Raw genomic sequence first — 115343 nt, 5'->3', positions numbered from 1 at the left:
TTTTCGCCCGCTGCGCGCCGAATCGCGCGATATTTCATATGCGGCGTATGAATTCCCGCGCGGCGGCCCGATGATCGTGGTCCGCGCACGGGGTGGTGATCGGGCCGCGGCATTCGGCGGTGGCGGTCGCCGGTGGGACAACTTCGAGTAGTGAGCGAGGGTCCGATGCGGAGCGAGATACGTACGGCGGGAGATGCTGCGCTGCTGGTGATTCCGGCGGCGCGAGCGCTGGTGGCCGATCTGGTCGTGGCATTGCGGCCCCGGCCCGAGGGGGTGGTGGATGTGCTGCCCGCAGCCGAAACAGTACTGGTCACCCTGTCGGAATCTCTTGCCGCCGAACCGGTCCGCGCGCGCCTGAACGCACTGCTCGCTCGACTGGAAGCGGATGCGCGGGTGGGCGCGGGTGCTCCGGTAACACCCGGCGGGCGATCCCTGCCCGATGCGCCCCCGGAGGGTTCGGCGGCCGACCCGGAGCCGATCCGCATCCCGGTGCGGTATGACGGCGCGGACCTACCCGAGGTGGCCCGCCTGCTCGGACTGACCCGGGACGAGGTGATCGCGCAGCACACGTCCACCGTATGGCGTTGCGCCTTTGTCGGTTTCGCGCCCGGTTTCGGATATCTGGAATCCGCGGACGGCCGTCTCACGGTGCCGCGCCGCCCGGAGTCGCGTACCGCGATCCCGCCGGGCGCGGTGGCGCTGGCGGGCGGCTATTCCGCCGTCTATCCGCGCCGCAGTCCGGGTGGCTGGCAGTTGATCGGCAGTACCGACGCACCGCTGTGGGATGTGGATCGTGATCCGCCCGCCCTGATTCGCGCCGCGGCCGCCGTTCAATTCGTCGATGTGGAAGCGGGTCTGGCGTGATCCGGGTCGAGCGGGTGGGCCCGCTGGCCACGATTCAGGATCTGGGCCGTCCCGGCTGGTTCGATTCCGGTGTGGGTATCGCGGGGGCGGCGGATCGCGCCTCGTTGCGGCTGGCCAATCGCCTGGTGGGAAATCCGGAGGGCGCGGCCGGTATCGAGGTGCTGCTGGGCGGGCTGGAGTTGCTGGCCGATCGGCATCTGACGGTTGCCGTGACCGGAGCGGCCGCGCCCGCGTCGGTGGACGGCCGCCCGATGGGTGCGGCCAGTGTGCTGGAAATCGAAGCGGGCCAACGACTTCGCCTGGGTTTCGCAATGACCGGTTTGCGCAGTTACGTAGCGGTGCGGGGTGGCATCGATGTGCCCGCGGTACTCGGATCACGCAGTCGCGACACACTGTCGGGTCTCGGCCCGGACCCGTTGCGGGCGGGCGATGTCCTGCCGGTCGGCCCACCGCCGCGGCTGTATCCGATCGTGGATGTGGCTCCGGTCTTGCCGCCGGCGTCGGGCCTGCTCACCGTTCATGTGATTCCGGGTCCGCGCGATGACTGGTTCTCGTCCGTCACAGCGCTTTTCGCGGGCGACTGGACGGTCTCGTCGGCGACCGATCGCATCGGTGCGCGCCTGGATCGGCGCAGCGGTCCCGCTCTGGAACGCCGTGTCTCCAGCGAATTGCCCACGGAGGGAATGGCACTGGGCTCGATTCAGGTCCCGCCGAGCGGTCAGCCGGTGGTGTTCCTCGCCGATCATCCGATCACCGGCGGTTATCCGGTGATCGGTGTGGTGGCCGATGCCGAGGTGGATCTGGTCGCGCAGGCGCGGCCGGGTCAGCGCATTCGATTCCGGCCCTGCCTGACGTGATTCCGGCTGTGCCGCACGCATTTCCGATGGTCGCGGGCGGATCCGTGCTCAGTCTTCGCGATTCAGCGTGGCGTGCATGAGATACACGTTGTAGCTGTTCCACGCGGACATGGTGAAGTACAGGTCCTTCGCCGTCGACCACGGATGGATGAACCCGCCGTACGCGGTCGGATAGTCGTCGGTGTCCAGCAGTGCGACGGGTTCGGTCCAGGTGCCCTGCGGTTCGGCGGCGGTGCGCAGCACGATCTGATGCCGTTGCAGATCGAGGTACACCATCTGCCACTGTCCGCTGTCCTGGTCGTAGCGCACGGACAGTTCGCTGGCGGTGCCGGAAACCAGTGGGGTGGCGAGCAATTCGTTGGCCCCGTCGGCGGCGGTCCAGCCGCCGTTGATCCAGTACTGGTAGGCGGATTTGTTCAGCACCTGTGCGCGCGGTACCCGGGCCAGCCCGATGACGCCCATGCGCCCGTTGGGTGTGCCGAACATGTAGACGTACTCGCCCTGCGGTGCCATGGTGGCGACCTGGAAGCGACCGAGTCCGAACAGGTTGTCCCAGCGTGCCCATTGGGATTTGGTCCAGGTGCGACCATTGTCGTCGGACCAGGCGAGTCCGCCCTGGTTGGTCCACCACATGCCCGGGATCCGGCTCCAGCGGTTGACCGACATATAGCTCAGATACTGCCGGTCGCCGATGGCGAATCCGGAGGTCGGGATGGTGGTGATCTCGAAGTTCCGGATCTTGCGGCTGTCCAGGATTTCGGCGGCGTGGCAGCGGGTGTCCTGGACGAAGTCGTCCAGCACCAGCCCTTCGGAGAGGTCTCGATTGCTGCTGTAGGCGATGGTGTTGCTGCGCCAGTCCTGGTCGCCGGTGCCCGCGCCAATGGGTTCCCAGCCTTTGCCGAAGGTGTCGCCGAAGACGACGGCGACCTGTCCGGGCTTGTTCTCCCACATCAGGCCGAGGTCGGTGCCGTCGACGCCCCAGCGGATATCGGTGCGGTTGACCGACCCGTGCCCGGTGATCTGGTTGACCAGGTCCACCGAGTCGACCCGGGGCAGTGCGACCGGTGCCGCGGCGGGTGCGGCGGCGGGCGGTTGGACGGCCGGTTCGGGCATGGGTTGCGGTTCGGGTGGTTCACCGCCGGGGACCGGGATGGGGATGGGTTCGGTCTCGGGCGTGATCTCGATGCGCGGCAGTTTCGGCAGCGAGCCGGAGCCGGAGCCGCCGGGCGCGGTGGTGGTGGGGGCGGGCGCGTCGGTGGTCGGATCGCTTTCCGCCGGAGTGCCTTCCGGCGGTGTGGTGACCGGCGGCGGCTTGGGATTGTCGCGAATGTCCGGGCAGGGCGCGGCGCACGGATCCTCGGGCAGCGCCTGGGGTTCGATGCGGGTGTTGTCCGGCGGCGGTCCCGGAATCGGCACCTGGGTGATCTCGGGAACCGGTATCTGGATGCGAATAGTCGGATCCGGCTGCGGCGGAGCGGGTTCGGGTGCGGTCTGGCGTCTGAGCGGATCGAATCCCGTTTCCCCGCAACTGTTCACCGGCGGCGGCTGCCATTGCGGCAGCGCCCCGGCGGGTGCGGCGGGCAACAGGATCGCGCCGACCGTCAGTACGCCTGACAGGATCAGGGCATCGGTCGTGCGGAATCCCATGCGGCGCGGGTCTCCTCGTCCGGGTTGCGCGAGATCGAACGGCCCCCACCGTAACCGGCGGGGCCGTCGTGCGCGTTCACGGGTGGCGGTTTTCGCCCGGTTGTGATCGAGCCGATACCAGCGCGATGGCGGCAATTCCACAGCAGTACACCCCGGCCGCCGCCAGCACCACGATCGGTGAGCGCCCGTCGGCCGGAATCCACAGTGCGGTGCCCGCCAGCGCGCCCACGTAGGTGATGTTGAAGATGGTGTCCTGCAGCGCGAATACCTGTCCGCGATGCAGATCGTCGATATCGATCTGCATCGCGGCGTCACCGGTGAGTTTGATGGTCTGCCCGGCCAGCCCGAGCAGGAACGCGGCCGCGAGCAGGCACAGTTCGGCCCGCCGCTCCCCGGTCCCGTCGGCGATGGTGATGGGCGTGACCAGTGCGATCTGCACCACGATGGCGGTGAGCAGTCCGGTGACGATGGTGTGTGAACGCCCCAGCCGCGGAATGAGAATGGGCGCGATGACGGCGGCCAGCAGCATTCCGGCCCCGGTCGCGGAGATGGCGGCGCTGAATTTCGCGATGTGATGCCCGCCCCCGCCGCCGCTGCCGGACCCGCGCCGCAGCACCAGCACCATGAGCAGCGTGTCCGCACCGAATACCGCCCGGTGCGCCGCGATTCCGATCATCGCCGTGGTGACTTCCCGCGACCGCCATGCCGCCCCCGCCCCGGACCGCAACCCGGAGGCAATGGCCCGCAGCGAGCTCTCGGCGGGTGGTGCGCCCGCGCCGGAGTGCCCGGACTCCCGCGCTGCGTCGGACCCGGCGAGTGGTTCGTCCGGGTCCGGCCCCAGTGCGTGTCTGCGGAATCCGGCTGCGGCCCAAGCCCCCACGATCGATCCGATGGCGCTGACCGCGACCGCGGTGGCCGAGGCGCGATCACCCGCGCCGATGGCCGCGATGAGCCCGAAGGCGACGCCCGCGCCCAGGATCGCGCAGCCGGAGGCCACGGTCGCCAGGATCGAGTTGGTCGCCACCAGCCGGTGCTGTGCGAGTACGCGCGGCAGCGAAGCCGACACGCCAGCACCGACAAACCGCGACACGCCGACCACCGAGAGCGCGAGCAAGAGCAGCGGCGTCTCGCGCACCCCGCCGAGCAGGCTCACCGCGGTCACGCCGATGAGCAACCCGCGCAGGATGTTCGCGATGAGCAGTACCGTGCGCCGATCCCACCGATCCAGCAGCGCGCCCGCGTACGGCCCGATGATCGAGTACGGCAGCAGCAGCGCCGCGAACCCGCCCGCGATGGCCAGCGGATCGGTCTCGCGTTCCGGATTGAACAGGATCGCCCCGGACAGCGCGGCCTGGAACATGCCGTCGCCGAACTGCCCGGACAACCGCACGGCGGCGAGCCGCAGCGCTCCCGGACTCTCGCGCAGCGCGGTGCGCAACGCGCCCGCGCCACGCCGGATCCGCTCCAGCCGGTGCGGTTCCGGTGGCGGTGCGGGTGTAGTCGGTACCTCTGCGGGTTCGATCTCGGCCCCGTTCACCTGGAAGGGTGGGTGGTGACGAGTGCGAATACGGCGGCGCGCATATCGTCCGCCATGGGTAGGTTGTCCAGGCTGTCGGCGTCGATCCATTGGAATTGATCGTGTTCGCCGGGCGCGAGCAACACTTCCCCTGATTCCGCTTCGACTACGAAGCTGTATTTGCGTACGCGGGATTTGGTGCGGGTGGCGTAGTCGAATCCGCCGAGCACATCGGTGATGCGCACTACGCGCAGTCCGGTCTCTTCGAAGAGTTCGCGCTCCACGCATTGCGCGAAGCTCTCCCCCGATTCCACTCCGCCGCCCGGGAGTTCATACATCCCCCCGTGATAATCATCGGCAACACGCCGTACGACCAGGAGTTTTCCCCCACGGAAAACGGCCACGCCCACGACGAAGTGGGTGATCCCCTCGCTGTTGGCCTGCTGCCGGAGTTCGCGTTCGATGCCCGCGAGTACGTCGGGTCGCATCCCCTTGCTCTCCCTCCGGTTTCACTTGCGGCACATCATGATACGGTCGCCGACCGAATGCCGCTGGCAGGGCATGAACAATGACGGCCCGGGTGTCCTGCCTGGTAGGCGGCGTGCGGGCGGCGCTGCTCGCACGCTAAAATTTACCCGGAGTTCAGCCCGGGTCACCGAATGTGGCCCTACCCTGGATTCCGATCGGTGCACGCCGGTGAAGGGAGTAGGGCGGTGTCCACGCTCACGAGACCACACATCGATGTCCATCGGGGCGGCGACCGCATGAAAACTCGTGTGGCGTGGCTGGATTCGAAGCATTCGTTCTCGTTCGGGGAACATTACGACCCCGACAACACACACCACGGTCTTTTGCTGGTGAACAACGAGGACATCGTGTTGCCGGGTGAGGGCTTCGAAACTCATCCGCATCGCGATATGGAGATCGTCACCTGGGTGTTGAGTGGCAGCCTGGTGCATCAGGATTCGCTCGGCCACAACGGTGTCATCTATCCGGGTCTGGCGCAGCGGATGAGCGCGGGTTCGGGGATTCTGCATTCGGAGAAGAATGATTCGTGGCGCATCAGTACCGCGCCCGAACACGAGGAACCGGTGCATTTCGTCCAGATGTGGGTGGTTCCGGATGAGCCGGGCAGTGCGCCCGGTTATCAGCAGCTCGAGGTGGATGACGAGCTGGCGTCCGGCGGTCTGGTGACGGTGGCCTCGGGCCTGCCCAGGTATCGGGATCGCACGGCCATCGCGATCGGCAGCAGTCATTCGGCCATGCATGTGGCGCGGATGCCGGTGGCGGCCGACGCGCCGGAGGTGCGACTACCGGAATCGCCGTATCTGCATCTGTTCATCGCGCGCGGTGAGGTGGAGTTGGAGGGTGTCGGCACCCTGTACGAGGGTGACGCGGTGCGCATGGCGCGCAGCGGCGGTCAGCGGGTGACCGCGAACCTGCCGTCGGAAATCCTGGTGTGGGAAATGCATGCTCGTCTGGGTGGCCAATAGCATTTCGGGATAACTTGATTCCGGACGAACCGGACCCGTTAACGGCTGGTCGCAGCGTTGGCGATACCGGGAGCAGCACCGACGGAAGGACGACGCCCATGTCGCAGTACCCGCCCCCGCCCCCCGGTAACTACGGCGAATACCCCGCGCCGCCGCCCGGTGGCTACCCGCCGCCCGGCGGTCAGCAGCCGCAGTACTGGCAGGAATCGCCGAAGGGCAAGGGCCTGGCGATCACCGCCCTGGTGCTCGGCATCATCGCGGTGCTGACGTTCTGGACCATCATCCTGACCGTGGTCGGCGTCTTCTTCGGTTTGCTCGCCGCCATTTTCGGCCTGATCGCCATGATGAAGGCGCGCAAGGGCGCCTCCGGCGGTTTCGGTATGGCCGTTGCCGGTCTGATCCTGGGCGTGCTGAGCCTGATCGGCGGCATCGTGGTCGGCATTCTGGTCTGGGTGGTGTTCAAGGACAACGGCGGCACGGATCTGGTCGACTGCCTGAACAAGGCGGGCAGTGACACGACCGCGCAGCAGCGGTGCCAGGACGAGTTCCAGCAGCGCATCGAGGACAAGTTCAGCGTCACGCTGACACCCGCCCCCACCCGCTGAATCCTTCTCGACCCGGCGCGCCCCTCTGGACCAGGTGCGCGCCGCGGGCTACTGCTGCACGGTGCCGCATTCGCGGGTGGCGCCGACGACCTCGGCGAGTTCGGGCCGAAAGTCGCTGTCCGGCGGGCAGATCCAGATCCGGTAGCCGCTGTGCTCATCGGTGGGTGAGGGCAGCACGATGTGGCTACCGGGCAGCGCCACCGCCGCGCAGTCCCGGAACAGGTCGGAGAACAGCGCCATATCGAGGTAGGAATCGTCGGTCGGCCCGGTGAGGAAGGTCCAGCGCCCGGAGCGCGGATGACTGATCACCGGGCCGCAGCGGCGGCGCGCGATGAGGTGGTCGCGGACGCGTGCGCCCAGTTCGGCGGGCATGGTGACGGCTCCGACGGAACCGATCTCCAACATGATCCGGCCCAGCGCGGAGTCGACTATCCCGTAGAGGCCATGCTCCTTGCGGTAGCGCCGGCAGCGGGCAAGCGCCTCCTGCGTGGCGGTGTACGAGGACGGGTCCAGCGCGCTCATGGCGAACCTCCTGCTACCGACCCTATTCTCCCGCAATCGGTATGACAATAGTCACACGCCGGTGAGTTGAGAGCGTAGAGTCAGCAGTCATGGCGCCCGTGTCACCCACCGTCGCCCGGTGGGAACTGGTACTGCGATTACGGGAGCTGCGCGAGCAGCGCGGCTTCGATTCGGCGACCTTCGCCAAGCGGGTCGGGTTCACCCCCGCCAATTGGTCCCATGTGGAGAAGGGCCGCCGGGTTCTGACCGCCACCACCATCGGCCCGGTGCTGGAGCTGCTGGAGGTGGAGGGTGAGGAGCGGGACGAGCTCCTCGAATTGCTCACCGCCAGTAAGGAACGCGGCTGGTGGGCCAAATCCCCCGCGCTGATCGGCCCGGAACTACAGCGCTACTACGGAATGGAATTCGGCGCCGACGCCATTCGCAGTTACGACTCGCTCGTGGTGCCCGGTCTGCTGCAGACCGAGGATTACACCCGGGCGCTGATCAGCGCCGATGTCATGATTCGCCCGGTGCAGGTGGAGCAGTTGGTGGCGGTGCGAATGCGAAGACAGGAACGATTACGCGACGGCGATCATCCGGAGTTGACCGCCGTCATCGGCGAGGCCACGCTCGTGCAGCAGATCGGCGGCCCGAAAGTCCTTCGGGGACAACTGGAACACCTGGCAACACTCTTGGATGACCTGGATTCGGTGACGGTGCGGGTGATTCCGTTCGCCGCCACCCGCGGTGCGATTCTCGGCGGCTCCAGTTTCCATCTGCTGGATTTCCCCTCCACCGCGCTGCATACCTTCGGCTGGGTGGAGAGCGCGGTTTTCGGTGGGGCCGTGGAGGATCCGGAGCTGATTCGCGATCTGGATTTCGCATTTGTGCGTGCACTCGACCAATCTCTCAGTCGTGCAAAGTCTTTGGAAATGATCAAGAGTTATTCGCAAGGGTAGGAGACGCATGCGAGACCGTAGAATGCTGCCTATGCTGAAAACCGCGAAGTATCAACCGGAATCCACCGGCTGGTTCACGTCGACGCGCACCAATAACGGGAATCAGTGCGTCGAGGTCCGATTCGACGGTGCGGCGGTGTTCATCCGTGACAGCAAGTACCGGCGAAATCCGGCCAACAGCTCGCACGATGAACCCATCATCACCGTCAGCGCCGTCGAATGGATGTCCTTCCTGGCCGTTCTGCGGGACCGCCCCGCGGGTGGTGCGAAGCTCACCGCGCACACCGCCGCCGATGGATTCACCACACTCGGGTACGGGGAGATCGGTCTCGTCTACACCCCTGGCGAATGGGACGCCTTCCTGGCGGGCGTGCGGGATGGCGAATTCGATCGGATCGCGCTCGCCGCCTGATCTTGTTTCGCTCTCCGCGTGATCCCGCCCCGACCGTGCCGGGATCGGCATACTGGAGGGCGTGACTTCGCAGCTGACGCCTCCCTCCGGTATCGATCTGTCCTTCCGTAACGAGGGCGTGCGGGTGCAGGACGACCTGTTCGCCCACGTCAACGGCGAGTGGCTGGATAACTACGACATACCGTCGGACCGGGCGGTGGACGGCGCCTTCCGCACGCTCTACGACCAGGCCGAGCGGGATGTGCAGACCATCATCCAGGAGGCGGCCGCCTCCGATGCCGCGCCCGGCAGCGAAGAGCGCAAGATCGGCGATCTGTACAACAGCTTCATGGACACCGCGGCCATCGCGGCCGCCGGGCTGACCCCGATCGCGGCGGAGTTGTCCGCGATCGCCGAGGTGTCCGACCGGAGTGAGTTCGCCGCGCTCATCGGGCGTCATCAGCGCACGGGTGTGGGTGGCGCGCTGGGGTTCTACGTCGACACCGATGACAAGAATTCCGAGCGCTATCTGGTGCACGCCTCGCAGTCCGGTATCGGCCTGCCCGACGAGTCGTACTACCACAAGCCGGAGAATGCCGAGATTCGCGAGAAGTACGTCGCGCATATCGGCCGCATGTTCGCGCTCGCGGGCCTGGACTATGACGCGCAGCGGGTTTTCGAACTGGAAAAGAAGCTGGCGCGGGGCCATTGGGATGTGGTGCGGCGTCGCGATGCCGAAAAGAGCTACAACCTCACCACTTTCGACGCGCTGGCCGCCGAGAATCCGGAATTCGACTGGAATGCCTGGACTTCCGCCCTCGCCGCGGGCGTGGATCGCTCCGGTCCGGAACTGTTCGCCGAACTCGTGGTCCGCCAGCCGGATTATGTGCGCACATTCGCACAGTTGTGGGCCTCGGAATCGCTGGACGATTGGAAGGCGTGGGCGGCCTGGCGCGTGGTCAAGGCCCGCGCCGCGTACCTCACCGATGACCTGGTCGAGGAGAGCTTCGATTTCTACGGCCGCACCCTGACCGGCGCGCCGGAGAACCGCGAGCGCTGGAAGCGCGGCGTCTCGGTGGTGCAGGATCTGCTCGGCGAGGCCGTCGGCAAACTGTATGTGGCCCGGCACTTCCCGCCCGCCGCCAAGGCCCGCATGGTCGAGTTGGTGGAGAACCTGCAGGAGGCGTACCGCCGCAGCATTTCCGGTCTGGAGTGGATGAGCCCGGACACCCGGCAGGCCGCCATCGCCAAGCTGGAGAAGTTCACCCCCAAGATCGGCTACCCGGACCAGTGGCGCGATTACGCCGCCATCACCATCGATCCGGCGGATGTGGTCGGCAACTACCGCAGCGGTTACGCCGCCGAACACGATCGCGATCTGGACAAGCTGGGCGGTCCGGTGGACCGCGGCGAATGGTTCATGACCCCGCAGACGGTCAATGCCTACTACAACCCGGGCATGAACGAAATCGTCTTCCCCGCGGCGATTCTGCAGCCGCCGTTCTTCGATATGAACGCCGACGACGCCGCCAACTACGGCGGTATCGGTGCGGTCATCGGCCATGAGATCGGCCACGGCTTCGACGATCAGGGTTCGAAATACGACGGCGACGGCAACATGATCGACTGGTGGACCGAATCCGATCGCACCGAATTCGGCAAGCGCACAAAGGCTCTCATCGACCAGTACAACGCCTTCTCCCCCAAGGAACTCTCCGACGACCACACGGTCAACGGCGAGTTCACCATCGGCGAGAACATCGGCGACCTCGGCGGTCTCACCATCGCCCTGGCCGCCTACGAAATCGCCATGGAGGGCAAGGAGATTCCGGTCCTCGACGGCCTGACCGGTCTGCAGCGCGTCTTCTTCGGCTGGGCCCAGGTCTGGCGCACCAAGGCCCGCCAGGAGGAAGCCATCCGCCGCCTCGCCGTGGACCCGCACTCCCCGCCCGAGTTCCGCTGCAACGGCGTGGTCCGCAACCTGGACAGCTTCCACGAGGCGTTCGACGTGAAACAGGGCGATGAGCTGTACCTGGATCCCGCGGAGCGCGTGAAGATCTGGTGACCGGAGCCGTCTATCTGATCACCGGCATCCAGGCTGCCGGTAAATCGACCGTGGCACAGGCGCTGGCGGAGCGATTGCCCCGCTCGGCGCATGTGCGCGGTGACGCCTTCCGGCGTTTCGTGGTGTCCGGGCGCGCCGATATGCGCCCGGATCCGCCGGAAGAGGCGTTGTCCCAGTTGCGGTTACGGCATCGCCTGGCCGCTCAGGCCGCGGATGCCTATGCGGCCGAGGGTTTCACCGCCGTCGTCCAAGACGTCGTCCTGGGTGACTTCCTGCCCTACTTCGCCGACCAGATCCGCACCCGCCCACGGTATGTGGTGGTGCTGGCCCCGCGCCCGGAGGCCGTGGCCGCCCGGGAAGCGGGCCGCGCCAAGCAGGCGTACGGCCCGTACACGGTCGAAGACCTGGACACCGGCCTGCACGCCACCACCCCGCGCCTCGGATTATGGCTCGACACTTCGGATCTCACCGTCGACGAGACGGTGGACGCGATTCTCGAACGGGCCGAACCGCTCCCCTAGCGCAGGCGATCTTCGGTTTCGGCGTCGAAGAAGAAGAGTTCGTCCTGTTTGGGGGTCAGGTGCAGGCGGTCGCCGAGGGCCACCCGGAAGCGGCGGTCGACGCGGGCGACGACGCGGCCGGAGCGACTGGACCATTCGTCGGTGATGCCGTGCGAGTAGAGGAAGGATTCGGAGCCGAGTTCTTCGAGGAGCTCGACCTCCACGGCCAGGGAGTTCTCCGGATCGGTGGTGACTTCCCAGGACTCGGGGCGGATGCCGATGATGATCTTGTCGCCGGAAGCGTTGTTCGGCACCGGGATTCGCAGATCGTTCAGTACGGCCGCACCGTCTCGGACCGAGGCGGTGAGCAGGTTCATGCCGGGTGAGCCGATGAAACCGGCGACGAAGGTGTTGACCGGGTTGTCGTAGAGCTCGCGGGGTGCGGCGATCTGTTGCAGGTGGCCGTCTTTCATGACCGCCACCCGGTGGCCCATGGTCATGGCCTCGACCTGGTCGTGGGTGACGTACACGGTGGTCGTGCCCAGGCGCTTCTGCAGGGCCGCGATCTGCGAGCGGGTCGAAACCCGCAGCTTGGCATCGAGATTCGAGAGCGGCTCGTCCATGCAGAAGACCTGGGGACGGCGCACGATGGCGCGGCCCATGGCCACGCGCTGGCGCTGACCGCCGGAGAGTTTGGCCGGTTTGCGGTCCAGCAGTTCTTCCAATTCCAGCATGGCGGCGGCTTCCTTGACCTGAATCAAGGTGTCCGCCTTGCTGACTCCCGCGTTGCGCAGGGCGAAGCCCATATTCTCCGCGACCGTCATATTGGGGTAGAGCGCGTAGCTCTGGAACACCATGGCCACATCGCGGGAGCGGGGCGGCAGGCCGGTGACATCGACGCCGCCGATGCGAATTCGCCCGGCGGACACCGCTTCCAGGCCCGCCAGCATGCGCAGACTGGTGGATTTGCCGCAGCCCGACGGTCCGACCAGCACCAGGAATTCGCCGTCGGCGATCTCCAGGTTCAGGTCTTCGACCGCGGGGCGGGGCGCACCCGGGTAACTGAGGGAAACACCCTCGAACTGCACAGTCGCCATGCGGGCGGGTCTCCTAGCTAGCTAGTTCTTACTTGGGCAGCTTGGGGGTGATCTGCCGGTCGATGATGGCCTGCAGCTGGCTGCTGATATCGGCGAAAGCCGAAGTCACATCGCGGTTCTGCAAGCCGATCTGCTCCATGCCGGTGCCGATGATCTGATCGCCGCCGGGCACGAAGACACGCGCGAAGTCCTGCGACTTGGTCACCGCGAGCTGATCGATGGCCGTCTTGGAGTTCGGGTTCTTGGCCAGGAAGTCCTGCTCGCTCGGATCGCTCAGCGCCGACTTGCGGACCGGCATGTATCCGGTGCCCTGCGAGAAGTACGCGGTATTCGCGGCATTGGTGATGAACTCGATGAACTTGAGCGCGTTCTCCTTGCGCGCGTCCGAGATGCGCGACGGAATCGCCAGTCCCGCACCACCGGTGGTGGCGCCCGCGCCGTTCGGGTGCGGCAGGAACGCGGTGCCGACGGTCAGCTTGCCCTCGGCGTTCTTCATGATGCCCTTGAGGTCACCGGTGGAGGCGATGGTGGAGCCGAGCAGCCCGGTGCCGAATTCATTGGCGATCTGCGGGCGGATGCTGGCGTACTTCTTGACATTGATCATGTCGCTGAAGAACTTGCCCGCCTCGATCGACTTGGGGTCGCTGAACTTCAGCTTCCAGTCGTCGGAGTAGCCGCCGCCGAATGTCCACATCGGTCCCTGGAAGGTCCAGCCCAGGTAGTTCTTGGCATCGCCCCAGCCGTGCGCGAACTTGTCGCCGCCCATGACGCCCTGGATCTTCGGGCCCCACTCGTCGAATTCCTGCCAGGAGTTCGGGCCGCGGTCCGGCAGTCCGGCCTTGGCCCAGACGTCCTTGTTGTAGTAGAAGATCTGCGTCGACCGCGCGTACGGCAGCGCGTAATGCTTGTTGTTGAACTTGTAGTCGTTGGCCAGCGAGTCGACGTAATCGTCGAGTTTCACACCGGCGGAACCGAAGTGCGAGTCCAGCGGTTCGATGGTGCTGTTCAGCGCGTAGTTGAACCACCAGACATCGGACAGCACAACCACATCGGGCAGTTCGCCGCCGGACAGCGCCGCGTTGAACTTCTGCGACACCTCCTCGTAGTTCTTACCGGCGTCGACGAGGTTGACCTTCAGATCCGGGTACTTGGCCTGGAACCGGTTGATGAGCTCGAGCTCCAGGTCCTTGGAGGTGCCCGGGTGGTTGGACCAGAAGGTGATGGTCTTCGAGTCGCCGCCCTGCTGGCCGCCGCCGCCGGATCCGGCGCACGCGGTCAGCGCGAGTCCGGCCGCCGTGGCGCCGGCCAACCCTAGGAACCCGCGCCGGGATAGAGCGGGAAAACGTGCTTCGGACACGGGAATCTCCTTCTGGGACTTACCCCTTGACCGCACCGGAGGTGAGGCCCTTGATCATGTGACGCTGTAATGCCAGGAAGACGATGAGAATGGGCAGCATGGTGAGCAGGGTTCCGGCCATCACCGGACCCCAGTTGGTGACGCTCGGGTTCTCGGTGTTCTGCAGCAGGGTGAGGCCGACCGGCAGCGTGGCGACGCGCGAATCATCGGCCATCAGGAACGGCCACAGGTATTCGTTCCATTCGTTCACGAGCGTGACCACCGCGAACGCCACCATGGTCGGCCCGGACATGGGCAGCACCACCCGGGTGAGCAGTCGCCACCAGCCCGCGCCGTCCATGCGGGCCGCCTCGATGACCTCGGCGGGCAGCGACAGGAAGTGATTGCGCATCAGGAAGGTGCCGAACGCGACGCCGCAGAGCGGAACGATGATGCCCTGGAAGGTGTTTCGCCAGCCCATTTGCGCGACCAGCGCGTAATTGGAGATGACGGTGATCTGATTCGGCACCATGAGCGCGGCGATGATCACCAGGAACAGCACCGTCTTGCCCGGAAACCGCAGGAAGACAAGGCCGTACGCGCTGAGCACGCCGAGCACGAACTTCACCGCCGAGATGACCCCGGTGATGATCAGCGAATTGCGCAGGAACGTCCAGAACGGCAGCGCGGTGGTGGCCTCGCTGTAGTTCTCCGGATGCCAGCTGTGCGGCCAGTACACGGCGGGCTGCACGTAGATGTCACCGCGCGCCTTGAACGAGGTGATGATGATCCAGAACAGCGGTACGCCGACGATGATCAGCACGCACGCCATGGCGAGATAACCGAAAATCGTTGCCCAGCGGTCATTGTCGAGCTTGTTCAGGGCACTGCTCACTGTTCGTTCCGATCCATGATGCGCACCTGCACGAGGGTCACGGTCAGCAGCACCAGGAACATGATGGTGGCGACGGTCGCGCCGTATCCGGCCCGGAAGTTCCGGAAGGACTCCTCGTAGACCTGGAAGACCATGGTGGTGGTGCCGGTGCCGAGCGGCCCGCCGCGGGTCATCACATTGATGATGTCGAAGACCTGCAATGAATTGAGCAGCACGGTGATGGACAGGAAGAACGTGGTGGGCCGCAATTGCGGCAGCAGCACCCGGGTGAAGGTGGTCCACCGGCTCGCGCCGTCGATCTCGGCGGCCTCCATCAGATCGGCCCGAGTCCCCTGCAGGGCGGCCAGATAGATGACGAAGGTGTAGCCGAGGTTCTTCCAGATGTAGGTCACCGTGATCATGAACAGTGCCCAGTGCGGGTCCTGATAGAAGTCCGGGGCCTTGTCGACGCCGAGCCGGTGCAGCACATCCTGCACCAGGCCGAAGCCGGGATCGAAGATGAACTGGAAGGCCACGCCGATGGCCGCGCCGGAGATGACGAATGGCGCGAAGATCGCGGAGCGGACCACATTGCGCCCGAAGAGCTTCCGATCCAGCAGCAGGGCCAGACCCAAACCCAGCACCATACTGCCGATAACGGCGGCCAGCGTGAAGATGACCGTGTTGCTTACGATTTGCCACGAATCATGCCGACCCCACCACTCGGTGTAGTTGTCGACGCCGATGAAAGTGGCTGAGGTATCGGAGATATTGAAGTCGAAGAACGACAGGCGAATATTGTCGATCAGCGGCCGATACACAAATACCGAGAGCAGCACCAGGTTTGGTGCGACGAGCACTATGAACAGCGCGTAGTCCCGCCAGGGTCTACCTCGCCATCCGCGCCCGGCGGGCTGCGGCAGTACTCGTTCCGGGCTCGATCTCACCCGCGCAGCGTGACGGTTGCTTGCGACTAGCCGGTAACGACTGGATGCCGCCCGGTTGAATAGTCGGCGCACGGGCGCAACCGACTGTTCACCGGACGCACCCGCTGGAGGCGCGGACATGCGCCGAATCGTACGTCCGCCCAGTCTCTTTCAAGGCCGGAATCGATCACCACCGTTGGTGAGCACTCGGTGAGTGATCGGTGAGGACTCCCCGCAACGCTGTGTCCAGCACCGAAACCCGAACGGCACAGGAGTTCACCATGTCTCTCAACGGTAAGAACGCACTCGTCACCGGCGCCTCCCGCGGCATCGGCCGCGCCATCGCACTGCGGCTGGCCGCCGACGGCGCGACGGTGGCCGTGCACTACGGCAGTAATAAGGAAGCAGCCGACCGGACCGTCGAGGAGTTCCGGGCCAAGGGCGGCCGGGCCTTCGCCGTGCGGGCCGAACTGGGTGCGCCCTCCGGCATCGACGCCCTCTTCGACGGATTGGCGGCGGGCCTGGCCGGTGCTCGGCTGGACATCCTGGTCAACAACGCGGGCGGTGGCGGTGGCGGCGGTTCCATCGAACAGCTCACCCCCGCCGAGACCGATCGGCTGTTCGCGGTGAACGTCTCCGCACCGCTGTTCATCACCCAGCGGGCGCTGCCGCTGCTGGCCGACGGCGGGCGCATCGTCAATATCTCCTCGTGCGCCCCGCGCATCGCCGCTCCGTCGCAGGTCGCCTACGCCATGACCAAGGGCGCGCTGGATGTGCTCACCAAAACCCTTGCCGTACAGCTGGGTCCGCGCGGTATCACGGTCAACTCGGTGGCCCCGGGCGCGACCGAGACCGAGGGCATGGCCGCCTTCCTGGACGCCAACCCCGGTGCCCGCGCGCAGATGAGCGCCATGACCGCGCTCGGCCGGATGGGGCAGACGGCGGACGTCGCCGATGTGGTCGCGTTCCTCGCCTCGCACGATGCCCGCTGGGTCACCGCGGCGGTGATCGACGTCAGCGGCGGATCGGCCATCAGCCCGGCCATCGGCGGCTGATCATCCCCCGCGAGACGGTCGCTCACCCCGGCCGCATGCGTCCGGACGCGCGGCTATCGGGGTCGATCGTCCGATACGACCGCGACGAGCCCGCGGGCATACTGACGGGCGTGCAGTTCGGAATACTCGGTTCGATCGAGGTACGGCGGACCGACGGTGATCCGATAGCGGTCGGCGGACCGCAGGTGCGGGCACTGCTGGCGCTCTTGGCGCTGGACGCGGGCAAACTCGTCAGCCGCGAGCGTTTGATCGACGGACTGTACGGCGAGGACCCGCCCGGCGATGCCGCCCACGCCCTGCAATCCCAGGTCTCCCGCCTGCGCCGCGCCCTGCGCGCCACGGCCGGACCCGCCACGGCCGGGTCCGCCAAGGCCGGGTCCGCCGCGACCGGCGCGGCCGCCGGTGGGCCGGTCGGTACGAGTCTGGGGTCCGCCACGGGCGAGTTCGTCGAATCCTCGCCCGCGGGTTATCGATTGGCAGTGGAATCGCAGGCGGTGGACGCGCACCGTTTCGCGCGGCTCGCCGAACAGGGGCGAAACGCGTTGCGCGACAGGGATCCGGCCGCCGCGGCGACGCTGCTGGATCAGGCGCTGGCCTGCTGGCGCGGACCCGCGCTCGCCGATGTCCTCGACGCGCCCTTCGCCGAAGTGCAGGTGGCGCGCCTGGATGAGGCCCGCCTCACCGTGCTGGCCGATCGCGCCGAAGCCGCACTGGCACTGGGGGATCACCATTCGGTGGTAGCCACGCTGCCGGAACTGGTGGCCGCGCATCCACTGCGCGAACGCCTGCGTGCCCTGCTCATGCGCGGGCTCTACGCGGCGGGCCGTCAGGCCGACGCACTGGAATCGTTCGAACAGGGACGACGCCTGCTCTCCGACGAGCTCGGCGCTGATCCGGGCACGGAATTGACCGAGGCGCACCTGGCGATCCTGCGCGCCGACGCCGCCCCCGCTCCCGCACTGCGGCGGCTCCCCGCCCAGTTCACCAGCTTCATCGGCCGCGAACCCGAACTGGCGCGGCTGATTTCACTGCTCGCCCACTCACGCCTGGTGACGATCGCCGGACCGGGCGGCACCGGAAAGACCCGGCTGTCGCTGGAGGTCGGCGCGCGCGTCCAGGGTGAGGTGTGCGTCGTGGAACTGGCCGCCCTCGCCGATGGAGCCCAGGTCGCTCCCGCCGTCGTGGCCGCCCTCGGCGGGCGTGACTCGAGCGGTGGCCGCGATCCCGAAACCCAGCTGCTGTCCATACTCGCCGACCGCCCGCTGCTGCTCATCCTCGACAACACCGAGCATTTGGTCCTGGACACCGCACGCCTCACCCACCGCCTGCTGCGCGCGTGCCCCGGCCTGCGCGTGCTGGTCACCAGCCGCGAACCCCTCGCCATCACCGGCGAATCCGTCTTCCCCCTGGGCCAATTGCCCATCGCCGCACCGGAAGCCGTGCTCGCCGAGCAGGTGAACAGCCCCGCCATCCGCCTCTTCGCCGACCGCGCCGCCGCCGCGAAACCCGGATTCACCGTGGACGCCGGCACCATCGGCGCGGTACGCCGCATCTGCGCCCGCCTGGACGGTCTCCCCCTCGCCATCGAACTGGCCGCCGCCCGCCTGCGCACCCTCGATATCGACGATATCGACGCCCGCCTCACCGACCGCTTCCGCCTCCTGTCCCGCGGCGCCCGCACCGCCGAACCCCGCCACGCCACCCTGCACGCCGTTGTCGCCTGGAGCTGGGACCTGCTCACCCCCGCCGAACGCCAACTCGCCCAACGCTTCACCGTCTTCGCCAACGGAGCCACCCTCGCCGCGGCCCAGCACATCTGCGACCCGAGCATCGGCAGCGAAACCCATAGCGGCAGCGCCGAAAACGACACCAGCGCCGAACGCCAGAACGCCGGTGCCGAAGGCCGGAACGCCGGTGCCGAAGGCCGGAACGCCGGTGCCGAAGGCCGGAACGCCGGTGCCGAAGGCCGGAACGCCGGTGCCGAAGGCCGGAACGCCGCTGCTGAAGACCAGGGCGCTGGTGTCGAAACATGGCTCGACGACCGCGAATTCCCGGGCGACGTTGACGAACTACTGTCCGGCCTGGTCGACAAATCCCTGGTGGTGGCGATGTCCGGCCGCTACCGCATGCTCGAGACGATCCGCGAATTCGGCCTGCGCGAACTGCGCGATTCCGGCGACCACGACCGCCTCCTTCGCGCGCACGCGGAGTTCTATCTCCGCCTGGCCGAACATTCGGAACCGGCCCTGCGCGGCCCCGACCAGCTCACCCACCTGGCCCGCCTCACCGCAGACCACGACAACCTCCAAGCCGCCCTGCACTGGTCAGCCCGCGCCGATCCCGCACTGGCACAACGCCTTATAGCGGCCCAAGCCTGGTACTGGTGGCTGACCGGACGCCCCGGCGACGCCCCCGAACTGGTCCGACGCCTCCTCACGGGCCTGTGTTCCGACATCGCGGCAGGACCCGTCCGCACAGCCGCAGACACCCCGGGTGCCGAGGTTCTTTCCGATCCAGTGATCCCGGGTTCCCGACCCGCCGATCTGTATCTCGCTCGGGGCCTGGGAGATTCCGCCGATCCGCACCCGGGATTCGGCCGTACCGAGACGACTTCGGTGTGCGCCCCCAGCGATTTCGAAGGTGCGCGAACAGGGTCCGGGCGACGATCCGAGCTCGATTCCGGCAAAGCCGGCGGGGAATTCGCACGCGCGAAGCAGGATTCGAGTGGGGACGCGGAGGAGTTCGCTCTGTGTGTCACCGTGGCCGCCCGGGGTGCCAAGGCCTTCGATGCGGCCGGTCATGCGGTAGCGGCCGAATACACGACCGTCATCGCGCGGGCGGCCGCCGCGGTCGCGAGACTCGAAACTCCGCTGCGGAGGCCGTATCTCGTGCTGCTGCTGGCGTTCGCCGGTGGGCGGATACCGGGCGATCCGGACCGGATGCGCCAACTGTTCGGGTCGGATCCCTGGTCACAGGCGTTTGTGCGGCTGGGTGACGGCCTCGGGCTGTTCATGTCCGGGCGGGTCGCCGAGTCCGAGCCCGAATTCCTCGCGGCCCTGGCCGGTTTCCGCAGCATCGGCGACCGCTGGGCGATTGCCGCCACCCTGGACAAACTGACCGCCGTCGCCGAACTGCGCGGTGACCACGGGACCGCGCTGACATTGATCGACGAGGCCATCGCGATGGGCACGGAGCTGGGCATGGCCGCGGATATCGCCGATCTGCTCACCCGTCGCGGCGATATTCGCGCGGGTGGCGATGCGGACGAACGCGATCGGGCCCGCGCCGATTACGAACGTGCGGTCGAGTTGGCCCGCACGATGGGCGCATCCGATATGCGCGCCAATGCTTTACGCGGCCTCGGTGACCTCGCCCTCGACACCGATCGAGCGGCCGCGCGTGCCCACTATGAAGCGGCGCTGTTCCTTCCAGCCGACGGCTCCATCGGTGCCGCCGAATCTCGCGCCCGCACCCTGATCGGCCTGGGCCGGCTGAGTATCGCCGAGCAGGCAGCGGCACAGGCGTTTTCGCACTACCGCGCGGCCTTCGATCTGGCACTCGGCAACGGCCTGTCACCCGTGGCGGCGAGCGCGGTTGAAGAGATGGCCACCGCCTGTTTCGCGACCGGCGGCTTGGCGGAGGCGGCGACGCTACTCGGGGCGGCCGAGGGTATGCGGGGCCTGACACGAACCGGCGATTCCGACGTGACGCACCTCGCCGCACAATGCCGGAAGGCATTGGGCGACCAGAGGTTCGAAGCAGCCTTCCGGCGTGGGGTCACACTCCCTGCGGACCGGGCGATTGCGCTGGTGCAGGTCGATCCGACCGCTTAGCGGTAGGCCCCGTGCTCGAGGTGGCCCCTGTCGCGAGAGCCGTGGAGTCGCGGTGCGGCGGAGGTGGTGCCCAATTGGCGGGACAAGGCGATTTCGCTGATAAAGGGCCTGCGGGGATGGTGTATCCCGTTCTGCGGCAGGGTGATCGGCGTGGGCGGTGCGGTGCGGTGAGCCGACGGTGAGTTCGCGGTGAGGGGTGCGGATGATGCTTCGGGCATGACGAAGCGGCAGTTCAGCAGCAAGACCGTTCTTATCTGTGGTGCGAGCGTGGCGGGTCCGGCGCTGGCCTACTGGCTGCATCGGCACGGGTTCACCGTGACGGTGGTGGAGGAAGCGCCCGCGCTGCGGGAGGGTGGATACAAGGTCGATATTCGCGGGGCCGCCATGCGGGTGGTGGAGCGAATGGGACTGCTGCCCGAGTTGAAGCGCGCCTCGACCGCCATGCGCGGGGGCGAGTGGGTGGATGGTTCAGGGAAGCCGCTGGCCACGCTCGGGCCGGATCTCATCGGACTGCGCGCGCCGGGTGACGATGAGGTGCTGCGGGGCGATCTGGCCCGAATCCTGTTCGATGCCACCAAGAATGACGTCCGGTACCTTTTCGGCGATTCCATCGCGGATATGTCCCAGGGCTCGAACGGCGTCTCGGTGCGCTTCCGGAACGCGCCCCCGGAGGTCTTCGATCTGGTGATCGGCGCGGACGGCGCGCATTCCACGGTGCGCCGCAGCACATTCGGCCCCGAGGAGCAGTTCGCCCGGCACACCGGTATGGCCGCATGCGTCATCTCGGTGCCCAACTATCTGGGCCTGGATCACTGGGAGATCATGCATCCGATGCCGGGCCGCGTCGTGCAGGTGTACAGCACGCAGCGGCATTCGGCCAAGGCGCAGTTCATCTTCGGCGCTCCGGACGGCCTGCCCGATCGCCGCGATATCGCCGCGCAGCAGCGACTGGTGGCGGAATCGTTCGCGGACGCGGGCTGGGAAACCCCGAACCTGTTGCGCCACCTGGCCGATTCACCGGACTTCTATTTCGATTCGGTCAGCCAGATCCACCTGGAGCGCTGGTCGAGCGGCCGCGTCGCTGTGGTCGGTGACGCCGCGTACTGCCCTTCCCCGCTGTCCGGGCAGGGTACCAGCATGGCGCTGGTCGGCGCGTATGTCCTTGCGGGCGAACTGAAAGCGGCGCGCGGCGAGCACCGCATCGCCTTCGCGCGCTACCAGGACCGCATGCGCGAATACATCGACCTGAACCTGACGATCGGCTGGGACAACGCCACCCGCATGGTCGCCGCCGACAAATTCGCCGTGTGGATTCAAACCACCGCCATGCGGGCCCTGCGCCACCTCCCGTGGAAGGGCATGGCCCTGCGCTCGATCACGAAGCCACTCGAGCACGCCGCCAACGCGATCCGCCTCGAACAGTATTGAGAGCCCTCGGGCCACTGCGTCAGCGCGTTCTGTCTCACAGTCCGCAGACCTGCGTCGCCCCTTTCCCTGGCGGCGCTCCCGAATCCCCCTCCAAATACGCCGGCCCCGCCTCAGCAGAGGCGGGGCCGGCGAAAAGTGTTGTGCGATAGGCGGAACGTCAGTTCCAGTCGCCCCAGCCGTCGCTGGTGCTCAGGGTGCCGCCCTTGGTGTTCTTGACGACCACCGGGTCACCCTTCTTCACATTGTCCATGAACCACTTGGCATCCTCGGTGGACACGTTCAGGCAGCCGTGCGAGGTGTTCGAATAGCCCTGCTGCGCAACGCTCCACGGCGCGGCGTGCACGAAGATGCCGCTGTTGGACATGCGGGTGGCGTACTCGACCTCGAGCTTGTAGCCCTCGGGCGCGGTGGTGGGCACACCGTAGGTGGACGAGTCCATGATCATCTTGCGATTGCGCTCGCTGACGATGTAGGTGCCGTTCGGGGTCTCGTGCCCGGTCTTGCCCATGGAGGTGGGCATGGTGCGCACCACTTCACCGTTGCGGGTGACCACGATCTCGTGGGTGGTGTCATCGGCGGTGGCGATGAATTCGTCGCCGATCTCGAAGGCGGTCTTGGTGCCGCCGCCTTCGACGGTCACCTTGGAGCCGGACGGCCAGAACTCCTCGGGCCGCCAGCGCACCTGGCTGTCGCCGCGCCAGTAGAAGTGCCCGTCCACCTTGTTGGTGGAGGTGATGCGAATGGACTTCTCGGCGGCGGCGTGATCGCTCACCGGCTCCTTGAAGTTGATGATGATGGGCTGCGCCACGCCGACGTTGTCGCCGTCACCGGGGGTGATGTTCGGTGCGGTGAAGTTCGCGGGCGGCAGCGGCGAGCTCGCGCCGGGCGCGGTGGGCAGATCGCCGGGTACGGGCTGCGGCATGACGGCGGAGGGCACACCCGGGACTTCCGGGCCGCCCGGCCATAGTGGGGCGGCTGAGGCGGGCGCGGCCACCAGGGCTCCGGTCGCCGCGATGGCGGCGAGGGAAATCAGTCCATACCGGGTGTTGCGCACAGCTAGGTGTCCTTCCGATCCTTGTTCATACGCAGATCGCGGGCACAGCTCTACCCGCGTAGGTCCCAACCCCGGGTTCATTCCTACCTTGCGATTCTGCGTGTGCCAATCGACTTGCGCCGGTTATGCGTACAGACCTTTTGGTGTGTTCCGGGGCACACAACCGGTAAGGGCCGAATCGCCGGTGTGTTATCGCCGTTCGCGTCGGCGATTCCCTAATCGGACCGGTTGTCCGGTCACGACGGCCGAGTCGATATGCCCAAACCTGGTTGTGATCGAAATCACTGACGTCGCATCAGGGTTCGAGCACATCGAAGGTAATGGCCGCACGCGGACCGGTCGCGATATTGTGCGGCACCGTCCACGGCGCGCGCCCGCGCGCGAACCGCGGCGACAGCCGTAATCGCACCGACCCGAGCAGCGTCGCCAGCACTATCCGCAGTTCGTAATCGGCGAGCGCGGCCCCCACGCAGCGCCGGTGCCCACCGCCGAACGGTGCGAATTCGAATGGGCTGTACCGGCGTTCGAGGAAGCGTTCGGGCCGGAACCGCTGTGGTTCACTCCACACCTGTGGATCACTGTGCAGTAATTGTACGGAGAGCCCCATGGTGTCCCCCGCCACCAGCGGTGCGCCGCGCAGTTCGAAATCACCGGTGAGCCTGCGCAATACGATCGGCACCGGCGGGTGCAGGCGCAGCGTCTCCTGGCAGACCGCGTCCAGATAGGGCAGTTCGGCCAGTTCGACCGGATCGATATCGGTTCCGGCGGAGGCGAGTTCGGCGCGCAACCGCTCCAGCGCAGCCGGTTCGCGGTGTAATCGGTACAGCGCCCACACCAGTACCGTCGCGGTGGTCTCGTGTCCGGCCACGATGAGCGTGCGCAATTGTTCGCGCAGTTCGATATCACCGAGCCCGCTGCCGTCCGTATATCTGGTCTCCAGCAGCATTCCGAGCATATCCGCGCCGCTGTTCGCGCCCGGATCCATACGCCGCCGGTCGATTTCGGTATCGATGAGCGTGTCCAGCCGATCCCGAGCCGCGAGAAACCTTTCCCAGCCGGACAATCCGAACATATTGCGACGCAGGGCCGGAACCAGGAACAGCGGCCCGCCGAACGAGGAAAGGAATTCGGTTGTGGCCGAGGTGTATTCGGCCAGCAGCCGCGGATCCTCGATCCCGAACACCGCCGCCAGGATGACCCGCAATGTCATGGCGCGCGCGGCTTCCCGCGCATCGATCCGCGTGCCCGGCCGCCAGGCCCGCCCGGTGCGCGCACCGGCCAGTTCGTCCCGCGCGGTCTCACGAATAACGGTGCCGTAGGCGCTGATTCGCTGTCGATGGAAGGCCGGCGCCAAAACCGACCGTTCCTTCCTATGTCGTTCCCCGCGCGCCAGGATCAGGGAGGCGGGGCCGACCATGGGTTCGATCGGATTGGGCAGCGGCGGTTCCAGCAATTCCACCGGCGCGCGGAACATCTCGCGCGCCCCCGCCGCGGTGCCGGTGAACACCGCGGATCCGAAGGCCGGGAACCGCATCAGGAACGGATCGCCGTCCCGCCCGCGCCGCCAGTCGAAGTAGCGCTCCAGATCGATCGCGGCGGCCAGTGCGTGCAGCGGCACCGGCCGGGGTTCGCGCAGCAGCGTCCCGGTGGCGGATCGATCGGTGCTACTCATGCTCCCCTATACGTTGCCGGTACCCGCTCCGGTTCGAGGATCGGCTGGTGGGTGGCCATATGGCTCGACGTTTGTCGTATTTGTCGTGTATGCATGGGCATTGAACTTCGCGCCTGGTATTACTCGAATTTAGGACATTTTCGTGTTGCGTCAGCAGATCTCCGCCCGGATTGCCGCCCCGGCCGTCGCCGCCGCAGCCCTGCTGCTCGCGGGGTGCGGCTCCACCATCTCGGGCACACCGGTGGCCGCCCCGCCCGGACTGGACTCGGTCGTCACCACCTCCACACCCAAGCCGTCCGGTAAGCCGACGCAGGGCAACCGCCCGACCACCACCAACGCCGACAAGGGCGGCGACACCGATTTCCAGGCCAGCATCGGCGATTGCGTGAAACTCGGCGGCACCACCGAGAACGCCAGTATCCACAAGGCGACCTGCGGGAGCAAGGACTCCAATTACAAGGTGGTGGCCAAGGCGCGCACCAACGCCCAGTGCCCGAGCGATATCGATCAGGCATATTACGAGACCGTGGTCGGTGTCGAGACCGGCGCGCTCTGCCTGGATATCGACTGGGTCGTGAACGACTGCCTGGATCTGGGCGCCAAGGGCAGCAATGCCGATCCCAAGCGCATCGACTGCTCCACCCGCGGCGCGGCCAACGGCGTGAAGGTGCTCGCGATCATGAAGAACAGCACCAGCGTCGACGAATGCGCCGACGGCGACTCCGGTTACGTCTACGACGAGCGCAAAATCGTCATCTGCGTCAACACGCTGTAGCAGCCCCATAGATATAAGGAGCGGGGCGGTGATCCATCGGATCACCGCCCCGCTCAGTCTGTTTCGCGCCACAGCGCGGTTCGTCTCGCCCGGCTAGATCGGGTAGTACCCGGAGCCGATGCCGCCGTGCCCGTTCAGATCCGCCATGATCGCGGACATATTGGTACCGACCTCCGGGCCGAAGCAGGCCAGGGCCAGGTACGCGTTCACCATGCCCACCAGGGTGGTGCCGACGACGACCGGAGCGCCGGAATCGCCCTCCACCACGCACATCTGGCTCCAGGTCTCCACATTGCTGGCGAAGACGTCACCCCAGGAGAGTCCGCAGGTATTGCCGGTGGTGCGGCCTTCCTTGCAGACGATCATCGGGAAGCTCGGCGGCCCGCCGAGTCCGGTGATGGTGACATTGCCGATCCGGTTCACCGGGATGACCCGGTCCCCGAAGAATTCGATGACCGCGTAGTCCAGATCATGGTTCGAATAGACGAACCGGCCGATCTGTCCTGCGCCGCGGTCCTTTTCGGCCCATACCTTCGCGCCCGCGTCACCGCAGTGCCCCGCGGTGAGCCCGACCAGCCGACCGGTGCCGTCATGCCCGATGGTGGTGACGGTGCACTCGAACATGTCATCGATGATGATGCCGGAGCCACCACCGATGACTGCCGGAGCGGGGTCGGCGTTCGCGGCCCCGGTGCCCAGCAGCGCGGTCCCCAGGGCGATTGCGAAGACGCCGGCCACACCGGCGAGTTTCCTGAACATGTCCCTCCAGACGTCGGAAGCCGCTCGAGTCAAGCTGCGGAACTCATCCTGTCAGTATTCGTTCCGGGTTGCTGCTTGTACTGCCACATGTTGCGGAGCCGTGTCCTGCTCGTCTTCGCGAGCGATACCGAGTTGGATACGAGTTATGGAATTAATGCATAACTCGCTTCGATTTCCGATAAATTCTCTCCCATTAATTCTTACCCGGCGAAGCTTCACATCTCTGGAAATCGTTCGCAAACGCTTGCGAAATTAGAACAAGTTCTAGTTGTTTGCCTGGTTCTTTGTGACAAAAACCAACCGTGATCTGCCAGTTCACAACAGTTCATGCAAAGTGATCTGCCTCTATGACTGAAACCACAACGCGTGGTGTGTTTTTCCTAACTCCGTAGTAAGGTGCGTCAAGCAAACAGGTGCCGGAGGCGGGTAACCCGGCGTCGAGAGGGGTAGTCAGTGCAGTTGACCAAGAGCCCGGGTGGGCAGGGGAGCCCCACGGAGTCGCGGATGAACGCAGCCGTGGACTGGGCCAGAGGCTACTGGCAGGACCATCCACAGAAGTCGCTGGAAACCGGCGGCCGAATGATGGCCATGGGCGTCTCCGCAATCGCCGAGTTGTTCATCGCGATCTTCCGGAAGCGTTTCCCCTTCGCCGAGTTCGTCCGGCAGTGCGCGTTCATGGCGAATGTCGCCGCCGCGCCCACCCTGCTGGTCGCCATTCCGATCGGCGTCATCGTCTCCATTCAGGTCGGCTCGGTCGCCGGACAGGTCGGCGCGACCTCGTTCATCGGCGCGGCCAATGGCCTGGGCATCATTCAGCAGGGCGCGCCACTGGTCACCTCGCTGATGATCGCCGGCGCGGTCGGCTCCGCCATCACCGCCGATCTCGGCTCGCGCACCATTCGCGAGGAGATCGACGCCATGAAGGTGATGGGCGTCGATCCGATGCGCCGCCTGGTCGCCCCGCGACTCGGCGCGGCCATGCTGGTCTCGGTACTGCTCTGCGGCTTCGTGGTTTTCGTCGGCTTCCTGACCGGCTACGTCTTCAATATCTTCGCGCAGGGCGGCACCCCCGGCTCCTACGTCGGCACCTTCGCCTCCTTCGCGATCACGACGGATTTGTTTGTGGCGCTGCTCAAGTCATTGATCTTCGGCGTGCTCGCGGCGATCATCGCCTGCGATGCCGGACTGAACACCCGCGGCGGTCCGGGCGGTGTGGCCAACTCGGTGAACACCGCGGTCGTCATGTCCGCGGTGATGCTCTTCGGCGTGAATCTGATTCTCACGCAGGTCTACAACTCCCTGTTCCCCCCACAGATGGTCTGAGTCGTGTCAGCAACGTATGTTCCGCCGCTGCTGCGGCCGTTCCAACGGATCAAGGGTGTGGCCTCCTCGCCGCGTGACTTCGTCGCGCGCATCGGCCACCAGGTCTTCTTCTTCCTGCGCTCGCTCGGCTCGATGCCGATGGCGTTCCGGCACTACCCCAAAGAGGTGTGGCGGCTGCTGTCCGATGTCACCTGGGGCAACGGCAATCTCATCGTCGGCGGCGGCACCATCGGCGTCGTGCTCATCCTGTCCGCGTTCGGCGGTATGACGGTCGCCATCCAGGGCTACACCTCGCTGAACCTGCTCGGCCTGAGCCCGCTGACCGGTGCCATCTCCGCGTTCGCCACCACCCGTGAGCTCGGCCCGATGCTCGCCACCCTCGCCTTCGCGGCGCAGGCGGGCTGCAGGTTCACCGCGCAGCTGGGCGCCATGCGCATCTCCGAGGAGATCGACGCGCTGGAATCGGTTGCCATCCGGCCGCTTCCGTACCTGGTGAGCACCCGCATGATCGCGGCCATGATCGCCATCGTGCCGCTGTACTGCCTGGCGCTGCCGTTCGCGTACATCTCCTGCTCGCTGACCGTGCAGTTGATCGGCGGCACCGCGTCCGGGACATTCCAGCACTACTTCTATCAGTTCCTGGTGCCGCACGATGTGCTGTACTCACTGCTGAAGGCGATCATCTTCGTCGCGATCACCACGTTCATCCAGTGCTACTACGGGTTTTTCGCCTCCGGCGGTCCCGAGGGCGTTGGTGTCGCGGCGGGTCGCGCGATCAAGCTGAGCATCATCGCGGTGGTGTTCGCGGACCTGTTCATCACGTTGGCCATCTGGGGCGTCAACCCCGGCATTCGGATCTCGGGATAAGGGGGCGCACAGCATGATTCTCGATCCCAGCGGCCGCGGCCCGACCATGCGGCAACTGCTCATCGCGGGTGTCGCCGGACTCGTCGTCTTCGCACTCATCCTGGGTTTCCTGATGGCGCGCTACAAGGGCGCGTTCGTCGACAAGGTCAATGTCACCGCGAACCTCACCACCACCGGTGACGGCCTGCCCGATAACGCGGACGTGAAGTTCCGCGGCGTGCTGGTCGGCGCGGTCAAGAATGTCTCGGTCGCCGCCAAAGGTGAACTGCAGCAGGTCCACATCGAGATGAAGCCGGAGTACACCGGCGGCATTCCCGCGAATGTGACCGCGCGCGTGGTGCCCTCCAACCTGTTCGCCGTCACCTCGGTGGAGCTGGTCTACAACGGCGCGGACGCCACGCACCTCAAAGAGGGTTCGCAGATCTCCGAGGACCGCTCCAAAGGCACCATCGCACTGCAGGACACGCTCACCACGGTCCGCAATATCCTCGGCAAGATCGATCCGATTCAGTTCGGCCGGGTGCTCGGCACGCTGTCCTACGCCCTCGACGGTTCCGGTCGCATGCCCGGCTCCTCCATCGAGCGGGTGGACCGCTGGCTGCAGTCGGTCGACGATTCGATTCCGGATCTCGGCGTCATGCTGAGCGACTTCTCCAATTCCTTCCGCGCGCTCAACCAGTCCGCACCGGAATTGATGGGCGTGCTCAGCGAATCGGTGAAGACCGCGCAGACCATCGCCGATCGCCGCGCCGAACTCACCTCGCTGATCTCCGGCACCGCGGTCACCGTGGACAAGGTCAACGCCCTGTTCGCGCGAAACCCCAACGTGGGCAAGGACGTCACGACCGGCACCAGCGCACTGTTCGGCGCCCTGTCCGATGATCCGAACGCCATCCCGCAGGCCATCGCGAACCTGAACAACTCGGTGCGCAAGCTCGGGTCCACATTCCACTGGGGCCCGCAGAAGCAGATGATCTGGAATATGGGGCTCACCTTCACGCCCTATAAGCCGTACACCCGTGACGACTGCCCGCGCTACGGCGAACTGGCCGCCCCGAGCTGCGCCAGCGCGCCACTCATCTCCGATCCCGGCACGCTGCCGGAATCGTTGCGGCCCAAGTCCCTCGACGTCGCCGCCGGGCTGCCGAAACTGCCGCCGCCCGCGGGCTTCCCGCTGATCCCGGGCCTGACGATGGTCGAGCCGACCCCCGCCGCCGGTGACACCGCACCCGCCAACCCCTTCGCGGGCACCCCGCTGCAGGGCCTCTTCCCGAACGCCGCCCCCGCGGCGCCGGGCAATCAGCCGGCCGCGGCGCCCGCCGCCGCACCGGCGTCACAGCAGACGCTGCCCAAGGGCGGGACAATCTCCTACCCCGGTGACTCCGCTATTACCGCGCTGCTGGGCCGTCGCCCGTCAGCGGCCGAATACCTGCTGCTGAGCCCGATTCTGAGGGATGGAACCTTGCAAGTGACCGAAAGCGAGCCCGGTCGATGAGCATTCGCAAACCGCTGATCGGTTTCGGCATCTTCGCGATCGTGTCCGTCCTGGTGACCGCGGTCATCTGGAATACCCTGGCGCGCACCGTGGACGGGTCCACCAACCGATACACCGCGACCTTCACCGATGTGCTCGGCCTGCGCAAGGGCGATGACGTCCGGATGGCGGGCGTGCGCGTCGGCAAGGTCGAAGAGATCAAGCTGGACAAGAAGAACGCCGCCGAGGTGACCTTCATCGTGCAGCGCGATCAAACGCTGTACGGCGATACCAAGGCGCTGGTCCGCTACCAGAACCTGATCGGCCAGCGCTATATCGCGCTGGCGGAGCCGGTCAAGGGCAAGCCGGTCTCCGGCACGCACACGGTCCTGAAGAACAACGGGGCCATTCCGGTCGAGCGCACCGAACCGTCCTTCGACGTGTCCGGTCTGCTCAACGGTTTCCAGCCGCTGTTCCAGGTGCTGCAACCGGATCAGGTGAACAACCTGTCCAACACCTTCATCCAGGCACTGCAGGGTGACGGGGTCTCGTTGAGCGCCTTCATCACCCAGGCCGCCACCCTGGCCACCGACTTCCAGCGCCGCGACGCCATCCTCTCGGATGTGATCACCAATCTCTCCGGTGTCATGTCCGGTCTGGCCAAGCGCGGTGACGAACTGGAAACCCTGGTGACGCAGACCCGTTCGCTGATCGGCGGACTGTACGCGCAGGGCCAGTCGCTGCAGACCTCCACCGTGCAGATCGCCGACGCGACCTCCGCGCTGGTGACCATGATCGGTCAGATCCAGCCGAAACTCGTGCTGGCACAGAACTCCACGCATGACGCGCTCGCGCTGCTGCTCGCCAATGGCGACAAGCTCGACAAGGGCGCGGTGGACTTCCCCAACATCCTCACCGATATCGGCAAGTTCACCCAGAACGGCACCTACGCCAACGCGTACGTGTGCAGCCTGGATGTCTCGCTGTACGGAATCCTCTTCCCGCGCGGTCTGTTCAACCAGATCGGCGGCAACTCCCACTCGGCGGTGTGCCGGCCATGATGGTGAAACTCAAGTCCCGCTTCAACGCCAATCGCAATCTGTGGCTCGGCCTGTTCGGCGTGCTGCTCATCGTCGGCCTGCTGGCCGGTTCGACGCTGTACCGCCAGATCGGTATCGGCGAGAAGACCATCAAGGCCGAATTCGTGCAGACCGCGGGCATCAAGACCGGTGACAAGGTCGCGGTCTCGGGTGTCTCGGTCGGCACGGTCACCGGCGCCGAACTCGAGGGCGACCATGTGATGGTCTCGCTCTCGGTGAGCAACGACGTCAAGTTCGGACCCGATGCCAAGGCGTCGATCAAGATGGCGACCCTGCTCGGCGCGCGCTATGTCGATCTGGTGCCCGGTGACGGCTCCGGCCTGAAGAACAATCGAATTCCCAAGTCCAACACGTCCGTTCCCTACAACCTGGCCGATGTGGTGCAGGAGGGCACGCCGAAGTTCGAGGAACTCGACACCAAGAAGCTCGCCGATTCGCTCAATCTGATCAATCAGCAGATGGGTGACTCCCCGCAGCTCACGGTGCAGGCGCTGGATTCGGTCGGCGCGCTGGCCAAGACCATGAACGACCGCAAGGGCGAGGTCGACCAGCTGCTCAAGGATCTGGACCGGGTCACCAAGATCCTCGGCGACAACCGCAACAGCGTGCTGCTGGTCATCACCCAGGGCGAGGCCATCGCCAACCGGGTGATGGAACGGCAGACCCTGCTGCGCACCCTGCTGGACAATGTCGCCACGCTCAGCAGTCAGTTGCAGCAGATCGGCGCGCAGAACGACAACCAGTTCGGCCCGACCCTGATCCAGCTCAACACCATGGCCGAGGGTCTGCAGAAGAACAAGGACAACCTGGATCGCCTGCTGTCCGCCATGCCGGTCGGCGTGCGCACGTTCAACAACGCGTTCGGTGACGGCAACTACGGCAATGTCGGTCTGCCGTGGCTGTTCCCGGACAACTGGTTGTGCTTCGCTCAAGTCATTCAGGGGTGCCAGGGATGAAATCGGTCAAGCTCGAGGTCGGGCGCATCGCCAAGGCCGCCATGATCGGCACCGCCGCGCTCGCGGTCGGCAGCTGCTCCATCGTGCCGCTCGGGGTGAAGGACGCGGTCGGTCAGACCCAGCACTTCACCGCCGACTTCCTCAATATCGCGGGCATGTTCGAGGGCAACCCGATCACCGTGCTCGGGCTCGATGTCGGCAAGGTCGACAAGATCGTGCCCAAGGGTCAGTACGTCGAGGTGCACATGACGGTGGACGCCGGCGTGGACATCCCGAAAAACGTGCAGGCGGCGCTGATTTCGCCGTCCATCGTGACGGACCGCCATATCGAGCTGACCCCGCGCTACACCGGCGGGGACAAGCTGAAGGACGGCGCGCACCTGACCACCCAGCAGACCAAGACCCCGGTCGAGCTGGACACCATGATCAAGACCATCGACACCTTCGCCGCGGCGCTCAAGCCGACCGACGGCAATGACGGTCTCGGTCCGCTGTCCGGTCGCGTGCTGTACCCGATGATGAACGGGAACGGCGAGAAGATGCGCGATGTGCTCAACTCGCTCTCGGGAGCGCTGAAGGTCGGTGTCGACAACAAGGACGCCGTCTCCACGATCATCATCAAGCTGAACGAACTGACCACCATGCTGGCCGACAACGACCAGTCGGTCCGGGATTTCAGCAATCGCATGACCCAGATGACCGGGCTGCTCGCCGACCAGGCCCCCGGCCTGCAGGCCACGCTGGAACAGCTCAATGCCTTCCTGGCCAACACCAGTGGCGCGTTCTCGCAGTACTCCGATCAGCTCAACGGCACCCTCACCGGCCTCACCAATGTCACCAATCAGCTGCGCGCCAACGCCGCCGGTGTCATCGAGGTCGTCGACACCGCACCGCTGCTCATGCAGAACCTGGACCGCTCGGTGAACCGGCAGGGCCAGTTCATCCGCCTGCACGCGGTGCTCGGCACGGTGCTGTCCGGCGAGATCATCAGCCTGTTCTGTGAACGCATCCAGATGAAATCGGACGGCTGCCGCACCGGCAAGGTGGAGGACCTCGGCCCCGATCTCGGCCTGATGGCGGCAATGTTGGGAATGACGAAATGAGCAACCGTTTCCGCCGAGAGTTGCGGTCGGGCAGGCGAACCCGGCACACCATCGTCGCGCTGGCGGTGGCGGCCTCCACCCTCGCGGTCTCCGGCTGCGGCCTGACCGTGGAGAGCCTGCCGCTGCCCAAGCCCGGCGCGGGCGATAAGACATACACCATCCACGCGGTCTTCGACAACGCGCTGAATCTGCCGGACCAGGCCAAGGTGAAGATCGGCGGCTCCGACGTCGGCGTCGTCACCAAGATCAGCACCAAGGATTTCAAGGCCAATGTCGATCTGGCCATCCGCACCGATATCGAATTGCCCACCGGCAGTACGGCGGAACTGCGGCAGGCCACGCCACTGGGTGACGTCTTCGTCGCGGTGTCCAAGCCCAAGACCGATCCGGGCGTGCAGATGCTCAAAAACGGTGACACGCTGACGAATACGTCGGCGGGCGCCACCGTGGAAGAACTGCTGCTGTCGATTTCCATGCTGTTCAACGGCGGCGGTATCGCGGCCCTGTCCAAACTGACCTCCGAGATGGACTCCATCGTCGGCGGCAAGGGGCAGACGCTGGCCCACCTGATCACCGAAATGACCGGTGTGGTGGGCAGTCTCAACAACAACAGCTCGCGGGTGGACAGTGTGCTCGCCCAATTCAGCGCGCTGGCCAACACCATTCAGGCCAATCACGATCAGCTCGGCCAGGTGGCGAATACGCTGCCCGCCATGATCGGCGCGGTCGCGGAGAACAATCAGGCGCTCGGCGATCTGCTCACCAAGATCTCCACAACCAGTGCGGCCCTGGGCGATTACGCCAACACCACCTCCGGTGATCTGGCCAGTCTGCTCGACAATGTGCAGCAGTTGATGGCCGCGCTGGCTCGCACCGAGCCCGACTTCGGTCCCATGCTCGACGCCATCCACGAGCTGCGGCCGGCGGTGGACGCATCGTTCAAGGGCAATACGCTCGCGGTGGCGGCCACGCTCAGCATGCTCGATATCGGCCTGCTCACCGATCCGGCCAATAGCAAGTTCCCGGACCTGCGCGACCTGAACGACTTCGGGGGCAGCCTGATCCAGGTACTGCAGATCATTTACGGCCGGATCAACGGGGGCCACCGATGAATTGGGTGAAGAACCACAAGAACCTGGTGTCGAATTCGGCGCTGGTGCTCATTCTGCTCGTCGGCGCGACCTATCTGGCGATCAGCGTCATGCGGGTCAATCCGCTGCGCGAAACCTACCGGGTCACGGTCGATCTGGATCGCTCCGGCGGTCTGCAGTCCGGCAATGACGTCACCCTGCGCGGTTACCGCATCGGCAAGGTCACCGATATCAAGCTGGAGAAGGACGGCTCCGCCATCGCGGCGACCGTCGAGATCGACAAGAAGTACCGCATCCCCAGCGATACCGTGATTTCGGTGGGCGCGCTGTCCGGCGCGGGTGAGCAGTATCTGGATTTCCGGCCCAATACCGATAAGGCGCCGTTCCTGAACAACGGCTCGATCGTCCAGTTCGACAAGGACAAGGTCAAGACGCCGACCCCGGTGTGGTCGGTGCTGGACAATTCCAGTGAGCTGATCTCGCAGATCGATCCGGACAAATTCTCCACCATCCTCACCGAACTCGACACCGCGCTGTCCGGTGGACCGGATCAGCTACGATCGCTCATCAACGGCATCAGCCTGGCGACCACCGGCCTGGACAACCTGCTGCCGCAGACCACGAATCTGATCAAGAACCTGCAGACGATCAATGCCACCACCTCGTTGGCGCAGCCGGATCTGGCTACGCTGACCCGCAATTCGAGTGTGTTGTTCCAGCAGTTCAACGATGCCAATGCCGAACTTCAGAAGATCCTGGAGCAGGCGCCCGCGCAATTGCAGGCCCTCGGAGCGGTGCTCGACAAGACCGCCGACCCGATGACCAGCCTGGCCGCCAATTTCGCCGCCATCACCAAGGGCGCGATACTGCGGCAGCCCGCCCTGCGCGCGCTGTTCCCGGCGCTGGTGGTCGGCACCTCGGCCATGGGTGTGCCGGCGCACGACGGCGAGTTCTACACCATCGTCGATATCTGGCCGCGTCCCTTCTGCGACTACTCGACGAAGCAGATCCGCCCCGAAGCAGCGACCGACGCCACCCTCTCCAAGTGGGGCAGCTACTGCACCAATGGACAGGCGGACCAGCAGATTCGCGGTTCGGGCAACGCCCCGCGACCGGATGTGCCGAACAATGGCGCGTACCCGCCCGCGGGTGCCGACCAGAACGAGCGGACTCTCCCGCCGATCCGGTGAGCGGGCATACTCGCTGAAGAACCTAGAACGGTGCGCCCGCAGCGCACCGAGGAAGTGATCGATACATGTCGGATGACGCTGCCCAGGACAAGAAAACCGAAGACGACTCGATCGCCGAGGCCGATGTACAGGGCAGCGCCGACGTAACGCCGACGGCGAAGCAGGAAGCGGCCGAACCGGAAACGGTCGCCCTCGGCAAGGACACCGACGCCGCCGACAAGGCCGCCGCCGCGGATGAGCCAGCCGACGCGATCCCCGCCGCACCGGTTGCGGCCGCGGCGGAGGTGCCGCCCGTTCCGGCGAGCTCGGCTTCGGCCACCCCGCCGCCCACGGCGAAGTCGTCGTCCTCGCTGCCGTTGCCGTTGATCGCCGCTTTCGCGGCGGGCGTACTGCTGGTCGCCGCGATCGGCGCGGTCGTGTTCTTCTGGCTGCAGTCGAACAAGGACAAGAACGAACTCGCCGACCGCGACGATTCCACCAAGGCCGCCTGCGATTTCGTCAAAACCGTCTCGGTCTACGACGACAAGAGCCTCGGCGACTACGTGCAGCGCGTCCAGGCCGCCACCACCGGTGACTTCCGGGACATGTTCGACAAGATGTCCGGCGACCTCAAGGACGTGCTGACCAGTGTGCACGCCTCCTCGAAGCTGAACACGGTCCGCTGCGGCTGGGAATCCGGTGACGACTCCAAGGCCACCGTCCTGGTCAGCCTCACCCAGACCTCCAGCAACACCATGCGCGCTCAGCCCCTGGTGCTGACCCTGCCCACCTACGCCGAACTGGAGAAGAAGGACGGCAAGTGGCTCGTCTCCAAGTTCGAGCCCATCGCCGACAACGGCAACAACGGCCTCTTCCCCGGCGGCGGCTCCCCCTCCACCCAACAGCCCGCCCCCTCCGGAGCCCCGGCCCCGGCCCCCACCCCGGCCCCGGGTAACTAAGACACCACACGAAAAGGCCCGCTCCCGATAGAAATCGGAGGCGGGCCTTTGTGATCGAACGGTTGAGGCTGGCGTCCCGAACCCGGCATCGCACCTGCCGAGGGTTCAGCTCGTTTCGATCCAGCGTCGCACCGCCGAGGGTTTGGGGTCGCGTCCTCGATCGAGTGTCACCGCGTCTGCCTGGGGGTTTGGGGGCGTAGCCCCAAGACCCAGCGTCAGCGTCCCCCCATTTCCCTGTTCTAGAACAGGGTCAGCGCGTCGGGCGCCGGGGTTTTCGCCGGGGTGGCCCTGCGACGCGGAGTCGCCGGGGCCGTATGCGCTTGCGCCACGATCTTTTCGGCGACCGCCGAGACATTCTCCACCGGCGAGATCACCGGAATCGGCTCCGTCATCGGATCGATCGGAATCGGCTCGGTGATCGGATCATCGGTGGTGACATCGGGCGCGGGCTCGAGCGTCCCGGCGGCGATGGCGCGCGCGGCCTGCCCGCACAGCGTGTCCGCCTGCTCGTTGAAGTAGTTGCCGACATGTCCCCGCACCCAGCGGAATCGCACGGGTCCGGGCCGGGTGCTGATGGCCTGATCGATCGCCCGGATCAATTCCAGGTTCTTCACCGGCCCCCCGCTGGAGGTCTTCCACCCGTTCCGCCGCCACCCGTTGATCCATTCGGAGGCGCACTTGATCGCGTAGAGCGAATCGGATTCGATGAACAGCGGTTCCGAGCTGGGATGGGCGCGGATGGCTTCCAATAGCGCGCGTAGCTCCGCGATCTGGTTGGTGCCCGAGGCCGCACCGCCGCTGGCCGATCCGCCCGCGTGATTGACCCACGCCCAGCCGATGGCTCCGCCCGGGTTACGCAGGCACGATCCGTCGGTGCTCACGATGATCATGCTCACAACCCTACGCAATCCGGCCGACAAGATCCGTTCCGTGGAATTCCTCTATCTCCCTTCGCAATTGCGATTCGGTGCGTCGCACGGCCGATTGTACGGCGGCGGCCAGCATTCGGGAGAGCAGGCGGCCGGTGAGCCCGCGCGGAACGCGGTACTCGGTTTCCGAGGTCAGCACCGCACGACCGTAGCCGAGCGGATCGAATCGCAGGGTGATGACGCACAGTGGTGCGCCGATCGGGGTGCCGCCATCGTGCTGCTGCGCGGGCGCCGACTTCCCCGTCCTGCGTCTGCGCAGCGTGTATTCGATGACCGCGTTGCGGCGGTAGTCGGTGATCTCGCATTCGATGACCGGATGCCAGAAGCCGACCCGCAGCGTGGTGCCGAAGATGGCGCCCGAGCCGTGATCGCTGTCTCCGAGGGGTTCGAAGGCGGTGACGGCGAAGGCCCAGTCCGGTACGAACTGATGGTTGTCGGTATAGGTGAACGCGACCTCCACCGGTGCCCCGACGTCGCACGCGTATTTCATGTGGCCCATAGGTGCTCCCTGTCCCACGGCTGCCAACAAAAGTACTACAGCAATCCTATTTAATGAATGGATACCCGGATTTGCTGTGCGTGCGCAATTCGGTCAGTTGTCCAATTGTTCGGCGATATGTGCCGCGATCGGCAGCGCCGAAGTTGCGGCCGGTGACGGCGCATTGAGCACGTGCACCGACCTCGCCGTCCGTTCGATCAGGAAATCGTGTACCAGCGTGCCATCGCGCCGCACCGCTTGCGCGCGGATGCCGGCCTCGCGTGGCAACAGATCCGCTACCGTCAATTCCGGGCAGTAGCGCCGGCACTCCGCGAGATATCCGCGCCGGAACATCGAATTGCGCATCTCGCGCAGTCCCGTTCGCACATTGGCCGCGGCCACCCGGTGAAAACCCGGGAATCCCAGGATTTCCCGCGCATCGCGCAGATTCACGCTGCCCTTGCGATATCCCTCGCGCGCCAATCCGAGCACCGCGTTGGGCCCGACAGTGAGCCCGCCGTCGATGGTCGGGCTCAAATGCACGCCCAGGAACGGCAATTCGGGATCGGGAATGGGGTAGATGAGCGTGCTCACCAGGCCCTTGCGCTCGGGCGGCAGCTGGTAATACTCACCGCGGAACGGCACGATGCGCAGGTCGGGGCGCAATCCGGCGAGCGCGGCGAGCCGATCGGCCTGCAATCCGCCGCACACCACCAGCCGGGCCGCCCGCCAGCTCCCGGCGGGACCGGAAACGGTTACCGCATCGGCGTTCTCGTCGATCGCGGTGATCTCCGCGCCGAGCCGGATCTCGCCACCGGCCGCGCGGATCGCCTCGGCCAGCGCCGCGGTGACCAGCTTGTAGTCGATGATCCCGGTGCTCGCCACGAACAGCGCGCCCACCCCGGTGATCCGGGGTTCGCGGCGCACCAGTTCGGCGGCGTCGAGCAGTTCCACCTCGACGTCATTGGTCACCGACCGCTCGTACAGGGCCAGCATCCGGGCGTGTTCGGCGGAATCGGTGGCCACCAGCAGTTTTCCGCACACCTCGAACGGAATGCCGTGCGCCGCCGCGAATTCCTTGGTCTGTGCGGCCCCGGCCCGGCACAGCCGCGCCTTGAGACTGCCGGGCTCGTAATAGATTCCGGAGTGGATCACTCCGCTGTTGTGCCCGGTCTGGTGCACGCCCAGCGCATCCGCCTTCTCGAGCAGCAGCAGGCTCGCGCCGGGATGCCGTTCGAGAATGCGGTGCGCGGTGGCCACTCCGACGATGCCGCCGCCGATCACGCAGTAGTCGTACACACCGGAAGTCTCACACAGTGGTGAGTTCCGAGCCGCCCGTGCGGCCGGATTCCGCGCCGGCGCCGGGCGAGACCTGCTGTGCTCCGGCCTCGTTCGGTGTGACCGGCTGGTCCTGCCGGGCTGCCTGGTTCGGCGTCGTCTGGTTCGGTACGGTCGCCGCGGCGGGTGTGTTGTGCCTGGCCAGCTGGACGCCGTAGCGGCCCAGTGCCGGATCGGACAGTGTCACCGTCACTTCACCGCTGCGCGTATCCACATCGGTGCGCAGCTGGGTGTTGGCCGTCGGATCGGATCCGATGCCCAGGGTCTCCCCGATCGGCGTGTGCAGCACCAGATCGGCGATGGTGGCGAACACATTGGTGTCCAAGGTCAGCGAGACCGAATTGCGCTGTACCGGAACGACTGCCGCGCCGACGTACGCGCCGCCGAGTCGCAACTGCCCGGCAATCGGCTCGGGTTTGGCCGCGCGGGTGGTTTCGGTGGTCGTTCCGACGCGGGTGGCCGGAATATTCAGTGGTGCAGGATTTTCCGTGGCATGCGGTGTGAAAAACGCTGTGAGGCCGATATTGTCGGCGACCGGCGTATTGTCGACCGGTGCTGTGACGTTGCCGGGCGCGGTCACCGTCGCGTGCCGGTCACCCGGCGCGGCCACGATCGTGCCGGATTTCTGTGCGTCGGCCATTTGGTTGGCGATGTAGGAGCCGGCGGCGACGGTGAGACCGATGCTCGCCATTCCGGCGGTGACGATGGCGCTGTAGCGGAGCACCTGTGCCGCACGCCGCGATGATCCGGCGGCCTGCGTCGCGAGTTGATGCGACATGACTGGTGCGGTCCTTTCCCTCTCCCCTGGTCCCCCTGCGTCTTTCGACGCCCACGACCCGCACCATTGAAAGTCGTACGCCCGTCCAGGTTACGGTGACGCGCGGTGACACCCGCGGCCCTCGAGACCAGGATCACAGCGACTGTACCGACAGCTGAGACTGACGGGTCCGAAATGGGAACTTCGCCGGGGTTTCTGCATCGGCAGGTTTCCGATATCAGAAGGCTGGGTAAATACCAGAGAGCGGCGAGCGCCCACTCGACTGCCACTCGAGGACCTCCGGCCAATGTCGTCCGGTCGGCACCAGGCACGGCGCACCCAAGGGTGGCGCTCGCTCGCTCTACTCCCTGGGAATTGGGGGAGATCTAGGCCGGAGGCCGGGATCGGCGGCGGGTCAGTGGAACTGGCCCGCCGTCCGGCCGACTCCGGGCGGACCAGCGAAAGCCTGTGCCAGCCCGAGCCATTCGAGCGCCTGCGCACCCTCCACCTGCAAAGGCAGGTCATCGAGATGCCTGCGCTGGGTGACGGCGAGGCAGAAATCCACGGCGGGACCGCTGATGCGCTGCGCCGCGTCCGCGGGACCCCAGGTCCACGCGGAGCCGTCGGGCGCGGTCAATTCGATCCGGAACTCCGCATCGGGCGCGGTGCGCCCGTGCGTGAGGTACGCGAAATCGCGGGTGCGCACGCCGAGATGTGCGACGTTCTTCAACCGAGCGGTCGGCACCCGGGTGACCCCGAGCGCATCCGCCACATCCTGCCCGTGCGCCCAGGTCTCCATGAGCCGCGCGGTCACCATGGAGGCCGCGCTCATCGGCGGCCCGAACCACGGCAGTTTGGTTCCGGCGGGCACCGTCCGCAGCGCCTCGACCAGCACCCCGCGATCGCGCCGCCAGGCCGCGAGCAATTCCGGCGCGGGCGTCTTGGCCTCTTCCTCGGCGGCCTCGTCCACGAAGGTGAGCGCCTTGGGCAGCGCCGCCTGCACGAGCGCGTCGAAGGCGACTGTATCGGTGGCGGCGATCGCGGCGACACGATCGGTCCAGGTCAGATGTGCGATCTGATGGGCGATGGTCCAGCCGGGCGCGGGGGTGTCCCGCTGCCACTCGGCGGCATCGAGATCGGCGATGAGCCGGTCCAGGTCGTCGCATTCGGCGGTGAAGTCGGCGAGCAACGCCTCGAGATCGGCCATCGAAAGTCCTTGTCGCTCATGCTCGCTGTGCCGAGACAGGCACAGAACGGGCACACACGCCATTGTGTGTGCCGTCGCCGCCAGCATCGCAGTGCGAGCGAAAAAATGCAAGCACGCGTGCTTGTATTTGCCTGGAAGCGGCCGCCTACCAGCCGAACAGGATCAGATGCACCGCGCCCACGCCGAGCCCGAGCGCCGCGCCGTGCAGATACAGCAGCCACGCGTCCTGTTCCACCGAGGCGTAGAACATCTCCATGAACTCGCCCGGCGTCAGCTGCTGGAGTTTGCGCGCGGCGAATTCATCGATCTTCTTGGCCTGCGCCGCCGCGAATTCCTCGTCCTCGACCAGGCTCGGCGCGAGTCCGGCGGCCGCGGCGGTCGCGCCGACCTTCAAATTGTCGAAATTCCGGGCCCCGAACACGGTGCGCACGAAGGTGTGCGTCGGCCCGAGCTGCCGGTGGATCTCGGCGGCGATGAGACGCTCGAGCAGCTGCCGGGTCTTGTCGCCATTGGTGCCGTCGAGCAATTCCTTGGCCAGATTGGGCAGCGTCAGCACCTGGTAGGCCAGGATGTGCGCGAGATCGGCCGCCGCCTCGGGCTGCCGCTTGGCCAGCAGCGCCTGCTTCCACAGGTACTTGTAGCGCGGTTGCGGATCGCCGGGCTCGAACACCATTTTCACCGCGATCACATTGACCAGTACGCCGATGGCGGCGGCCGCGGCCAGGATGACCACCCAGCCCGGCACCCAGCCCACCACCGGAATGCGATGGTGCACTTGCATATACAGCGCCAGCAGCAGGCCGAACGGCGCGCCGAGCAGTCCGATGCGCACCATGAATTTGAGTTCGGGCGCGGCGATGGTGGTGGTGAGGTCCTTCAGGATGTGCGGATTCTCCCGCAGGTACCGAATGACGAAACTCTTGATGTCGATGAGCTGATCGACATTGTCGCCGAGCTGTTCGAAAGCCCGGCGGGCCAGCGTCGGCAATTCGCGTTCCACGCGCTGGTACAACACATTTCGGGCCGCGCGCGGGACCGCGCCCCACAGATCCGGGTTCTCCCGCTTCATGATCTCGTTGACCATGGACGGCACCTGTTTGCGGCCGACGTCGGCGATGTAATCCGCGATGCCGTCCAGATCCAACTCATGGATGAAATCGCGTGGACTGCCGATGCGCATGATGGCGACGTCCACGCAGATGCTGGCCATTTTCTCGGCGCGCGCGGGGATGAAGCCCTGGAAGCCGAGCTGTTTGCCGTCGCCGGAGAAGGTCGGCAGCACCTGTACGCGGCGCGGCAGATAGGGATAGAGAATGTCCAGGCCCGGAATGCGGATACCGCGAAAGTAGAGCGGCCAGAACAACATCAGTACGCCGGTCCAGTTGGTGAGCCAACCGGCGATGGCGCTGAAGATGGGGAAACTGATCAGGTCGACGACGAGTTTGGGTTGGCCGGTCAGCTGCTCCCAGTCGAGGAAGACACCCGAGGCCATTGTCGTCATTACTGCGTCCCCCTGCGGCCGATGGTGAGAAAACGGACACACAACACTCTCATTGGCCAAGTGTGCTGTCAAAAGGTCGATGGCCTCGGAGAACGTGTCATATTGTGCGTGGTTTCACGGGACCGGCAATACTGGTCGGGCGACCAAATGGGGTAGTCAAGGGAGAGATGAATGAATGTCGACCGCCGCGGCTTTCTGACCGGCGCCGCCACCGCCGCCGGCCTGGCCACCGCCGCGAGCCTGGCGACCACCGCACCCGCCGGAGCGCAACCCGCGCCCGGCAAACTGCCCTTCCCCGACGGCGGGCCGCTGCGCATTCTCGTCACCGGTGACGCGGGTACCGGCACGCGCCCGCAGTGGGCCGTCGCCGACGCCGCCCGCGCACTGCACGCGCAACAGCCCTTCTCCTTCGCCATCGGACTCGGCGACAACCTCTACGAACAGGGCCCGCAGTCCGATGACGACGCCCAGTTCAACGCCAAATTCGAAGACCCCAACCACGATCTGGACTTCCCCTGGATCATGGTGCAGGGCAATCACGACAACAGTTCCATCCTGCCCGGCGACGGCGGCTGGCTGCTGCGCGGCGATCACGAGGTCGCCTATCACTCGCGCTCACCGCGCTGGTGGATGCCGTCCCGCTACTATTCGGTCCCGATCGGCGATCTGGTCGAATTCTTCGTGCTGGACCTGAATCCCATTGCCGCGTATCTGCCCCCGCTGTTCGCGCCGTACTGGGCGGCGGACGGTGAGTTCATGACCGAACAGGCCGCGTGGCTCGATCGCGCGCTCGACGCATCCACCGCCAAATGGAAGATCGTCTGCACCCACCACCCGTACCTGAGCAACGGCAGTCACGGAAATGCCGGGGAATACGAGGGTTTGAGCATCGAACCGGTCAACGGCATCCACGTGAAACGCTTCTTCGAAGCGCATGTGCTCGGCCGCGCCCAGTTCCTGCTCTCCGGGCACGATCACTGCCTCCAGGTGCTGGAACCGAATCCGGCCTGCAAGGGCACCCGGCAGATCGTGTCCGGCGCGGCCGCCAAGACCAATTCCGGCTCGCACGAGAAGGATCCGGCCCGCATCACGCCGGCGCTGTTCGAGAACTTCACCGACCTCGGTTTCATGGTCCTGGATCTGACGGCGAACTCGGCGGAGCTGACCGTCCACACCGTCGATCCCTCGAACGGTCAGCCCACCACTGCCTTCCAGCGCCGCCTGGTCTGACTCAGGGCTTGAGCACGATCCGAATCGGGTTGCCTTCCTTGGCATCGAGGGCATGCACGGCCTTGGCGGCATCGGCCAGCGGCAGCACCGCGCTCACCGACCGCGAGAAGTCGACCCGCTGCAACCCCTGCAACTTCACCAGCTGGGTGACATGCTCGGGCCCGGACCCGTAGTGTCCGCGCAACTGCTGCTGGAAGAAGCTGAAAGCCGTTCCGCCGGTAATGGTGATCGGCTTGTTCGTCAGCCCGACCAGCACCAACCGCCCCTGCGGCGCGAGGCACACCACGGCCTGTTCACGCACGGCCGCGACACCCGCGAAGTCGAACGCGGCGGCCAGACCGGTCCCCGTGGCCTGGAAGATCTTCTGCCGCAGCTCCGGATCGGCCGGATCGAAGGCCAGATCCGCGCCGAATTCCAGCGCCCGCTCCCGCGCCGCGGGCAGCGGATCGACCGCGATGATCGGGGCCGCGCCGACCAGCCGCAGCAACTGCACCCCGTGCGCCCCGAGTCCGCCGACGCCCCAGACGCCCACGGCCTCACCGGCTTTCACCTCGGCTGTCGCGGTGACGGCGGCCCACGGCGTGGAGACCGCGTCCGGAATGAAGCAGGCCTGCTCGAACGGCAGGTCATCGGGGATCGGCACCAGCGTATCGATGCGCGCGAGCGTGTACTCCGCCCAGCCGCCGTCGTAGTCGACGCCGCGCGTGAAGGTGGCTCCCCCGCGAATCTCCCCGGCCTGCAACAGCACTCGATCCCCGACCTTGGCCGCGGTGACCCCCGGCCCGAGCTGATGCACGGTTCCGGCGACCTCGTGCCCGAGCGTCACCACATCGCCCTCGAGGAACAGCGGTGACAGCGTTCCGTCGATGAGGTGCACGTCCGACAGGCAGACGCCCGCCGCCTCCACCTTCACCAGCACATGATCCGGGCCGGGCTCGGGCACCGGAACCTCATCCAATTCCAAGCGGCGATTCGGTCCCAGGTGTAGTCGCGCGGCCAGCATGATCATCGACTCCTATGGCGGTTGGAAGCATTGCTCACTGCCAGCCATGCTAGGTCGATAATTCGGGTGAATGGTCCGCTTCGTCCGCTACCCGGTCGACGCGCGCCGCCGGGTCCGGGCGGTCCGATGGGTATCGGAGGACGTCGACTCCAGGAATCCGGTGATGATCGCCGTCACCTCGGGTGCGCGTTCGAGCATCGGCACGTGACCGCAGCGATCCAGCCATTCCGCGCGGTCCGGGCGGAGCTGTTCATTGAGCGTGCGCCCGGCGGCCGCGGACAGAACGCGGTTCTCGACGCCCCAGATGGTGCAGACCGGCGGCATGCTGTCGCGGTCCGGCCAGCTATCCAGTGCGGCAAAGGATCCCAGGTCGCGCACCAGCCCGACCAGCGCACGGGCCGGAAAACCGTCGGACAGTGGTTGCACGTACGGGCATTCGCGATAGGCCCGGCCGCTCGAGAACCAGGTGCGAATGGTGGTGCGGGCGAACCATTTCGGGGTGTGCCAGCCGAACAGCGCGCGAGCGCCGGAATCGGGCAGCGCGCGGGTGAGCCGGGCCGCCGCGCCCAGATCGCCGCGCATGGCGGTGGATTCGGTGAGCGGGTTGATCGCCACCACCGCGTGCACCAGGCCGGGATGGGTGCGGGCCAGCGTGAGGCTGATTGCCGAGCCCAGGCAATTGCCGATCAACCGGACATCGGTGAGCTCATGATGCAGCAGGAACGCGTGCACCAGTTCGGCATAGCGCGCGAGGGTGAAGCCGTCGGCGGGCTGATCGGAGGATCCGTAGCCGGGCAGATCGAGCGCGTAGACCCGATGGTTCCTGGCGAGCGCCGTGGTCTGCGCGGTCCAGATCAGATGGGAGGATCCGGCATTGTGCAGCAGCACCACCGGTGGTCCGCTGTCACCGCGCTTCAGATAGGCGATGCGGATCCCGTCGAAGGTGAAGTCTTCCATGACGCTCCAGGTGGCTTCGTTGCCGGTGTCGTGTCCATGGTCCTCCGGAATGCGGCCGCGTCATAGGAGTTCGGCTCAGGCGGTGCCGATTTGGCCGAGTCCGCGGTCCAGGAAGCGGATCATCCAGTCGAAGCTGTCCTCGGAGTCGTCGCTCCACTGGAAGCCGTCCGATGCCTGCAGTGTCGCGAAGCCGTGGAAGGTGCAGCGCAGCGTGCGGATGGCGTGCACCATCTCGTCGTCGGGGATGCCGTAGCCGCGCAGCACCGCCCGCATGGATTCCATGACGCGCGAACTCGATTGCAGCAGTGGATCGTCCGGGCCGGTGAAGGTGGCCCCGACGGTGGCGCTGTACCGGCCCGGATGCGCGACCACGTATTCCCGGAACGCGGTGGCGAAGGCCGCGAGCGCTTCGCTGCCGGACAGCCCGTGCATGGCGTCGCGCAGCCGCTGATCGAGTTCGGTCATGGCGAGCGTGGCGACGCCGTGCTGCAGATCGGCGAGGCTGTCGATGTGCTTGTACAGCGACGGGGTGCGAACGCCGAGTCGCTGAGCCAGCGGGCTCAGGGCCAGGTTCGCGAAACCGGCGTCGTCGGCGAGTTGCGCTCCCGCCGCGACGACATCGGTCTTGCTGAGCCCGGCTCTAGGCATTCGCGTGCTCCTTCAGGAACGGCAGGATCAATTCGGCGGTCCGCTCCGGCAGCTGCGCGTGCGGGTAGTGGCCCCCATTCTCGACGAGTCCGAGGCTGCCGAGTCCGGCGGGCAGTGCGGCGATGACGGCTTTGCCCTCGGCCTCGGGGTTCGGGAAGTCCGGATCGGCGGTGCCCATGATGATCAGCGCGGGCTGGGTGACGTTGGGCAGCTGTGCCTGCGCGTCGGCCGGGGTGGACTTGCCGGTCTTCATGAATTCGGCCATCCGGCCCGGTTCCCGGAGCTTGGCGGCGTTGGCGGCCATGTACTCGTCGTAGTCGGCGGGCTTGGTCGGGTAGGCGATGTTCAGGTACTTCAGCCACTGGTTCACGCTCTTGAAAATCATGGTGCCCATCAGCGCGGTCATACCGCGGCGGTACCGGGACACGGTGAAAAGCGCTCCGACGGAAGGGGTTTGGGCCAGCGTGAAGGGGTTGATCTCGACGATGGCGCGCACCAGTTCGGGAGATTTGGCGGCGGCGATGGTGGCCGAGCCGCCGGAGAGCGAGTGGCCCACCACGATCGCGGGTCCGGCGTTCAGTCCGGCGATCACCGCGAGCAGGTCATTGGCGACATCGGTGCGGCTGATGGCTTCCTTTCCGGTCTCGGACACCCAGTTCATGCTCGAATCGCCGTGTCCGCGCATATCGGTGCTCACCACCCGGTAACCGGCGGCCGCGATGATCGGGGCCAGGAACCGGTAGGCCTGGCGGCGGTCGCCGATGCCGTGCGAGAGCACCACCAGGGGACCTTCGCCGATCGAGTCGTATGCGATCCGGCCGCCGTCGATGTCCATGTACTCGGTCATATCGTCCGCTCCTTCGTGTAGCTAATTTCTGTAGCCATAAAGCTAATAGCTTTAGCCAAAACCGTCAACCCCCGATTCCGACCGGGGTGGATCCGGCGTTCGCCCGGGGCGAACAAGGTCGCGGAATTACTCGGCGGGGACCGGAGTTGACCGGGTAACGCTCAACCTGAGTTGAGTAGGAGACGCTCAATCTTGGAAGAGGTAGAGAAGTGACCAACCCTCAGAACCTGCCGGTGCTATTCCTGACCGATCCGATCGTGCTGCCCGGCATGATCGTCCCGATCGAGCTCGACGAGTCCGCCCAAGCCGCCATCGATGCCGCCCGCGCGGGCAAGGTCAACCAGGTGTTGGTCGCGCCTCGCCTCGATGAGGGCTACGCCAGCTACGGCGTGGTCGCCACCATCGAACAGGTCGGCCGGATGCGCGGCGGCGCACCGGCGGCGGTGCTGAAGGCCGAGGGCCGCGCGAAGATCGGGCACGGCGTGACCGGACCCGGCGCGGCGCTCTGGGTCGAGGCCGAACCGGTCGAGGTGCCCGAGCCCGACGGCCGCACCAAAGAGCTCGCCGCCGAATACAAGAAGCTGGTCGTGGCGGTGCTGCAGCGGCGTGAGGCGTGGCAGGTCATCGACGCGGTGAATCAGCTGAACGATCCGTCGGCCATCGCCGACGCGGCCGGCTGGGCCCCGTACCTGGGCCATGACGAGAAGCGTGAGCTGCTCGAAACCCTGGACACCGCAACCCGGTTGACCAAGCTGATCGAGTGGACCAAACAGCACATCGCCGAGACCGAGGTCAACGAGAAGATCAGCGAAGAGGTCCGCGAGGGCGTCGAGAAGTCGCAGCGCGAATTCCTGCTGCGCCAGCAGCTCAACGCGATTCGCAAGGAGCTGGGCGAGGGTGAGCCCGACGGTGCGGACGATTACCGCACCCGCGTCGAGACCGCCGATCTCCCGGACAATATCCGCGAGGCCGCGCTGCGCGAGGTCGATCGCCTGGAGCGTTCCAGCGATCAGAGCCCGGAATCCGGCTGGATCCGGACCTGGCTGGACACCGTCCTGGAGCTGCCGTTCAGCGTGAAAACCGAGGACAGCACCGATGTTTCGGCTGCCCGCGCGGTGCTGGACGCCGATCACCACGGCCTGGACGAGGTGAAGGACCGCATGGTCGAGTACCTGGCGGTGCGCGCCCGTCGCGCCGCACGCGGCCTGGAGGTCGTGGGCGGTCGCGGTTCCGGCGCGGTGCTGGTGCTGGTCGGCCCGCCCGGTGTGGGTAAGACCTCGCTGGGTGAGTCCGTGGCACGCGCCCTGGGCCGCAAGTTCGTTCGCGTCGCGCTCGGCGGCGTGCGCGACGAGGCCGAGATCCGTGGCCACCGGCGCACCTACGTCGGGGCGCTGCCCGGTCGCATCGTGCGTGCCATGAAGGAGGCGGGTTCGATGAATCCCGTTGTCCTGCTGGACGAGATCGACAAGGTCGGCTCCGATTTCCGCGGTGATCCGGCGGCGGCGCTGCTCGAGGTGCTGGACCCCGCGCAGAACCACACCTTCCGCGATCACTACCTGGACCTGGATCTGGACCTGTCGGATGTGCTGTTCATCGCGACCGCGAATGTCATGGACACCATCCCCGGCCCGCTGCTGGACCGCATGGAACTGATCACCGTGGACGGCTACACCGAGGACGACAAGGTCGCCATCGCTCGCGACTTCCTGATCCCGCGTCAGCTGGAGCGCAACGCGCTCACCGCCGACGAGGTGCGGGTCACCGATGAGGCGCTGCGCGAAATCGCCGCCAACTACACCCGGGAGGCCGGTGTCCGTCAGATGGAACGCCTGATCGCCAAGGCACTGCGCAAAGCGGCGACCAAGCTGTCCGAAACCGCGGACCTGAGTGATGCCGAAAGCATCATCACCGCCGGCGAATTCGTGCCGGACTCGGCCGATCAGCTGGTGATCGGACTGGGTGACCTGAAGGATTACCTGGGCCGTCCGCGCTTCACCCCCGACGGGGTGGAACGCACCGCGGTCCCCGGTGTCGCAACGGGTTTGGCCGTGACCGGCGCGGGCGGCGATGTCCTCTACATCGAGGCCAATGCCGCCGAGGGCGAGCGCTCGCTCACCCTCACCGGTCAGCTGGGTGACGTCATGAAGGAGTCGGCGCAGATCGCCCTCACCTACGTGCGCTCGCACCTGGAGGAGATCGGCATCGAGCCGAAGGTGCTGGACCGCAATATCCACATCCACTTCCCGGCAGGCGCGGTCCCCAAGGACGGCCCGTCGGCAGGCGTCACCATGGTCACCGCCCTGGTGTCCCTGGCCCTGGACCGTCAGGTCCGAGCGGATGTGGGCATGACCGGCGAGGTCACCCTCAACGGCCGCGTCCTGCCCATCGGCGGCGTCAAGCAGAAGCTCCTGGCCGCCCAGCGCGCGGGCCTGAAGACCGTGTTCATCCCCGCCCGCAATGAGCCCGACCTCGACGAAGTCCCCGCCGAGGTGCTGGCCGCCCTGGATGTCCGCCCCGTCGCCGACGTGGCCGAAATCCTGGCCTACGCCATCGAACCGGTCATCGAACCGGCCCTGGAAGGCCGCCCCCTGAGCGCCACCGCCTAACCGCGAGCGCTCCTCATGAGGAGCCGTGCGTGCGTCCCACACGCACGGCTCCTCCCCTGTCAACTACCGAGACCGCGCGTGTTTCACATGAAACCGTCTTGCACCTCGGAGTAATCGCGCCGGCTACCCGGTGGGGCTGCCCTCGTCCACGGACACCGGTTGTCGCTGCGCAGCGAGGTATTCATCGATGACGGCCACCGACGCTCCGCTTGTCGATACCGCGAGGTACGAGGGTGACCAGAGGTGCGCGCCTCGCGAAGATCGCTGAATATTCTCGGGAAATTCCTGGCGTAGGTAGCGCGCCGACACACCCTTGAGGCTATTGACCAACGTGGAGACCTGCACAGTTGGCGGGTAGTGGACCAACAGGTGCGCATGGTCTTCACCGCCACGGAACTCGATCAATGTTGCGTCGAACTTGTCGCAAACCTCGGCCATGATCTGCTCGCAGCGAGTCAGCATCGGGTCACTCAGGGCTTCTCGTCTAAAACGTGTGACGAAGACCAAATGCGCCTGTAAATTGTGCATGACTGTTCTACCTCGGCGTATATCTGGATCAGATACCCATCTCGGCGACATAGACCAAACGGTAGCAACGACAGGGGCGGGTCGTGAAACGGATCGTCACCGTGAAGCTGGTTCCCACTCCGGAGCAGCACGCGGCGTTGTCATCAACATTGAAGTTGTGCAATACAGGGGCGAATGCGGTCTCCCGGTTCGCGCACACCGCTACCGATCGCAGGCCATTCGCATTACAGAAACAGGTGTACGCCGATCTCAAGGCGCGCGGACTGTCCGCGCAGCCCGCGATTCGGGTCATCAAGAAGGTCTCGGACGCCTACGCGACCCGGCAGGGAAAGCTCGTCGGGGGGAACTATGGACTGCCCGGATCGAATCGCTATCGAAGGATCGCAGGCAAGGCCATCGTGTTCCGTGACGATGCGGGCCAACCATTCGACGATCGATGCCTGTCATGGCAGATAGAAGACTCGACGGTGTCGATCTGGACCACGGCAGGACGAATGAAGGGCTTACGATTCGTATGTGCGCCATGGCAATTGGCACTACTTGCGGATCGCAAAGGGGAGTCGGATCTGATCCTCCGCGACGGCCACTTCTACTTGCACGCCACCGTCGATACAAGCACTCCACCCTCGCTGACCCCTTCGGATGGTCCGGACGGCTGGCTCGGGGTGGACCTGGGGATCGTGAACCTGGCTGTCACCACCGCCGATGATCCCTCCAACCTCGATCTGCGTTGGTCGGGTGGTGCGGTCACCGCGGTCAGGAAGAAGCATCAGGTCCTGCGCACAGCTTTACAAAAGGTGGGAACCAAGTCTGCGAAACGCAAATTGAAGAAGCATCGCCGGAAGGAAACCCGCTACGCCACCGACATCAACCACCAGCTCTCCAAAACCATTGTCGCGCAAGCACAACGCACCGGACAAGGCATCGCGATGGAAGACCTGTCGGGAATCCGGGACCGGGTACGGCTCGCTCGCACGCAGCGGCACCAATTACATACCTGGACATTCGCGCAGCTGCGGAAGCAGATCGCATATAAGGCGCAAGCTGCGGGAGTTCCCGTGCAGGTCGTCAACCCGCGTGGCACCAGCAAAACCTGCCACCGCTGTCGACACATCGACTCGGCGAACAGACCCAGTCAGCCAGTGTTTCGGTGCCGTCGATGCGCGTGGACCGGTCACGCCGATCACAACGCCGCCCACAATATTGCCGTACTCGGGTATGAAAGCTATCGGGCCGCCAATCAACCGGCCTAAAGCAGCCACTCCTCTCACAGCCAGTGAGAGCGTGAGCAGCAAGTCCGTCTTCTTGGGACGGATGGTTGATATGAAACGTGAATCCCGCGCGGTCCGTTTGTGTCTCGTAACGTGTGCTGGGTGATCACTGTTGCCACTTGGAATGTCCTGCATCGGGTTCATGCGGATAACTGGGACAGCTCGTTTTCCGGGCGCTGGCCGGAGGAGAAGGTGCGGATCGACGGGGTCACCGCGGTGGTGGCGGGGAGATCCGAGCAGGTCATCGCTTTGCAGGAGGTGAGTGGTGATCAACTCGCGAGTCTGCGGGAAGCGTTGCCGGACCGCGAGTTCCATGTGCTGCGGTATCCGCGGGTGCCGCGGCCGCGCCGGGTCCCTTCGGTCCTCGATGAGCGCGCCGAATTCCTCGTTCTGATCGTGGACGGCATCGCGCGTGACTTCGCCGCCGGAGCCTTCACCAGTGATCCGGGGAAGGGCTATGTCGCCGTGCTGCTGGACGAGGTGCTCGTGGTCGCCACGCACGTGACCGGCGATGATCGGCGCGGTGGGCAGTTCGCGCGGCTGGCGGAACTGACCGCGGGCGGACCGGTGGTGCTGCTCGGCGATTTCAACGCGCCCGCCGCGGAAGTCGGTGCGGCGCTGGGGCCGGACTACACCGTCGCCGCGCTCCCGGCCGATGCCATCGCGACGCGCCCGCGCAGCTCCGGCGCGGAGAAATCCCAGTTCATCGACCACGTGGTGACGCGCGGCATCCCCGCGCGGGCCACGGCCGTCGAGGATGTGGCCGGGGTGTCCGACCACAATCTCGTACGCGCGACGATCGGCTAGAACTCCCCCGCCACGCCGAGCACGGTGCGGCCGGAGTGGTTGCCCTCCAGGATGGAGTGCAGCACGGCTTCGGCCTCGGTGATGGGCGCGTAGTTCTCCAGCAGTGAAAGATGCTGGGGTTTCAGGTCTTTGGCCAGCCGCGCCCACAACTCGCGGCGGGGTTTGATCGGGAAGTGCGCGGAGTCGACACCGAGCAGGGAGACCCCGCGCAGGATGAACGGCATCACGGTGGTGGGCAGGTCGGTGCCGCCGGTGAGGCCGGAAACCGCCACCGCGCCACCGTATTTGACGGTCGAGAGGATATGCGCGAGGGAGGTGCCGCCGACGCTGTCGACCGCGGCGGCCCACTGCGCCTTGCCGAGCGGGCGGAGTTTCTCGCCCTCGCCGGGCAGGCGGCCGATCACGCTGGCCGCACCGAGCGCGGTGAGAAGTTCGGTGGCGCCGAGCTTTCCGGTGGAGGCGATCACCTCGAAGCCGAGTCCGGCCAAGATATCGACCGCGACACTGCCGACACCGCCGGTCGCACCGGTGACCAGCACCGGACCCGAATCGGGGGTGATGCGATTGTCCAGCAGCGCCTGCACGCTCATGGCCGCGGTGAAACCGGCGGTGCCGAGGGCGGCGGCTTCGCGCGGGGTGAGGCCGTCGAGCTTCACCACCCAGTCGGCGGGGACGCGGGCGTACTCGCCGAAACCGCCGTTATGCGCGACGCCGATGTCATAACCGTGCGCGACCACCAGATCGCCGGGCGCGAATTCCGGGTTGTCCGAGGCGAATACCTCGCCGGTGAGATCGATGCCGGGGATGATCGGATACTCGCGCACCACGCCGCCGCCGGGCGTGATGGCCAGCCCGTCCTTGTAGTTGGCGCTCGTGAAGTGCACCTTGATCGTCACCTCGCCCGGGCCGAGGAAGTCGTCGCCGACCGTCTCGCGCGCGAGTGCGATCCCGCTGTCCGTCTTGCGTGCCACCATCGCCTGGAACTCCATGCACCGAGCATAGGACTCGAACCGCTGGTCAGGGCGATGTTCCGGGGGAAGCGGTGACTTTACCCCGCACGTAATCGCTTTCGTTCCCGCACTGCGGCAACCTTGTTCTCAGCACAGCGGGAGACATTCTCCCCGCACCGCGAAAGACCAAGGAGCGCAGCAGATATGCCTTATTTCCAGACCACCGACGGCACCACCCTCGCCTACGAAGAGTACGGAACCGGAGCGCCGCTCGTCTTCATCGCGGGCTGGTCGCTGTACGCGGATATGTGGGAGTACCAGCTGCACTACTTCGTCGAACGCGGTTACCGCTGCATCCTGCTGGACCGGCGCGGCCACGGCCGTTCCGATCGCCCGGCCGCCGGATACGACGTGAATACCCGCGCCGACGATATCGCCGCCCTGATCGCGCACCTGGACCTGAACGATTTCGCCATGGTGGCGCATTCGGCGGGCGGTGCGGAGGTGGTGCGCTATCTGGCCCGGCACGGTCAGGACCGGGTGAACCGCATCGCCCTGCTGGCCCCGGCCATCCCGTACATGTTGCAGACCGAGGACAACCCGATCGGCGCGCCCCGGGCGGCCTTCGAAGCCTCTGCGGCACAATTGAAGTCGGATCGCCCGCAGTGGTTCGCCGAGCGCGCACAGGGCTACTTCGCCACGCATCTGCGGCGCGGCACCTCGCAGGCGGTCATCGATATGGAGATTCAGCGCTGCCTGTCGGCGTCACCGTATGCCACGATCGCGGTGCAGCGGGACCTGTTCCATTCCGATCACCGCCCGGATGTGGCCGCGGTGACGGTCCCGTTCCTGCTGCTGCACGGCCTGGCCGATCAGTCGATTCCGATCGAGATCAGCAGCCATCAGGCGGTCAAGCTGGCGCCGCACGCGGTGCTGAAGGAGTACTGGGATGCCGGGCACGGCCTGTACATCACCCATGCCGCCGAGGTGAACGCGGAGATCCTGGAGTTCCTGAAGAGCTGAACGCCCGCGTTCCTCGGCGAATCACGATGTGGCTCAAGCGAATTTGGGCGACCGCTTGTCGAGGAACGCGGCAATGCCTTCGACGCCGTCCGCGGATTCCGCGGCGTGGGTGATGAAGGAGGCCTCGGTGGCCAGCTGCTCCTCCAGGGTGTGCTGCGATGAAACCAGCAGCAGCTTCTTCACATTCGCGTTGGAACCCTTGGGCCCCTGCGCGAACTGCTGCGCCAGCGCGTCGACGGTGTCGGTGAGCGAGCTGTCCGGCACCACCTGGTGCACCAGGCCCCAGTCCAGCGCCTCGGCCGCGCGCAGCACCCGATTGGTGAGCATGAGTTCCTGGGTGCGGCGCACGCCGATCAGGCGCGGCAGATAGTAGGACGCGCCGCCGTCCGGGCTCAGCCCGACCTTGGTGTACGCCATGGTGAACGCGGCGGATTCGCCCGCGACCACGAGATCACCGGCGACGGCCAGGCTCATGCCCGCCCCGGCGGCGGTGCCATTGACCGCCACGATGAGCAGCGCGTCCATTCGCGCCAGCGCCGATACCGCCTGGTGCAGCGTGTCGGCCAGTTTGGCGATGAACTCACCGGTGTCCGGGCTCTCGGACATGGCGCGCAGATCGCCGCCCGCGGAGAAGAACTTGCCCGCACCGGTCAGCACCACGACCTTCACGGCCGGATCCTCGGAGCAGTAGGTCGCGGCGGCTGCCAGTTCGTCGGCGAGCGCCTGGTCGATGCCGTTGGCGGCGCTGGGCCGGTTCAGCGTGATGCGGGCGATCGGGCCGTCCGTCACGAAGCTGATGTTCTGGTAGTTGCTCATTGTCCGGTGGTGCCTTCCGTCGGTATGCCTGATCCCAGCATGACAAACGCGGTGTGCCCGCCTGCGGTTCGGTCATTCCCTCCCGAATTCGACGCGCACGCCGAGCAGGCGAATCGGGCGATCCAGTTCGAAGGTGTGCAGGATCAGCAGCGCGGTCCGGACGACCTCGTCCACATCGGTGGTGGGTCGCGGCAGCTTCTTCTGTTTGGTGCGGGTGAAGAAGGTCTTGGTGCGCACCGTGACCCCGACCCGGCCGATACCGCGGCCGCCCGCGATGGTCTCCTCCGCGACCTGGGTGGCCAGCCGCGTGATGGCGGCATCGAGTTCGGCGTGTTCGGTGAGATCCGCGGGGAAGGTCTCCGAGCGCGAATGACCCACCGGCTCACGCGGTTCCGAGATATCGGTATCGCCCGCACCGTGCCCGAGCACCCACAGGTAGGGGCCGGTATTGGGTCCGAATTCCTTGGCGAGCAGATCGCGATCCGAGGCCGCGAGATCGGCGATGGTCTCGATTCCCAAGGCGCTCATGCGTTTCGCGATGCGCGCGCCGATGCCCCAGAGCGCGGTGGTGGGGCGGTGCGCCATGAGTTCGGTCCAGTTGTCGGCGGTGAGCCGGAAGATGCCGGTGCCGGTGGCCTGGGTGGCGTCCGAGTCGGTGTTGTCCGTATCCCCGGTCTTACCAACGGCTTTGGCGAATCCGGTGGCGAGTTTGGCGCGCAGCTTATTGTCGCCGATGCCGACCGCGCAGGTCAGGCCCAATTCCTCGATGGCGGAACGGATATCGCGGGCGATCTGCTCCGGATCATCGGTGTCGACCGCGAGGAACGCCTCGTCGAAGCCGAGCACCTCCACCCGTCCGGGGAAGGTGCGCAGCAGCGTCATGATCTCCTCGGACGCCTCCGCGTAGGTGGCGAGATCCTGCGCCAGGAACACCCCGTCGGGACAGATCTTCAGGGCCGATCGCAACGGCATGCCCGCGCGCACCCCGTAGGCCCGCGCCGGATAGGACGCGCAGGACACCACCTTGCGCGGTTCCTTCGGATCCCCGTTGCCGCCCACGATGACGGGCTGACCGCGCAGCTCCGGATGCCGCCGGAATTCGACCGCGGCCTGGAATTGGTCGAGGTCGACGTGCAGCAGCCAGCGCGTCACCCTTCCGTCATACCGCATGGTCTGTCGAAATGCCCGGATACCGGCTCACCCGCGCGGTATCGGTGCGGTGACGGGGTCAGCGATCCCCGCGCAGCCACGCCTTCGGCGAGCGGTACGCGTATCGCGCCTTGAGCACCCCGGTTTCCACCCGGCCCTCGATGCGGATCAGCGGCGCCCCCGGGAAGCGCGGCAGCGTCACGCGATTCGAGACATGTCCCCCGGTGCCGATTTCCACGGCGTCGAGGTCGACCCGCCAGCCGCGCGGCACGATCACGATGATGGTGCCGGAGCCCGCGATGACCCGCATATCGATTTCGCGCCGGGAGCAGTAGGCCTGGGTGAAGTCGACGACGACCTTGCCCGAAGTGCATTCCGCGACCAGCTTTTCCGGCACCGTCCACTGTTCCTCGGTGCGCCGGGATTCACCGGTCACGCGCAATTCCAGCGGCGGGGCCGCCGGGGCCGGCGTTCGGACCTGCTCACCGCTTCTCCGCGCGGCGGCAGCGAAACGCTGCAAATCATCGAAACCGAAGGCGGGCACCCGCCGCTGCTCCGTGGTACGGCTCACCGAAACTCCTCCCCCGGCATGTGAAACAAGCGTCCGACTGCTGTGCCAGGGAACCCGAATTATGCCGTACAGCAGGGCATTTGAGACCGGCCGTACCTTAACGGAACGGTCACAGGAGGGACTCGCACCGATACCATCGACGATGCATTCTCAACTGATCTTGCAAACGTCGTAGCACCGAATCGCTATGAATCCGTTCGCCTCGCGAATGCGCGGTCATCCCGGCGGCAGCGCCGCGCTACCGCCGGGTAGGTGAAATGCGATGCGGGACAGGATTATCGGCGCCCGATATGGATCGTGCTCGCACCGAGGACGAAGAGATCGTCGCGGTTGGCGACGTAGGTGGGGGCGTTCCGGTCCAGCAGCGCGTCCAGAGCCTCGAGATCCTCGGCGGTGATGGCATCGCTCACGTGGTCGCGCAGCGATTCCAGCCACGCGGCCACAGACGCGCGGACCTCGGGGGTCGCGGTGGGGTGATCGGTGAGGACGCTGAACGAGGTGACCTCGGTCAGTCCGGCGCGGGTGAGGGTCGTGGTCCAGCCGTAGGGCATGGGGACCGTGCCGGTGATCTCGGCGCGCATGCGCACGAAGGCCGCGTCCCGGGCCGCGAGCAGCCGGTCCTGCAGGCCGGGTGCGCCGATTCCGATGTCCCAGGGCAGATTTCGGGTGCTGAGCCCGCCCTCGGACAGTGCCAGCCAGCCGCCGGCACGCACCAGTTTGGCGAGCCGATCGGCGCCCGCCTGCTGATCGGGCAGATGGTGCACCATGCGCGAGGCCCAGACGATATCGGCCGGCGCGACCGCCTCGAGCACGCTGTCGGCGGCGGCGTCCACCACCACGGTCTCGATGGTCACCCGATCATCGCCCGCGAGGGCCTGTTCGGTGTGCTCGCGGGCCGCGGTCAGCAATTCGGGCACCGCGTCGGCGATGATCAGCCGTCCGCCGCCGCGCTTGGCCAGCGCCACCGCGAACGCGGCGCTCTGCCCGCCCGCACCGGCCCCGATATCCACGATCACGGGCTGCCCGTCGGATCCGGTCGGCAGGCCGATGAGCCGCTCGGCGATCCGCGCCTGCGCGTCGGCGGTGATCAGATCCTCCCGCCGCAGATTGCCGATCTGCTCGGTCCAATCGATCCCGTCATAGGTGTGGCCGTGGTGATGGCCGACGGTATCGGGTGAATGCGAGTGCCCGTGCGTGTGTGCTCCCATTCCTACGACCGTATCGAATTTTCCCGTATTGCCAACTTTGTTTGCCGGTCCGGCAAAAGGTGTCCGGACCGGCAAAAACCGATCAAGCCGCGGCGGGCTCGCTGTCGTCGGCGAACTGGGTGCGGTAGAGGTCGGTGTAGCGCCCGCCCGCGGCCAGCAGTTGGGTGTGCGTGCCGCGTTCGACGATGCGGCCGTGTTCGAGCACCAGGATCTGATCGGCATTGCGGATGGTCGACAGCCGGTGCGCGATGACCAGTGCGGTGCGGCCGTCGAGCGCCTCGGCCAGCGCCTCCTGCACCGCTGCCTCGGAGGTGGAGTCCAGGGAGGCGGTGGCCTCGTCGAGGATCACCACGCGCGGCTGCTTGAGCAGCAGCCGGGCAATGGTGAGCCGCTGCCGTTCGCCACCGGAGAGGCGATAGCCGCGCTCACCGACCACGGTGTCCAGTTTGTCGGGCAGGGAGGCGATGAGCTCACCCAGGCGCGCCCGTTCCAGGGCATTCCAGAGTTCGTCCTCGGTGGCCTCGGGCCGGGCCAGCAGCAGGTTGCCGCGAATGGTGTCGTGGAACAGATGCCCGTCCTGGGTGACCAGGCCGACGGTGTCCTGGATGGACCGCCCGGTCAGCTCGCGCACATCCGCGCCGCCGAGCCGCACGGAGCCGGAGTCCACGTCGTACAGTCGCGAAACCAATTGCGCGATGGTCGATTTGCCCGCCCCGGAGGAGCCGACCAGGGCCACCATCTGCCCGGGTTCGGCGCGCAGGCTGACCTCGTGCAGCACTTCCTCGCCGCCGCGGGTGTCCAGCGTCGCCACATCCTCCAGGGAGGCCAGGGACACCTTCTCGGCCGACGGGTAACCGAAGCTCACGTTGTCGAGTTCGACCGCGATCGGGCCCTCCGGCACCGCGCGGGCATCCGGTGCGTCCTCGATGAGCGGTTTCAGATCCAGGATCTCGAAGACCCGCTCGAAACTCACCAGCGCGGACATGATGTCCACCCGTGCGCTGGCCAATGCGGTGAGCGGTGAGTAGAGCCGGGTCAGCAGCAGCGAAAGCGCAACCACCGCACCGGGTTCCAGCTGTCCCTTCAGCGCGTAGTAGCCGCCGAGTCCGTACACCAGCGCCAATGCCAGCGCCGACACCAATGTCAGCGCGGTGACGAACACGGTTTGCAGCATGGCGGTGCGCACCCCGATATCGCGCACGCGCCCGGCGCGCACCGCGAATTCGGCGGATTCCTGCTGCGGGCGGCCGAAGAGTTTCACCAGTGTCGCGCCCGGTGCGGAGAACCGCTCGGTCATCTGGGTGCTCATGGACGCGTTCAGTCCGGCGGCCTCGCGCTGGATGCCGGCGATCTTCTCGCCCATGCGGCGGGCGGGCAGGACGAACACCGGGAGCAGCACCAGCGCGAGCAGGGTGATCTGCCAGGACAATCGGAGCATGACCGCGAGGGTCAGCGCGAGCGTCACCACATTGGTGACCACACCGGACAGCGTGGAGCTGAACGCGCGCTGTGCACCGATCACATCATTGTTGAGCCTGCTGACCAGCGCGCCGGTGCGGGTGCGGGTGAAGAACGCGACCGGCATCTTCTGCACGTGATCGAAGACCGCGGTGCGCAGATCGAAGATGAGCCCCTCCCCGATTCGGGAGGACAGCCAGCGAATGACCACCCCGAGCGCCGCGTCCAGCACCGCCACCAGCGCGATGACGGCCGCGAGAATCAGCACCGTCCGGGGAGCGGACCCCTTCACGATGTCGTCCACGACCCGCCCGGCCAGCACCGGCGTCGCCACCGCGAGCAGCGCCGAGACGATGCTGAACGCCAGGAACGCCGCCAGCCGCCGATGATGCGCCCGCGCGAACACCAGGATCCGCCGAGCGGTCCCGGCCCGCAGCGGCCGCTGCGCGGTAGGCGCGTTCGCCTGCCGATAGAGCTGACTCCAAGCGATGGATTCCATGGTCATAACCGCACTCCTCACCGTCTGAAGTTCATCGAACCTCAGACCACCGACAGTAGGACCTCAACAAAGGTTGAGGACAAGTCGTTACCGGCAGGGATTCGCTGCCGGCGAACACCGGATCTCTCTACGAAGGCTCCGACTCCCCCGTCGTCCCAGACGTGGTGTGTGCGCGTTCGGCCCATCGCGGGTCCGGGCTCATAGGCTGGCGGGGTGCGGATGGAAGCGGCGATGCGGGAGTTGCGCGGGCGGGTCGACGGCGAGGTCGAGTGGTCCGAGCGGCGGCGGGCGGAGTACTCGTCCGACGCTTCCAACTATCGGGTGCTGCCCGCGGCGGTGGTGTTTCCGCACGGCGATTCGGATGTGCGCGCGGTGCTGGAGTTCGCGCGGGCGGAAGGGCTCGGGGTCACGGCTCGGGGCGGGGGGACCTCGGTGGCCGGGAATGCCATCGGCGCGGGCATCGTGCTGGATTTCAGCCGCCATATGAACGCGATCCTCGAGCTGAACGCGCAGGAGCGGTGGGCGCGGGTGCGGCCCGGGGTGGTGCTCGGGGAATTGCAGCGCGCGGCCGCCCCGCACGGGTTGCGATTCGGACCGGATCCTTCGACGCAGAACCGCTGCACGCTGGGCGGGATGATCGGCAACAATGCCTGCGGACCGCACGCGGTGGCCTGGGGGCGAACCTCGGATACCGTGCGTGAGCTGCGAATTCTCGACGGTTCGGGTACCGAGCGGCGACTCGGAGCCGATCTGTCGGTGCTGCCCGGCCTGCGCGAGTTCACAATGGCGAATCTGGCCGTGCTGCGCACCGAGGTGGGCCGATTCGAGCGCCAGGCGTCGGGTTACGCGCTGGAACATCTACTGCCGGAACGGGGTTCGTCGATCGCCAAGGCGTTCGTCGGCACCGAGGGCACCTGCGGTCTGCTGCTGGATGCGACCGTCGAGCTGGTGCCCGTCCCGGCCGCGACCGTGCTGGTGGTCCTCGGATACCCCGATATGCCAACGGCCGCGGACGATGTCGCATCGGTCATGGCACTGCGGCCGGTCGCCGTCGAGGGCATGGACGCGCGCCTGGTCGACGTGGTGCGCAAATATCGCGGTGGCGTCCCCGCCCTGCCGCGCGGCGGTGGCTGGCTGTTCGTCGAAATCGAGGGTGAGACGCCGGAGCAGGCACGTGAGACCGCCGAACTGCTGTGTCGATCCACCGGAGCCGTGGATTCCCGCCTGGTGCTCGACGGCCGGGAAGCGAAGGCGCTGTGGGCGATTCGCGCCGATGGCGCGGGCCTGTCCGGCCGCACCCCGGAGGGTAATCCGGCCTGGCCGGGCTGGGAGGACGCGGCGGTCCCGACCGAGCGGCTCGGCGACTACCTGCGCGAATTCGAGAAGCTCATGGACGAGCACCGGGTGGACGGACTCCTCTACGGCCATATCGGCGACGGCTGCATCCACGTCCGCCTCGATCTCCCGATAGCCGATGCCCCGCAACGCTTCCGGGACTTCCTGGAAGAAGCCGCCCGGCAGGTGGTGTCGTTCGGCGGCTCCCTCTCCGGCGAGCACGGCGACGGCCGCGCCCGCTCGGAACTGTTGCGCCACATGTACTCCCCCGCCGCGCTCACCGCGTTCGCTGAGTTCAAGGCGCTATTCGACCCGGACGACGTCCTCAACCCCGGTGTTCTGGTGCGCCCCAGGAACATCGACGCCGATCTGCGTGTCGCGGGACTGCTGCCGACTCCCGCCGCGGGCGGCTTCGCCTTCCCCGCCGACGGTGATCTGGGAACCGCCGTGCACCGCTGCGTCGGTGTGGGCAAATGCCGCGCCGACACCCGCGCCTCCGGCGGTTTCATGTGCCCGTCCTATCTGGCCACCGCGGATGAGAAGGACAGCACCCGAGCGCGCGCCCGCGTCCTGCAAGAAGTGGTTCGGGGTGCCCTGGACTGGCGCTCCGACGCCGTCGCCGAATCCCTCGATCTCTGCCTGTCCTGCAAGGCATGTCACTCCGACTGTCCAGCCGGAGTCGATATGGCCACCTATAAATCCGAAACCCTGCACCGCCGCTACCGGGGCCGCCTCCGCCCCCTGGATCACTACGCCCTAGGCCGTCTCCCGCAGTGGCTGTCCGCCGCGACCCGTCTCCCCCGCCTGGCCAACGCGCTGTCCGGGAACGCGATCCTGCGCCGAATCGGGTCGCGCGCGGCGGGAATCGATTCCCGCCGCCCGGTGCCGGAACTGGCGCGTGTGAGCTTCCGCCGCGGTTGGAACGCTCGCCGCAAGCCGTCGCTCCCCACCACACCCGATCAAGCGGTCGCGATGGGTGAGATCGGTAAGGCCGGTGCTGTTCCCGTCGCGCCCGCGGTGCTGCTGTGGGTGGACACCTTCACCGATGCCTTCGATCCCGAGATCGCCTGGGCGGCTGTCGAACTGATCGAATCGCTGGGCCATCGGGTTGTCGTCGCCGATCAGCGCGTGTGCTGCGGACTGACCTGGATCAGCACCGGTCAACTGGACGGGGCGCGAAAGCGCCTGCGCGCCACCGTGAACGCGCTCGACGAGCATGTGCGCGCCGGTGGATTGGTCGTCGGCCTGGAGCCGTCCTGCTCCACCGCCTTGCGCGAGGATCTCCCCCGCCTGCTGCCCGACGATCCGCGTGCGGCCCCGGTCGCGGCGGCCGTGCGCACCCTCGCGGAATTTCTCGAGGCGCAGCCGGACTGGACGCCCCCGGATCGCTCCGATCGGACGGTGGTCGTCCAGCCGCACTGTCACGAGCACGCGGTCTCTGGTTTCGCGGCGGACCGCCGCATCCTGGAGCGCACCGGCGCGACCGTGCGCGAGATCGCGGGCTGCTGTGGTCTGGCCGGAAACTTCGGCATGCAGCGCGGCCACTACGACGTCTCGGTCGCCGTGGCCGAGAACGGCCTGCTCCCCGCGCTGCGCGACGCACCCGCCGACGCGGTCCTCCTCGCCGACGGCTTCTCCTGCCGCACCCAGGCCGCCCAGCTGGCGGGCAGGTCCGCCCGGCATCTCGCCCAATTCCTGATCGGGGATTCGGGCACTGGCAGAATGTCCCGGTGACCACCGCGCCGATCGCCACCGCATTGACGCGCACGGTGCGGTCGGAGCGTCCCATCGATCTCGCGGCGACCGTCGCGCCGCTGCGCCACGGGTTCGGCGATCCCTGTCATCGGGAGACGCCGGACGGTTCGCACTGGCATGCCTCGCGGATGGCGTCCGGGGTGGTGACCTATCGATTGCGGCAGGTCGATCGGTGTGCGGTGGAGGCCCGGGCGTGGGGTCCGGGGGCCGAGGAGTTTCTCGAGCAAGTGCCGACCATGTTGTGCCTGGACGAGGATCTGAGCGGATTCGCGCCCGAGCATCCGAAGGTGGCCGAGGCGCATCGGCTCAATCCGGGTCTGCGGATGTTGCGGACCGGGCTGGTGTTCGAGGCGCTGGTGCCGTGCGTGCTGGAGCAGAAGGTGCACACCAGGACCGCGCACGATTCGTGGCGGAAGCTGGTGTGGCGGTACGGAACTCCCGCGCCCGGACCCGCGCCGGACGGCTTGCGGGTGATGCCGGACGCGGAGACCTGGCGGCATATTCCGTCGTGGGTCTACCACCGCGCGAATGTGGGTCCGCAGCGCTCGAAAACCATTGTGCTGGCGGCCCGTATCGCCGGGAAGCTGGAGGAGGCGGCGGCCATGAGTCATGCCGACGCCGAGCGTCGGCTGCGCACCGTGCCCGGTATCGGGGTGTGGACGGCGGCGGAGATCGCACAGCGCGCCTTCGGTGATCCGGATGCGTTGTCGGTGGGCGATTTTCATCTCGCCGCGATCGTCGGCTGGACACTGCTGGGCCGTCCGATCGACGATGCGGAGATGATCGATTACCTGGAACCGCTACGGCCGCATCGCTATCGGGCCGTTCGGCTACTCGGTCTGGCGGGGTTCGCGCACAAGCCGAAGTTCGGTCCGCGCACGCCGTACACCGATCACAGCCGCATCTGACCCGCCACCTCTGTCGCGGCCATGCCGGGCCGATGTCGTCAGCGCTGGTCCAGGGCCGCGTTCCCGGCATCTTGCGCACGCCGCAGCGCCACGTCCACGGGTACGCGGCCGAGGAACATTTCGGCGAGGATCGGATCCATGGCTTCCAGGGCCGCCGGGAATCCGGGCCCGCTGCCACCGGCCATCCGCCCGTCGCGCAGCACCTCGAAGAACGGTGTCACATCCACCCCGTGCCGCGCCCAATAGTCGCGGTACACATGCTGTTCCGACAGCACCGCCGGAATGGTGGCCCCCGCCACCCCGAGATAGCGATTGCCCGCCGCGCTGCCCAGCCACGCCAGCACCCGCCGCGTCTGCTCGGGATGCGCCGAGGCCGCGTTGCCCGCCACCGCGATCGAATTATTGGTGCTGATCCGGCCTTTCGGCCCCTGCGGTATGAGGGTGAGCCCCCAGCGGAACCCGGCCTGCTGCGCGATGGTCGCGAGCGTGAAACTGCCGGATTGGAACAGCGCCATCTTCCCCTGCAGGAATGCGTTTTTCGCGAAGTCCCCGCTGGTGTTCGTATCGGCGGCGGACGGCGACAGCCCATCCCTAATGAGCCCCACCAGATAGCCGAACGCCGCGTTGCCCTGCGCATTCGCGAACTCGAACCGTTCTTCACGCTGTAATTCGGCTCCCGCTGAACCCAGGTACGGCAGTTCGATGGACTGAAAGTCCTTGGCGGCGTTGTACGGCCACGGTGCGGCGGCGTGCAGTCGGCGCAGCAGCGGACGGAAGGTATCCACCGCGTCATCGGGACTCCAGCGCACGACGGTTAGTTCTCCCGAATCGACCCCGGCGCGCTCCAGCAGCTCGCGGTTGTAGAACACCGCGCTGCCGCCATCGACGAATTGCGGTACCGCCCAGAGCTTTCCACCGCGAGTGAACTGGTCGACCGCGCTCGGATCCCATGCCGCGGCGGCCTGCTCCCCCAATGCCGCTCCGATATCGACCAGTCGCCCGCTATCGGCGTAGTCCTCGTACAGTCCGGTCCAGAACAGATCGTCGGCGATCCCGCCCGCCACATCGAGGCGCAGCTTGCGCGCGTAGGAAGCCCACGGCACCAGGGTGATTCGCACCTCGATATCCGGATTGGCTCGCTCGAACTCGTCGAGCGACGCCCGGTACGCCGGAACGAAGCTCTCATCCCAGATCCGCAATCGCACCACGGTGCGCCCGCTCGATTCCCCGTCCCGCCCCAGCCACAGCGCCGCCCCCACCAGCATCGCGATGACCAGTGCGATCCCGAGCACGACCCGGGTGGAATCCTTGACCCTCATTTGAGCCCCGTCCACGCGATTGACCGCAGCACCTGCCGCTGGAACACCACGAACACCACCACCAGCGGCGCGATGGCGAGCGTGGTCGCCGCCATGATGAGCGGCCACTGCGAGTTGTACTGCGTCTGCATATTCGCGGTGGCGACGGTCAGCACCTGCCACTTCGCCCCGCTGGCCGCGACCAGCGGCCACATGAAGCTGTTCCATTGCGTGACAACGGTGATCACGGTGAGCGTGGCCAGGATCGGCCTGCTCATCGGCACCACCACGTGCACCAGGATATCGAGCGTATTCGCCCCGTCCGTCCGGGCCGCATCGATGAGTTCACCCGGTATCGCCCGAAAGTACTGCCGCAGCAGGAATATCGCGTACGGCGAGCCGAACAGGAACGGCAGCACCAGCGCCCAGAAGGTGTTCAACCACCCGAGCTTGGCGAACATGAGATACAGCGGAATGAGGGTGACGGCGCTGGGCACCATCATGGTGCCCAGGTACACCCAGAACAGCGCCTCCCGTCCCGGAAAGTTGGTGCGCGCGAACGCGTATGCCGCCAGGATCGAGACCAGCAGCTGTCCGACGGTGATGCACACCGTCATCAGCGCGGTCACGATCACGGCCCGGCCCACGCCCTGGTCCAGCACCGTGCGGAAGTTGTCGAGCGTCACCGGATGCGGTGGCGTCAAAGCGGATTCGCCGGCGAACTGCCCGGGGGTCTTGAACGCGGTTGATGCGCTCAATACCAGCGGTGCGACGGTGAGCAGCGCCCCCGCGATCAACACCAGATATGCCAGCCCGGAACGCACCGCGCCCCTGCGCGATTCAGTATTCATAGCCGGTCCGATTCCGGAAGTACCGATGCTGCGCGAAGGTGATCGCGAACATCACGGCGAACATCACCACCGCGATGACGGCGGCCCGGCCCGGCCGCGCCGCGTCGAACGCCTCCGAATACAGCCGCATGGCAACGACATCCGTGCGATGGTCGGGTCCGCCCCGGGTGAGCGCATACACCGCGTCGAATGTCTGAAATGCCGTCAAAACCCCCGTGGCCAGTACGAAGAACATCGTCGGCCGCAACAGCGGCAGCACCAGCCATCGTGTGCGCCGCCACCCGGTGGCCCCGTCCAGCGCCCCCGCGTCGAGTATTTCCCCGGGTATAGCCCGTATCCCCGCGACGAAGAACAGTGCCACGTACCCCACGTTCATCCACACCAGTACCGCCGCCACACACGGCAGTGCCAGCACCGGCGAACTCAACCACTCCACCCGCCGACCCAGCACCGCACTCAGCGCCCCGCCCGTCGGCGCGAATATCCACTGCCACACCACCCCCACCGCCACCGGCGCACACATCCACGGCAGCGCGTACACCACCCGCAGCACCGTCCCCCCGCGCCCCCGGCCCGCCAGCAGCGACGCCACCCCGAACCCCAGTGCCGTCTGCACCGGCACCACCATCGCCGTCAGCGCGAGCGTCACCAGCAGCGAATGCCCGAACTCCCGATCCCCCAGCACCGCCCGCCAGTTCGCCAGCCCGCTGAACTCCATCGGCCCCAGCAGATTCCAGCTGTGCAGACTGAGCCACAGCACCACCCCGATCGGAACCAGCAGAAAACAGCCGACACCGATCAAACTCGGCAACAGCAGGACATAACTGGTGGCCACACGCCTAACGGCCCGGTTCATGAGCGCCGACGCTACCGCCCCACCCCCAAATCCCGCGCGACGCCTTATGAATCATCCGATCAGTCAGCGTTTTCGGCCGGACCGCACCGCCCGGGCGCATGATTGTTCTGCGACCGGGGAAGCGAGTCACGACAGGCGGGGACGACGTCGATGAGAATTCAGCCACGACAGCAGATTCTCGGTATCTGGCAGTCGCTGCTGGCCGCCTGTTACCGCGATGGCGAATGGGTGTGGGGCGGCGGGGACGGCTCCAACTCCATCAGCGACGCCGAGCAGCTGCTGTGCCTGTTGTATCCGGCCACCGAGATCGAGGGCTTCGCCCTGGATCACCCCGACGCGATCGCCGATGACATCCTGACCGTGCTGTCGCCGATGGGCTCCGCCGTTCGGATCAGAATGACCATCGTCGATGTGCTCGAGGATTACATCGATCGCTATACCCGGATCGAATCGACCGATGGAAACGGCACCCGAGATATCCCCATATTCTCGGCGGGGAGCTACCTGTCGTCGGCCGAGGATCAGGAACCGACGGCGGAACAGCGGTCTCTCGACGTCGTCGACTCCTATTCCATGTCGTTGACGCTTTGCCTGGCCGCGTTGAAGTTTCTGCGTGGCTTTCAGCACTCAGCAGTCGAGAGGTATCGAAATGAAGTCAAGATCTCGACTGATCGAGTCAACGCTCTGGTCTGCCGAATCAGCACCCGCCTGACCGCGGCCATGGTCGGCCTGGTGCGTAGTTTCGCGGTCAGCACCGTGCGGCCGGATTCGGCCGAGGGCCGAGCCATGCTCTCCATGCTCAACCAGACCGACGTTTCCGACGGAACCGTGGTGCAGGCGGTTGCCGAGCGACTGGAGCGGGTGCGCACCCGCCTGCGCAGGGACCTCACGCTGAGTCACGCCCCGGACGTGGATCTCTACGATGAGGAATTGCTCGTCGAATGTGGTTGGAGCTGGAGCCTGGTCAGCGATGCCGCACCCATCGAGTTCGTGGATCTACCCATCGCCGCTGCGTTCGGCTATGCCACTCCCCGGCCCCACTTGTATTTCACAATGGTCGCGCTGGACGGCATCAACGATCTCATGTCCGCCAGAACTCGTGAACTCGACCTGCTGGACAGTGATCAGCGCCGCCTCGCCGAGGCTCTGCAACTTCGTTCGGATCTGGCACAGCGTTACTGGTCCGCCGTGGCCCGGTTCGGTTCGGGCCGGTGGCCGCTGGAGGATATTCCATGGCGCACCTCCGATGGCGAGGAGTCGGATTACTTCAGCCTCACGGTGTCTGCCGTACTCTTACAGGATCTACTCCATCATGAGGCCGACGATTACGACATTACAAGGGCCACAATGATTTTCGATGAACTGGCGCGTCGTGGCCGGATCATCAGCCGCTCGACCGAGGATGATCCGGCGCGCCTGCTACATATCCCCGGGCTGCGGCTGCGATTGCTCGGCAGCGCGGAAGTCGATGGCGGGCCCTTACTGGTATGGACTGTATCCGACTACGCCACAGTGCTTTTGAAGCGAACGCTGCACGCGGCGAGGCTGTCCCGCAATGTGGACACCAGGGATCGTTTGATGGGGTTGGCACAGGCCACCATGGACCATCTGAATCTTCGAACCTGCCGAGACGGTGCGGCCTCTGGGTTGTGGGACGATCCATCCCGAATATTCGGTGGCAAAGCGATATCCGAGGTTTCCTGGTATCTCACCGAGCGGGTGGTCGAGTGCCTGGTGACGGCCGCACGCATGTTCCACGATCCGCCGCTGCGGGCGCCCGCTCTGGCGTCGCGAGCGATGGAGATGCTCATCGAGGCCGAACATCTGCTCAATCGCGATCTGCTCGAACTGAGTGCCGAGCACTCCGCGCATCGCACCGCACTGCTTCGATGCGAACGAAATCTGACCCGTGCGCGCGGGATCGTGGACGAATTGCCGGGAACAGCACTGAGTTTGACTTTGCAGGCACTGGTGGAGATGGACGAACTGGCAGTTGCCCGCCTCGATGCCACCCGCAACCTTGACGTCTTCTGGAACCGGTAATGGTCCTGGTCTTCGCCGCATCCGACAAAGGCGGCACCGGCCGTTCGGTGACCAGCTGCAATATGGCGTACTGGGCGAGTATGTGCGGACGTAAGGTCGCCTACCTGGACTTCGATTTCGGATCACCAACGGCCGGAACAATATTCGAGATCGGCAAGTTCGATCGTGGCGTCTCGGACGGCTCAGGTCTGCACAGGTATCTGTCGGGTGGAAGCCTTGACGTCCAGCGGGTCGGCATTCACGTCACGACCGATCGCCGGGAACTGAAGCAGTCATGCCGCTCCCCGGGCAGCTTGGTGCTATTGCCCGGCGATCGAGGTGGCGGTGAATTTATCAGTGGCATAACAGAGTCCATGGTGGCGCGATGTGCTGAACTGTTCGCCGTGTGTGACCGGGACTTCGATCTCAGTTTCATCGATCTGAGCGCGGGTCGTTCGGCCGCACTGACCCTGGCGGTGCGGGCGATCAAGCATCCGCTCTTGGCGGACAACGTTTTCCGATGGCTGGTGTTTCATCGCTGGACCCGTCAGCACATCGCCGCGACCTACGGACTTGTGCATGGCGAACATGGCATTCTGCACCTCGGGCGGGACTGCGGGTTCGAACGCGGAGAGCTGCGGGGATCGATGCGCTTTGTAAGGACCGCGGTACCCGAGTTGGGTACACAGGTACTTCGGTCAGCGCAGTCTGCCTGGTTGCAAACGCAGTTGATCGCACTCGATCGGTCCGCGATTCGCTACGGGATGGGTCGGTCGGTTCTCTTGGGAAAGACTCCGGTGGAGCCGATATTGCAGTGCCGGGAACAGGTGATTCTGGACGAGGATGTGGCCAAAGGGGTCGCCAACTTGGAAACCGTGAACGCCTTTCGAGAACTCGTACAGCGTCTCTGCGACGAAGCTGAGTGGGAAGGGGTCGAGTGACCATGGCTGCCGTCGAGTATCGCGAGGGCGCACCCCGCAAAGGGGTTGCCGGACAGCCGCTGTCCCATGTCTCCATCGAAGCCGGTCACATTTACATGGCGGACGTGGCCGATGACTCGGATCGGATCAGGAGACACTTCGAGCGGGTGGCGCCCCTGGTCGAGGCGTATCGGCGGACCGCGATCCTGGAGTTCGGGAAAGGCGCGCGCGTGAGCACCTGTTTCCTGATCGACGACTATTTCGGGTCGGAGAGTCGACCGGCGGATATCCTGGCGAAACTGCTTGGGGTGGCGGGCGAATGCGGCGTCACGATCGACTATCTGGTGCGGCAGGCGGGTTGCGCCGAGACACCGGTCTTCGTCGAAGGCGAGCCCACCGGCGACCCGATTCGCCTGGCGGAGATGGTGGCCGCGCGCATCGTCGCGGAGCCGGAGCAGGGCGAATCCACCGGCCGCCGCGCGGCCACCTCGGAGTCGGGCTGGTTGTGTAATGGTCTGCGTTCCTCGGACAACGCTGTGGCGCAGGCGATGCGGGTCGAGCCGTATCGGCCACCCGAGGAGTTCGGTGCGCGCCGGCATTCGATCTTCCTTGACGTGCAGCTGTGGGATCGCTGGACCGAATCCATCGATGGTGCACCAGTGGAGCGTGTGCGCTGGTCGGACCCGTTCCTGCGGGCTATCTGGCAGTTGTTGCGGCTGGGACTGATTCGATACGAGGGCGCGGTGGTGGCGGCACCGCGGGACCTGCCCGAATCCTGGCCGGAACACTGGCGGGGACTCGCGGCCGTGACGCGGCTGAACCCGCGAGCCGCGCCGTTCGCCGCATATCACGCGCTATCGATATTGCCCACCGACCACCTCGCCGTCGATCACGCTGTACGGGTGGTCCTCGATCACCTGCGGCTGGACCGGGAGGTAGTCGGCCAACTGGTGGAACGCGCTGCCGCGGAAAACATCACGCTGCCGGATGACGTGAACCGGCGGATCACCCATGTCCTGCTCGGCGATGTCTGAGTCGGGGCGTCGATGAATGATCCGCTGGTGCTGTTGGGTGAGGTGTGCACCGGGTTGTTGCCCGCCGCATCCGCGCTGTCGTACGTCGAGGCTGCCGAATTGCTGACACTTCTTCCCGGTGAATCTGCCGAAACACACTGGCGCCCAATATCTCTGGTGATCTCGCCGGATACCTTGGCAGGCGTGGACTGTCAGCTGGCCACCATGTCCGGATCGGCGAGCCGCGTCGTCGGCACCGTGGCTGCGCGGGGCACCCTGGTGGGTGGCCGGGTGGCGCAGGGATCGGCTCGCGTCCGCGTGTTCCGTGCTGCGGATGGCCGGCGAAAACCATGGCGGCACTACCTGAATCACCCGGGTACGGTCGAGCTGCTGAACAAGGTCAAGGATGACGGCCGCAGTGTGCCCGATATCGCGGACGGCTTCCTGACGGCCTCCACAGCCGACACCCTGGCGCTCGGCCCGATTGCCGATCGACTGCTCACCCGCCTGCGAATCGATCCCCGGTGGAGCGGTTGGTCACCGATCCGCGCTCCGTCGACCCGGTTGCGCTGGGCGGCTCGGGTAGCCGCCCCGGAGAGCGGCCCCACTCTCACCTTCGGGTTGGCTGATGAGACGCTGCGGCTGGTCCGGGTGACGGTGCCCACCGTGGCCGATCTTACTGCGGTGCAGCGCTTTTGTGAGGATCTGGCCGCACATGACTGGCTGTTGACTACGCTCGCCTCTGCGCTCGATGCGGCCGAGGTGGCCGAATCTCCGGACCGGGTGATCACACTGCTCGCCCCCGTGCTGGAGCGGCTCGGGCATCTGTGGATGCCGGACGCGCACACACCCCCGCCGCTGCGTGAACTGTGGCGGGGGTTGGATGCGGAAGCCGGTTTCTCCCGGCAGTGGGAGGCGCGGCTCGAACAGCTCCGGAACCGCCTATTTGTCAGCGGAATCGAGCGAGCGGCCGCCATTCCTCGAGAGCTGGACACAATTGCCCGGTGTGCGGCCGATGAACACAAAAGGAAATCGTGGCGGTTCCCGCGTTTCAGCTGAACAGCCAACCCTGGACAGCGTGCGTGAAACTGGCCGATAACTCGGACCGCAACCCTGATCGGGTCACGAAACATATTCTGGCGCAACCGATGACAAGGTCGGGGGTAACATACACACTGGGGAGGACGAGTTCGGCGACGAGCCGTATCCGGTCGGCTCGTGGAGGGGGATCGATGAGGATTCGACCGCGGCAGCAACTGCTCGAGTTATGGCGTGCGCACCTGGAAACGTCGTACCGGGACAAGGCCTGGGTCTGGGGCGGGCGCGACGGCAGTAATTCGATCTGCGACGCCGAGCAGTTGATGTGTCTTTTGTATCCGGCGACCGAGCTGTCGAATTTCGCGCTGGATCCGGAGAGCATCGCGATGGCCGATGATGTCGCCTCGGTGATGTCGGTACTCGGTGACGATCTCTGGATCGGCGAATTCCTGGTCGAGGTCACCGGACAGTTCTTCGACCGCTATACCGGCGCCGATGGCGAGCCGATATTCGCGGGTGGCAGTTATTTTCGCGATGTCGGCCAGGGTGCGCCCACCGATGAGCAGCGGAAACTTGATGTGGTCGACTCCTACTCGATGTCGTTGAGCCTGTGCATCGCGGTACTGCGCTTCGTACGCGGCCTGCAGCGCTATCTCAGCGGTGAGGTGCGGTTGCAGGCCGGGCGGCTGGACGAGCGGATCGAGGAGCTGACACCTCGGGTGCAGACCCGTCTCACCGCCGCCATGACCGGTTTGATCCGCAGCTTCGTCATTCATACCCCGCATTTCAGTTCTGCTGCGGGACAGGAGATTCTGACACTCGTCAACCAGACCGGATCCGCGTTCAAGGATGTCATCGCCGACTTCTCCGGGACCCTGGAACGGATTCGAGTGCAGGCGCGCAACGATATTCGGAGTGGGCAGACCCCCGACACCGATCTACGAGATGACAACCTGCTCTTCGAATGCGGCTGGAGCTGGGGTATCGACCGCAATGCCGTCCCACGTGCGGGGTCTGCACTGCAGGTCGGTGAACGGCCGGGCTTCGCGGTAACCGAGCCGTATCTGTATTTCACCCTGGTCGCGCTCGACGGTGTCAAAGACCTCTACTCGCAACGAACTCAGGAGCCGGACCTGCTCGAGGGCGAGCAGTTGCAGCTCGCCGACTCCCTTCGCAAGCGCGCGGAACTTACCCAGCGCTACTGGTCCACGATCTCCCGTTTCGGAACCGGCCGCTGGCCGCTGGAGGATCTGCCCTGGCGTACCTCCGACGGCAAACAGTCCGACTACTACAGCCTGGCAGTGACGTCGTTCCTGATCCAGGACATGCTGGACCGGGAGTCCACCACCGATCTCGCGCGGACCGTCGCGGTCCTGACTCAATTGGCTCAGCGTGCACGCATCACCAATCGGGAAGTCCCGGACGATCCGGCGGCCACGCTGCACTATCCCGGAATTACCTTGACCCTCAAGGGATCCCAGGACGTCGATGACGGTCCGCTGATGGGCTACCACGTCGCGGACTTCACCACACTGCTACTGAAGCGCAGTCTGCAGGCAGCTCGACTGGCCCGTGATGTCGAAACCCGGGAGCAGCTATTGGATCTCGCCGCCACGGCCATGGAGCATATGCACGACAGAGCCGTCACACGCGGCCGTTCCTCCGGATTGTGGGACAACCTGGCCCCGGCCGACAACGTCGCCCATCCCTCGCCCTCCTGGTTCCTGACCGAACGGATGATGGAATGCCTGGTGGTCGCGCACAATACGTTCTCGCGCCCGCCGCTGGCCACTGCGGCAATGGTGAATAGCGCGACGGGCCGGATCAGTGAGGCCGATCATCTGCTGAATCAAGAGTTCCTGGAGGTCGGGGATGCCGCCTATTCACCGCAGCGCCGAGAGTTGGAAGCGATCGAGCGGTCACTCGATCGGGCTCGCGCCATTGCGCCGAAGCGCCCGCATACTGCCGAGAGCCTGGCCGCCGACGCGCTGATGCGCCTGAATTCGCTGGCCTATGCCCGGGAAGACGCCAATCGATGAGCGTCCGGGGTATGGACCCGATTCTGGTGTTCGCCACGTCGGACAAGGGCGGTACGGGTCGATCGGTCACCAGCTGCAATATCGCCTACCAGCTGAGCCTGCGCGGACATGACGTGGCCTATGTCGATTTCGATTTCGGCTCACCGACCGCCGGCGCACTGTTCGATATCGGTCACGCGCAACGCGGCATCGCCGAGGGCACGGGGGTGCACTCGTATCTGCTCGACCAGATCGGCGAGCCTGTGCGCCTCAATATCGCGCGCAGCACCGATCGGGTCGATCTGCGCCGAGTCCCGGCGGGGTCCGGAAAGTTGATGCTGTTTCCCGGCGATGAGGGGGGTGCGGAGTTCGCCGGATGTGATGAGGCGATGGTGGGTCGTGGAATCGCTTTGCTGTCCGCGCTGCTCGGTGAATTCGGCGTGGTGATAGTCGATCTCAGCGCGGGGCGGTCGGTCGCGCTGGAGATCGCATTGCGCGTCACCGCCGCGGAGCAATTGCGAGACTATTCGCATCGCTGGCTGGTCTTCCACCGCTGGACCCGCCAGCATGTGCTGGCGGCGGGCGGCCTGGTGCACGGTCCACACGGTCTGCTCAAGACCGGCAGTGAATGGGGGCACGATCGGGACGCGCTGCTCGGTTCGACCCGTTGTGTGCGCACCGCCGTCGCATCCGAACAGCCCCCGGCCGCAGAGCGTCCAGAACAGGTGAAATGGCTGAACGCGCAGGCCAAGGCGCTGGCCGCGCTGGCGGCGGCGAATGGTCTGGGCACCCCGATGCTGTTGGGAAAGACGCCAATTGAGCCGATGCTGCAGTGGCGGGAACAGCTGATCATGGATGTCGACGTGACTACCAAACTCGCCAATCCGGCTACGGTGGACGCGTATATGCGCCTGGCGCAGAAGCTCACCGACAAGACGACGTGGGATATCGAGTGATGGCGCAACCAACCTATCGTGAGTCGTCGGAGGAGTCGGCCATCGCGCCGCTACCCATGGCCCATCTGTCGATCGAAATCGGTCACTTCTCGCTCGATGAGATTCTCGATGAGACCGACCGGATTCGGGCCGAGTTCCGCCGCGCTGTTCCGCTGGTGCGGGCCTTCACCGAATCGGCGCGGGTCGAATTCGGTCCGGAGGCCCGGGTCAGTACCTGCTACCTGATGGACGACTATTTTCAGACCGGCCATGAACCCGGCAAGGTGCTGGACCGCCTGCTCGGTGTCGCGGCCGACGCGGGGCTGTCCCTGGACTATCTGGCGCGCGAATCCGGCTGTCATGAGACGCCGCTCTTCACCGCCGGTGTGCCACTGGGGGAACCTATTCCGGTCGCCGAAATGGTGGCGGCTCGGCTGATAGCGCAGCCGGAGGACGAGGAGACGGCCAATGGCGGCCGACCGCCGACCGCCGAATCCGGCTGGCTCTGCAATGGGCGGCGAGAGCGGATCGGCAGGTCTCGCGCCGCCATGCATCGCGAAACCTACAGTCCCCCACAGGAACACGGGCGGCGCGAGCATTCGATATTCCTCGATGTGGAGCTGTGGCACGACCGGGATCCGGAGCGGCGCTGGTCCTGTCCCTTCCTCGCGGCGGTTTGGCAGCTCTTGCGGCTGGGCATGCTCCGCTATCACGGTGCGGCGGTGGTGGAACCACAGCAGTGGGCCACCGGACGGGAATGGCCGGGCTCCTGGCAGGATCTGCCTCCTGTGGTGCGGCTCAACGAGAATGCCGCGCCGTTCACGGCCTATCGGACCATGTCAATGCTCCCCAAGCGCTACTTGCCGATCGAACACGCGGTGCGGGTAATCCTCGATCACCTGGCGATCGATGACGATGTCGCCGATTTCGTCGCGCGTCAGGGGTTTGCGGAGCGGGTCGACGTGCCGGACAAGGTCGTCGAGCGCGTCGGGCACCTGCTTCTCGAGGGGAGTTGACCATGACCGCCGACGCGCAGCCGATATCGAATCCGCAGGCGCGTCGCGTCTCGCAGGCGCCGCTGGTGGTGCTCGGCGAGATCCGTACGTGTCTGCTGCCGCATACCACCACGCTCGACGGCCAGGCCACCGAGGATTTCCTGTCCTTGGTGCCAGGGGCGCGAGTGCGGCGTCGCGAACGGCCTGGGCCGCTGGCTTTTTCGCCGCCCCGGGCGGTGGGCGTTGACTGCTATCTGGCCCGAGGTACGACGGATGCGGCACGCATCGTGGGGACTGTCGCCTCCACGGCGATCGTGGTGGGCGGCCGACTGGCGCAACTGTCCTCGCACACCACGGTGGTGCGGGCCCCGCAGAAACGGCGCCGCGCTTGGTCGCACTATGTCGGCCGGGTCGGCACGACCGAGGTGATCGGACCGCTGCCCGATCGCGCGATCGCGGAACGGGAGTTGATCGCCGGATATCTCGGCGCGTCGGGCGCCACCATGTTGGATCTCGCATCGATATGCGCACGGAAACTCGATGAACTGCGCAAATCCGCTCTGCTGGACCGAAAACCGCCGTTGCTCGCGCCCATTACCCGGCTGCGCTGGACGGCTCGAATGGGCGGCAGCCTTGGCACCACAGTGTCTTTCCGACTCGCCGACGAAGTCACACGAACCGTGCACATCACCGTGCGGCGGGTCGAGGATCTACCCGATGCACTGCGATTCTGCGAGGACCTCGCGGTACACGACTGGCTGCTCACCGTCATCGATGCCAAGGTGCGGGCCGCGGATGGATTCGGCGGTGGTTACGGGCGGCAGATCGAAGTACTGGCCCCGGTACTCGAACACCTGGCGCACCTGTGGATGCCGGGCGGGCACACCCCGCCTTCCATGCGGCCGCTGTGGCGGGATCTACAGTCGGAGGCCGGTTTCTCGAAGCAGTGGGTGACCCGGGTCGAACAGTTGGAACGCCGTATCGCGGTGGCTACGTATTACGCCGCGCGCGGGGAACTTTCCGACGATGATCGCTGAGAACCTCAGAGCCGGAACCATTTTCGAACAAGCAGTGCGAAGAATACGGACATCGACACCACGCCCAGCCAAGCCTCTACGGCGAACAGCGCCTTTGCGGGAGCAGCCATATGCTCGGCATTGCCCGGATCCAGTGGGTTGAGGAAGCCGACTACGCACAGGTAGATCACATCGCCGCGGGCCACCGTTCCGCGCCAGAACAGGCCGAGCGAGGTGCACAGCAGGATCTCCATCGCTACCCATCCGAGTAGCCAGAAGGGTCGATAGCCGTAGCCGCACAGCAAATCCGAGAGGGCACTGGGTATCCGCCGCCAACGCGGCACCATGGCGCGGCGACGGGCTCGGGCCAGCGCCAGTCCGCAGCGATCCTCGGCCTGCACATCCTCGGTGAGGCGGTGCAGTGCCATCGCTCGCCGCCAAGCGAGCACCGCGTGTACGGGTAGTCCCGCCAGCCGGAGTTCGGCAGCCAATTTCTCGAATTCGGCTGCGAGTAAGGTGTTCTGGGTTTGACTCAGGCGTAACGGGCCGCGGAACTCGATTTCGGCGGCGAGTAGTCCCGCCAGTAGCGGGGCTCGCCAGGCTTCCGCGTCGGGTGCCAAGGGTCGCGCCCGTTCGTACACCTGGACAAACATCAGCCGGTTGCCATGACGTCCGAGATTGATCAGTCCGGATCGATCGATCAGCGCTTCTACTCGACCGTGAAAGTCGTCCAGCACAGTGGGTTTCGCGAGATCGGCAGCTCGAGCGGAATCGAGCTTCCCGGTGTGCCGGGCCGCGCGGTCATCGATATTCTCGATGACCGAATTCAGTCGCCCCCACCGTTCATCAGCCGTCGGCATTCGGCTACTCCCCCACTGCGAACCACCAATCAGGTTCCAGGGTAACCGTTTTCAGTCTTGCAGGGCAGGTAACGGGTCGGGCACCCGGTGCACCTTGTAGATCAGCACATCGCGGGGTTCGTCATCGCCGAAATACCGTTCATCGCGATCGTGCAGCACGAAACCGAAATCCTTGAACAGGTTGTAGGCGGATCGGTTCTTGGGGTCGACGGTCAGCAGTATTTCGTCGACATCCCCCTTCTCCAGGCACACCTCGACGGTGCGCTGCAGCAGTCCGCGACCGTAGCCGCTACCGCGCCGCTCGGGGGAGACAGCCAGGCTCATCAACCAGGCACGCCCGCCGTCGGCCATGGTCAGGGCGTAGCCCACCACATCGTCCTCGCCGTCCGTGTCGGGTTCGACAGCGACGACGCAGCGGGTACTGCCTTCGATGAGCTGTTTGAGTACGAAATACGGATAGGGGCGATCCCGGAAGGCAGTCGAATCGATGATCTGGATGTCCGGGAGATCATCGAGTTCCGCCGTCCGATACATCGGCGACAGAACAGCCTCCTCGGTGGCGGTCATGTGCTCCCCTTGCGCTACGTACACAAGCCCTCTGATTCCAAGCCTAGACGTGTACCCGGACGGTGTCTCCGCAACGAAATAGGAGGCAGTGTACACATCTGTGACCAGCGCAGGGCCTTGTGAGCGGAGCTCTACGCGAGTCGGGCCGTCGGCAAGGGTGGGAGCCGTGGTGGGATGCGGTTCGGCCCGCCTGCCGTCTGCCGGACGGGCGGGCCGAACCGCGCTGACGCAACGCGGCGGGGGTTGGCCGGCGCACCCAGGAGGTTGGAAGGTGCGACGGCTATCGAAAGGCGGTGCGGCAGCTGTTCTGGCGGCCAGGGGCCTTCCCCGGCCCTTGGACGCGGCGCCGGCGGATGAACGCGCGGCGGCGATCGAGCACCCACCACAGTGCGCGAAAGACCGCGCGCTCATACCGGTCGGCGCCGTTTGTCATGGCAGGGCGCGCTCGTCGAGGACGCAGCGCCCCTCGTCCACCAGCGTCGCGCGGGCGCGGCGCCGCACCTTGCAGGTCTGAACCGTGCAATCGAGGTGCAATTGCATTGCGGCGTGGGCCTGTTCGGCGCTCATGACACCCGGATCCCTGCGACACCGCAGCAATCCGGCTACATGCATATTGAGGGCGGTCAGTTGCATGATCCGACCTCCGCAAGAGAGAGGTGGTAGGGGGTGACTGCTTCGGCCATGACTCCTCGTTCCGCATGGAATTCCTGAAGTACCCGGAGCATTCAGGAAACGAAAGGGGACTGGCAACACCGCCCCGGGCACATATCCAGCACACCATGAGCAGCCGCCCGGCGGGTGATTTTCGAAGATGAGAACGCAAAATTGCGCGAATTCCCAGCAGTGAATCCAACTGGGAGAGGAAGATTCTCCATAGTGGACGAAGCCCCCAGCCGATGAGAAGTGCGTCCGGGCGGGAGCCGGTGTGCCGCAACACTATCGTGCCGCCAGCCTCCGGCATCGTCGTGCCGCCGCCCCGCTCGTGCCCGCGACCGAGAACGGAGCGCGCTGTGTCAGAGAGCCCTGCGTCATCGACCCTGCCCCGCCGCCAGCTCGGGCGCTATTTACGGGATTGGCGGATACAGGCCGGATTGACCATCGCCGAGGCCGCCAAACTCATGGAATGGGGCGCGAGCACGCTGCAGCGGCTGGAGAAGGGCAATGCCGATCGCATCCGCACCATCGACATCCACGAGCTGTGCCGCATCTACGGCATCCCGGCCGAAATCGCCGAGGGGCTCAAGGGTTTGGCGCAGCAGGCCGCGGTGAAGAGCTGGTGGCACTCCTACGGCGACCTCATCCCGGAGAACTTCGACGTCTACGTCGGCCTGGAAGCATCCGCGCAGCAGTTGTCCTGCTACCAATCGGAATTGGTGCCCGGACTGCTGCAGACCGCCGATTACGCAAGGGCCCTGAACACCCTCGGATATCCGGAAGAGTCTGCGGCAGAGGTGAATCGACGCGTCCAGCTGCGGTTGCAGCGGCAGGCGCTGATCACCCGCCGCATGCATCCGGCGACGGTCGCCATGGTGTTGCACGAATCGGTATTGCGCCGGTCGGTGGGAGGTGCAAGGGTGATGGCGGCGCAGGTGCGGCACCTGGCGGAGGTGAGCACCAGACCCAATGTCGCACTGCGCATCCTGCCCTTTGATGCCGGTGTCCCCCTGGGACTTTCGACCGGCCCATTCGTGATTCTCGAGTTCGGGACAGATGGCAAAGGGCAGCCGGTGGAACCCCCGGTGGTGTACGTGGAGGGGTTCACCGGCGATCTGTATCTCGAAAGACAGGGCGATGTTCAGCGCTATCGCCGGGCGCAGGAAAGCCTGGAACGCTGCGCGCTGGAGGTCCAGGACAGCAGAAACCTGCTGCGGCAGGTGGCGAAGGAGTATTCGGCATGAGTGTGCGGGATCTGGCTGGTGCGCGCTGGTTCAAGAGCAGCCGCAGCGGGGCCGGTAAGGAGTGCGTCGAGGTGGCGTTCCTGACCGGTGGACAGGTGGGGGTGCGGGACAGCAAGAATCCCGGCGGCCCCGCCCTGGTGTTCGGTGCGCGGGAATGGGATTCGTTCACGGAATTGATCGTGCGCGATTGATAACGGTCACCGGGCGATGAACTTCCTGTTCATCGCCCGCCCCGCCCAAGATCACGAAACGGTGGCCGTTACATATCGAAAACATGTTTGCGACGGCTAAAGTTGGGTATCCAAGTATTCGTGGACCGAGGGCTGAAGAATTCCCGACCCCGGTACCGCAAAGTAGGTCCCGATGACTGGATGGAACGGCTGATCGTAGGGATGCTCTTCGCGGTATCGGCGATGGGCATATACGTACTCACCGGAGCATTGGTATCGGCGGTGGCCGTGGGGCTGCTGGTCGGCGCGGTGGCGCTGGGCGTGGTCGCGATGCTGTAATCCCTTCCGCCATACCGTAAAAAACTGCCCGCCGTTCCGTGGAACGACGGGCAGGCTGCGGTCTCAGCGCCGGAAGAGCTTGTTGCCCAGCCAGACCAGCGGATCGTACTTGTGATCGGCCACCCGCTCCTTGAGCGGGATCAGCGCGTTATCGGTGATCTTGATGTGTTCCGGGCATACCTCGGTACAGCATTTGGTGATATTGCAGAATCCGAGCCCGGCCTCGTCCTGCGCCAGATCGCGCCGATCCGCCACATCCAGGGGATGCATCTCCAATTCCGCGATCCGCATCAGATAGCGCGGCCCCGCGAACGACTCCTTGTTCTCCTCGTGATCACGGACGACGTGACAGGTGTTCTGGCACAGGAAGCATTCGATGCACTTGCGGAATTCCTGCGACCGCTCCACATCCTGCTGCTGCATGCGATAGTCGCCGGGTTTCAGATCCACCGGGGGAGTGAAGGACGGTATTTCCCGCGCCTTCTGATAATTGAAGGACACATCGGTGACCAGATCCCGGATCACCGGGAAGGTGCGCAGCGGCGTCACGGTGACGACGTCATCAGGTGTGAAGGTATTCATGCGGGTCATGCACAGCAGCCGCGGCCGCCCGTTCACCTCCGCCGAACACGATCCGCACTTGCCTGCCTTGCAATTCCAGCGCACCGCCAGATCCGGTGTCTGGGTGGCCTGCAGGCGATGGATCACATCGAGCACGACCTCGCCCTCGTTCACCTGGACGGTGAAGTCCTGGAGCTCGCCGCCCTCGATATCGCCGCGCCAGACCTTGAACTTCGCGTCGTACGCCATGGCTATTCCGCCTCTCCGGCGTCGCCGTCCCGCACGGGCGCGAGATCGGCGGTGCTGTAATACTTTTCGAGTTCGTTCAGTTCGAACAGACGCAGCAGATCGGTGCGCATGGGGATCTGCTGTTCGGGCGTGACGGTCACCGACGGCACCGAGAAACCGATCTCGTCCGGATCGATCCGGCAGACCAGCAACTTGTTCCGCCACGCCGGATCCATGCCCGGATGATCGTCGCGGGTGTGCCCGCCGCGAGATTCGGTGCGCAGCAACGCCGCCTGCGCCACACACTCGCTGATGAGCAGCATGTTCCGCAGATCCAGCGCCAGATGCCAGCCCGGATTGAACTGCCGGTGGCCCTCGATGGTGACGCCGTCGTAGCGGTCGCGCAGTTCGGAGAGCTTCTCGATGGCCTGCTTCAGCTCACCCTCCTTGCGGATGATGCCGACCAGATCGTTCATGGTCTGCTGCAGGTCCAGGTGCATGGTGTACGGGTTCTCGCCCGGCCCCTCGGCGGGCGGATCGAACGGCACCACAGCGGCTTTCGCGGCGGCGGCGATGTCCTGATCGGTGATCTTGGGCCGCCCGGCCAGCTGCTCCACATAGGTGGCCGCGCCCAGACCGGCGCGCCGCCCGAACACCAGCAGATCCGACAGCGAATTGCCGCCGAGCCGGTTGGAGCCGTGCATACCGCCGGAACACTCACCGGCGGCGAACAATCCGGGCACGGTGGCCGCGCCGGTATCGGGATCGACCTCGATGCCGCCCATGACGTAGTGGCAGGTCGGGCCGACTTCCATGGGCTCGGCGGTGATGTCGACATCGGCCAGTTCCAGGAACTGGTGATGCATCGACGGCAGCCGCTTCTTGATCTCGGCGGCGGGCAGCCGGGACGAAATGTCCAGGTACACACCGCCGTGCTCGGTGCCGCGGCCCGCCTTGACCTCTTCGTTGATGGCGCGCGCCACCTCGTCGCGGGGGAGCAGATCAGGGGTGCGGCGCGCGGAGTCGTTGTCCTTCAACCACTGATCGGCCTCCTCCTCGGATTCGGCATACTGCCCCTTGAAGACTCCGGGGATGTAGTCGAACATGAAGCGCTTGCCGTCCGAGTTCTTCAGCACGCCACCGTCACCGCGCACACCCTCGGTGACCAGGATGCCCTTCACCGACGGCGGCCAGACCATGCCGGTCGGGTGGAACTGCAGGAACTCCATATTGATCAGCGTCGCGCCCGCCCGCAGCGCGAGGGCGTGGCCGTCCCCGGTGTACTCCCAGGAATTGGATGTCACCTTGTAGGACTTGCCGATTCCGCCGGTGGCCAGCACCACGGCCGGGGTCTCGAACAGTACGAACCGGCCCGATTCCCGCCAGTAGCCGAACGCGCCGGAGATCTTGTCGCCGTCCTTGAGCAGTTCGGTGATGGTCAGTTCGGCGAAGACCTTGATGCGCGCCTCGTAATCACCGGTGGCGGCGAAGTCCTCCTGCTGCAGCGAGACGATCTTCTGCTGCATGGTGCGAATGAGTTCGAGGCCGGTGCGGTCGCCGACGTGCGCGAGCCGCGGATAGGTGTGGCCGCCGAAATTGCGCTGGCTGATCCGGCCGTCCTTGGTCCGATCGAACAGCGCCCCATAGGTTTCCAGCTCCCACACCCGGTCGGGGGCCTCCTGCGCGTGCAGTTCGGCCATCCGCCAGTTGTTGAGGAATTTGCCACCGCGCATGGTGTCCTTGAAATGGGTCTGCCAATTGTCCTTCTCATTGGCATTGCCCATGGCGGCCGCGCAACCGCCCTCGGCCATGACGGTGTGCGCCTTGCCGAACAGCGATTTGCACACCACCGCCACCGAGAGGCCGTGTTCGCGGGCTTCGATCACCGCGCGCAGTCCGGCGCCGCCCGCACCGATGACCACGACGTCGTACTTGTGCCGTTCGACTTCAGGCATGGAACCGAATACTCCTGACAGACTTGAGGATTGGGATCAGTCGTACCGTGCTCAGCCGATGAGCCGCGGATCGCTGATGGTGCCGCTCGCGACCAACATGACGTAGAAGTCGGTGAGGATGAGCGTGCCGAGGGTGGTCCAGGCCAGCAGCATGTGCCGGGTGTTCAGCGCGGAGACCTTGGTCCAGAACCAGTAGCGCACCGGATGCGCGGAGAAGTGCTTGAGCCGCCCGCCCGCGATATGCCGGCAGGAGTGGCAGGACAGCGTGTACGCCCACAGCAGCAGCGCGTTGCCGGTGATGATGATGGTGCCCAGGCCGATGCCGAAGCCACCGTCCTTGCCGTGGAACGAGATAGCCGCGTCATAGGTGTTGATCACCGCGATGATGGCCGCCACGAAGAAGAAGTAGCGGTGCGCGTTCTGGATGATCAGCGGCAGCTTGGTCTCGCCGGTGTACTTGGCGTGCGGTTCGGCCACGGCGCAGGCCGGCGGGGAGAACCACACCGCGCGGTAATAGGCCTTGCGGTAGTAGTAGCAGGTGAGCCGGAACAGCAACAGGAACGGCAACACCAGGAAGCCCAGCGGAATCCACATGGGCAGGTGGCCGATCGGCGTGCCGAGGTGACTCGAACCCTCGACGCACGACGCGCTCAGGCACGGTGAGTAGAACGGCGTCAGATAGTGGTAGTCGTTCACCCAATACGCCGCGCGCGCAAACGATCTCACGGTGGCGTAGATGACGAAGGTGCCGAGGCCCAGCACGGTGACCAGCGGTGGAACCCACCAGCTGTCGGTCCGCAGGGTGCGCGCGGAGATGGCCGCACGACCCTTGCTGAATACCCCGGTTGTGCTCGATTCAGGACCCTTGACTGGTGCGGCGCTCACTGCTGGATGCCTCGCTGCTCTACCCCGTGGAACGTCATCGTTACCTCCGGCATCGAATGTGATGGTGAGCACCCTACGACAGGGCAGCTATCACTCGAGCTCGGTACCGCGAATTCGTGATCCCGTGATTTGCGCCACAATCCGCCATTCTCCCGGCCCGTCGGTTGATTGGTGAACAAACGGCTATCTCAGCCGTCACACAGCAGCAACAACACTGTGGGACCTTGCCCTGTAGTGAGTTAGGAGCTGTTGTGATGAGAAGAGCCGCAATCGTCATGCCGATGCGCACACCGGTCGGTCTGCCGGGCGGCGCCCTCGCTGCGGTCGCCCCGCAACGGCTGATCTCCACCGTGCTGAGCGCGGTGGTGGGCCGGTCGGGCATCGACCCGTACCGCATCGAACAACTCGTCACCGCGGTGCCGGATCAGCGCGCGGTGCGCGCCGCCGTCCCGCTGGCCGGGTTACCGCCCACCGTGGGCGAATTCCCGCTCGGCGCGGGTCCGGGCGGGGGCCTGCGCGCCCTGATCACCGCGGCCATGATGGTGCAGACCGGCTCTGCGGACGTGGTGCTCGCCCTCGGCGCCGAATTCCCCTGCGCCCCCAAACAACCCCTCGGACCGGCCGGTCCGGGACCGCTGGGTGCGGGTCCGCTCCCGCGCGGTCCGCGCAATGGCGGACCGGGGGCGGCGAGCGGACTCGTGCTCTCCGGTGGCGGGGCACCGTTGTCCTCGCCCTGGCCCAATGGCGCGCAACGGGTTTCGCCACCCGTTCCGAACGGGGCCGCGATGGGCACGAACGGTGTGGCGATGGGGGTGGACACCGGCGAACAGCTGGCGGTGTGGGCCGCGGCCGAGGGTGTGCGCCGTCCGCAGGAATCCAAGTACGCGGATCTGCTGGCGCAGCACTACGGGATTTCCCGGCTGGAGGCCGATGAGTTCGCCGCGGCCAGTCACCGGCGCGCCGCGCGCGCCCGGCGGCAGGGCATCTTCGGTGAGGAGACCGCGCCGGTGGTGGTGAACGCCATCGCCGGTGATGTGAATTCCGGTGTGGTGCAACTGGTCGACCGCGATGAGGGCCTGCGCGACGATGTGTCCGCGCGCGCCTTCGCGGCGCTGGAACCGTTCCTGCCGGGTGGCGTCACCACCGTCGGCAACAGCAGCACCCGCACCCTGGCCGCCTCGGCCTGCCTGGTGGTGGCCGAGGACCGCCTCGTCGATCTGGGCCTGGAACCGCTCGGCTATCTGGTCGGCTGGGCCGCCGCCACCGGTGAACCCGATCAGGCCGTGCCCGCCGCCGCTCCCGCCATCGAAAAAGCGTTGGGACGCAGCGGTTTCGGTCTGGAAGCGCTGGATCTGCTGGAGATCGACGAAACCAGCGCGGTGGAAGTGCTTGCGCTGACCCGGCTTTGGGAGCGCGAGGGCTGGGAATTCGATCCCGCCGAGCGGCTCAATGTGCACGGCGCGGCCATCGCGCTCGGTGATCCGGGCGGGGCCGCCGGACTGCGCATGGTGACCACGCTGCTGCACGAATTGGCCCGCAGCGAAGGCGGTTACGGGCTAGCGGCCATTCCGACCGGTCCGTCCGAGGCGCTGGCCGCGGTCTTCGAATCGGCCTATACCGAACAGGTCGCTCCGACCCCGCGCGGTGCGCGCTTCCATGGGGCGCGTCCGCCCCGGCGTTTCGGCAGGCACCGCGCCTGATCCGATTTCGACACGCCGTTCGACACGCCGACTGTTGCTGCTGAACGGAAACGATTCGCGCGCCCGAATAGCACGGGGTACGGGGTAGCGGAAGCCACTGTTTTCGGGGGAGTGCCCAAATCAGCAGTGGTTGCTGAAAATTCGCCAGATCGATAGTGCGCGTGGCGAAGAATTTTTCGCGTGATGTCTTGATCATAAAGTGGTCGCTTGTTATGTTGCCTGCGTCACGTTCATTGATGAACGTGGACGTTTCTCTTTGCGGGCAGGCGCCGTTCGCACGGGGCAACGACGAACGCGTACAAGGAGATTCACGATGGGTTCGTTGAGCGATCTGCTCGGCTCCATAATTCCGGCTCTCGGTTCCGCGGTCGCGGGCGACAGCCTGCTGGACACCTTCCTCGGCTCGCTCGCCGCCTTCCGCGGCAAGTAGCCGACGAATTCGCTAAATCACAAGCACGACAAGGAGATACACCATGGGATCACTCTGGGATGTCCTCGGTAAGGGCAGTGGCAGCATCGGCAGCCTGGGCACCACGATCGTGAACGCGCTGATCACGCTGAGCGGCGGCACCCCCGCCGCGGGCAAGTAAAACCTACGGATAGTCGATTACGGGGGCGCACCGACTCGGGTGCGCCCCCTTGGCGATAGCACAGGGGCACAGGCGATTTCATGAGTACACGGCGGTTGCGGAACACCGCGTTCGGGCTGAGTCTGCTGGCCGCGGCGCTGCTGTGGACTCCCGTCGGCCCGGCCCCGGCCCCGGCACCGGCGCAGGCCGCCGTTCCGGCCCGGCTGATATCGCAGACCGCGGGCACGGGACGCCTGCTGCAGATCACCGTCTATTCACCGGCCATGGACCGCGATATCGCACTTCAGGTGCTGCGGCCCGTCGACACCGCGACCCCGGCCCCCACGCTCTATCTGCTGAACGGCGCGGGCGGCGGCGAGGACGCCGCGAGCTGGGTCGCGCAAACCGATCTGAACGGCTTCTTCGCCGATAAGCAGGTCAATATCGTGGTCCCGATGGAGGGCGCGTTCAGCTACTACACCGATTGGCAGCAGGACGATCCCGGCCTGGGCAAGCTGCTCGGCAACAACGGCCGGAACAAATGGGCCACCTTCCTCACCGAGGAACTGCCGCCGGTCATCGATCACGCCTTCGGCACCAATGGGGTGAACGGCCTGGCGGGCATCTCCATGGCGGGCACCTCGGTGCTCGACCTGGCCATTGCGGCCCCCGAGCTGTATCGCACCGTCGCCGCGTACAGCGGCTGCGCCATGACCAGTGATCCACTGGGACAGTCGTTCATCAACTTCGTCATCAGCCTCGGCGGCGGTCGCGCCCAGAATATGTGGGGTCCGCTGAACGGCCCGGAATGGCGCGCGCACGATGTGCTGCTGAACGCCGACCGGCTGCCGCGCATCCCCATGTACATCTCCAGTGGCACCGGACTGCCCGGCCCGCACGATGTGCTGGCCGATCCGACCGTGCGGCAGAACACCAAGACTCTGGCCAATCAGATGATGGTCGGCGGCGGTATCGAGGCGGCCACCAACTACTGCACCGCCCGGCTCGCCGAACGCACGAATGCCCTGGGCCGCACCGACATCACCTACAACCTCGACGCGCCGGGCACCCACTCCTGGGGCTATTGGCAGGACGAACTGCACCGGTCCTGGCCGGTGCTCGGTCCGGCGCTGGGGCTGTAAGCCGTTCAGTCCCGGTGGGATTCGAGCGCCTGCCAGAGCTCGTCGAACGAGCGCAGCAGTAATTCCCCGTAGTGCCCGGTATCGGGCAGCATGGTGGTGTCGGCGCTGAAACTGATGATCAGCTCATCGCCCTGCGAGGTGGTCAGATGGCGCAGACCGTCACCGTCCATGATCGGCAGCGCACCGAACGCGCTGATCATCGGCGCGCCCAGGAAGGCCAGCCGTTCCGCCACCGGCGGCACATTGCTGACGGTGGTATTGGACAGCGGCACCCGCGCGACATCATCGAATCGCCGTTGCGCCCTGCCCCATCCGGCCAGCCGCAGCAGCCACGCGGGGGAGGTCTGCACGCGTTCCTGCCGCCGCAGATACGCCGGATCGCCGCCGCGTTCCTTCTCCCGCCGCACCGATTCCCGGATGGCCCGCAGCCGCCGCACCGGATCGGCGATATCGGTATGCAGATCGACCGACATCTGGGTGAGTTGATTCACCGAATCCCATTGCGCGAGACCGCGCATGGAGCGCGGCACCATGGCGGCCAGCGACTCGGCGGGTGTCTCGCCCTGCTCGTCCAGGTAGGCGGCGAGCGCTCCGGCGACCACGGTCAGCACCAGATCGTTGACCGTAATCCGCTCCGGGGCAGCGGCTTTGGCCTTCAGGACGGCAGCCATGGGAATGCGCACCAGATCGAATCCGAAGCGCGGATCCACTTTTCGATTGAATCGGGTGGCGGGCCGCATGGCGAGCGGTTCCGGGGCCGATGACGGGACGGTACGGGTGCTCCGCAATCCGAGGGCGAACCGGAGCAATCGGTACGGCTGCGTCACCACCGCGCGGGTGAGCGCCCGGCGGGCGGACCATTCCCGGGCGTCGCCGGAATCGATCGGTGTCGGTAATGCGCTGCCGTCGAACAACTTCAGTTCGAGTTCCCGGGTCGCCACACCGTCACCGGCGCTGTGATGGAAGCCGAGCAGGACCAGAGTCACCGCCGCATCGGGCCTGCCCGGATATCCGGTGACCGCTTCGAAGATGTGAATCCGCCACGGCGGCCGGGTGAGATCCATTCGAGTGGCGGCGATTTCGGCGATCCGGGCGCGTACCGCGCTCCAGTCCCGAGCCGATTCCATCGAGACGTGCCGATGGATGTCGAAGTCCGCGTCCCATACCCAGTAGGGCAGATCCAGATCCCCCGGCACCCGCGCCAATCGGCGCTGAAATAACCGGAAATGCCCGAGACGCGCTCGGACCCAGGCGATCACAGTCGCGGCATCGGGAGCCGACGCTCCGGCCGCGGTGGCATCGAAGGCGTACACCGCGACGATATTCGACGGATGCCGCTCGAATTCGTCATAGACGAAGACGGCATCGCGCGCCGTCAATCGCTCCGCGCGACTCACACACATACTCCTGCCCGGGACCGCCCCATCGCATGGATGGGTACTGCCGGGCAGCATTGTCCCGGGCGGGAGTTTAGTGATTCCCCACGCCGGTGTGGGCGGAAGTGTTGATTACTTGGTGCGCGGGCGGGAGTGGAAGCCCAGACCCTCGTCCTGCGCGCCCATCCAGGCCGCCTCGTCGTGCTTGGCGTCCGGGACGTAGATGGGTTCCTGCTTGGCCTTCGCCGATTCGCTCGGCGGGGCCTGCTCGAATTCATCGGCGTCGATGACGAGCCTCTCCAGATCGTTCTCCAACCGGCGAATCGAACCGGTCTCCCCGTAGTGGGAACGCAATGCGGTGACGCACTGCCGGAGCTGGCCGACCGTGTAGCGGAGTTCCGCAATCTCGCTGCGTGTCATCGAAAGCCTCCTCGAGCCGTGTGACCGACCACACAATATGATCTACAACACAGTACGTGAAGATACTCCGTTCGTCTCGTCGCAGAGACATATTCGCTGGTCAGCGGCCTGTCCCGACGAGCGCCTCACCCCGCGATGGCGAACTCCGGGCCGCAGTCCTCGCCCCGCTCGCAGGGCCGTCCGGCCGGATCGGCCACCACCGCCACGGCCCGATCCACCAGTGCCGCAATGGAAGCCGCGACCTCCTCGGCGCGCTCCATGATCACGCTGTGGCCCGCGCCGTCCAGGCGTACCAGCTCCACGTCGTCCAATTGCGAGGCCAGCACCACCGAATGCGCGAACGGGATCACGATGTCCGCCGAACCGGCCAGCACCAGCGCCGGAATCGTGCCCAGCCGGTGCAGGGTGGCGGTCTCGTCGAAGCGCATCAGCGATTCCAGGAAACTCGCCATGGTCAGCAGGGAGGTCTCGTTCAGCATGGCCGTGGCCACCGCCAGCACCCGCGGGCTGATCTTGCGGGTGCCCAGCGTGGCCTCGCGCATGATCGGCTCGAACAGATGCCGGGTGAAATGCTTGGACGCCTGCATGGCGCGCGGGGCGTGGCGCATCGCCACCCGCAGCGAGGTCACGGCCGGACCGTTCAGCAGGCGGCCCAGGCCGACCCGGGTGACGCTGTTGGCGGCGCCCGCCAGCAGGCCCACGCCCACGATGCGGGTGCCGATGGTCTCGGGGAAGAGCCGGGCGTACGCCAGGATGGTCATGGCGCCCATCGAATGGCCAACCAGCACAACCGGACCCGTGGGTGCGACCGCGCGCAGTACCGCGTCCATATCCAGCGCCAGCTGATCGATGGTGTAGGTGGCCGGATCGGCGGTGCCCGAATTGCCATGTCCGCGATGGTCGTAGAAGACCATGTGCGTGCTCTCGCCCCAGAGTCGTTGCAGATGCGCGCGCAGCAGCTCCCAGGATTCGGTGCGCAGGCAGTGCCCGTGTGCGAAGACCACGGTGAGCGGTGCGCCGGCGGGGCCGAATTCGCGGACGGCGATCGGCACGCCATCGTCCGCGGTGACGGTCAGATGGTGACCGTCGTGATCGGCGGCGGGGGTGCGGATGGACATGACGGCCTCCTGGAGAGTTCGCCTCTTGCCCGGTTGTCGATGGGTATTGCCTTCTCGTTAACCGTTCACACCAGGCGTTATGCACAAGTTGTCCAACCGATGCCGGTGATCGATATACCGATTCGACCGGATTTCTGCGCCATCGCTGCACAATCGGACTATCTACAGCTTTCTAGTGGTGACACTAGAAAGCTGTAGATGCTTATGAGAACTACAGACCGCCTGGTCAGCGCTGGCGAAGATGCTCGCGACAGCAATCTGCCCCTCTCTACCGAAGAAGCTAGAGAGGGGCAGATTCACCTGACGAGCACTAGGTGGACGAGGCCGCCTTCGTCGACGGCAGGAACGGCCGGATCAGGTTCTGCTCCGTGGACGGCCCGAACTGCCATTCGGAGATCCACGGCCCGGTGCCCTCGCTGGGATCGAGCGCACCGCCCTCCAGCCAGCTGTAGCGGCCATCCAGAATGCCCCGGGTCAATTCGGTATCGGCGTCATCGGTGTTGTCCCACAGCGATTCGAACAGCCGCTGTACGCGGATGCGGGACTGGCGGCAGAACACCTCGGCCAACTCCTCCGCCGCGGCACCGTCCGGATCGCCCGCCACGCGCAGCGATTGCGCCTTCACGCACGCGGCGGCCATGGCGAACAGCTCCGCGCCGATATCCACGATGCGACCCAGGAAACCCTGCTTGTACTCCAATTTCGCCTGCCAGCGCGCCATTCCGTACATCAGCGCCCGCGCCTGCTTGCGCGACATGCGCTCCACGAAACGCATATGCCGTGCCAGCGGGCCGAATTCGCCGAAGCCGGCCGGCACCGTGCCGGTGCCGACGGCCAGCTGCGGGAACCACTTGGCGTAGAAACCGCTCGCGCCGACCGCCGCCTTCGCCTTGTCCTTGAGTTCGGCATTGCGATCGACCAGCGCGCCCGCCGCCGACATATGCGCATCGGCCATCTCGCGCGCGATCAGCAATCGCATGATCTCGCTGGAACCCTCGAAGATGCGATTGATGCGCAGATCGCGCACCATCTGCTCCGCGCCCACCGCGCGTTCGCCGCGCGCGGCCAGCGATGCCGCCGTCTCGTACCCGCGGCCGCCGCGAATCTGCACCAGTTCATCGGCGATGGTGCAGGCCATCTCCGACGCCCACAGTTTGGCCAGCGCGGCCTCGATGCGAATGTCATTGCGGTTCTCATCGCACATGGTGGCCGAGAGATCGAGCACCGCCTCCAGCGCGAAAGTGGTTGCGGCGATGAAGGACAGCTTCGAACCGACCGCCGCGTGCTCACCCACCGGACGGCCCCACTGCACGCGCGCGCCGCTCCATTCGCGGGCGATCTTGAGTGACCACTTGGCCGCCGCGGTACACATCGCGGGAATGGCGAGGCGGCCCGCGTTCAGGGTGGTGAGCGCGATCTTGAGACCGTCACCCTCGCGGCCGACCAGATTGCGCTTGGGCACCCGGACGTCGTGCATGCGGGTGACGCCGTTCTCGATCCCGCGCAGGCCCATGAACGAATTACGGCGCTCCACAGTGATTCCCGGGCTGTCCGCCTCCACGATGAACGCCGAAATGCCGCCGCGATGGCCCTCGCTCTTGGGGACCCGCGCCATCACCACGAGGAGTTCGGCGACCACGCCATTGGTGGTCCACAGTTTCACGCCATTGAGTTCATAGGCTTCGCCGTCGGCGGTCGGGGTGGCGGTGGAGGCCATGCGCGCCGGATCCGAACCCACATCCGGTTCGGTGAGCAGGAACGCGCTCACCGCGCCTTTGGCGCAGCGCGGCAGGAACTCTCGCTTCTGCTCATCGGTGCCCGCCAGTTTGAGCGGCTCCGGGACGCCGATGGACTGATGCGCCGAGAGCAGTACGCCCAGGCTCGCGTGCGCGGAACCGACCAGCATGAGCGCGCGGTTGTAGCCCACCTGGGTGAGACCGACGCCGCCGTACGCCTCCGGAATCTTGAGCCCGAAACAGCCGAGTTCGGCCAGCCCGCGCACATATTCGTCCGGAATCCGGCCCTCGGCCTCGATGCGCAGGCCGTCGATGGTTTCGCAGAAGGCTTGCAGCCGAGTCAGATACAGATCCATCTTGGTCTGATCCGCCTTGCTCGGCGTCGGGAACGGATGGATCAGGTCGAGACGGAAGCGGCCGAGGAACATCTCCTTCGCGAAAGAGGGTTTGGCCCAGTCGGTTTCGCGGGACTCCTCGACAAGTGCGCGAGCCTGCTCTTCGGTGGCGTCGACTTTCGCTGTGGTCGCCATAGCGTCCTCCTCGGAGGTGATCGGAATCACATTCGAGTGTAGAAGCGTTTGTTACCCACCGGTAGACGCCAGTTAAGATCAAAAACCCTTGTCAGACAATGATCTTGATTGTACAGCGAACCGCTGGCTACGCCACGCTCCGCAGATATCGCCCGAAATGCGGCACCGTGAAACCGATCGTTCCGCGCTCCGCGGAGTAGATCAGACCCTTCTTGATCAAGCCGTCCCGGGCGGGGGAGAGGGAGGCCGGTTTGCGATCGAGCTCACGTGCGACCGCCGCCGTGGAGACCGGGCCGTCATCGCCCGCGAGATCCGCCATGGCGCGCATATATTCGCGTTCGGCGGGGGTGGCGCGCTCATAGCGGGAGCCGAAGAATCCGACCGCCAGCTCCTCCTCGGCGTGCGGTGCGGCCACCGCCACATCCTCTTCGCTGATCGGGCTCTGCGCGGCCGCGTCCCAGGTCGCCTTGCCGTACGCCTGCACGAAATACGGGTAACCGTCGGCTTTTTCGTAGAGGGCGTCCAGTGCCGCCTCGCTGTATTTCACGTCCTCGCGACCGGCGGGGGCGATCAGCGCCTGATCCGCGGCCTCCCGGTCCAGGCGGTCGATGCGGTGGTACGAGAACAGGCGCTCGGAGTAGGACTTGGAGGCCGAGAGCACGGCGGGCAGATGCGGCAGGCCCGCGCCGACCACGATCAAAGGCGCTGCGTCCTGGCTCAATTCATGGCAGGCGCCGCAGATGGCGGAGATGTCCCGCGGGCCCAGATCCTGCATCTCGTCGATGAACAGCGCGATGCCGACGCCGATGTCGCGGGCAAGTTGCGCGGCCTCCAAAAGGAGCTCTACGAGGTCGATTTCGATATCCCCGGAATCGGCCCGGCCGGTGACCGCCGGGACATCGATACCCGGATTCCAGCGGTCCCGCATACCCTTGTCCGCGGTCGATCGGAGCGCGAAAGCCTTGAGAATCCCCAGGAAATCGTCGACCTGATCCGGATTGCGATGTGCCACCGCTATCGAGCGCACCGCCATGTGCAGGGCCGAGGAAAGCGGCCGCCGCAATTCCTGCTCGGGGCGTGCCTCGAGTTTGCCGGTACCCCAGCCGCGGGTCCGCGCGGCCGAGCGAAGTTGATTCAGCAGCACCGTTTTCCCGACCCCGCGCAAACCGGTCAGCATGACGCTGCGTTCGGGGCGAGCACGGGCAATGCGCTCCAGCACGATGTCGAAGGCGTCCAATTGCCGATCGCGTCCCGCGAGTTCGGGTGGGCGCTGCCCGGCACCTGGGGCGTAGGGATTTCTGACCGGATCCACGCGCACGACGGTAGCGCCAAAGTTCGGGATTATCCGGGCATCTACCGAAGCCGATAGACAGGGCAATCGACGGGCATACGCCGCCTGTCGACCGGCGACACGAGGAACTGTCCGTTTCGCCGGGACCGGGTGTTCGCTTCGTACCCCTTGTCGCGCTTGCACCCTCGCTACCCTTATGGCTGATTCACAGATGCCCAGGGCAGGAGGGTTCATGTCGGAGGAAGCCCCGTCCACCGTCGCCGAGGTGGTCGAGTCCTGGAACGTACCGTCGGAGGCGATAGTCGCCGCGCGCATTCGCAACAACATTCTGGTGGCGATCGAACGCGGCTATGACGATCCGCAACTGGTCGCCGATCTCGCGGTCGGCCCGCTCGTGATGGCGCTGGGTCAACTCGAAGTCGAACTCGCGGACGCGCGCCGCCGCATCGCCGATCTCGAAAGAGCAGTGGAGGCACGCGGTTGATCTCGAGTCTGCGCTTCGATAACGGGCATTTCGATCGCGTATATCTTCCCGTGATCCGGCCCGGCATAGCGGAATTCGTGCTGCGGCCGGGGGATTTGCGGTGTGTCGCGACACGCGCCGCGTGTGGGGTGGACAACACAGCCGGGTAGTCGTAATCTCTTCGTGACTTAGCGGAGTCTGTCGCTTCATCGGAGAGGCGGCCCGCGACGTTACCGGCTAGTCGGCGACGAACCACAAAAACGTTCGTCAGCGAATCGGGATGTAGCAAGATCGGAGATGGCGGCTCGGTGGGTAAGCACAGCATGCAGCGGGAATCTCGAATTCCGAGTTCCGTGAAGGGCGCAGTAGTAATGGGCGCCATGGCGGCGACGACGACGGGCGTGTTCCCGGCGATCACCGCCCAGGCAGCCACCATCGATATCCCGGGTATCGGGAATTTCGATGTACCGGACGATTTCGCGCCCCAGGTTCAGCAGTTCAACCAGGCGGTCAAGGACCTCCAGAGCACTCAGGTCGGGGTGAATCCCTCCCCCGGCGCCAACGGCTTCCAACTTCCGGAGCTGTTCCCGCAGAAGCAGTCCGGCCCCGCGCAGATCGCGCTCGAGGCCGCACAGACCAAGGTCGGCGCACAGTATTCCTGGGGCGCCACCGGCCCGTTCAGCTTCGACTGCTCCGGTCTGGTGCAGTGGGCCTACAAGCAGGCCGGAGTCGATCTGCCGCGCACCAGCTTCGAGCAGTCGCACGTCGGCGCGCCCGTCGCCTTCCAGGATCTGCAGCCCGGTGACATCGTCGTCACCAACGGCGGCGGCCACGTCGGCATGTACGCCGGCGACGGCAAGCTGCTGAACGCGGTGCAGACCGGCACCCCCGTCTCCTACACCAACCTGCGCCCCGACATGGTCGTCACCGCGCGTCGCATCGCCGCTTAATCGACAGCGATCGCTGCTTCAACGACAGAGTTCGAAACGACTGCCGCCCAGTCGAAGATCGTCGGCGCGCGCGTGGCACGTATCGTGTAGCCCGTGACGTCAGCTCTACCGAGCGAACCGGCCCAGGCCCGAGTTGATTCTTGGGTCTGGGCCGTTCGTCTTTTCAAAACCCGCTCCGCCGCCGCGACCGCCTGCCGGGCCGGGCATGTGAAGGTCAACGGCGTGGCGGTCAAGGCCGCCCACTCGCTCAAACACGGTGACGAGATCCGGGTCCGGGTCGGCGGCGTCGAACGCATCGTGATCGTGCAGCGGCTGCTCACCAAACGCGTGGGCGCGGCCGTCGCCGTGCAGTGCATGATCGACAAGAGCCCGCCCCCACCCGATCCGGCGGTGATCGCCACCCTGCCGCAGCGCGATCGCGGCAGCGGCCGCCCCACCAAACGCGAACGCCGCGAAACGGATCGGCTACTCGGCCGCGACGCCTGAGTCGCCGCGCTTCGCGCCGTCGCCGTGCCCGCCATCGGCCTCGCCCGGGGAGTGGGCGGCGGCGCGATTGGCGGCCAGCGCCGTCGCCAGCACGGTCACCAGTGCGCCCAGCATGAGCGCCGCCGGCTCGCCCGGGCGCAGCACGTGCAGTTGGGTGCCGACGGTGACCGCCGCGACCGGCACCCCGATCTGCGCGGACGCCATGGCGCCGAACATGATCGGCTGACCGACGATCCGCATCGCCAGATGCGCCAGCACCGCCGCACCACCCAGCGCCAGGCCGAGCAGGATCAACCACGGATGGTCGCCGAACTCGCGCAGATTCAAGCGCGCGCCCAGCCAGACGAAGAACAGCGGGGTCAGGAAACCGTCGCCGATGGCGAACAGCTGCCGCGCCACCCGGCGCGGTTCCCCGATGGCCGACACCACCAGGCCCAGCGCGAAACCCGCCAGCATGATCGACACGTGCGTGCGGGTCGCCAGCGCGCACAGCGCGAACAACAGCACCAGGCTCACCCGCAGTTCCAATGCGAAACCGCGCTGCTCGGACACCTTGTGGAAGCGATGGCGTATTCCGGAATCGCCCAGGTACTTCAGACCGAGGTACAGCACCACCGCGCTCGCCGACACCGCCAGCGCGCCCAGCGCCGCGCGGCCCGCATTGCCGGGATCGATCACCAGCGGCAGCGCCACCACACACGCCGCATCGGCGATGGCGACCTGGGCGGTCAACTCCAGCACCGGTTTTCCGGTCAGGCCCTGCCCGTCGATGACGGGCAGCACCAGCGCGGCCGACGAGGAGGCGATGAGCACCGCGTAGAGCGCGCCGTGACCGGTATCGAACAGTGCGGCCACCCCCTGTCCGGCGGCGACCGCGAGGAGACCGACCAGCACCGCGCGAACGGCGCCGCGGCCCAGCGCCGAGCGAATGGTCGAATCCCGCATGGGCACATGGGTTCCCGCCACGAACATGACCACCGCGAAACCCACGTCCGCGAGGAAGGTGAAGGTGGGATCGGCGGGGTTCAGCACCCCGAAACCGGTGCTGCCGAACAGGATTCCCGCCAGCAGCTCGCCCAGGATGACCGGGATGTGCCACCGCGGCCGCCACGCCAGGATCGGCCCGGCCAGGCCGAGCAGCACGATCAGCGAGAGCAGTTCGAAAGTCACGGCAGTGCAGCGATTTTCACCGGGATGAGGATGTTCTCGTCGGAGTAGTAGATCGCGCATACGCGGTGATAGCCGTCCGCGATCTGCGCGGGCACACCGCGCCGGAAGTTGCCGCGAACCAGCAGAATCGGCGAAAGCGCCTTACCCGCCAGGATCTTCTCCAGATCGCGGCGCACATACGGGTTGTACGCGGGCAGGATCTCCAACTGTGAGGCGCGCAGAATATCCTTGGCCTTCTTATGGGTGACCTGCGCGGCGCGCAATTCCTCGATGACCGTGTTCACCACATCCGGATCGCCCAGCATATCGAGGAAGTCCGCCGCGGCCGGATAGTCGTGCTCGTCCGGCTGGTCCTTCCATTTCACGTGGATAGTCGCCTCGGCCATTCCGACATCATTCCCGCGTGACCGGCGCGGCACCGCCCGACACGCGGGTCAGCGGCAGCCAGCCCACCCCCGAGAACCCGATGGTGAAATCCGTGGGATCGGCCGCGGTCAAGTCGACCAGATTGCCCGCCGCCACCGGATGCAGCGCCCGCCCCGCCAGCACCACACCCCGGATCGGTGGTCCGGAATCGCGGATATCGTCCAGTGCCCCAGCCAGATCCACCCGATCGGTGGCATCGCACTGCACCACTACCACGCACTCCTCCATACCCTCGAGCGGTTCCGGCAGCGCCCGCGCCAACCGGGTCAGCACCACCACCTCCCGCACCCCCGCGTCCAGCAGCCACCGCACCACCAGCGCGCCCGACACCCCCAGTCCGCCCGCCACCACATACGTCCCGTCCACCCGAATCCGCACCTCGGGCATCCGCACCCCGACGCCCTCCACCGACACCCGCCGCCCCCACCGCCGCTGCGGCGGCGGCACCGTCAGCGCCCCCAGCGCCGACCAATCCACCCGCCGCCCCTCCAGGAACAACCGCCCGACCGCCCGCAGAAAGCTCCCCGCCTCATCCCCCCGCGACCCCACCGCATAAGCGGCCCCCCGAAACGCCATATGCTCCCGCGCCACCGGCGTCAGCACTCCATGCGGCCCGATCTCCACCACCGTCGAAATACCGGCCCCCGCAGCAGCATCCAACGCCGCCCCGAGTTCGACCGGCCCAGCCGCATTCAGCGCCCAATACGCCGCATCCGTACACCCCTGCGCCACCCCATTAGCCCCCGGCGCTGTTTTCGGCCCGATCACCATGCCGCGCCGGGTGGTTGAGAAGAACGGCATTTCGGGGCGCAGCGCCGTAACCGTCGCGAGCTCCGAAACCAGTTGTGGGGCAACGTCTCGGGCGCGGGGTGCGTGCGGCACGGGGATCGGGCCGCCGATGGCGTCGTCGGCGGCGATGCGCTGCGCGAAGATGGCGCGGCGGTGGGCGCGGCGAACCAGGGTGTCGATGTAGCGCGGGTCGCCGGAGACCGTGATCGAGGAGGGGCCGTCGACTGCCGCGACTCCGACGGAGGCGCGCATGGGTTCGATCAGGCGATGCACCTCGGCGGGGGTGGCTTCCAGCACCGCCGCGGCACCGTCCACACCGGTTCCGGCGAGCAGGCGGCCGCGTGCCACCGCGATTCGGGCTCCGTCGGCCAGCGATACCGCACCGCACACCACCGCGGCCGCGACCTCGCCGATCCCGTGTCCCGCAACGGCATCCGCCCAGATGCCCCAGACACCGAGCAGGGCGGCGAGCGCCACTTGAAATGCGAACAGCGCCGGTTGCGCGACGTCTTCGCCGCCGGTTCCCGATCCGAATCCGTTGCGTGGGGTCCATACTCGCGGTCCACCGGCCGCGACGATGGCATCGACCGCATCGGTCAATGCCGCCGCGAAGACCGGATAGCGTGCCGCGAGCGCGCGCCCCATTCGCGCGTGCCCGCCCGCGCCCGAGAACAGGAACAGCACCCCGCCCGCGCGCTCGTACTCGGAAATCCCTACCACCTCACCGGATTCGGCGGTCCCGGGGTCGCTCGACAGTGCTGAACCGACCACCCGCCGGACCATTTCCCCGGCGATACCGCACGCCGTGCTCGGCTCGGCCGATCCGTTGCTCTCCGGTCGGGTGGCCGGATTTCCCTGTGCTGCCGTCGAAGTCGGTGTACTCGCGACTGCGGGAGGGTCCGCTGCCGTCCGATGTGCGATTCGATTGGGCGGTACCCGGCCGCCGCGTTGTATGGACGGGGACACGCGGGCGGCGGCGGAGACGGGCAGGGTGGTCGCGAGGGCGGTGATATCGCGAGCGACTTCGCGGAGTTGGCTTGCGGCATCGGTGATGTCGTGGGCGAGGATCGTGGCGCGGGATGGGCCGGGTGTCAGACGAGCAACCGCGGCCGCGAAATCACGCAGCGACGGGTAGCCGCCGATCGCGGTCGCGTAGTGCAGGCAGAGTTCGTGCAGGGCGTCGAGGTCGTGCGCGGACAGGGGAATCGGCAGCGGTGGCTGGGTGTCTCGGTCCGGCGTTCGTACCGGCCCGTCGGTCTCGTCCGACCGAGGATGGCTGTGCCACAGCGCTATCCGGGGTGCGGTGTCGCCGGGATGTGGGAAACCCATTCCGGTGCCGGGGAATTCGGCGTAGTACCGGGAGCCGGTGCGGTCCGCGTCCCGCGTGCGCTGCAGGATCAGGACCGCGCCGCGGCTGGATTCCGGCAGCGCGACGGCCGAGATGTGCTGGGGGAGAGGCGGGTCGGGGAGCAGGGCCAGGTCCGCGCCGCCGGTGATGACGAACGGTACGGATTCGTCGGCGAGCAGGCGGACGGCGGTGTCGACCGCGACCAGCGGTGCGGTGCGGTCGCTGGCGACGAGCAGGCTGGGGCCGTGCAGGTCCAGGGTGCGCGAGAGCAGGTGGGCGATGTTCAGCGCGGCGGCGGGGCCGAATGTCGTTGCGGCGCCGAAGACCACGGCGGCACGCGAGCCGGGGGCGAGGTGGCCCAGGCCGGAGTCGTCGAGGGCTTCGACGGCGAGTTCGAGGGTGACGCGCTGGCGCGGATCGAGTGCGGCCGCCTCGTGTTCGGGCAGCGCGAACCAGTCGTTGTCGAAGGCCGTACCTGTCGGCCGGTACGCGACACCGACGATCGACACCCGCGGAGCGGGCGCCGAATCGTTCGATGCTGTCGTACTCTGCCGCACGGAGAACCCCTCCCGTGGTCCGGCGACGTGTGCGCCGAGGTACCTCCGGCGATTCTGCCAAGAATTCGCCGCCGCCAGAAGAGCTTTGGCGCAGGTAGATTGTGACTCGGCGTGCCATCCACGGGTGTGGGACGCGCGCCGCGCGCCGCCACGGTGTGGCCGCGCGCGGTTACGACATCGGCTGGGGCGCGGCTGCTACGCCGAGGCGGCCCGGGTGTGAATCGGGTGCTCGAGATCCGCCGCCGTGGCATGCGTGGTGAAGTATCGCAGTGCTAGGTTCACCGCGTCCTGTTCGGTGTGAACGCCCGAAATAGCCATTGTCCGCCGCAGCGCGTCATCGTCGAGATAGATACGAGTGATTGCCATTTCGGCACCTCCACCACTTCGGACTGTCGTTAAAGCATGACGCATCGACGGGCCCCGGGTAACCGAAATGACCAGAGCCCTTGGCAAGATCTGCCAAGGGCTCTTAGCGAAAAGTGCGAACTGATTTCGCGAGTGTCGGGGTAACTCCGGGGGTACGTCCGGAATTGTGTCCGTGCCTGACCGCAGGCGCGCGAGCGCGACGCCGACGGCTCTTAGCCGGGCGTAGAAATCGCGGAGAGGCGGGACAGCCCGCGGATGATCTCCTCGGCTTCGGAAACCATGCGGGACACCAGGTCCGCGCAGGTCGGGATGTCATCGATGAGGCCCTGGACCTGACCCGCGGACCAGATGCCGGCGTTCAGATCGCCCTCTTCGAATACGCGGCGGCCGCGCGCACCGGCGACCAGTTCGCGCACATCCTCGAAAGTGCCGCCCGCCTTCTCGATTTCGACGACCTTGCGGCTGATCTCGTTATCCGCCACGCGCGCGGTGTTGTGCAGCGTACGGAAGATGAGCTGCGTCGCGCGCTCGGAATTGGCGACGATCTGCTCCTTCACCGTCTGATGAATGGCCGATTCCTGCGTGCACATGAAGCGGGTGCCCATATTCACGCCGTCCGCGCCCAGCGCCAGCGCCGCGACCAGACCGCGCGCATCGGCGATACCGCCCGAGGCGATGACCGGAATATCGAGGGCCTTGGTGGCGGCCGGGATCAGGATCAGGCCGGGGACATCGTCCTCGCCCGGGTGGCCCGCGCATTCGAACCCGTCGATGGACACGCCGTCGACGCCGATCTTCTGCGCCTTGAGCGCGTGCCGGACGCTGGTGCACTTGTGCAGCACCTTGATACCGGCCGCCTTGTAGTACGGCAGGAACGGCTCGGGGTTGGAGCCCGCGGTCTCCACGATCTTCACGCCCGACTCGATGATCGCCTGCATGTACTCCTGGTACGGCGGCGGATTGATCGACGGCAGGATCGTCACGTTCACACCGAACGGCTTATCGGTGAGCTCGCGCGCCTTCTCGATCTCCTTCAGGAGATCCTCGGGCGTGGGCTGGGTGAGGGCGGTGATGATGCCCAGACCGCCCGCCTCGGACACGGCGGCGGCGAGTTCGGCGCGGCCGACCCACATCATGCCGCCCTGCACGATCGGGTGCTCTACCCCGAAGGTCTCGGTGAACCTGGTACGCAGCATCGACGCAGTCCTCTCTGGCCTCTCACAACTGGCTCGATACTCGCATAGTTGCATATGGGGGTTCAACCCCGATGTGAGTCGGAGTTTGCACCTTCGGTGGCGTAGGGGACGCCGACCTGGGGATAACCGCGAGTGGTCGTTCGCTCTATCAAGAACGATTTACAGCCTCTGAGCTGCTGATTGAATCGATGATAAACATCGTACAGAACCTTCTCTGTAACCCTTGTCACGCCAAGAAGTTAGTTGGTATTCTCGCGAACAATCAGACGGAAGGGCACACAATGACCACAGGTTTCCGGCCGCTCGACGAGCCGATCCGGTCGCGGCGCAATCACTGGGTCAACCAGGTCGCCACCCACGCGGCCATGCGGGGAGACGGTGTCGCCTTCCGCTTCCAGGGCACGGACACCACCTGGGGACAGCTGCACGAGCGCTCGGAGAAGTTCGCCGACGGGCTCGCCCGGCGGGGCGTCGGATTCGGCGACCGGGTGCTCATCCTGGCGCTCAACTACACCGAGTACATCGAGGCCGTGCTCGGCATCAACGCGCTCGGGGCCATCGCGGTGCCGGTGAACTTCCGGCTCACCCCGCCCGAGGTCGCCTATATCGTGAGCGACTCCGGCGCCAAGGCCATCGTCACCGACGCGCCGCTGCAGCCGCTGGCCGCCGCCGTGCGCGCCCAGGCCCCGGCGCTGGAAACCTGCGTGGTCATCAACGGGCAGAGCGGCGACGGCGTCATCGGCTATGACGACTTCCTCGCCGAAGACGGCGAACCCCATGCCGCACTGGACATTCCGGAGGACTCTCCGGCGCTGATCATGTACACCTCGGGCACCACCGGCACCCCCAAGGGCGCGGTGCTGTCCTACGCCAACCTGAATTCCCAGGCGCTGACCTGTATCCGCGCCATGGAGATCACCCCCGATTCCATCGGCTTCTGCACCTCACCGCTGTTCCACATCGCCGGATTGGGCAGTCTCACACCGTATTTCCTGCTCGGAGGCAAGACCGTGCTGCATCCGCTCGGCGCGTTCAACCCCACCGAATTCCTGGACGCCATCGAGGCGGAGCAGGCCACCACCGCCTTCTGCGTACCGGTGCAGTGGCAGCTCATCTGCGAGGATCCGACGGTCAAGGACCGCAAGCTGGCCCTGCGCGCGCTGTGCTGGGGCGCGGCCCCGGCCTCGGATACGGTGCTGCGCGCCATGGCCGACTGCTTCCCGGACGCCTTCAATGTCGCGGTCTTCGGCCAGACCGAGATGTCGCCCATCACCTGCGTGCTCGAAGGCCGGGACGCGCTGACCAAGCTCGGCTCGGTCGGCAAGCCCATCCCCACAATTCAGGCCCGCATCGTCGACGACGAGATGAACGATGTCGAACCCGGCACCGTCGGCGAGATCGTCTACCGCGGCCCGACCCTCATGCAGGGCTACTGGAACAAGCCCGAAGCGACCGCGGAAGCCTTCCACGGCGGCTGGTTCCACTCCGGCGATCTGGTGCGCGCGGATGAGGACGGCTTCATCTACGTCGTCGACCGCAAGAAGGACATGATCATCTCCGGCGGCGAGAACATCTACTGCGCCGAAGTGGAGAACGTGCTCTTCGCCCACCCCAAGATTCACGAGGCCGCGGTCATCGGCCGCGCCCATGAGAAGTGGGGCGAGGTGCCGGTCGCGGTGGTCGCCCTCGCCGCGGGCGTCGACACCCTGACCCTCGAAGAACTCGAACCCTTCCTGAACGAATCCCTGGCCCGCTACAAGCACCCCAAGGATCTCGTCATCGTGACCGAGCTGCCCCGCAACGCCAGCGGCAAGGTGCTGAAGGTCGAACTCCGCGAATAGGTTTCAGATCATGTCGTTCTTGGTGAGCCAGCGCATGATCGGCCAGCCACAGAACACCGGGAGCCAGCAGGTGAGCACTCGGTAGAGCAGGACGGCGGGGACCGCGATGGTCGCCGCCACTCCGAACGCCGCCAGACCACCGATCAGCGCGGCTTCCACCGCGCCCACGCCGCCGGGTGTGGGCGCGGCCGAGGCCAGCGTGCCACCGATCATCGTCACGATCGTGACGGTCACGAAAGTCGTACTGCCGCCGAAGGCTTCGATACTCGCCCAGAGCGCGAGCGCCATACCGAGCGTGGTGGTGGCGCAACCGGCGACGATCATCGCCAGCCGACCCGGACGACGCGACAGATCCTTGAGTTGCGCCAGGACGTCCGCGAGTTGCGGCCGCACCTCATTGAGCAGCCAGCGCCGGATCTTGGGCACGAACATGGTCACACCGAGCAGGCCCAGCAGTGCGCCCGCCACGAAATACAGCACCGTCGCACTGGGCACGAAATGCGATAGGTTCGTCGAAACCCCCGCCGCCACACTGAAGAACAGCAGCAGGATCAGGTGCGTCACCACCTGAATGGTCTGCTGCAGCGCCACCGACGCGGTCGCGCGCACCGCGCCCAGTCCGCTCTTCTGCAGGAATCGCACGCTCAACGCCAGACCGCCCACGCCCGCGGGGGTGGTGGTCGCGGCGAAGGTATTGGCCACCTGCATGAACAGCAGATTCTTGAAGTTCACCTCTTCGGAAGCGCACGCCCACAACGCCATTGCCGCACCGAGATAGGTCAGCGCCGATACCGCCAGGCCCAGCAGCGCCCACCACCAGTTGGCGTAGCGCAGTTCGGAGAAGAACGTCGGCACGGCGCTGATGTACGGGTACGCAACGTACACCAGGCCGATGAGCAGAACGAGCTGGATGAACTGGTTCCGGGAGAACCGGGTGATGCGCGCCGCCTCGATCTTGTCCTGATCGGTCTGCTTGGCCACCTCGTCGCGGGTGTGCTTCATCAGATCCCCGGCATCGGGCACCGCGTTGCGAACCTGTTCGGGGATGGCGGTTCTGGTGAGCCGCCGGGACGAGGTCAGCACCCGCTGCGCGCCCATGTATTCGATGGCCGTGCGCACCGCGGTCTCGACGCCGAACAGCGCGGCCGAGGTCAGTAGCAGCTGCGCCACATCGGATTGGAAGCGCACCTCGTAGGTGCCGAATTCCGAGGTCATGAAACCGCCGAAACGCACCTGCCCGTCGATGATCCGAATATCCTCGGCGCGCAGATCCCCGTGCGAGATCTGGGCGTCGTGCAGCGTGTGCAGCGCCTGCCATACCTTGGCGAGCATCTCCTCGCCGTCGGCGGCCGAGAGCGGTTTACCGCCGGGCACGGTGTGCGCGTACATCATCCAGCCGCGATCGAGGGCGGCGACGGTCAGCGGTCTATTGCTGCCCAGGCCCAGATCCCCGATGGCGATGCCCATCAGCGCGCGATGTTCGACCGCGCGCCGCATGGACGCGAACAGGGTCGGATACTCGCTGGCCCGAATCGTCAACCAGCGCCGCAACTGTCGCAGCGCACTGCGGCTGCGCTGATTCTGCCCGTACATCTCGACGGTGATCGGATCGCCCTCGGTCTTGGCCGAGAGCACCAGCGGCCCGCGCCCGGCCGGGCGCACCACCTGGAAGGCCGTCACCTTGAAACCGCGCTGCGCCAGCACCCGCACGGCCGCGTCCAGCGGCACCTCCAGCGCGGGTGTGCCGACCACCAGCACGATCACCGTGCCCACCAGCCAGCCCACCGCCAGCCCCAGCATGGCGCGGGCGGGCACCACCAGCGACACCACCAGGTGGATGGGCACGAACGCCAGCAGCAGCGTCCACCACCAGCGCCGCCAGCGCGGGGGCAGCCACGGGCTGGCCACGGTGAGGGTGGCCGCCAGCATCGCGATCCAGCGCGGATCGTCCAGGAACTGGGACAGGAAGGTATTGAGCTGTTCGGCCTCGGACAGATGCCACTTCGGCGGCGTGAAACCGGTGCCGGTGATGGAGAACAGCAGCAGTGCGATCAGGCCCGCGGACAGGAAGCCGCCCAGCAGTTTCCACTGCCCGCCCCAGACCAGGCGCACCAGAATCGCGAACGGCAACGCCAGAATCGCGATGCCGTACAGGATGTAGACCAGATTGGACTGCTCCGGCGTGAGGAATCCGACGATCTCGGACACCGAACGCTCCAGCGCCACCCACTGCGGCCGCGTGATGAGTGAGCCGGTGATGACGACAGCGGTCAGTAGCGCGGACAGCACGACGCGCAGAATGTCGCTGGTCCGCCGGATCCGCGGCTGCAGCAGGCTGCCGGAGACAGGAATTTCCCGTCCGTCGACTCGCATGTCCTATGGGCGCTTTCGGATCGTGGGAACGACTGCGGTCCCATGGTCGGCTCGGGGCGGTTGGTGCCCGGTTACCGTAACCCGTCGCGGGGCCCCAGCGGGACGACCCCGCCGCCACGCCGAACGCGTCGTCGCGGTTATTCCTGCTTAATAGGTTCGGCGCGGGGTCGTCGTGGACCCGTGCGAGGATCGACGCGTGGTGCCCGATCTGCGCGTGTGTTTTCTCGGCGAATCCTTCGTAGCGGGCATAGGCGACCGAAAACACCTGGGCTGGGCGGGCCGCCTCGCGGTGCGCGCCACCGCGGCCGGACAGCCGCTCAACTATTACAACCTGGGAATTCGCCGGGAGACCAGTACCGAATTGCGGGCGCGCTGGGCTGCCGAATGCACCCCGCGACTACCCGCCGGGGCGGACTGCCGGGTGGTCATCTCCACCGGCGTCAACGATTCGCAGTACGAGAACGGCCGTCCCCGAGTCGATCCCGAGGTCTCGGCGGACAACCTCACCGCCATCCTGCGCGGAACCCGGGAAAAAGGCTGGCAGACAATGGTGATCGCGCCGCCGCCGAATGTGGACGAGGATCACAATCGGCGCCTGCTGGCTCTGGATGACAGCTTCGCCGATATCTGCGACGCCCTCGACGCGCGGTATCTGCGTGCGCACCAACCACTGCGGGACAATCCGATCTGGATGCGCGAGGTCGCCGCGCGCGACGGCTACCACCCCGACGCCACCGGCTATGACGAATTCGCGGCACTGCTCGCACCGCACTGGCTGCTGTGGCTGGCCGATCCGGGCTCAGGACTTCCGACGGTTCGCTGAATGCCGCCCGGTATCCGGGCCGAGCAGTTGATCCACCACCGGCGTGATCTGCGGCGGCCGCTTGGCCGCGATACCGGAACCGACCAGCACGCCCAGCGCGATGGCGGCGACGGTCAATGTGGTCGTCACCAGCACGTGCAGGCCGTTCGCATTGGATTCGGCCACCAGCTGCGAGACCCCGGTGAGGCCGATACCGCCGGGCACCAGCATCCAGAACGCGGGCAGGAACGTCACCTGGGTGGGCGGGGCGTTCCGATTGCGCTGCACCAGATATGCCGCGGGCACCGCCACCATGCCGCCCAGGAACGAACCCAGCAGACCGCCGCCGATCTGCACGCCGAGCTTCTGCGCCGCGAACGCCGCGTACAGCACCACCAGCAGCCAGGGCAGCGATTTCGGCGGTGCGCTGGACCGCCAGGAATGCCCGAACCCGATCAGCAGCACACCGAGAATCGGCGCCCACCAACCCAATTGATGCATCTGCTCGGGCGGATTCGGATGATTCGGGCCCAGCAGCTGTAAGCCGATGAAAACCCCGAACGCCAGCAGGAACAATTTGTTCAGGCCGTAGATGGTGCGACTCGCGCCCGCCACCATCGATCCGGTGGCCAATTCGATGGAACCGTTGGTGAGCGTGGCGCCCGGCAGCAGCGCCGAGACGCCCGGCACCAGCAGCTGCTGCGGATTGCCGCCGCCCAGTGCGTGCGGAAAACCGAAGGCCAGCATGGTGACCGCGCCGCCCGCGACCACCGGCAAACCCAGGGACAGCAGGGGCATCCGGTCCGCGAGCATGATCAGCAGCTGCACCACCAGGCCGATCACGATATAGCCGAGCAAAGCATTGGCGGTCGGATTGAGCATCAGGCCCAGGCCGAGGGTGAGCACCACATTGCCGAGCAGCATGAGCCACACCGCGGTCGGCGGCGGTGAGCGCAGGATCGCCGCGAGGGCGGCGGTGCCCATGGTGGGCGGCGGCACCCTGTTCTTGATCTGATCGATCAGCTTGTACAGCGCGGCGATCTGATCCAGCCGCAGTGTGTCCACCGACGCGTCCAGCAGATCGACGGCCGAACCGCGCGAATCATGTACGCGCACGAAGATTCCGGTGGGCAGTACGAAGAAGTGCACTTCATCGGCGTCGTAGCGGCGGGCCAGATCGTCGAGAATGCGCTGCACCTGATTGGTCGTCTCGCCCGAGGCGATGAGCGCGACGCCCATATGCCGCAGCAGATCCAGCAGATCCGCCGAGACGGGCGGCTCTTCGGGTTCGGGGGCGTCCTCGGCGGGCACCTCGGGCGCACTGGCGCTGACCCGGCGCAGCCAGCGGTCCATGGAACCGGCCGCGCGGCGGGTGGCCCCGTAGAGGCGGCCGCTGCTGGGGCGCGGGGCCGGAGCGATGCGGTGCTGGGGTTGATGATTTTCGGGTTGCGGGTGGTCGGGGGTGTCCGAATCCATGCGCCTCCTTCCGCCCGTACGAGTCGGCAACTTTCTGGCAAATTCACCCTAGCGCGCAACTAACCGACTGGTCGGTGGCGTGCGGGGTTTCGCCGCGACATCCACCTTGGGTAATCCGGTTCGCCTGGAACGACTCGTCTGCGAGCATTGGCGGTGTGACAGAACCGTCAATCCCGTCCCGGCCTACAAAGCCGGGGTATGCCTACCGGTTGCAGCGTCCATAACCTGAGTGCATGGATATCGACACGCGACTGCTGCGTTACTTCCTGGCGGTCGCGGACACCGAGTCCCTGCCGCTGGCGGCGCAGCGCCTGCATGTCGCCCAACCGGCCCTCGCCACCCAGATCAAACAGCTCGAACAGCAGCTCGGCGTGGAACTGTTCATCCGCTCCCGCGCCGGCTGGACCCTGACCGCCGCCGGAAAGGTCCTGGCCGACCGGGTTCCGGGACTGCTCGGCGCCTGGGACCACATCCTGCGCGACACCAAGAGCGATGCCAGCCGCGCCGCACGCGTACTGCGCCTGGGCTGCGTGCACAGCGCCGCCGACGGGCACATCCCGGAAATCATCCGGGTCTTCCACCGGCTGCACCCGGACTGGCAGGTCGACATCCACCAGGGCGGCTGGATCGACCCCACCGCCGGACTCGACGAGGGCGATGTGGACGTGGCGCTGCTGCGACTACCCTTCCCGGGTCAGGACGGCTACTACGTGCGCGAACTGTTCACCGAACCGCGCTGGATCGCGCTGCCCGACAACCATCCGCTCGCCGAACGCGAGGACATCGCCTTCCGCGAACTCTGGGATGAGCCCTATGTCGCCTCACCCGCGGAAACCGGCTGGTGGCGCGACTATTGGATGGGCCTGGACGCCAGACCCGCCGATACCGCCATCATCGGCGCCATCGCCCGCAGCACCGACGAATGGCTGCGCGCCATCGCCAACGGGTACGGCGTCAGCTTCACCCCCGCCTCCACCGCCGCCGCCAATGCCCATGCGGGCGTGGTGTTCCGGCCCGTGCACGGCATCGCGCAGACCCGGGTCGCACTGGTGTGGCCGGACGCCTCCGAAGCGGATCCCATTGTGCGGTACTTCATTCGGTGCTGCACCGACATCATGGGGCATCAGGCCGGCGACGGCCGCCGCACCTCATAGCAGCGCGGCCTGACCCACGCGCAATTGCGCCGTCACCCGCGCGACCCGCTCGCCCAGCTGGGCGCAGGTGCGAATATCGGACTCGGACATGGCATTCGGCGGCAGATCGACATTCGTCTGCGCGCCCGCACCGAGCCAGAAACCCAGGCGATTCGAATCCTCCGGACTCGCGACGGTGGAATTCCAGCCCGCGGTCATACCCAGATTCACCCAGTGCATGTGATGCTGTGCGGCGAATATCGACAGCGAGACGAGCGCATGCAGTTTGTCACCGCTCATCGCCCCGGAATTGGTGAAACCCGCCGCGACCTTATCCCGCCAGCGGCCCTCGGAACAGCGCCGCGAGGTGGCCTCGGCGAAGGTTTTGAACCCGGCCGACACATCGCCCAGGTAGGTGGGGCTACCGAAGACGATGGCATCGGCCTCGTCCAGCGCCGACCAGTCCGGATCGGTGATCCGGTCCACCGGTACCAGCCCGGTGGCCGCGCCCGCCGTGCGCGCACCGTCCGTCACCGCCTCGGCGAGTACCTCGGTATGTCCCCACCCCGAGTGATAGGCGACGACAAGGTGTACCGGGCTGTTGATTTCGCTGATGTTCATGATTTTCAGCCTGGCCGGGGGCGAATTCGGCGTCCAATACCCGCATTCATAACCTGATGGAATGGACATCGATACGCGGCTGCTGCGCTACTTCGTCGCTGTCGCGGAAGAGGGCCACCTCACCCGGGCCGCCCAACGGCTCTACGTATCCCAGCCCGCGCTCACCAAACAGATCAGACAACTCGAAAACCAGCTCGGCGTAGCGCTTTTCACCCGATCGCGCACGGGAATGACGCTCACCGAACCCGGGCGGGTATTCGCCGAGCACGCACCGGAACTGCTGGCCGGCTGGGATCGCATGCTGCGCGCCACCAAGAGCGATGCCAGCCGGGCCGGGAAGGTGCTGCGGGTCGGGTTCATCGCCAGTGCCGCAAACGAATTCACGCCGGCCATCGTGGCGGCGTTCCGGCGTGCGCATCCGGACTGGCGGGTGGATATGCGACAGGTCGGCTGGACCGATCCCAGCGCCGGACTCGCCGACGGGGATGTGGACGCCGCACTGGTGCGACTGCCGTTCCCCGGTGACGATCGCTTCCGGGTACGGGAACTGTTCACCGAACCGCGCTGGCTCGCGCTGCCCGCGGACCATCCGCTCGCCGCATCGCCGGACATCGAATTCCGGGAGATCTGGGATGAGCCGTTCGTCGCCTCACCACCGGAAAACGGCTGGTGGCGCGACTTCTGGATCGGCGCGGACGCCCGGCCCGCCAGTACCGCGGTCATCGGGGCCATCGCCCGCAATACCGATGAATGGCTCACCGCCATCGCCAACGGCTTCGGGCTCAGTTTCACCCCGGCCTCGTCGGCGCGCTACTACCCGCGCCCCGGCATCGTGTATCGGCCGGTGCGCGGCATCGGCCCGAGCCGCGTCGCGGTCGCCTGGCCCGCCTCAGCCGAGACTCCGCCGCTGGTCAGCGATTTCATCCGCTGCTGCGTCGAGGTATGTGGCGCTGGGCAGGATAGGTAACGCGGGGGAGGTAGGGCTAGGTGGTTTCCAGGGCTGCCATCGCGGCGTTGTGGCCGCCTATGCCGCTCACGCCGCCGCCGCGGATCGCGCCCGCGCCGCAGAGCAGGATGTTGGGATGGGCGGTGGCGACGCCCCAGCGCGCGGCGGGGGAGTCACCGGAATCGGCCGGGAGATAGGGGAATTCGAGGTCGCGGTGGAAGATGTGGCCGCCGGGGAGACCGATATCGCGTTCCAGGTCGACCGGGGATTTCGCTTCCAGGCAGGGCTTGCCGTCGCCGTCCAGGGCCAGGCAGTCGCGCAGTGGTTCGGCCAGGACCGCATCGAGCTGGGCCAGGGTGGCGTCGACCAGGCGGGCCTTCGCGCCCTCCGGATCGTCGGCGAAAAGCCTTGCGGGGGTGTGCAAACCGAAGAGGGTGAGGGTGTGTGCGCCCTGGGCGCGCAATTCCGGTGACAGGATCGAGGGGTCGGTCAGGGTGTGGCAGTAGATTTCCGCGGGCGGGGCGGAGGGGAGCTGTCCGGCAGCAGCCTCCCGATATGCCTGGGCGAGTTGGGAACTCGATTCGGCGATATGGAAGGTGCCCGCGAAGGCATCGGCCGGATCGACAGCGGTATCGCGGAGTTTCGGCAGGCGGCGCAGCAGCATATTGATTTTGAGCTGCGCGCCCTCGGGACGTTCGGCGGATTCGCCGAGCAGTTTCGCGAGTTCATAAGGGGCGGCGTTCACCAGCACCTGCCGGGCGGCGACCACGCCCGCCTTGCCGTCACCCGAGGTGAAAGCCACTTCCGCTGTGCCGCCATCGGTTTCGATACCGGTCACGGCGCAACCGGTGATGATCTCGGCCCCTGCGGTACGTACGGCCGTCGCGAGCGCGTCGGTCAGCGCGCCCATTCCGCCGACCGGCACATCCCAGTCGCCGGTGCCGCCGCCGATCACGTGATAGAGGAAGCATCGGTTCTGGAGCAGCGACGGATCATGGGCATGGGTGAAGGTGCCGATCAGCGCATCGGTGAGCACCACGCCGCGCACGGTGTCGTCGGCGAATTCGCGTTCCACCCAGTCACCCAGCGGCCGTTCGAAAATCGACTCCCAGAGCGCGGAATCGTCCACGGTGCCGCGCATTTCGTCGCGGGTGGGCAGCGGTCGAGTCAGGGTCGGGAACACGCGCTGGGCGAGCGCCCCGGTGCGGGCGTAGAAGTCCTGCCAGGACCGGAAGTCCCTGTCCGAGCCGGTGACTCGAACGAAGCTCTCCCGGGTCTGCGCCTCGGACCCGTTGTCCACCAGCAGCCCACCCGAACCCACCGGCGTATACGAGGAAATGCGCCGCTTACGAGTCTCGAAGCGCAGCCCCAGTTCTCGCACGATCTGCTCCGGCAACAGGCTCACCAGATACGAATACCGGGACAGCCGTGCGTCCACGCCCGGAAACACCCGCGACGAGACGGCCGCCCCGCCGGTGTGTTCCTGTCGCTCCAGCACCGCCACGGACCGCCCGGCCCGCGCCAGATACGCCGCCGCGACCAGTCCATTGTGGCCGCCACCGACCACCACCACGTCGTACCGTCCGTGCGCGGGGAATCCCGGAGCCGTCTCGTCGCTCATGAATCGACTCTAGGTCAACGGCTTGCCATATCCAGTGCCGCGAGGTGGCTGAACAGGACCGATGCGCCGATCGGGTTGCCGCCGCCCGGGTAGGTGGTGCCGCTGGGGGCGGCCATGGTGTTGCCCGCCGCGTAGAGGCCGGGGATGGGGGTGTCGTCGGCGGTGAGTACGCGGCCGACGGTGTCGGTGCGCAGGCCGCCCTTGGTGCCCAGGTCCGAGATGCCGAAGGCGGCGGCGTGGAACGGGCCCTTCACGATCGGGGCCAGGGGGGATTCGCCGTTGGAGAAGGCGCGGTCGTACGCCTCGTCGCCGCGGCCGAAGTCCGGGTCCGTCCCGGCGGCGGCCTGTTCGTTGAAGCGGGCGACCGTGGCCGCCAGCGCGTCACTCGGCACGCCGATCTTCGCGGCCAGTTCCTCCAGCGTGTCGGCGGTGTGCCAGAGTCCGGCCTCGACGTACCTCTCGCGCTCGACCATCGGCACATTGCTGGCCTTGATGGGCGGGATGCCCGCATCGGCGTCGTCGTAGATCATCCAGAACGGCAGTGTCACCGTTCCGGCGTCCATCGCCTCGATGATGTCCCGGCCCAGCCGGTCGTACGGCGCGGATTCGTTCACGAACCGTTCGCCGCTCTGATTCACGAACACACCGCCGGTGAACCAGAGCGCGAACGCGGCCCGTCCGTCCGGGTGGATCAGGCCGGGCGACCACCATGCCTGATCCATCAGATCGGTGTCCGCGCCCGCCGCGATACCGGCCTCATGCGCCTTACCGACATTTCCCCACGGCCCCATGGTGTCTCGCGCGACACCGGGTACACCGAAGCGCTGCCGAAGTTCGTCATTGCCCTCGAAACCGCCCGCCGCCAACAGGACTCCCTTGCGGGTGCGGATCGCGGTGCGCTCCCCGTCCTGTTCGACGATCGCGCCGACCACCGCGCCGTCCTCGACGACCAGCTCCACCAGCGCGGTGTTCAAACGCAGGGAAGCGTTGGGGTACTTGGCCATTGCCAGCAGGAACCGGCCGACCAGTGCACGCCCGCCGATCAGATAGTCCGGCTGCGGTTCGCCATTGCGGTCGGTGCCCAGCGGTCCGCGAATGGACGCGCTCAGCTCACCGAGCTTCTTGGCGGCCAGCGGCTTGGGGACGATATGCCGCTTACCGTCGAGCCGTGCCTTGGGCGCCTTGCCGTAGTAGTCCGGCCACGGGAACATCTGGAACGCGATGCTCTCATCGCTCTCCAGATACTCGATCACCTTCGCGCCGCCGCGCACATACGCTTCCTGCAATTCGGCGGGTGTGCGATCGCCGACCACGGCCCGGTAGTAGGTGAGCGCGTCCTCGAGCGTGTCATCCACGCCCTCGCGCTGGAGTACCGGATTGCACGGGAACCACACACCGCCGCCACCCGAATACGAGGTGGTGCCGCCGAATTTCTCGGTGGCCTCCACCAGCAGCACCGTCAGTCCCTCACGCGCCGCCGTATACGCCCCGGCCAGGCCGCCGCCCGAACCGGCGACCATCACATCGACCTCATTGTCCCAGTACGTCACCACAACTCCCTGTTCTCGCCTACGCCCGACGGTAGGGCGCGGCCGCGAGCCTCGCACAGGAATGTCCCGATGGCCAGGAATCAGGCGGCGGCCCAGGGCAGCAGCACGATCTTGCCGCGCACCCGCCCGGATTCACTGAGCCGATGCGCCTCGGCGGCATCGGCCAGGGACATGACGCGCTCGACCGCACCGCGCAGCGCGCCCTGTTCGAGCAGGGGCGTGAGCGCGCGCAGATCCGCGCCGGAGGGGGCGACGTAGTGCCGGTGGAATCGCGGATCGTCGAGCACCCCGTCGCGCTGGGCGTCGATGAGACGACCCTCCGGGGTCAGGATGGACAGTGACCGGTCACCGTACTCACCGCCGACGAGGTCGAACACCACATCCACCGGCGGCGTCACCGTGGTGAAATCGACTGTCCGGTAGTCGATCACCTCATCCGCGCCGAGCGACCGCAGGAACTCGTGATTCGCGGCCCGGGCCGTGCCGATCACGTACGCGCCATGATGTTTCGCGATCTGCACCGCCAGATGCCCGACGCCACCGGCGGCCGCGTGGATCAATACGCGTTGTCCCGGTGCGATTTTCGTCAAGGCCTGCCATGCGGTGAGCACCGCGGTCGGCAGTGCCGCGGCGGCGGTGTGCGTCAGGGTCGCGGGCTTGGGCGCGAGGTAGTCGGCCGGGGTGACCACATATTCGGCGTAGGTGCCCGAACGGCTCAGCGCCATACCGAAAACCTCATCGCCGATACCGAAATCGGTTACCCTGGAACCGATTTCGGCGACCGTACCGGATACGTCGAAACCCAGTGTGAACGGCGGCGGACCCAGCGCGTCGATGCTGCCGTTGCGGAGCTTCCAGTCCGCCGCGTTCACCGAGGTGGCGGCAACGCGC

101 protein-coding genes (1 of these 101 cut by a window edge) are annotated in these 115343 nt (G+C 66.4%); 48 read left to right on the top strand and 53 right to left on the bottom strand.

Annotated elements, in window-relative coordinates; translation table 11 throughout:
* Window positions 1-165 precede the first annotated feature (165 nt).
* Window positions 166-864: an allophanate hydrolase subunit 1 gene (locus AB0L82_RS16990; RefSeq protein ID WP_364636787.1), complete on the top strand. Its 699-nt coding sequence runs from the start codon at window positions 166-168 to the stop codon at window positions 862-864.
* Complete coding sequence (locus AB0L82_RS16985; protein WP_364636785.1) at window positions 861-1721, top strand: biotin-dependent carboxyltransferase family protein; 861 nt, start codon at window positions 861-863, stop codon at window positions 1719-1721. The genes AB0L82_RS16990 and AB0L82_RS16985 overlap by 4 nt, the downstream gene beginning before the upstream one ends.
* Before the next feature lie 48 nt (window positions 1722-1769).
* Here AB0L82_RS16985 and AB0L82_RS16980 read toward each other — a convergent pair whose 3' ends face one another.
* The 3 genes from AB0L82_RS16980 to AB0L82_RS16970 form a co-directional block, all read right to left on the bottom strand.
* A complete protein-coding gene (locus AB0L82_RS16980; RefSeq protein ID WP_364636783.1) occupies window positions 1770-3368 on the bottom strand; it encodes a DUF4185 domain-containing protein in 1599 nt (532 codons plus the stop codon).
* A gap of 76 nt (window positions 3369-3444) precedes the next feature.
* On the bottom strand, window positions 3445-4827 hold the full coding sequence (locus AB0L82_RS16975; RefSeq protein ID WP_364637938.1) for an MFS transporter: 1383 nt from the start codon (window positions 4825-4827) through the stop codon (window positions 3445-3447).
* A 74-nt stretch (window positions 4828-4901) separates the two neighbouring features.
* Window positions 4902-5372: an NUDIX domain-containing protein gene (locus tag AB0L82_RS16970; protein ID WP_364636781.1), complete on the bottom strand. Its 471-nt coding sequence runs from the start codon at window positions 5370-5372 to the stop codon at window positions 4902-4904.
* A gap of 225 nt (window positions 5373-5597) precedes the next feature.
* Here AB0L82_RS16970 and AB0L82_RS16965 point away from each other — a divergent pair, with 225 nt between their 5' ends.
* Window positions 5598-6377: a pirin family protein gene (locus AB0L82_RS16965; RefSeq protein WP_364636779.1), complete on the top strand. Its 780-nt coding sequence runs from the start codon at window positions 5598-5600 to the stop codon at window positions 6375-6377.
* A gap of 98 nt (window positions 6378-6475) precedes the next feature.
* Window positions 6476-6982 (top strand): DUF4190 domain-containing protein, encoded by a 507-nt coding sequence (locus AB0L82_RS16960; protein WP_364636777.1) that lies wholly within the window; start codon window positions 6476-6478, stop codon window positions 6980-6982.
* 48 nt (window positions 6983-7030) lie between these two features.
* Here the strand turns inward: AB0L82_RS16960 and AB0L82_RS16955 are convergent, their stop codons facing one another.
* Window positions 7031-7504 (bottom strand): hypothetical protein, encoded by a 474-nt coding sequence (locus AB0L82_RS16955; protein ID WP_364636775.1) that lies wholly within the window; start codon window positions 7502-7504, stop codon window positions 7031-7033.
* A gap of 89 nt (window positions 7505-7593) precedes the next feature.
* Between AB0L82_RS16955 and AB0L82_RS16950 the strand changes: the two genes are divergently transcribed.
* The 4 genes from AB0L82_RS16950 (at window position 7594) to AB0L82_RS16935 (ending at window position 11422) form a co-directional block, all read left to right on the top strand.
* The gene (locus AB0L82_RS16950) at window positions 7594-8445 is read left to right on the top strand and encodes a Scr1 family TA system antitoxin-like transcriptional regulator (protein WP_364636773.1); all 852 of its coding nucleotides are present in this window, start codon (window positions 7594-7596) and stop codon (window positions 8443-8445) included.
* Window positions 8446-8476: 31 nt separating this feature from the next.
* A complete protein-coding gene (locus AB0L82_RS16945) occupies window positions 8477-8857 on the top strand; it encodes a DUF397 domain-containing protein (RefSeq protein WP_364636771.1) in 381 nt (126 codons plus the stop codon).
* Between the two features lie 61 nt (window positions 8858-8918).
* Window positions 8919-10901, top strand: a complete 1983-nt coding sequence (locus AB0L82_RS16940) for a M13 family metallopeptidase (RefSeq protein WP_364636769.1) — start codon at window positions 8919-8921, stop codon at window positions 10899-10901.
* Window positions 10898-11422 carry an AAA family ATPase gene (locus tag AB0L82_RS16935; protein ID WP_364636767.1) on the top strand — a complete coding sequence of 175 codons (525 nt, stop codon included), beginning with the start codon at window positions 10898-10900 and terminating at the stop codon, window positions 11420-11422. Before AB0L82_RS16940 ends, AB0L82_RS16935 begins: the two co-directional genes overlap by 4 nt.
* Here AB0L82_RS16935 and ugpC read toward each other — a convergent pair.
* The 4 genes from ugpC to AB0L82_RS16915 are packed head-to-tail and all read right to left on the bottom strand — an operon-like array spanning window position 11419 to window position 15655.
* Window positions 11419-12498, bottom strand: coding sequence for a sn-glycerol-3-phosphate ABC transporter ATP-binding protein UgpC (ugpC, locus tag AB0L82_RS16930; protein ID WP_364636765.1), 1080 nt, complete (start codon window positions 12496-12498; stop codon window positions 11419-11421). The genes AB0L82_RS16935 and ugpC overlap by 4 nt on opposite strands.
* 28 nt (window positions 12499-12526) lie before the next feature.
* Window positions 12527-13855 (bottom strand): ABC transporter substrate-binding protein, encoded by a 1329-nt coding sequence (locus AB0L82_RS16925; protein ID WP_364636763.1) that lies wholly within the window; start codon window positions 13853-13855, stop codon window positions 12527-12529.
* A 19-nt stretch (window positions 13856-13874) separates the two neighbouring features.
* The gene (locus tag AB0L82_RS16920; RefSeq protein ID WP_364637936.1) at window positions 13875-14666 is read right to left on the bottom strand and encodes a carbohydrate ABC transporter permease; all 792 of its coding nucleotides are present in this window, start codon (window positions 14664-14666) and stop codon (window positions 13875-13877) included.
* Between the two features lie 59 nt (window positions 14667-14725).
* Window positions 14726-15655, bottom strand: a complete 930-nt coding sequence (locus AB0L82_RS16915; RefSeq protein WP_364636761.1) for a sugar ABC transporter permease — start codon at window positions 15653-15655, stop codon at window positions 14726-14728.
* Between the two features lie 260 nt (window positions 15656-15915).
* Here AB0L82_RS16915 and AB0L82_RS16910 point away from each other — a divergent pair, with 260 nt between their 5' ends.
* From AB0L82_RS16910 to AB0L82_RS16900, 3 genes are all read left to right on the top strand, one after another.
* Complete coding sequence (locus AB0L82_RS16910) at window positions 15916-16689, top strand: SDR family oxidoreductase (RefSeq protein ID WP_364636759.1); 774 nt, start codon at window positions 15916-15918, stop codon at window positions 16687-16689.
* 110 nt (window positions 16690-16799) lie between these two features.
* Window positions 16800-20522: a BTAD domain-containing putative transcriptional regulator gene (locus AB0L82_RS16905; protein ID WP_364636757.1), complete on the top strand. Its 3723-nt coding sequence runs from the start codon at window positions 16800-16802 to the stop codon at window positions 20520-20522.
* 216 nt (window positions 20523-20738) lie between these two features.
* Window positions 20739-21950 carry an FAD-dependent monooxygenase gene (locus tag AB0L82_RS16900; RefSeq protein ID WP_364636755.1) on the top strand — a complete coding sequence of 404 codons (1212 nt, stop codon included), beginning with the start codon at window positions 20739-20741 and terminating at the stop codon, window positions 21948-21950.
* A 157-nt stretch (window positions 21951-22107) separates the two neighbouring features.
* Here AB0L82_RS16900 and AB0L82_RS16895 read toward each other — a convergent pair whose 3' ends face one another.
* Together AB0L82_RS16895 and AB0L82_RS16890 are read right to left on the bottom strand one after the other, a co-directional pair.
* A complete protein-coding gene (locus AB0L82_RS16895; protein WP_364636753.1) occupies window positions 22108-23004 on the bottom strand; it encodes a L,D-transpeptidase in 897 nt (298 codons plus the stop codon).
* 295 nt (window positions 23005-23299) lie between these two features.
* Window positions 23300-24676, bottom strand: coding sequence for a cytochrome P450 (locus AB0L82_RS16890; RefSeq protein WP_364636751.1), 1377 nt, complete (start codon window positions 24674-24676; stop codon window positions 23300-23302).
* Between the two features lie 142 nt (window positions 24677-24818).
* Between AB0L82_RS16890 and AB0L82_RS16885 the strand changes: the two genes are divergently transcribed.
* Window positions 24819-25451, top strand: a complete 633-nt coding sequence (locus AB0L82_RS16885; RefSeq protein ID WP_364636749.1) for a hypothetical protein — start codon at window positions 24819-24821, stop codon at window positions 25449-25451.
* Between the two features lie 93 nt (window positions 25452-25544).
* Here AB0L82_RS16885 and AB0L82_RS16880 read toward each other — a convergent pair whose 3' ends face one another.
* Complete coding sequence (locus tag AB0L82_RS16880; protein ID WP_364636747.1) at window positions 25545-26210, bottom strand: serine protease; 666 nt, start codon at window positions 26208-26210, stop codon at window positions 25545-25547.
* Between the two features lie 504 nt (window positions 26211-26714).
* On the opposite strand from AB0L82_RS16880, the gene AB0L82_RS16875 reads away from it, so the two are divergent.
* From AB0L82_RS16875 to AB0L82_RS16835, 9 genes are all read left to right on the top strand, one after another.
* On the top strand, window positions 26715-27533 hold the full coding sequence (locus AB0L82_RS16875) for an ABC transporter permease (protein WP_364636745.1): 819 nt from the start codon (window positions 26715-26717) through the stop codon (window positions 27531-27533).
* Between the two features lie 3 nt (window positions 27534-27536).
* Window positions 27537-28400 carry an ABC transporter permease gene (locus AB0L82_RS16870; RefSeq protein WP_364636743.1) on the top strand — a complete coding sequence of 288 codons (864 nt, stop codon included), beginning with the start codon at window positions 27537-27539 and terminating at the stop codon, window positions 28398-28400.
* Between the two features lie 13 nt (window positions 28401-28413).
* Window positions 28414-29895, top strand: coding sequence for an MCE family protein (locus AB0L82_RS16865; protein WP_364636741.1), 1482 nt, complete (start codon window positions 28414-28416; stop codon window positions 29893-29895).
* Window positions 29892-30935 (top strand): MlaD family protein, encoded by a 1044-nt coding sequence (locus tag AB0L82_RS16860; protein ID WP_364636739.1) that lies wholly within the window; start codon window positions 29892-29894, stop codon window positions 30933-30935. The genes AB0L82_RS16865 and AB0L82_RS16860 overlap by 4 nt, the downstream gene beginning before the upstream one ends.
* Window positions 30935-31930, top strand: a complete 996-nt coding sequence (locus AB0L82_RS16855; RefSeq protein ID WP_364637934.1) for an MCE family protein — start codon at window positions 30935-30937, stop codon at window positions 31928-31930. Before AB0L82_RS16860 ends, AB0L82_RS16855 begins: the two co-directional genes overlap by 1 nt.
* On the top strand, window positions 31927-33033 hold the full coding sequence (locus AB0L82_RS16850) for an MlaD family protein (protein WP_364636737.1): 1107 nt from the start codon (window positions 31927-31929) through the stop codon (window positions 33031-33033). The genes AB0L82_RS16855 and AB0L82_RS16850 overlap by 4 nt, the downstream gene beginning before the upstream one ends.
* On the top strand, window positions 33030-34145 hold the full coding sequence (locus AB0L82_RS16845; RefSeq protein ID WP_364636735.1) for an MlaD family protein: 1116 nt from the start codon (window positions 33030-33032) through the stop codon (window positions 34143-34145). Before AB0L82_RS16850 ends, AB0L82_RS16845 begins: the two co-directional genes overlap by 4 nt.
* Entirely contained in the window at window positions 34142-35314 is a 1173-nt protein-coding gene (locus AB0L82_RS16840) for an MlaD family protein (RefSeq protein WP_364636733.1), read from the top strand. Before AB0L82_RS16845 ends, AB0L82_RS16840 begins: the two co-directional genes overlap by 4 nt.
* Before the next feature lie 65 nt (window positions 35315-35379).
* Complete coding sequence (locus AB0L82_RS16835) at window positions 35380-36252, top strand: hypothetical protein (protein WP_364636731.1); 873 nt, start codon at window positions 35380-35382, stop codon at window positions 36250-36252.
* 239 nt (window positions 36253-36491) lie between these two features.
* Here AB0L82_RS16835 and AB0L82_RS16830 read toward each other — a convergent pair whose 3' ends face one another.
* The 6 genes from AB0L82_RS16830 to AB0L82_RS16805 form a co-directional block, all read right to left on the bottom strand.
* A complete protein-coding gene (locus AB0L82_RS16830) occupies window positions 36492-37142 on the bottom strand; it encodes a ribonuclease H (RefSeq protein WP_364636729.1) in 651 nt (216 codons plus the stop codon).
* 10 nt (window positions 37143-37152) lie between these two features.
* The gene (locus AB0L82_RS16825; protein ID WP_364636727.1) at window positions 37153-37680 is read right to left on the bottom strand and encodes an SRPBCC family protein; all 528 of its coding nucleotides are present in this window, start codon (window positions 37678-37680) and stop codon (window positions 37153-37155) included.
* Window positions 37681-37773: 93 nt separating this feature from the next.
* Window positions 37774-38958: an L-2-hydroxyglutarate oxidase gene (gene lhgO / locus AB0L82_RS16820; RefSeq protein WP_364636725.1), complete on the bottom strand. Its 1185-nt coding sequence runs from the start codon at window positions 38956-38958 to the stop codon at window positions 37774-37776.
* 10 nt (window positions 38959-38968) lie between these two features.
* Window positions 38969-39775, bottom strand: coding sequence for a hypothetical protein (locus tag AB0L82_RS16815; RefSeq protein ID WP_364636723.1), 807 nt, complete (start codon window positions 39773-39775; stop codon window positions 38969-38971).
* Window positions 39776-40169: 394 nt separating this feature from the next.
* Window positions 40170-40961 (bottom strand): TIGR03084 family metal-binding protein, encoded by a 792-nt coding sequence (locus AB0L82_RS16810; RefSeq protein ID WP_364636721.1) that lies wholly within the window; start codon window positions 40959-40961, stop codon window positions 40170-40172.
* A gap of 145 nt (window positions 40962-41106) precedes the next feature.
* Entirely contained in the window at window positions 41107-42462 is a 1356-nt protein-coding gene (locus AB0L82_RS16805; RefSeq protein WP_364636719.1) for a hypothetical protein, read from the bottom strand.
* A 171-nt stretch (window positions 42463-42633) separates the two neighbouring features.
* On the opposite strand from AB0L82_RS16805, the gene AB0L82_RS16800 reads away from it, so the two are divergent.
* A complete protein-coding gene (locus AB0L82_RS16800) occupies window positions 42634-43692 on the top strand; it encodes a metallophosphoesterase (protein WP_364636717.1) in 1059 nt (352 codons plus the stop codon).
* 1 nt (window position 43693) lies between these two features.
* On the opposite strand, the gene AB0L82_RS16795 is transcribed toward AB0L82_RS16800, so the two are convergent.
* The 4 genes from AB0L82_RS16795 to AB0L82_RS16780 all read right to left on the bottom strand — a co-directional run bounded on the left by AB0L82_RS16795 (window position 43694) and on the right by AB0L82_RS16780 (window position 47147).
* Entirely contained in the window at window positions 43694-44701 is a 1008-nt protein-coding gene (locus AB0L82_RS16795) for a zinc-binding dehydrogenase (protein WP_364636715.1), read from the bottom strand.
* 81 nt (window positions 44702-44782) lie between these two features.
* Window positions 44783-45652: an alpha/beta hydrolase gene (locus tag AB0L82_RS16790; RefSeq protein WP_364636713.1), complete on the bottom strand. Its 870-nt coding sequence runs from the start codon at window positions 45650-45652 to the stop codon at window positions 44783-44785.
* Between the two features lie 75 nt (window positions 45653-45727).
* Window positions 45728-46300, bottom strand: a complete 573-nt coding sequence (locus AB0L82_RS16785) for a WHG domain-containing protein (protein ID WP_364636711.1) — start codon at window positions 46298-46300, stop codon at window positions 45728-45730.
* Window positions 46293-47147: an alpha/beta hydrolase gene (locus AB0L82_RS16780; RefSeq protein WP_364636709.1), complete on the bottom strand. Its 855-nt coding sequence runs from the start codon at window positions 47145-47147 to the stop codon at window positions 46293-46295. Before AB0L82_RS16780 ends, AB0L82_RS16785 begins: the two co-directional genes overlap by 8 nt.
* A gap of 209 nt (window positions 47148-47356) precedes the next feature.
* Between AB0L82_RS16780 and lon the strand changes: the two genes are divergently transcribed.
* Window positions 47357-49753 (top strand): endopeptidase La, encoded by a 2397-nt coding sequence (lon, locus tag AB0L82_RS16775; protein WP_364636707.1) that lies wholly within the window; start codon window positions 47357-47359, stop codon window positions 49751-49753.
* Between the two features lie 123 nt (window positions 49754-49876).
* On the opposite strand, the gene tnpA is transcribed toward lon, so the two are convergent.
* On the bottom strand, window positions 49877-50332 hold the full coding sequence (tnpA, locus tag AB0L82_RS16770; RefSeq protein ID WP_364636705.1) for an IS200/IS605 family transposase: 456 nt from the start codon (window positions 50330-50332) through the stop codon (window positions 49877-49879).
* Between the two features lie 32 nt (window positions 50333-50364).
* Between tnpA and AB0L82_RS16765 the strand changes: the two genes are divergently transcribed.
* The gene (locus AB0L82_RS16765; RefSeq protein WP_364636703.1) at window positions 50365-51534 is read left to right on the top strand and encodes a transposase; all 1170 of its coding nucleotides are present in this window, start codon (window positions 50365-50367) and stop codon (window positions 51532-51534) included.
* Window positions 51535-51654: 120 nt separating this feature from the next.
* Window positions 51655-52359 carry an endonuclease/exonuclease/phosphatase family protein gene (locus tag AB0L82_RS16760; protein ID WP_364636701.1) on the top strand — a complete coding sequence of 235 codons (705 nt, stop codon included), beginning with the start codon at window positions 51655-51657 and terminating at the stop codon, window positions 52357-52359.
* Here AB0L82_RS16760 and AB0L82_RS16755 read toward each other — a convergent pair.
* Window positions 52356-53348 carry an oxidoreductase gene (locus AB0L82_RS16755; protein ID WP_364636699.1) on the bottom strand — a complete coding sequence of 331 codons (993 nt, stop codon included), beginning with the start codon at window positions 53346-53348 and terminating at the stop codon, window positions 52356-52358. The two genes, AB0L82_RS16760 and AB0L82_RS16755, sit on opposite strands and share 4 nt — an antisense overlap.
* A 165-nt stretch (window positions 53349-53513) precedes the next feature.
* Between AB0L82_RS16755 and AB0L82_RS16750 the strand changes: the two genes are divergently transcribed.
* Entirely contained in the window at window positions 53514-54332 is an 819-nt protein-coding gene (locus tag AB0L82_RS16750; RefSeq protein ID WP_364636697.1) for an alpha/beta hydrolase, read from the top strand.
* Window positions 54333-54365: 33 nt separating this feature from the next.
* Here the strand turns inward: AB0L82_RS16750 and AB0L82_RS16745 are convergent, their stop codons facing one another.
* The 5 genes from AB0L82_RS16745 to AB0L82_RS16725 form a co-directional block, all read right to left on the bottom strand.
* On the bottom strand, window positions 54366-55148 hold the full coding sequence (locus AB0L82_RS16745; protein ID WP_364636695.1) for an enoyl-CoA hydratase-related protein: 783 nt from the start codon (window positions 55146-55148) through the stop codon (window positions 54366-54368).
* Between the two features lie 72 nt (window positions 55149-55220).
* On the bottom strand, window positions 55221-56300 hold the full coding sequence (locus tag AB0L82_RS16740; protein ID WP_364636693.1) for a DNA polymerase IV: 1080 nt from the start codon (window positions 56298-56300) through the stop codon (window positions 55221-55223).
* 76 nt (window positions 56301-56376) lie between these two features.
* On the bottom strand, window positions 56377-56868 hold the full coding sequence (locus AB0L82_RS16735) for a hypothetical protein (RefSeq protein ID WP_364636691.1): 492 nt from the start codon (window positions 56866-56868) through the stop codon (window positions 56377-56379).
* A gap of 275 nt (window positions 56869-57143) precedes the next feature.
* Window positions 57144-58076 (bottom strand): methyltransferase, encoded by a 933-nt coding sequence (locus AB0L82_RS16730; RefSeq protein ID WP_364636689.1) that lies wholly within the window; start codon window positions 58074-58076, stop codon window positions 57144-57146.
* 82 nt (window positions 58077-58158) lie between these two features.
* A complete protein-coding gene (locus AB0L82_RS16725; RefSeq protein WP_364636687.1) occupies window positions 58159-60039 on the bottom strand; it encodes an ABC transporter ATP-binding protein in 1881 nt (626 codons plus the stop codon).
* Window positions 60040-60252: 213 nt separating this feature from the next.
* On the opposite strand from AB0L82_RS16725, the gene AB0L82_RS16720 reads away from it, so the two are divergent.
* On the top strand, window positions 60253-63102 hold the full coding sequence (locus AB0L82_RS16720) for an FAD-binding and (Fe-S)-binding domain-containing protein (protein ID WP_364637932.1): 2850 nt from the start codon (window positions 60253-60255) through the stop codon (window positions 63100-63102).
* Complete coding sequence (locus AB0L82_RS16715; RefSeq protein ID WP_364636685.1) at window positions 63099-64031, top strand: DNA-3-methyladenine glycosylase 2 family protein; 933 nt, start codon at window positions 63099-63101, stop codon at window positions 64029-64031. The genes AB0L82_RS16720 and AB0L82_RS16715 overlap by 4 nt, the downstream gene beginning before the upstream one ends.
* A 38-nt stretch (window positions 64032-64069) precedes the next feature.
* Here the strand turns inward: AB0L82_RS16715 and AB0L82_RS16710 are convergent, their stop codons facing one another.
* The 3 genes from AB0L82_RS16710 to AB0L82_RS16700 are packed head-to-tail and all read right to left on the bottom strand — an operon-like array spanning window position 64070 to window position 67036.
* Window positions 64070-65350 (bottom strand): extracellular solute-binding protein, encoded by a 1281-nt coding sequence (locus AB0L82_RS16710; protein WP_364636683.1) that lies wholly within the window; start codon window positions 65348-65350, stop codon window positions 64070-64072.
* The gene (locus AB0L82_RS16705) at window positions 65347-66180 is read right to left on the bottom strand and encodes a carbohydrate ABC transporter permease (RefSeq protein WP_364636681.1); all 834 of its coding nucleotides are present in this window, start codon (window positions 66178-66180) and stop codon (window positions 65347-65349) included. The genes AB0L82_RS16710 and AB0L82_RS16705 overlap by 4 nt, the downstream gene beginning before the upstream one ends.
* The gene (locus AB0L82_RS16700; RefSeq protein WP_364636679.1) at window positions 66170-67036 is read right to left on the bottom strand and encodes a sugar ABC transporter permease; all 867 of its coding nucleotides are present in this window, start codon (window positions 67034-67036) and stop codon (window positions 66170-66172) included. The genes AB0L82_RS16705 and AB0L82_RS16700 overlap by 11 nt, the downstream gene beginning before the upstream one ends.
* A gap of 150 nt (window positions 67037-67186) precedes the next feature.
* Between AB0L82_RS16700 and AB0L82_RS16695 the strand changes: the two genes are divergently transcribed.
* The 8 genes from AB0L82_RS16695 to AB0L82_RS16660 all read left to right on the top strand — a co-directional run bounded on the left by AB0L82_RS16695 (window position 67187) and on the right by AB0L82_RS16660 (window position 77014).
* Window positions 67187-69079 (top strand): SCO2524 family protein, encoded by a 1893-nt coding sequence (locus AB0L82_RS16695; RefSeq protein WP_364636677.1) that lies wholly within the window; start codon window positions 67187-67189, stop codon window positions 69077-69079.
* Complete coding sequence (locus AB0L82_RS16690) at window positions 69079-69999, top strand: SCO2523 family variant P-loop protein (RefSeq protein ID WP_364636675.1); 921 nt, start codon at window positions 69079-69081, stop codon at window positions 69997-69999. The genes AB0L82_RS16695 and AB0L82_RS16690 overlap by 1 nt, the downstream gene beginning before the upstream one ends.
* A gap of 2 nt (window positions 70000-70001) precedes the next feature.
* The gene (locus AB0L82_RS16685) at window positions 70002-71012 is read left to right on the top strand and encodes an SCO2522 family protein (RefSeq protein WP_364636673.1); all 1011 of its coding nucleotides are present in this window, start codon (window positions 70002-70004) and stop codon (window positions 71010-71012) included.
* Between the two features lie 12 nt (window positions 71013-71024).
* Window positions 71025-72050: an SCO2521 family protein gene (locus AB0L82_RS16680; protein ID WP_364636671.1), complete on the top strand. Its 1026-nt coding sequence runs from the start codon at window positions 71025-71027 to the stop codon at window positions 72048-72050.
* A gap of 173 nt (window positions 72051-72223) precedes the next feature.
* A complete protein-coding gene (locus AB0L82_RS16675) occupies window positions 72224-74068 on the top strand; it encodes an SCO2524 family protein (protein WP_364636669.1) in 1845 nt (614 codons plus the stop codon).
* Window positions 74069-74079: 11 nt separating this feature from the next.
* Window positions 74080-75003: an SCO2523 family variant P-loop protein gene (locus AB0L82_RS16670; protein WP_364636667.1), complete on the top strand. Its 924-nt coding sequence runs from the start codon at window positions 74080-74082 to the stop codon at window positions 75001-75003.
* The gene (locus AB0L82_RS16665; RefSeq protein ID WP_364636665.1) at window positions 75003-75998 is read left to right on the top strand and encodes an SCO2522 family protein; all 996 of its coding nucleotides are present in this window, start codon (window positions 75003-75005) and stop codon (window positions 75996-75998) included. The genes AB0L82_RS16670 and AB0L82_RS16665 overlap by 1 nt, the downstream gene beginning before the upstream one ends.
* Window positions 75999-76000: 2 nt before the next feature.
* On the top strand, window positions 76001-77014 hold the full coding sequence (locus tag AB0L82_RS16660; RefSeq protein WP_364636663.1) for an SCO2521 family protein: 1014 nt from the start codon (window positions 76001-76003) through the stop codon (window positions 77012-77014).
* Window positions 77015-77019: 5 nt separating this feature from the next.
* Here the strand turns inward: AB0L82_RS16660 and AB0L82_RS16655 are convergent, their stop codons facing one another.
* The 3 genes from AB0L82_RS16655 to AB0L82_RS16645 all read right to left on the bottom strand — a co-directional run bounded on the left by AB0L82_RS16655 (window position 77020) and on the right by AB0L82_RS16645 (window position 79053).
* Window positions 77020-77853, bottom strand: a complete 834-nt coding sequence (locus AB0L82_RS16655; RefSeq protein WP_364636661.1) for a hypothetical protein — start codon at window positions 77851-77853, stop codon at window positions 77020-77022.
* Between the two features lie 51 nt (window positions 77854-77904).
* Window positions 77905-78420, bottom strand: coding sequence for an N-acetyltransferase (locus AB0L82_RS16650; RefSeq protein ID WP_364636659.1), 516 nt, complete (start codon window positions 78418-78420; stop codon window positions 77905-77907).
* Between the two features lie 429 nt (window positions 78421-78849).
* Window positions 78850-79053 (bottom strand): hypothetical protein, encoded by a 204-nt coding sequence (locus tag AB0L82_RS16645; protein ID WP_364636657.1) that lies wholly within the window; start codon window positions 79051-79053, stop codon window positions 78850-78852.
* A gap of 377 nt (window positions 79054-79430) precedes the next feature.
* Here AB0L82_RS16645 and AB0L82_RS16640 point away from each other — a divergent pair, with 377 nt between their 5' ends.
* The 3 genes from AB0L82_RS16640 to AB0L82_RS16630 all read left to right on the top strand — a co-directional run bounded on the left by AB0L82_RS16640 (window position 79431) and on the right by AB0L82_RS16630 (window position 80827).
* Window positions 79431-80318 (top strand): helix-turn-helix transcriptional regulator, encoded by an 888-nt coding sequence (locus AB0L82_RS16640; RefSeq protein ID WP_364636655.1) that lies wholly within the window; start codon window positions 79431-79433, stop codon window positions 80316-80318.
* Window positions 80315-80509 (top strand): DUF397 domain-containing protein, encoded by a 195-nt coding sequence (locus AB0L82_RS16635; RefSeq protein ID WP_364636653.1) that lies wholly within the window; start codon window positions 80315-80317, stop codon window positions 80507-80509. The genes AB0L82_RS16640 and AB0L82_RS16635 overlap by 4 nt, the downstream gene beginning before the upstream one ends.
* Window positions 80510-80689: 180 nt before the next feature.
* A complete protein-coding gene (locus AB0L82_RS16630) occupies window positions 80690-80827 on the top strand; it encodes a hypothetical protein (protein WP_364636651.1) in 138 nt (45 codons plus the stop codon).
* 63 nt (window positions 80828-80890) lie between these two features.
* On the opposite strand, the gene AB0L82_RS16625 is transcribed toward AB0L82_RS16630, so the two are convergent.
* Genes AB0L82_RS16625 through AB0L82_RS16615 form a run of 3 tightly spaced genes read right to left on the bottom strand, consistent with a single transcriptional unit; the run spans window position 80891 to window position 84456 of the window.
* Window positions 80891-81637, bottom strand: coding sequence for a succinate dehydrogenase/fumarate reductase iron-sulfur subunit (locus AB0L82_RS16625; RefSeq protein ID WP_364636649.1), 747 nt, complete (start codon window positions 81635-81637; stop codon window positions 80891-80893).
* A gap of 2 nt (window positions 81638-81639) precedes the next feature.
* Window positions 81640-83571: a fumarate reductase/succinate dehydrogenase flavoprotein subunit gene (locus AB0L82_RS16620; protein ID WP_364636647.1), complete on the bottom strand. Its 1932-nt coding sequence runs from the start codon at window positions 83569-83571 to the stop codon at window positions 81640-81642.
* A 51-nt stretch (window positions 83572-83622) separates the two neighbouring features.
* Window positions 83623-84456: a hypothetical protein gene (locus AB0L82_RS16615; protein ID WP_364636645.1), complete on the bottom strand. Its 834-nt coding sequence runs from the start codon at window positions 84454-84456 to the stop codon at window positions 83623-83625.
* A 254-nt stretch (window positions 84457-84710) separates the two neighbouring features.
* Here AB0L82_RS16615 and AB0L82_RS16610 point away from each other — a divergent pair, with 254 nt between their 5' ends.
* A complete protein-coding gene (locus AB0L82_RS16610) occupies window positions 84711-86156 on the top strand; it encodes an acetyl-CoA C-acyltransferase (protein ID WP_364636643.1) in 1446 nt (481 codons plus the stop codon).
* Between the two features lie 670 nt (window positions 86157-86826).
* Window positions 86827-87867: an alpha/beta hydrolase family protein gene (locus tag AB0L82_RS16605; protein WP_364636641.1), complete on the top strand. Its 1041-nt coding sequence runs from the start codon at window positions 86827-86829 to the stop codon at window positions 87865-87867.
* A gap of 5 nt (window positions 87868-87872) precedes the next feature.
* Here the strand turns inward: AB0L82_RS16605 and AB0L82_RS16600 are convergent, their stop codons facing one another.
* The 5 genes from AB0L82_RS16600 to AB0L82_RS16580 all read right to left on the bottom strand — a co-directional run bounded on the left by AB0L82_RS16600 (window position 87873) and on the right by AB0L82_RS16580 (window position 94359).
* Window positions 87873-89264: a wax ester/triacylglycerol synthase family O-acyltransferase gene (locus AB0L82_RS16600; protein WP_364636639.1), complete on the bottom strand. Its 1392-nt coding sequence runs from the start codon at window positions 89262-89264 to the stop codon at window positions 87873-87875.
* A gap of 111 nt (window positions 89265-89375) precedes the next feature.
* Entirely contained in the window at window positions 89376-89663 is a 288-nt protein-coding gene (locus AB0L82_RS16595; protein WP_364636637.1) for a hypothetical protein, read from the bottom strand.
* Window positions 89664-89788: 125 nt separating this feature from the next.
* A complete protein-coding gene (locus AB0L82_RS16590; RefSeq protein WP_364636635.1) occupies window positions 89789-90781 on the bottom strand; it encodes an alpha/beta hydrolase in 993 nt (330 codons plus the stop codon).
* A 310-nt stretch (window positions 90782-91091) separates the two neighbouring features.
* Entirely contained in the window at window positions 91092-93047 is a 1956-nt protein-coding gene (locus AB0L82_RS16585; RefSeq protein ID WP_364636633.1) for an acyl-CoA dehydrogenase family protein, read from the bottom strand.
* 127 nt (window positions 93048-93174) lie between these two features.
* Complete coding sequence (locus tag AB0L82_RS16580; RefSeq protein ID WP_364636631.1) at window positions 93175-94359, bottom strand: AAA family ATPase; 1185 nt, start codon at window positions 94357-94359, stop codon at window positions 93175-93177.
* Between the two features lie 211 nt (window positions 94360-94570).
* On the opposite strand from AB0L82_RS16580, the gene AB0L82_RS16575 reads away from it, so the two are divergent.
* The 3 genes from AB0L82_RS16575 to AB0L82_RS16565 all read left to right on the top strand — a co-directional run bounded on the left by AB0L82_RS16575 (window position 94571) and on the right by AB0L82_RS16565 (window position 96237).
* The gene (locus AB0L82_RS16575) at window positions 94571-94822 is read left to right on the top strand and encodes a hypothetical protein (RefSeq protein WP_364636629.1); all 252 of its coding nucleotides are present in this window, start codon (window positions 94571-94573) and stop codon (window positions 94820-94822) included.
* A gap of 350 nt (window positions 94823-95172) precedes the next feature.
* On the top strand, window positions 95173-95751 hold the full coding sequence (locus AB0L82_RS16570; protein WP_364636627.1) for an NlpC/P60 family protein: 579 nt from the start codon (window positions 95173-95175) through the stop codon (window positions 95749-95751).
* A gap of 93 nt (window positions 95752-95844) precedes the next feature.
* Complete coding sequence (locus AB0L82_RS16565; protein WP_364636625.1) at window positions 95845-96237, top strand: RNA-binding S4 domain-containing protein; 393 nt, start codon at window positions 95845-95847, stop codon at window positions 96235-96237.
* Here AB0L82_RS16565 and AB0L82_RS16560 read toward each other — a convergent pair.
* From AB0L82_RS16560 to AB0L82_RS16540, 5 genes are all read right to left on the bottom strand, one after another.
* Entirely contained in the window at window positions 96217-97407 is a 1191-nt protein-coding gene (locus tag AB0L82_RS16560) for a cation:proton antiporter (RefSeq protein WP_364636623.1), read from the bottom strand. The genes AB0L82_RS16565 and AB0L82_RS16560 overlap by 21 nt on opposite strands.
* Window positions 97404-97793 carry a hypothetical protein gene (locus tag AB0L82_RS16555; protein WP_364636621.1) on the bottom strand — a complete coding sequence of 130 codons (390 nt, stop codon included), beginning with the start codon at window positions 97791-97793 and terminating at the stop codon, window positions 97404-97406. Before AB0L82_RS16555 ends, AB0L82_RS16560 begins: the two co-directional genes overlap by 4 nt.
* 7 nt (window positions 97794-97800) lie before the next feature.
* Entirely contained in the window at window positions 97801-100479 is a 2679-nt protein-coding gene (locus AB0L82_RS16550; RefSeq protein ID WP_364636619.1) for an acyltransferase domain-containing protein, read from the bottom strand.
* Window positions 100480-100722: 243 nt separating this feature from the next.
* Window positions 100723-100893, bottom strand: a complete 171-nt coding sequence (locus tag AB0L82_RS16545; RefSeq protein ID WP_364636617.1) for a type II toxin-antitoxin system VapB family antitoxin — start codon at window positions 100891-100893, stop codon at window positions 100723-100725.
* 212 nt (window positions 100894-101105) lie between these two features.
* The gene (locus AB0L82_RS16540; protein WP_364636615.1) at window positions 101106-102089 is read right to left on the bottom strand and encodes a nitronate monooxygenase family protein; all 984 of its coding nucleotides are present in this window, start codon (window positions 102087-102089) and stop codon (window positions 101106-101108) included.
* 281 nt (window positions 102090-102370) lie between these two features.
* Here AB0L82_RS16540 and fadD5 point away from each other — a divergent pair, with 281 nt between their 5' ends.
* A complete protein-coding gene (fadD5, locus tag AB0L82_RS16535; RefSeq protein ID WP_364636613.1) occupies window positions 102371-103930 on the top strand; it encodes a fatty-acid--CoA ligase FadD5 in 1560 nt (519 codons plus the stop codon).
* Between the two features lie 3 nt (window positions 103931-103933).
* Here the strand turns inward: fadD5 and AB0L82_RS16530 are convergent, their stop codons facing one another.
* Complete coding sequence (locus AB0L82_RS16530) at window positions 103934-106303, bottom strand: flippase-like domain-containing protein (RefSeq protein WP_364636611.1); 2370 nt, start codon at window positions 106301-106303, stop codon at window positions 103934-103936.
* 196 nt (window positions 106304-106499) lie between these two features.
* Between AB0L82_RS16530 and AB0L82_RS16525 the strand changes: the two genes are divergently transcribed.
* Window positions 106500-107126: a GDSL-type esterase/lipase family protein gene (locus tag AB0L82_RS16525; protein WP_364636609.1), complete on the top strand. Its 627-nt coding sequence runs from the start codon at window positions 106500-106502 to the stop codon at window positions 107124-107126.
* Here AB0L82_RS16525 and AB0L82_RS16520 read toward each other — a convergent pair.
* A complete protein-coding gene (locus AB0L82_RS16520; protein WP_364636607.1) occupies window positions 107103-108581 on the bottom strand; it encodes a threonine/serine exporter family protein in 1479 nt (492 codons plus the stop codon). The two genes, AB0L82_RS16525 and AB0L82_RS16520, sit on opposite strands and share 24 nt — an antisense overlap.
* Before the next feature lie 233 nt (window positions 108582-108814).
* On the opposite strand from AB0L82_RS16520, the gene AB0L82_RS16515 reads away from it, so the two are divergent.
* Window positions 108815-109735 (top strand): LysR family transcriptional regulator, encoded by a 921-nt coding sequence (locus tag AB0L82_RS16515; RefSeq protein WP_364636605.1) that lies wholly within the window; start codon window positions 108815-108817, stop codon window positions 109733-109735.
* Here AB0L82_RS16515 and AB0L82_RS16510 read toward each other — a convergent pair.
* Window positions 109730-110335 carry a flavodoxin family protein gene (locus tag AB0L82_RS16510; RefSeq protein WP_364636603.1) on the bottom strand — a complete coding sequence of 202 codons (606 nt, stop codon included), beginning with the start codon at window positions 110333-110335 and terminating at the stop codon, window positions 109730-109732. The genes AB0L82_RS16515 and AB0L82_RS16510 overlap by 6 nt on opposite strands.
* Before the next feature lie 61 nt (window positions 110336-110396).
* On the opposite strand from AB0L82_RS16510, the gene AB0L82_RS16505 reads away from it, so the two are divergent.
* Entirely contained in the window at window positions 110397-111302 is a 906-nt protein-coding gene (locus AB0L82_RS16505) for a LysR family transcriptional regulator (RefSeq protein WP_364636601.1), read from the top strand.
* Window positions 111303-111318: 16 nt separating this feature from the next.
* On the opposite strand, the gene AB0L82_RS16500 is transcribed toward AB0L82_RS16505, so the two are convergent.
* The 3 genes from AB0L82_RS16500 to AB0L82_RS16490 all read right to left on the bottom strand — a co-directional run.
* Window positions 111319-112902 carry an NAD(P)/FAD-dependent oxidoreductase gene (locus AB0L82_RS16500; protein ID WP_364636599.1) on the bottom strand — a complete coding sequence of 528 codons (1584 nt, stop codon included), beginning with the start codon at window positions 112900-112902 and terminating at the stop codon, window positions 111319-111321.
* 14 nt (window positions 112903-112916) lie between these two features.
* A complete protein-coding gene (locus AB0L82_RS16495; protein WP_364636597.1) occupies window positions 112917-114452 on the bottom strand; it encodes an FAD-binding protein in 1536 nt (511 codons plus the stop codon).
* 80 nt (window positions 114453-114532) lie between these two features.
* Window positions 114533-115343, bottom strand: partial view of an NADP-dependent oxidoreductase gene (locus AB0L82_RS16490; protein WP_364636595.1) — the 3' portion only. 95 nt of this gene lie beyond the right edge of the window; only the last 811 of its 906 coding nucleotides appear in the window; its start codon lies off the right edge, out of view — the gene reads right to left on this strand; the stop codon is at window positions 114533-114535.

The sequence above is a fragment of the Nocardia sp. NPDC052001 genome (assembly GCF_040680615.1).
Taxonomy (GTDB): Bacteria; Actinomycetota; Actinomycetes; order Mycobacteriales; family Mycobacteriaceae; genus Nocardia.
This window is presented reverse-complemented; position numbering and strand designations above follow the sequence as displayed.

Excerpts from the sequence above, each read along its gene's own strand:
- AB0L82_RS16990 (WP_364636787.1), top strand. The coding sequence starts at position 166 with ATGCGGAGCGAGATACGTACGGCGGGAGATGCTGCGCTGCTGGTGATT.
- AB0L82_RS16980 (WP_364636783.1), bottom strand. The coding sequence starts at position 3,368 with ATGGGATTCCGCACGACCGATGCCCTGATCCTGTCAGGCGTACTGACG.
- AB0L82_RS16970 (WP_364636781.1), bottom strand. The coding sequence starts at position 5,372 with ATGCGACCCGACGTACTCGCGGGCATCGAACGCGAACTCCGGCAGCAG.
- AB0L82_RS16960 (WP_364636777.1), top strand. The coding sequence starts at position 6,476 with ATGTCGCAGTACCCGCCCCCGCCCCCCGGTAACTACGGCGAATACCCC.
- AB0L82_RS16955 (WP_364636775.1), bottom strand. The coding sequence starts at position 7,504 with ATGAGCGCGCTGGACCCGTCCTCGTACACCGCCACGCAGGAGGCGCTT.
- AB0L82_RS16950 (WP_364636773.1), top strand. The coding sequence starts at position 7,594 with ATGGCGCCCGTGTCACCCACCGTCGCCCGGTGGGAACTGGTACTGCGA.
- AB0L82_RS16945 (WP_364636771.1), top strand. The coding sequence starts at position 8,477 with ATGCTGAAAACCGCGAAGTATCAACCGGAATCCACCGGCTGGTTCACG.
- ugpC (WP_364636765.1), bottom strand. The coding sequence starts at position 12,498 with ATGGCGACTGTGCAGTTCGAGGGTGTTTCCCTCAGTTACCCGGGTGCG.
- AB0L82_RS16920 (WP_364637936.1), bottom strand. The coding sequence starts at position 14,666 with ATGGCGTGCGTGCTGATCATCGTCGGCGTACCGCTGTTCTGGATCATC.
- AB0L82_RS16910 (WP_364636759.1), top strand. The coding sequence starts at position 15,916 with ATGTCTCTCAACGGTAAGAACGCACTCGTCACCGGCGCCTCCCGCGGC.
- AB0L82_RS16900 (WP_364636755.1), top strand. The coding sequence starts at position 20,739 with ATGACGAAGCGGCAGTTCAGCAGCAAGACCGTTCTTATCTGTGGTGCG.
- AB0L82_RS16890 (WP_364636751.1), bottom strand. The coding sequence starts at position 24,676 with ATGAGTAGCACCGATCGATCCGCCACCGGGACGCTGCTGCGCGAACCC.
- AB0L82_RS16880 (WP_364636747.1), bottom strand. The coding sequence starts at position 26,210 with ATGTTCAGGAAACTCGCCGGTGTGGCCGGCGTCTTCGCAATCGCCCTG.
- AB0L82_RS16875 (WP_364636745.1), top strand. The coding sequence starts at position 26,715 with ATGAACGCAGCCGTGGACTGGGCCAGAGGCTACTGGCAGGACCATCCA.
- AB0L82_RS16865 (WP_364636741.1), top strand. The coding sequence starts at position 28,414 with ATGATTCTCGATCCCAGCGGCCGCGGCCCGACCATGCGGCAACTGCTC.
- AB0L82_RS16860 (WP_364636739.1), top strand. The coding sequence starts at position 29,892 with ATGAGCATTCGCAAACCGCTGATCGGTTTCGGCATCTTCGCGATCGTG.
- AB0L82_RS16855 (WP_364637934.1), top strand. The coding sequence starts at position 30,935 with ATGGTGAAACTCAAGTCCCGCTTCAACGCCAATCGCAATCTGTGGCTC.
- AB0L82_RS16850 (WP_364636737.1), top strand. The coding sequence starts at position 31,927 with ATGAAATCGGTCAAGCTCGAGGTCGGGCGCATCGCCAAGGCCGCCATG.
- AB0L82_RS16845 (WP_364636735.1), top strand. The coding sequence starts at position 33,030 with ATGAGCAACCGTTTCCGCCGAGAGTTGCGGTCGGGCAGGCGAACCCGG.
- AB0L82_RS16840 (WP_364636733.1), top strand. The coding sequence starts at position 34,142 with ATGAATTGGGTGAAGAACCACAAGAACCTGGTGTCGAATTCGGCGCTG.
- AB0L82_RS16835 (WP_364636731.1), top strand. The coding sequence starts at position 35,380 with ATGTCGGATGACGCTGCCCAGGACAAGAAAACCGAAGACGACTCGATC.
- AB0L82_RS16830 (WP_364636729.1), bottom strand. The coding sequence starts at position 37,142 with ATGATCATCGTGAGCACCGACGGATCGTGCCTGCGTAACCCGGGCGGA.
- AB0L82_RS16825 (WP_364636727.1), bottom strand. The coding sequence starts at position 37,680 with ATGGGCCACATGAAATACGCGTGCGACGTCGGGGCACCGGTGGAGGTC.
- AB0L82_RS16815 (WP_364636723.1), bottom strand. The coding sequence starts at position 39,775 with ATGTCGCATCAACTCGCGACGCAGGCCGCCGGATCATCGCGGCGTGCG.
- AB0L82_RS16810 (WP_364636721.1), bottom strand. The coding sequence starts at position 40,961 with ATGGCCGATCTCGAGGCGTTGCTCGCCGACTTCACCGCCGAATGCGAC.
- AB0L82_RS16805 (WP_364636719.1), bottom strand. The coding sequence starts at position 42,462 with ATGACGACAATGGCCTCGGGTGTCTTCCTCGACTGGGAGCAGCTGACC.
- AB0L82_RS16800 (WP_364636717.1), top strand. The coding sequence starts at position 42,634 with ATGAATGTCGACCGCCGCGGCTTTCTGACCGGCGCCGCCACCGCCGCC.
- AB0L82_RS16795 (WP_364636715.1), bottom strand. The coding sequence starts at position 44,701 with ATGATCATGCTGGCCGCGCGACTACACCTGGGACCGAATCGCCGCTTG.
- AB0L82_RS16790 (WP_364636713.1), bottom strand. The coding sequence starts at position 45,652 with ATGGAAGACTTCACCTTCGACGGGATCCGCATCGCCTATCTGAAGCGC.
- AB0L82_RS16785 (WP_364636711.1), bottom strand. The coding sequence starts at position 46,300 with ATGCCTAGAGCCGGGCTCAGCAAGACCGATGTCGTCGCGGCGGGAGCG.
- AB0L82_RS16780 (WP_364636709.1), bottom strand. The coding sequence starts at position 47,147 with ATGACCGAGTACATGGACATCGACGGCGGCCGGATCGCATACGACTCG.
- tnpA (WP_364636705.1), bottom strand. The coding sequence starts at position 50,332 with ATGTCGCCGAGATGGGTATCTGATCCAGATATACGCCGAGGTAGAACA.
- AB0L82_RS16755 (WP_364636699.1), bottom strand. The coding sequence starts at position 53,348 with ATGGAGTTCCAGGCGATGGTGGCACGCAAGACGGACAGCGGGATCGCA.
- AB0L82_RS16750 (WP_364636697.1), top strand. The coding sequence starts at position 53,514 with ATGCCTTATTTCCAGACCACCGACGGCACCACCCTCGCCTACGAAGAG.
- AB0L82_RS16745 (WP_364636695.1), bottom strand. The coding sequence starts at position 55,148 with ATGAGCAACTACCAGAACATCAGCTTCGTGACGGACGGCCCGATCGCC.
- AB0L82_RS16730 (WP_364636689.1), bottom strand. The coding sequence starts at position 58,076 with ATGGGAGCACACACGCACGGGCACTCGCATTCACCCGATACCGTCGGC.
- AB0L82_RS16725 (WP_364636687.1), bottom strand. The coding sequence starts at position 60,039 with ATGACCATGGAATCCATCGCTTGGAGTCAGCTCTATCGGCAGGCGAAC.
- AB0L82_RS16720 (WP_364637932.1), top strand. The coding sequence starts at position 60,253 with ATGGAAGCGGCGATGCGGGAGTTGCGCGGGCGGGTCGACGGCGAGGTC.
- AB0L82_RS16710 (WP_364636683.1), bottom strand. The coding sequence starts at position 65,350 with ATGAGGGTCAAGGATTCCACCCGGGTCGTGCTCGGGATCGCACTGGTC.
- AB0L82_RS16705 (WP_364636681.1), bottom strand. The coding sequence starts at position 66,180 with ATGAATACTGAATCGCGCAGGGGCGCGGTGCGTTCCGGGCTGGCATAT.
- AB0L82_RS16700 (WP_364636679.1), bottom strand. The coding sequence starts at position 67,036 with ATGAACCGGGCCGTTAGGCGTGTGGCCACCAGTTATGTCCTGCTGTTG.
- AB0L82_RS16695 (WP_364636677.1), top strand. The coding sequence starts at position 67,187 with ATGAGAATTCAGCCACGACAGCAGATTCTCGGTATCTGGCAGTCGCTG.
- AB0L82_RS16690 (WP_364636675.1), top strand. The coding sequence starts at position 69,079 with ATGGTCCTGGTCTTCGCCGCATCCGACAAAGGCGGCACCGGCCGTTCG.
- AB0L82_RS16685 (WP_364636673.1), top strand. The coding sequence starts at position 70,002 with ATGGCTGCCGTCGAGTATCGCGAGGGCGCACCCCGCAAAGGGGTTGCC.
- AB0L82_RS16680 (WP_364636671.1), top strand. The coding sequence starts at position 71,025 with ATGAATGATCCGCTGGTGCTGTTGGGTGAGGTGTGCACCGGGTTGTTG.
- AB0L82_RS16675 (WP_364636669.1), top strand. The coding sequence starts at position 72,224 with ATGAGGATTCGACCGCGGCAGCAACTGCTCGAGTTATGGCGTGCGCAC.
- AB0L82_RS16670 (WP_364636667.1), top strand. The coding sequence starts at position 74,080 with ATGGACCCGATTCTGGTGTTCGCCACGTCGGACAAGGGCGGTACGGGT.
- AB0L82_RS16665 (WP_364636665.1), top strand. The coding sequence starts at position 75,003 with ATGGCGCAACCAACCTATCGTGAGTCGTCGGAGGAGTCGGCCATCGCG.
- AB0L82_RS16660 (WP_364636663.1), top strand. The coding sequence starts at position 76,001 with ATGACCGCCGACGCGCAGCCGATATCGAATCCGCAGGCGCGTCGCGTC.
- AB0L82_RS16655 (WP_364636661.1), bottom strand. The coding sequence starts at position 77,853 with ATGCCGACGGCTGATGAACGGTGGGGGCGACTGAATTCGGTCATCGAG.
- AB0L82_RS16650 (WP_364636659.1), bottom strand. The coding sequence starts at position 78,420 with ATGACCGCCACCGAGGAGGCTGTTCTGTCGCCGATGTATCGGACGGCG.
- AB0L82_RS16645 (WP_364636657.1), bottom strand. The coding sequence starts at position 79,053 with ATGCAACTGACCGCCCTCAATATGCATGTAGCCGGATTGCTGCGGTGT.
- AB0L82_RS16635 (WP_364636653.1), top strand. The coding sequence starts at position 80,315 with ATGAGTGTGCGGGATCTGGCTGGTGCGCGCTGGTTCAAGAGCAGCCGC.
- AB0L82_RS16630 (WP_364636651.1), top strand. The coding sequence starts at position 80,690 with ATGGAACGGCTGATCGTAGGGATGCTCTTCGCGGTATCGGCGATGGGC.
- AB0L82_RS16625 (WP_364636649.1), bottom strand. The coding sequence starts at position 81,637 with ATGGCGTACGACGCGAAGTTCAAGGTCTGGCGCGGCGATATCGAGGGC.
- AB0L82_RS16620 (WP_364636647.1), bottom strand. The coding sequence starts at position 83,571 with ATGCCTGAAGTCGAACGGCACAAGTACGACGTCGTGGTCATCGGTGCG.
- AB0L82_RS16610 (WP_364636643.1), top strand. The coding sequence starts at position 84,711 with ATGAGAAGAGCCGCAATCGTCATGCCGATGCGCACACCGGTCGGTCTG.
- AB0L82_RS16605 (WP_364636641.1), top strand. The coding sequence starts at position 86,827 with ATGAGTACACGGCGGTTGCGGAACACCGCGTTCGGGCTGAGTCTGCTG.
- AB0L82_RS16595 (WP_364636637.1), bottom strand. The coding sequence starts at position 89,663 with ATGACACGCAGCGAGATTGCGGAACTCCGCTACACGGTCGGCCAGCTC.
- AB0L82_RS16590 (WP_364636635.1), bottom strand. The coding sequence starts at position 90,781 with ATGTCCATCCGCACCCCCGCCGCCGATCACGACGGTCACCATCTGACC.
- AB0L82_RS16585 (WP_364636633.1), bottom strand. The coding sequence starts at position 93,047 with ATGGCGACCACAGCGAAAGTCGACGCCACCGAAGAGCAGGCTCGCGCA.
- AB0L82_RS16575 (WP_364636629.1), top strand. The coding sequence starts at position 94,571 with ATGTCGGAGGAAGCCCCGTCCACCGTCGCCGAGGTGGTCGAGTCCTGG.
- AB0L82_RS16570 (WP_364636627.1), top strand. The coding sequence starts at position 95,173 with ATGGGCGCCATGGCGGCGACGACGACGGGCGTGTTCCCGGCGATCACC.
- AB0L82_RS16555 (WP_364636621.1), bottom strand. The coding sequence starts at position 97,793 with ATGGCCGAGGCGACTATCCACGTGAAATGGAAGGACCAGCCGGACGAG.
- AB0L82_RS16545 (WP_364636617.1), bottom strand. The coding sequence starts at position 100,893 with ATGGCAATCACTCGTATCTATCTCGACGATGACGCGCTGCGGCGGACA.
- AB0L82_RS16540 (WP_364636615.1), bottom strand. The coding sequence starts at position 102,089 with ATGCTGCGTACCAGGTTCACCGAGACCTTCGGGGTAGAGCACCCGATC.
- fadD5 (WP_364636613.1), top strand. The coding sequence starts at position 102,371 with ATGACCACAGGTTTCCGGCCGCTCGACGAGCCGATCCGGTCGCGGCGC.
- AB0L82_RS16530 (WP_364636611.1), bottom strand. The coding sequence starts at position 106,303 with ATGCGAGTCGACGGACGGGAAATTCCTGTCTCCGGCAGCCTGCTGCAG.
- AB0L82_RS16520 (WP_364636607.1), bottom strand. The coding sequence starts at position 108,581 with ATGGATTCGGACACCCCCGACCACCCGCAACCCGAAAATCATCAACCC.
- AB0L82_RS16515 (WP_364636605.1), top strand. The coding sequence starts at position 108,815 with ATGGATATCGACACGCGACTGCTGCGTTACTTCCTGGCGGTCGCGGAC.
- AB0L82_RS16510 (WP_364636603.1), bottom strand. The coding sequence starts at position 110,335 with ATGAACATCAGCGAAATCAACAGCCCGGTACACCTTGTCGTCGCCTAT.
- AB0L82_RS16505 (WP_364636601.1), top strand. The coding sequence starts at position 110,397 with ATGGACATCGATACGCGGCTGCTGCGCTACTTCGTCGCTGTCGCGGAA.
- AB0L82_RS16500 (WP_364636599.1), bottom strand. The coding sequence starts at position 112,902 with ATGAGCGACGAGACGGCTCCGGGATTCCCCGCGCACGGACGGTACGAC.